General features: G+C 71.7%; 91 protein-coding genes, 1 tRNA gene and 2 pseudogenes (2 of these 94 running past the window's edge). 39 read left to right on the top strand and 55 right to left on the bottom strand.

What is annotated here, in order from left to right; translation table 11 throughout:
• The 5 genes from treY to ACXJMZ_RS01965 form a co-directional block, all read left to right on the top strand.
• On the top strand, positions 1–1,825 hold the 3' portion of the coding sequence (gene treY / locus ACXJMZ_RS01945) for a malto-oligosyltrehalose synthase (protein WP_457028209.1). The gene continues 593 nt to the left of window position 1, outside the view; the window shows 1,825 of its 2,418 coding nt (coding positions 594–2,418); the start codon falls outside the window, past its left edge; the stop codon is at positions 1,823–1,825.
• 19 nt (positions 1,826–1,844) lie between these two features.
• Complete coding sequence (treZ, locus tag ACXJMZ_RS01950) at positions 1,845–3,566, top strand: malto-oligosyltrehalose trehalohydrolase (protein WP_457028210.1); 1,722 nt, start codon at positions 1,845–1,847, stop codon at positions 3,564–3,566.
• Positions 3,567–3,677: 111 nt separating this feature from the next.
• Positions 3,678–4,403, top strand: a complete 726-nt coding sequence (locus tag ACXJMZ_RS01955; RefSeq protein WP_457028211.1) for a WXG100-like domain-containing protein — start codon at positions 3,678–3,680, stop codon at positions 4,401–4,403.
• The gene (locus tag ACXJMZ_RS01960; RefSeq protein WP_457028212.1) at positions 4,400–8,092 is read left to right on the top strand and encodes a DUF6531 domain-containing protein; all 3,693 of its coding nucleotides are present in this window, start codon (positions 4,400–4,402) and stop codon (positions 8,090–8,092) included. Before ACXJMZ_RS01955 ends, ACXJMZ_RS01960 begins: the two co-directional genes overlap by 4 nt.
• Positions 8,083–8,400: an Imm53 family immunity protein gene (locus tag ACXJMZ_RS01965; RefSeq protein WP_457028213.1), complete on the top strand. Its 318-nt coding sequence runs from the start codon at positions 8,083–8,085 to the stop codon at positions 8,398–8,400. Before ACXJMZ_RS01960 ends, ACXJMZ_RS01965 begins: the two co-directional genes overlap by 10 nt.
• Before the next feature lie 30 nt (positions 8,401–8,430).
• Here ACXJMZ_RS01965 and ACXJMZ_RS01970 read toward each other — a convergent pair whose 3' ends face one another.
• Both ACXJMZ_RS01970 and ACXJMZ_RS01975 read right to left on the bottom strand, forming a co-directional pair.
• Positions 8,431–9,327, bottom strand: coding sequence for a transketolase family protein (locus tag ACXJMZ_RS01970; protein WP_457028214.1), 897 nt, complete (start codon positions 9,325–9,327; stop codon positions 8,431–8,433).
• A 20-nt stretch (positions 9,328–9,347) separates the two neighbouring features.
• Positions 9,348–10,052 (bottom strand): thiamine pyrophosphate-dependent enzyme, encoded by a 705-nt coding sequence (locus ACXJMZ_RS01975; protein ID WP_457028215.1) that lies wholly within the window; start codon positions 10,050–10,052, stop codon positions 9,348–9,350.
• 58 nt (positions 10,053–10,110) lie between these two features.
• Between ACXJMZ_RS01975 and soxR the strand changes: the two genes are divergently transcribed.
• From soxR to ACXJMZ_RS01995, 4 genes are all read left to right on the top strand, one after another.
• On the top strand, positions 10,111–10,599 hold the full coding sequence (soxR, locus tag ACXJMZ_RS01980) for a redox-sensitive transcriptional activator SoxR (protein ID WP_457028216.1): 489 nt from the start codon (positions 10,111–10,113) through the stop codon (positions 10,597–10,599).
• A 68-nt stretch (positions 10,600–10,667) separates the two neighbouring features.
• Positions 10,668–11,522 carry an SAM-dependent methyltransferase gene (locus tag ACXJMZ_RS01985; RefSeq protein ID WP_457028217.1) on the top strand — a complete coding sequence of 285 codons (855 nt, stop codon included), beginning with the start codon at positions 10,668–10,670 and terminating at the stop codon, positions 11,520–11,522.
• 72 nt (positions 11,523–11,594) lie between these two features.
• Entirely contained in the window at positions 11,595–13,862 is a 2,268-nt protein-coding gene (locus tag ACXJMZ_RS01990; protein WP_457028218.1) for a hypothetical protein, read from the top strand.
• A gap of 14 nt (positions 13,863–13,876) precedes the next feature.
• Complete coding sequence (locus tag ACXJMZ_RS01995; RefSeq protein ID WP_457028219.1) at positions 13,877–14,263, top strand: DUF5955 family protein; 387 nt, start codon at positions 13,877–13,879, stop codon at positions 14,261–14,263.
• Here ACXJMZ_RS01995 and coaE read toward each other — a convergent pair.
• Positions 14,260–14,853, bottom strand: a complete 594-nt coding sequence (gene coaE / locus ACXJMZ_RS02000) for a dephospho-CoA kinase (RefSeq protein WP_457028220.1) — start codon at positions 14,851–14,853, stop codon at positions 14,260–14,262. The genes ACXJMZ_RS01995 and coaE overlap by 4 nt on opposite strands.
• A gap of 4 nt (positions 14,854–14,857) precedes the next feature.
• The gene (locus tag ACXJMZ_RS02005; RefSeq protein WP_457028221.1) at positions 14,858–15,502 is read right to left on the bottom strand and encodes an MBL fold metallo-hydrolase; all 645 of its coding nucleotides are present in this window, start codon (positions 15,500–15,502) and stop codon (positions 14,858–14,860) included.
• Between the two features lie 62 nt (positions 15,503–15,564).
• Between ACXJMZ_RS02005 and ACXJMZ_RS02010 the strand changes: the two genes are divergently transcribed.
• Both ACXJMZ_RS02010 and ACXJMZ_RS02015 read left to right on the top strand, forming a co-directional pair.
• Complete coding sequence (locus tag ACXJMZ_RS02010; protein ID WP_457028222.1) at positions 15,565–15,981, top strand: MarR family winged helix-turn-helix transcriptional regulator; 417 nt, start codon at positions 15,565–15,567, stop codon at positions 15,979–15,981.
• An 87-nt stretch (positions 15,982–16,068) separates the two neighbouring features.
• A complete protein-coding gene (locus ACXJMZ_RS02015) occupies positions 16,069–16,221 on the top strand; it encodes a hypothetical protein (protein ID WP_157531470.1) in 153 nt (50 codons plus the stop codon).
• Here ACXJMZ_RS02015 and ACXJMZ_RS02020 read toward each other — a convergent pair.
• Positions 16,211–18,442: an MMPL family transporter gene (locus tag ACXJMZ_RS02020; protein ID WP_457028223.1), complete on the bottom strand. Its 2,232-nt coding sequence runs from the start codon at positions 18,440–18,442 to the stop codon at positions 16,211–16,213. The genes ACXJMZ_RS02015 and ACXJMZ_RS02020 overlap by 11 nt on opposite strands.
• A 160-nt stretch (positions 18,443–18,602) precedes the next feature.
• Entirely contained in the window at positions 18,603–20,096 is a 1,494-nt protein-coding gene (gene rpsA / locus ACXJMZ_RS02025; protein WP_457028224.1) for a 30S ribosomal protein S1, read from the bottom strand.
• 422 nt (positions 20,097–20,518) lie between these two features.
• On the opposite strand from rpsA, the gene ACXJMZ_RS02030 reads away from it, so the two are divergent.
• The gene (locus ACXJMZ_RS02030; RefSeq protein ID WP_457028225.1) at positions 20,519–21,385 is read left to right on the top strand and encodes a class I SAM-dependent methyltransferase; all 867 of its coding nucleotides are present in this window, start codon (positions 20,519–20,521) and stop codon (positions 21,383–21,385) included.
• 3 nt (positions 21,386–21,388) lie between these two features.
• Positions 21,389–23,884: an ATP-dependent helicase HrpB gene (gene hrpB, locus ACXJMZ_RS02035; RefSeq protein WP_457028226.1), complete on the top strand. Its 2,496-nt coding sequence runs from the start codon at positions 21,389–21,391 to the stop codon at positions 23,882–23,884.
• Between the two features lie 155 nt (positions 23,885–24,039).
• On the opposite strand, the gene polA is transcribed toward hrpB, so the two are convergent.
• A complete protein-coding gene (polA, locus tag ACXJMZ_RS02040) occupies positions 24,040–26,718 on the bottom strand; it encodes a DNA polymerase I (protein ID WP_457028309.1) in 2,679 nt (892 codons plus the stop codon).
• 201 nt (positions 26,719–26,919) lie between these two features.
• Here polA and ACXJMZ_RS02045 point away from each other — a divergent pair, with 201 nt between their 5' ends.
• The 7 genes and pseudogenes from ACXJMZ_RS02045 to ACXJMZ_RS02075 all read left to right on the top strand — a co-directional run bounded on the left by ACXJMZ_RS02045 (position 26,920) and on the right by ACXJMZ_RS02075 (position 33,952).
• Positions 26,920–27,372, top strand: a complete 453-nt coding sequence (locus ACXJMZ_RS02045; RefSeq protein WP_057230564.1) for a PaaI family thioesterase — start codon at positions 26,920–26,922, stop codon at positions 27,370–27,372.
• A 73-nt stretch (positions 27,373–27,445) separates the two neighbouring features.
• Positions 27,446–28,132 (top strand): Tat pathway signal sequence domain protein, encoded by a 687-nt coding sequence (locus tag ACXJMZ_RS02050; protein ID WP_457028227.1) that lies wholly within the window; start codon positions 27,446–27,448, stop codon positions 28,130–28,132.
• 289 nt (positions 28,133–28,421) lie between these two features.
• Positions 28,422–29,648: a branched-chain amino acid ABC transporter substrate-binding protein gene (locus ACXJMZ_RS02055; RefSeq protein ID WP_457028228.1), complete on the top strand. Its 1,227-nt coding sequence runs from the start codon at positions 28,422–28,424 to the stop codon at positions 29,646–29,648.
• Positions 29,649–29,758: 110 nt separating this feature from the next.
• Positions 29,759–30,637, top strand: a pseudogene (locus tag ACXJMZ_RS02060) (branched-chain amino acid ABC transporter permease); the annotation flags it as partial.
• Positions 30,638–30,642: 5 nt separating this feature from the next.
• Positions 30,643–32,394: a branched-chain amino acid ABC transporter permease gene (locus ACXJMZ_RS02065; protein WP_457028229.1), complete on the top strand. Its 1,752-nt coding sequence runs from the start codon at positions 30,643–30,645 to the stop codon at positions 32,392–32,394.
• Positions 32,395–32,402: 8 nt separating this feature from the next.
• On the top strand, positions 32,403–33,239 hold the full coding sequence (locus tag ACXJMZ_RS02070) for an ABC transporter ATP-binding protein (protein ID WP_457028310.1): 837 nt from the start codon (positions 32,403–32,405) through the stop codon (positions 33,237–33,239).
• Positions 33,236–33,952: an ABC transporter ATP-binding protein gene (locus ACXJMZ_RS02075; protein WP_457028230.1), complete on the top strand. Its 717-nt coding sequence runs from the start codon at positions 33,236–33,238 to the stop codon at positions 33,950–33,952. The genes ACXJMZ_RS02070 and ACXJMZ_RS02075 overlap by 4 nt, the downstream gene beginning before the upstream one ends.
• A 56-nt stretch (positions 33,953–34,008) precedes the next feature.
• Here the strand turns inward: ACXJMZ_RS02075 and ACXJMZ_RS02080 are convergent, their stop codons facing one another.
• The gene (locus tag ACXJMZ_RS02080) at positions 34,009–34,671 is read right to left on the bottom strand and encodes an ANTAR domain-containing response regulator (RefSeq protein WP_457028231.1); all 663 of its coding nucleotides are present in this window, start codon (positions 34,669–34,671) and stop codon (positions 34,009–34,011) included.
• Positions 34,672–34,769: 98 nt separating this feature from the next.
• Here ACXJMZ_RS02080 and ACXJMZ_RS02085 point away from each other — a divergent pair.
• A tRNA-Leu gene (locus tag ACXJMZ_RS02085) sits at positions 34,770–34,842 on the top strand.
• A 93-nt stretch (positions 34,843–34,935) separates the two neighbouring features.
• Here the strand turns inward: ACXJMZ_RS02085 and pyk are convergent.
• A pseudogene (gene pyk / locus ACXJMZ_RS02090) lies at positions 34,936–36,318 on the bottom strand (pyruvate kinase); the annotation flags it as partial.
• Positions 36,319–36,567: 249 nt separating this feature from the next.
• Here pyk and ACXJMZ_RS02095 point away from each other — a divergent pair.
• The 3 genes from ACXJMZ_RS02095 to ACXJMZ_RS02105 are packed head-to-tail and all read left to right on the top strand — an operon-like array spanning position 36,568 to position 39,695.
• Positions 36,568–37,650 carry a hypothetical protein gene (locus ACXJMZ_RS02095; RefSeq protein ID WP_457028232.1) on the top strand — a complete coding sequence of 361 codons (1,083 nt, stop codon included), beginning with the start codon at positions 36,568–36,570 and terminating at the stop codon, positions 37,648–37,650.
• Between the two features lie 13 nt (positions 37,651–37,663).
• Complete coding sequence (locus ACXJMZ_RS02100) at positions 37,664–39,271, top strand: extracellular solute-binding protein (RefSeq protein ID WP_457028233.1); 1,608 nt, start codon at positions 37,664–37,666, stop codon at positions 39,269–39,271.
• Complete coding sequence (locus ACXJMZ_RS02105; protein ID WP_457028234.1) at positions 39,258–39,695, top strand: hypothetical protein; 438 nt, start codon at positions 39,258–39,260, stop codon at positions 39,693–39,695. Before ACXJMZ_RS02100 ends, ACXJMZ_RS02105 begins: the two co-directional genes overlap by 14 nt.
• A 29-nt stretch (positions 39,696–39,724) precedes the next feature.
• On the opposite strand, the gene ACXJMZ_RS02110 is transcribed toward ACXJMZ_RS02105, so the two are convergent.
• Positions 39,725–42,493, bottom strand: coding sequence for an AAA family ATPase (locus ACXJMZ_RS02110; RefSeq protein WP_457028235.1), 2,769 nt, complete (start codon positions 42,491–42,493; stop codon positions 39,725–39,727).
• 226 nt (positions 42,494–42,719) lie between these two features.
• Here ACXJMZ_RS02110 and ACXJMZ_RS02115 point away from each other — a divergent pair, with 226 nt between their 5' ends.
• Together ACXJMZ_RS02115 and ACXJMZ_RS02120 are read left to right on the top strand one after the other, a co-directional pair.
• Complete coding sequence (locus tag ACXJMZ_RS02115) at positions 42,720–43,379, top strand: response regulator transcription factor (RefSeq protein ID WP_457028236.1); 660 nt, start codon at positions 42,720–42,722, stop codon at positions 43,377–43,379.
• Between the two features lie 152 nt (positions 43,380–43,531).
• Complete coding sequence (locus ACXJMZ_RS02120) at positions 43,532–45,346, top strand: bifunctional metallophosphatase/5'-nucleotidase (RefSeq protein WP_457028237.1); 1,815 nt, start codon at positions 43,532–43,534, stop codon at positions 45,344–45,346.
• Here ACXJMZ_RS02120 and ACXJMZ_RS02125 read toward each other — a convergent pair.
• On the bottom strand, positions 45,279–46,772 hold the full coding sequence (locus tag ACXJMZ_RS02125) for an MFS transporter (protein ID WP_457028238.1): 1,494 nt from the start codon (positions 46,770–46,772) through the stop codon (positions 45,279–45,281). The two genes, ACXJMZ_RS02120 and ACXJMZ_RS02125, sit on opposite strands and share 68 nt — an antisense overlap.
• A 78-nt stretch (positions 46,773–46,850) precedes the next feature.
• A complete protein-coding gene (locus tag ACXJMZ_RS02130; RefSeq protein ID WP_457028239.1) occupies positions 46,851–47,261 on the bottom strand; it encodes a DUF3291 domain-containing protein in 411 nt (136 codons plus the stop codon).
• Between the two features lie 124 nt (positions 47,262–47,385).
• Between ACXJMZ_RS02130 and ACXJMZ_RS02135 the strand changes: the two genes are divergently transcribed.
• Entirely contained in the window at positions 47,386–48,033 is a 648-nt protein-coding gene (locus ACXJMZ_RS02135) for a MerR family transcriptional regulator (protein WP_457028240.1), read from the top strand.
• 11 nt (positions 48,034–48,044) lie between these two features.
• Here the strand turns inward: ACXJMZ_RS02135 and ACXJMZ_RS02140 are convergent, their stop codons facing one another.
• The 28 genes from ACXJMZ_RS02140 to ACXJMZ_RS02275 form a co-directional block, all read right to left on the bottom strand.
• Positions 48,045–49,373, bottom strand: a complete 1,329-nt coding sequence (locus tag ACXJMZ_RS02140) for an NAD(P)/FAD-dependent oxidoreductase (protein ID WP_457028241.1) — start codon at positions 49,371–49,373, stop codon at positions 48,045–48,047.
• 55 nt (positions 49,374–49,428) lie between these two features.
• Positions 49,429–50,142 carry a 4'-phosphopantetheinyl transferase family protein gene (locus ACXJMZ_RS02145; RefSeq protein WP_457028242.1) on the bottom strand — a complete coding sequence of 238 codons (714 nt, stop codon included), beginning with the start codon at positions 50,140–50,142 and terminating at the stop codon, positions 49,429–49,431.
• Entirely contained in the window at positions 50,139–50,387 is a 249-nt protein-coding gene (locus ACXJMZ_RS02150) for a hypothetical protein (RefSeq protein WP_457028243.1), read from the bottom strand. Before ACXJMZ_RS02150 ends, ACXJMZ_RS02145 begins: the two co-directional genes overlap by 4 nt.
• On the bottom strand, positions 50,374–52,161 hold the full coding sequence (locus ACXJMZ_RS02155) for an acyl-CoA dehydrogenase family protein (RefSeq protein WP_457028244.1): 1,788 nt from the start codon (positions 52,159–52,161) through the stop codon (positions 50,374–50,376). Before ACXJMZ_RS02155 ends, ACXJMZ_RS02150 begins: the two co-directional genes overlap by 14 nt.
• A 28-nt stretch (positions 52,162–52,189) precedes the next feature.
• Entirely contained in the window at positions 52,190–53,836 is a 1,647-nt protein-coding gene (locus tag ACXJMZ_RS02160) for an acyl-CoA dehydrogenase family protein (protein ID WP_457028245.1), read from the bottom strand.
• Positions 53,833–55,443 (bottom strand): PfaD family polyunsaturated fatty acid/polyketide biosynthesis protein, encoded by a 1,611-nt coding sequence (locus tag ACXJMZ_RS02165; RefSeq protein ID WP_457028246.1) that lies wholly within the window; start codon positions 55,441–55,443, stop codon positions 53,833–53,835. The genes ACXJMZ_RS02160 and ACXJMZ_RS02165 overlap by 4 nt, the downstream gene beginning before the upstream one ends.
• A gap of 34 nt (positions 55,444–55,477) precedes the next feature.
• Positions 55,478–62,662: a beta-ketoacyl synthase N-terminal-like domain-containing protein gene (locus ACXJMZ_RS02170; protein WP_457028247.1), complete on the bottom strand. Its 7,185-nt coding sequence runs from the start codon at positions 62,660–62,662 to the stop codon at positions 55,478–55,480.
• Between the two features lie 88 nt (positions 62,663–62,750).
• Positions 62,751–69,512: an SDR family NAD(P)-dependent oxidoreductase gene (locus tag ACXJMZ_RS02175; protein WP_457028248.1), complete on the bottom strand. Its 6,762-nt coding sequence runs from the start codon at positions 69,510–69,512 to the stop codon at positions 62,751–62,753.
• Between the two features lie 86 nt (positions 69,513–69,598).
• Positions 69,599–70,444, bottom strand: a complete 846-nt coding sequence (locus tag ACXJMZ_RS02180) for a thioesterase domain-containing protein (protein ID WP_457028249.1) — start codon at positions 70,442–70,444, stop codon at positions 69,599–69,601.
• Positions 70,431–70,685 (bottom strand): acyl carrier protein, encoded by a 255-nt coding sequence (locus tag ACXJMZ_RS02185; protein ID WP_457028250.1) that lies wholly within the window; start codon positions 70,683–70,685, stop codon positions 70,431–70,433. Before ACXJMZ_RS02185 ends, ACXJMZ_RS02180 begins: the two co-directional genes overlap by 14 nt.
• A 525-nt stretch (positions 70,686–71,210) precedes the next feature.
• On the bottom strand, positions 71,211–72,671 hold the full coding sequence (locus ACXJMZ_RS02190; protein WP_457028251.1) for a glutamate synthase subunit beta: 1,461 nt from the start codon (positions 72,669–72,671) through the stop codon (positions 71,211–71,213).
• Positions 72,664–77,247 (bottom strand): glutamate synthase large subunit, encoded by a 4,584-nt coding sequence (gltB, locus tag ACXJMZ_RS02195; protein WP_457028311.1) that lies wholly within the window; start codon positions 77,245–77,247, stop codon positions 72,664–72,666. Before gltB ends, ACXJMZ_RS02190 begins: the two co-directional genes overlap by 8 nt.
• Before the next feature lie 417 nt (positions 77,248–77,664).
• A complete protein-coding gene (locus ACXJMZ_RS02200) occupies positions 77,665–78,366 on the bottom strand; it encodes a VIT1/CCC1 transporter family protein (RefSeq protein ID WP_457028312.1) in 702 nt (233 codons plus the stop codon).
• A gap of 202 nt (positions 78,367–78,568) precedes the next feature.
• On the bottom strand, positions 78,569–79,504 hold the full coding sequence (gene lgt / locus ACXJMZ_RS02205) for a prolipoprotein diacylglyceryl transferase (RefSeq protein WP_457028252.1): 936 nt from the start codon (positions 79,502–79,504) through the stop codon (positions 78,569–78,571).
• Positions 79,505–79,578: 74 nt separating this feature from the next.
• Positions 79,579–80,391 carry a DsbA family protein gene (locus tag ACXJMZ_RS02210; RefSeq protein WP_457028253.1) on the bottom strand — a complete coding sequence of 271 codons (813 nt, stop codon included), beginning with the start codon at positions 80,389–80,391 and terminating at the stop codon, positions 79,579–79,581.
• Positions 80,392–80,446: 55 nt separating this feature from the next.
• Positions 80,447–80,965, bottom strand: coding sequence for a MauE/DoxX family redox-associated membrane protein (locus ACXJMZ_RS02215; protein WP_457028254.1), 519 nt, complete (start codon positions 80,963–80,965; stop codon positions 80,447–80,449).
• 145 nt (positions 80,966–81,110) lie between these two features.
• Positions 81,111–81,362 (bottom strand): hypothetical protein, encoded by a 252-nt coding sequence (locus ACXJMZ_RS02220; protein ID WP_457028255.1) that lies wholly within the window; start codon positions 81,360–81,362, stop codon positions 81,111–81,113.
• 285 nt (positions 81,363–81,647) lie between these two features.
• On the bottom strand, positions 81,648–82,454 hold the full coding sequence (trpA, locus tag ACXJMZ_RS02225) for a tryptophan synthase subunit alpha (RefSeq protein WP_457028256.1): 807 nt from the start codon (positions 82,452–82,454) through the stop codon (positions 81,648–81,650).
• 2 nt (positions 82,455–82,456) lie between these two features.
• The gene (gene trpB, locus ACXJMZ_RS02230) at positions 82,457–83,692 is read right to left on the bottom strand and encodes a tryptophan synthase subunit beta (protein ID WP_184920935.1); all 1,236 of its coding nucleotides are present in this window, start codon (positions 83,690–83,692) and stop codon (positions 82,457–82,459) included.
• A 55-nt stretch (positions 83,693–83,747) separates the two neighbouring features.
• Positions 83,748–83,891, bottom strand: a complete 144-nt coding sequence (trpM, locus tag ACXJMZ_RS02235) for a tryptophan biosynthesis modulator TrpM (RefSeq protein WP_369824173.1) — start codon at positions 83,889–83,891, stop codon at positions 83,748–83,750.
• Positions 83,892–83,899: 8 nt separating this feature from the next.
• On the bottom strand, positions 83,900–84,712 hold the full coding sequence (gene trpC, locus ACXJMZ_RS02240) for an indole-3-glycerol phosphate synthase TrpC (RefSeq protein WP_457028257.1): 813 nt from the start codon (positions 84,710–84,712) through the stop codon (positions 83,900–83,902).
• Between the two features lie 198 nt (positions 84,713–84,910).
• On the bottom strand, positions 84,911–85,372 hold the full coding sequence (locus ACXJMZ_RS02245; protein WP_457028258.1) for a DUF2752 domain-containing protein: 462 nt from the start codon (positions 85,370–85,372) through the stop codon (positions 84,911–84,913).
• A gap of 119 nt (positions 85,373–85,491) precedes the next feature.
• A complete protein-coding gene (locus ACXJMZ_RS02250) occupies positions 85,492–85,749 on the bottom strand; it encodes an HGxxPAAW family protein (protein WP_457028259.1) in 258 nt (85 codons plus the stop codon).
• A gap of 112 nt (positions 85,750–85,861) precedes the next feature.
• Positions 85,862–86,482, bottom strand: a complete 621-nt coding sequence (locus ACXJMZ_RS02255) for a TIGR02234 family membrane protein (RefSeq protein WP_457028260.1) — start codon at positions 86,480–86,482, stop codon at positions 85,862–85,864.
• Positions 86,483–86,515: 33 nt separating this feature from the next.
• Positions 86,516–87,067: a Uma2 family endonuclease gene (locus tag ACXJMZ_RS02260; RefSeq protein ID WP_457028261.1), complete on the bottom strand. Its 552-nt coding sequence runs from the start codon at positions 87,065–87,067 to the stop codon at positions 86,516–86,518.
• Positions 87,068–87,118: 51 nt separating this feature from the next.
• Positions 87,119–88,633 carry an anthranilate synthase component I gene (locus ACXJMZ_RS02265; protein ID WP_457028262.1) on the bottom strand — a complete coding sequence of 505 codons (1,515 nt, stop codon included), beginning with the start codon at positions 88,631–88,633 and terminating at the stop codon, positions 87,119–87,121.
• 43 nt (positions 88,634–88,676) lie between these two features.
• Positions 88,677–89,051 carry a phosphoribosyl-AMP cyclohydrolase gene (gene hisI, locus ACXJMZ_RS02270; protein ID WP_457028263.1) on the bottom strand — a complete coding sequence of 125 codons (375 nt, stop codon included), beginning with the start codon at positions 89,049–89,051 and terminating at the stop codon, positions 88,677–88,679.
• A gap of 47 nt (positions 89,052–89,098) precedes the next feature.
• On the bottom strand, positions 89,099–89,572 hold the full coding sequence (locus ACXJMZ_RS02275; RefSeq protein ID WP_457028264.1) for a hypothetical protein: 474 nt from the start codon (positions 89,570–89,572) through the stop codon (positions 89,099–89,101).
• 136 nt (positions 89,573–89,708) lie between these two features.
• On the opposite strand from ACXJMZ_RS02275, the gene ACXJMZ_RS02280 reads away from it, so the two are divergent.
• The 3 genes from ACXJMZ_RS02280 (at position 89,709) to ACXJMZ_RS02290 (ending at position 91,768) form a co-directional block, all read left to right on the top strand.
• Complete coding sequence (locus ACXJMZ_RS02280) at positions 89,709–90,245, top strand: hypothetical protein (protein WP_457028265.1); 537 nt, start codon at positions 89,709–89,711, stop codon at positions 90,243–90,245.
• Positions 90,246–90,278: 33 nt separating this feature from the next.
• Positions 90,279–90,917 carry a TIGR03085 family metal-binding protein gene (locus ACXJMZ_RS02285; RefSeq protein ID WP_457028266.1) on the top strand — a complete coding sequence of 213 codons (639 nt, stop codon included), beginning with the start codon at positions 90,279–90,281 and terminating at the stop codon, positions 90,915–90,917.
• A gap of 86 nt (positions 90,918–91,003) precedes the next feature.
• The gene (locus ACXJMZ_RS02290) at positions 91,004–91,768 is read left to right on the top strand and encodes a VOC family protein (protein ID WP_457028267.1); all 765 of its coding nucleotides are present in this window, start codon (positions 91,004–91,006) and stop codon (positions 91,766–91,768) included.
• A gap of 93 nt (positions 91,769–91,861) precedes the next feature.
• Here the strand turns inward: ACXJMZ_RS02290 and hisF are convergent, their stop codons facing one another.
• Genes hisF through hisD form a run of 8 tightly spaced genes read right to left on the bottom strand, consistent with a single transcriptional unit; the run spans position 91,862 to position 97,631 of the window.
• On the bottom strand, positions 91,862–92,632 hold the full coding sequence (gene hisF, locus ACXJMZ_RS02295; RefSeq protein ID WP_457028268.1) for an imidazole glycerol phosphate synthase subunit HisF: 771 nt from the start codon (positions 92,630–92,632) through the stop codon (positions 91,862–91,864).
• Positions 92,629–93,060, bottom strand: coding sequence for a RidA family protein (locus tag ACXJMZ_RS02300; protein ID WP_457028269.1), 432 nt, complete (start codon positions 93,058–93,060; stop codon positions 92,629–92,631). Before ACXJMZ_RS02300 ends, hisF begins: the two co-directional genes overlap by 4 nt.
• Positions 93,057–93,779, bottom strand: coding sequence for a bifunctional 1-(5-phosphoribosyl)-5-((5-phosphoribosylamino)methylideneamino)imidazole-4-carboxamide isomerase/phosphoribosylanthranilate isomerase PriA (gene priA, locus ACXJMZ_RS02305; RefSeq protein WP_457028270.1), 723 nt, complete (start codon positions 93,777–93,779; stop codon positions 93,057–93,059). The genes ACXJMZ_RS02300 and priA overlap by 4 nt, the downstream gene beginning before the upstream one ends.
• A 47-nt stretch (positions 93,780–93,826) precedes the next feature.
• Positions 93,827–94,462: an imidazole glycerol phosphate synthase subunit HisH gene (gene hisH / locus ACXJMZ_RS02310; RefSeq protein WP_457028271.1), complete on the bottom strand. Its 636-nt coding sequence runs from the start codon at positions 94,460–94,462 to the stop codon at positions 93,827–93,829.
• 15 nt (positions 94,463–94,477) lie between these two features.
• Positions 94,478–94,630: a hypothetical protein gene (locus ACXJMZ_RS02315; RefSeq protein ID WP_457028272.1), complete on the bottom strand. Its 153-nt coding sequence runs from the start codon at positions 94,628–94,630 to the stop codon at positions 94,478–94,480.
• On the bottom strand, positions 94,627–95,220 hold the full coding sequence (gene hisB, locus ACXJMZ_RS02320; protein WP_184920902.1) for an imidazoleglycerol-phosphate dehydratase HisB: 594 nt from the start codon (positions 95,218–95,220) through the stop codon (positions 94,627–94,629). The genes ACXJMZ_RS02315 and hisB overlap by 4 nt, the downstream gene beginning before the upstream one ends.
• Positions 95,221–95,226: 6 nt before the next feature.
• A complete protein-coding gene (locus ACXJMZ_RS02325) occupies positions 95,227–96,327 on the bottom strand; it encodes a histidinol-phosphate transaminase (RefSeq protein ID WP_457028273.1) in 1,101 nt (366 codons plus the stop codon).
• Positions 96,324–97,631, bottom strand: coding sequence for a histidinol dehydrogenase (gene hisD / locus ACXJMZ_RS02330; RefSeq protein WP_457028274.1), 1,308 nt, complete (start codon positions 97,629–97,631; stop codon positions 96,324–96,326). The genes ACXJMZ_RS02325 and hisD overlap by 4 nt, the downstream gene beginning before the upstream one ends.
• A gap of 95 nt (positions 97,632–97,726) precedes the next feature.
• On the opposite strand from hisD, the gene ACXJMZ_RS02335 reads away from it, so the two are divergent.
• The 3 genes from ACXJMZ_RS02335 (at position 97,727) to ybaK (ending at position 100,610) form a co-directional block, all read left to right on the top strand.
• Entirely contained in the window at positions 97,727–99,304 is a 1,578-nt protein-coding gene (locus tag ACXJMZ_RS02335) for an oxidoreductase (protein WP_457028275.1), read from the top strand.
• Positions 99,305–99,374: 70 nt separating this feature from the next.
• Positions 99,375–100,103: an LON peptidase substrate-binding domain-containing protein gene (locus ACXJMZ_RS02340; RefSeq protein WP_457028276.1), complete on the top strand. Its 729-nt coding sequence runs from the start codon at positions 99,375–99,377 to the stop codon at positions 100,101–100,103.
• Between the two features lie 15 nt (positions 100,104–100,118).
• Positions 100,119–100,610 (top strand): Cys-tRNA(Pro) deacylase, encoded by a 492-nt coding sequence (gene ybaK / locus ACXJMZ_RS02345; protein WP_457028277.1) that lies wholly within the window; start codon positions 100,119–100,121, stop codon positions 100,608–100,610.
• Between the two features lie 167 nt (positions 100,611–100,777).
• Here ybaK and ACXJMZ_RS02350 read toward each other — a convergent pair whose 3' ends face one another.
• From ACXJMZ_RS02350 to ACXJMZ_RS02375, 6 genes are all read right to left on the bottom strand, one after another.
• The gene (locus ACXJMZ_RS02350) at positions 100,778–101,440 is read right to left on the bottom strand and encodes a hypothetical protein (protein ID WP_457028278.1); all 663 of its coding nucleotides are present in this window, start codon (positions 101,438–101,440) and stop codon (positions 100,778–100,780) included.
• Between the two features lie 48 nt (positions 101,441–101,488).
• Positions 101,489–102,298, bottom strand: coding sequence for an ABC transporter permease (locus tag ACXJMZ_RS02355; RefSeq protein WP_457028313.1), 810 nt, complete (start codon positions 102,296–102,298; stop codon positions 101,489–101,491).
• A gap of 29 nt (positions 102,299–102,327) precedes the next feature.
• Positions 102,328–103,221 (bottom strand): ABC transporter ATP-binding protein, encoded by an 894-nt coding sequence (locus tag ACXJMZ_RS02360; RefSeq protein WP_457028314.1) that lies wholly within the window; start codon positions 103,219–103,221, stop codon positions 102,328–102,330.
• A 201-nt stretch (positions 103,222–103,422) separates the two neighbouring features.
• On the bottom strand, positions 103,423–104,457 hold the full coding sequence (locus ACXJMZ_RS02365) for an NYN domain-containing protein (protein ID WP_457028279.1): 1,035 nt from the start codon (positions 104,455–104,457) through the stop codon (positions 103,423–103,425).
• Positions 104,458–104,648: 191 nt separating this feature from the next.
• Entirely contained in the window at positions 104,649–105,686 is a 1,038-nt protein-coding gene (locus tag ACXJMZ_RS02370; protein ID WP_457028280.1) for an aspartate-semialdehyde dehydrogenase, read from the bottom strand.
• 87 nt (positions 105,687–105,773) lie between these two features.
• A complete protein-coding gene (locus ACXJMZ_RS02375; RefSeq protein WP_457028281.1) occupies positions 105,774–106,634 on the bottom strand; it encodes a dihydrodipicolinate synthase family protein in 861 nt (286 codons plus the stop codon).
• A gap of 72 nt (positions 106,635–106,706) precedes the next feature.
• Here ACXJMZ_RS02375 and ACXJMZ_RS02380 point away from each other — a divergent pair, with 72 nt between their 5' ends.
• The 4 genes from ACXJMZ_RS02380 to ACXJMZ_RS02395 all read left to right on the top strand — a co-directional run bounded on the left by ACXJMZ_RS02380 (position 106,707) and on the right by ACXJMZ_RS02395 (position 113,179).
• Positions 106,707–107,585, top strand: a complete 879-nt coding sequence (locus tag ACXJMZ_RS02380; RefSeq protein WP_457028282.1) for a LysR family transcriptional regulator — start codon at positions 106,707–106,709, stop codon at positions 107,583–107,585.
• 61 nt (positions 107,586–107,646) lie between these two features.
• On the top strand, positions 107,647–111,204 hold the full coding sequence (dnaE, locus tag ACXJMZ_RS02385) for a DNA polymerase III subunit alpha (RefSeq protein ID WP_457028283.1): 3,558 nt from the start codon (positions 107,647–107,649) through the stop codon (positions 111,202–111,204).
• A 2-nt stretch (positions 111,205–111,206) separates the two neighbouring features.
• Positions 111,207–112,130, top strand: a complete 924-nt coding sequence (locus tag ACXJMZ_RS02390) for a phosphotriesterase family protein (RefSeq protein WP_457028284.1) — start codon at positions 111,207–111,209, stop codon at positions 112,128–112,130.
• A gap of 77 nt (positions 112,131–112,207) precedes the next feature.
• Positions 112,208–113,179, top strand: coding sequence for an outer membrane protein assembly factor BamB family protein (locus ACXJMZ_RS02395; RefSeq protein ID WP_457028285.1), 972 nt, complete (start codon positions 112,208–112,210; stop codon positions 113,177–113,179).
• 70 nt (positions 113,180–113,249) lie between these two features.
• Here the strand turns inward: ACXJMZ_RS02395 and ACXJMZ_RS02400 are convergent, their stop codons facing one another.
• Positions 113,250–113,702, bottom strand: a complete 453-nt coding sequence (locus ACXJMZ_RS02400) for an Lrp/AsnC family transcriptional regulator (RefSeq protein ID WP_457028286.1) — start codon at positions 113,700–113,702, stop codon at positions 113,250–113,252.
• Between the two features lie 171 nt (positions 113,703–113,873).
• On the opposite strand from ACXJMZ_RS02400, the gene ACXJMZ_RS02405 reads away from it, so the two are divergent.
• Both ACXJMZ_RS02405 and ACXJMZ_RS02410 read left to right on the top strand, forming a co-directional pair.
• Positions 113,874–114,875 carry an asparaginase gene (locus tag ACXJMZ_RS02405; protein ID WP_457028287.1) on the top strand — a complete coding sequence of 334 codons (1,002 nt, stop codon included), beginning with the start codon at positions 113,874–113,876 and terminating at the stop codon, positions 114,873–114,875.
• 86 nt (positions 114,876–114,961) lie between these two features.
• Positions 114,962–115,343 carry the 5' portion of a DUF2252 domain-containing protein gene (locus ACXJMZ_RS02410; RefSeq protein ID WP_457028288.1) on the top strand. Its footprint extends 956 nt past the window's final position, so 382 of the gene's 1,338 nt are visible here — the first part of the coding sequence; the start codon lies at positions 114,962–114,964; its stop codon lies off the right edge, out of view.

Below are 115,343 nucleotides of genomic sequence, written 5' to 3' on the forward strand. Positions count from 1 at the left end.
CCGTCAGTGGTACCGGCCGGCCTGGTGGCGGCTGGCCGACGGCGAGCTGAACTACCGTCGGTTCTTCACCGTGAACCAACTGATCGCGGTCCGGGTCGAGGTGCCCGAGGTCTTCGAGGCGACCCACCGCACCCTGCTGCGCCTGCACGCCGACGGCGTGCTGGACGGCTTCCGGATCGACCACCCCGACGGCCTGGCCGACCCGCGCGGCTACCTGCGCAGGCTGGCCGAGGCCACCGGCGGGGCGTACACCGTGGTGGAGAAGATCCTCACCGGCCCGGAGCGGCTGCCCGCCGACTGGGCCTGCGCGGGCACCACCGGGTACGACGCGCTGCGCCGGATCGACGGCGTGCTCACCGACCACGCCGGGGCCGAGCGGCTGGTGCACGCCTACCGGCTGGACTGCGGCACCCTCGCCGCCCCCGCCGAGGAGGCCCGCCGGGGCCGGGCCGAGCTGACCGCGCCGGGCGGCGAGCTGGCCGCCGAAGTGGCCCGGCTGGTCCGGCTGGTGGAGCGGATCTGCGCCGCCGAGCCCGCCCTCGCCGACCACTCGGCCCCGGCCGTCCGGGCGGTGCTGGCCGAGCTGCTGACGGCGTATCCGGTCTACCGCCCGTACGTGGTGCCCGGCGAGCCCGCCCCGCCCGAGGCGGTCACCGACGTCACCGCCGCGCTGGCCGCCGTGCCACCGGAGCTCGCCGCCACCGCCGAGCTGGTCCGCGGCCTGACCCTCGGTCAGCTCGGCCGCAGCCCGGCCAAGGACGAGTTCTGCGCCCGATTCGGCCAGACCGCCTCGGCGGTGGCGGCCAAGGGCGTCGAGGACACCGCGTTCTACCGGTTCAACGCCCTGCTCAGCCTGAACGAGGTGGGTGGGTTCCCCGCCCACCCCGGCCTGCGCCCGGCCGAGTTCCACGACTGGTGCGGCTACCTCGCCGAGCACTGGCCGCACACCATGACGGCGCTCTCCACCCACGACACCAAGCGCAGCGCCGACGCCCGGGCCCGGCTGACCGTGCTGGCCGAACTCCCGGAGCGCTGGGCCGCCGAGTGCGCCGCCTGGACCACCGCCGCCGGCCCCTGCCCGGACCGCCCGACCGCCTGGCTGCTCTGGCAGACCCTGATCGCCGCCTGGCCGGTCGAGCCCGACCGGCTGGTCGGGATACTGCTCAAGTCGGTCCGCGAGGCCAAGCGCGCGACCTCCTGGACCTCCCCGGACGAGCAGTTCGAACGCCGCCTGGCCGAGTACGCCCGCGCGGCACTCGCCAACCCGGGCCTGTCCCCCCGGATCGACGGCTTCGTGCACTCGATCGCCCCGCACGCCCGGAGCAACTCGCTCGCGGCCGCCCTGCTGCACCTGACCATGCCGGGCGTGCCCGACCTGTTCCAGGGCAGCGAGGAGCCGCTCTACACCTTGGTCGACCCGGACAACCGGGCTCCGGTGGACCTCGGCTCGCTCGCCGTCCGGCTGACCGACTCCCCCACCGACCGCCCCGGCGACCTGGCCCGGGAGAAGCTGCACCTGACCGCGACCGCCCTGCGGCTGCGCCGGGCGGGCGAGCTGGGCCCGTACCGGCCACTGTCGGCGACCGGCCCGGCCGCCGGTCACCTGCTCGCCTTCGCCCGCGGCGAGCGGACGGTCAGCGCGGTCACCCGGCTCCCGTACGGTCTCGAGCACCACGGCGGCTGGCGCGACACCGTGCTCGGCCTTCCCGCCGGGCGCTGGACGGACCAGCTGACCGGGCATCAGGTCGAAGGTGGCGAAGTGTCGGTGGCCGAGCTGCTGACGCACCATCCGGTGGCTCTGCTGGTGCGAGACTCCGAAGTCTGACGAGCATGGAGGCAGCAGCGTGACGGAGTACCAGGTCTGGGCCCCCGAGGCGTCCCGGGTCGAGGTCGAGGTGGACGGCTCGGCGCACCCGATGGCGCCGCTGCCCGACCGGGACGGCTGGTGGACCGCCGACGCCCCGGCCGGCGACTACGGCTTCCGGCTGGACGGCGGCCCGCCGCTGCCCGACCCGCGCTCCCCCCGTCAGCCGTACGGCCCGGACGGGCTGAGCCGTCCCGTCGACCACGCCGCCTTCCGCTGGTCCGACACCCCGTGGCAGGGCCGGCCGCTGCCCGGCGCCGTGGTGTACGAGCTGCACATCGGCACCTTCACCCCCGGCGGCACCTTCGAGGCGGCGATCTCCCGCCTCGACCACCTGGTCGAACTGGGCGTGGACTTCGTGGAGTTGCTGCCCGTCTGCCCGTTCCCCGGCCGGCACGGCTGGGGCTACGACGGCGTCTCGCTCTGGGCCGTGCACGAGCCGTACGGCGGTCCTGACGGTCTCAAGCGCTTCGTCGACGCCGCGCACCGCAAGGGGCTCGGCGTGATCCTGGACGTGGTGCACAACCACCTCGGCCCGTCCGGCAACTACCTGCCCGCGTACGGCCCGTACTTCACCGACCGGCACCAGACCCCCTGGGGCTCGGCGGTCAACCTGGACGCCCCCGGCTCCGACCAGGTCAGGGCCTATCTGATCGGCAGTGCGCTCGGCTGGCTGCGCGACTACCGGATCGACGGGCTCCGGCTGGACGCCGTGCACACCCTGGCGGACGACCGCGCCGTGCACTTCCTGGAGGAACTCGCCACCTCCGTCGACCACTTGGCCGCCGCCACCGGGCGGCCGCTGTTCCTGATCGGCGAGTCGGACCTGAACGACCCGCGCACCACCAACCCGCGCCAGACCGGCGGTCTCGGGCTGACCGCGCAGTGGAGCGACGACTTCCACCACGCCCTGCACGCCGCGCTGACCGGCGAATCCCAGGGCTACTACGCCGACTTCGCCCGGCAGCCGCTGGCCGGGCTGGCCAAGACCCTCACCCAGGGGTTCTTCCACGACGGCAGCTGGTCCTCGTTCCGGAACCGCAGCCACGGCCGCCCGTTCCCCACCGACTTCGGCCACCGGCTGCTCGGCTACGCCCAGACCCACGACCAGATCGGCAACCGCGCCACCGGGGACCGGCTCTCCGCCACCCTCTCCCCCGGCCGGCTCGCCGCCGGGGCCGCCCTGGTGCTCACCTCGCCGTTCACCCCGATGCTCTTCATGGGCGAGGAGTGGGGCGCCGGGACGCCCTGGCAGTACTTCACCAGCCACCCCGACCCCGCGCTGGCCGAGGCCGTCCGGCAGGGCCGCCGCCGGGAGTTCACCGCGCACGGCTGGTCCGCCGACGCCATCCCCGACCCGCAGGCACCGGCCACCGTGCTCACCTCGACCCTGGACTGGACCGAGCCCACCGCCGCCCCGCACGCCGAACTGCTCGCCTGGTACCGCCGGTTGATCCGGCYGCGGCGCAGCCACCCCGCCCTCACCGACCCCGACCTGGCCCGGGTCCTGGTCGACTACGACGAGTCCGCCCGCTGGCTGGTGGTCCACCGCGGCCCCTACCGCCTCGCGGTCAACCTCGGCCCCACCGAGCAGCTCCTGCCGCTCAGTTGCGCCGAGCCGCTGGCCACCTTCGGCCGGGTCGAGCCCTCCGACCAGGGGCTCCTGCTCGGCCCCGACTCGACCGCCCTGCTCCGGATCTGACCGACCGTCCACCGCTTGGTCGAGTTCGGTCAAGGAGGCGCAATATCCCGCCCCTCCACGGCAGTCACCGGCTACATTCGCCGACGCATGCTGCTACGGGGGAGGTGCCGCATGGCTATCGAACTGCCCGACGAGGTAGTCACGTTCCTGTCGTTCATCGGGATCAACTGGCCCACCGTGAACGAGGACAAGGTCCGCGAATTCGCGTCACATGTGCGGGAGTTCGCGGAGAACGTGGAGGCGTCCCACCGGGATTCCACCGCGACGATCCACGGTCTTGGCGAGGCGTACCAGGGCGCCTCGTACGAAGCTCTGCTGGCCAAGTGGGCCGCACTGTCGGACAGTCACCTGAACGACCTGGTGCAGGCCTGTCACGTGGTGGCGAGTGCGCTGGACGTGGCGGCGGACGTGATCGTGGCGATGAAGATCGAGACGATCGCCGAACTCGTCGTGCTGGCAGCCGCGTTCATCGCCGACCAGGCGGCGGCGGTGGCGACCCTCGGGGCCGCCGAGGCAGCGGTGATCCTGATCGAGGAGGCCGCGAAGCGCCTGATCAACTTCCTTGAGCAGCAGCTGGAGCAGTACATCATCGCGCAGGTCGTCGAGGCCGCGATCGAGCCGCTGATCGAGACGGTGGCGGGGGCGGTGAACGGCCTGGTCTTCGAGGCCACCGCGAACGCGCTGGGGGTGGACAGCGGCACGGCGGGCGGCACCGGGTTCCGGATCGACCCGGAAGCGCTGGAAGCCCATGCCCTCACCATGCACGACCACGCCGAGACCGTGGTCGGCCACGCCCAGGTGTTCCAGTCCAAGATCGCGGGGGTGAGCTTCGAATGAGCAACCAGATCGTCAAAGCCCTGGAGCACAGCGCCCAGAAGCTCGGCAAGACCCTCGCCGAGGACGCCGGGAAGGCGCTCAAGAACTTCTACCGCAAGGCCGGCGACAACCTGAAGAAGGTCGCCCACAACACCCGGGAGACCGACCGCAAGCATGCCTCCGAGCTGCAGAAGATCCTCGAGGGCGGCCGGAAGGACCTGCACAGCCCGGGCAAGGGCCGGCCGCGCGACAGTCGCACCAAGCTGAACGGCCGCCCCGGGCAGGGGCAGCCCTCGCACGGCAACCGGAAGTGCCGGACCGCGGGCGACCCGGTGGACGTGGTCTCCGGTCAGATGGTCAGCTCGGCGGTCGACCTCCAGCTCCCCGGTCTGCTGCCGCTGGTGGTCCAGCGGTCCTACGCGTCGGGGTACCCGGGCGGCCGCTGGTTCGGTCCTGGCTGGTCCTCGACACTCGACCAACGCGTACAGATCGACGCGGACGGCGTCCACTACGCCGGGGAGGACGCGGAGATCCTGCACTACCCGCGACCGTCCGAGCCGGGGCAGCAGGTCTTCCCGGCCGAGGGAGCGCGGTGGCCGCTCAGGTGGGACCAGGACACCGACACGATCCTGATCGAGGACCCGGAGACCGGTTGGACCAGGCACTTCGCCCCGGATCCGGAGGCGGGGACCTTCCGGTCGATCAGTGCGCTGACCGACCGCAACGGTGACCGGGTGGACTATCTGGCAGGCGCCGACGGCCCGCCGACCGAGCTGCGCCACTCCGGCGGCTACCGGGTCGCGGTCGACACGATCCACACCGCGTCGGGCCCCCGGATCGAGGCGCTGCGGCTGCTGGACGGCACGAACCGTGGTCTTGGTACCACCGTGACGGCGTACGCCTACGACATCCGCGGCCGGCTGGTGGAGACCACCGACTCCTCCGGTGTGGCGCTGGTCCACGGCCACGACGCCCGGGACCGCCTCACCTCGTGGACCGACCGCAACGGCTTCTGGTACCAGTACGACTACGACGCCGACGGCCGGGTGACCCGGGCGCACGGCTCCGAGGACGTCCTGACCGCGAGCTTCGCCTACGACCCCGAGCACCGGTGCACCACGGTGACGGACAGTCTCGGCCACAGGCGGAAGTACCACTACGACCAGCACCACCACATCACCAGGACGGTGGATCCGCTCGGACACACCGTCCAGACCGAGTACGACCGTTACGGCCGACTGCTCTCGCGGACCGACGAGCTCGGACACACCACCCGGTACACCTTGGACGCCAACGGCGACCCGCTCCGGATCGACCGGCCGGACGGCACCTCGGAGACGGCGACGTACAACGGACTCCGGCTGCCGACCGAGATCACCGGGGCCGACGGCCACACCTGGCGGTACGGCTACGACTCCCAGGGCCGCCTGCTGTCGACCGTCGACCCGCTCGGCGCCACGACCGGTTACGGCTACGACCGGCACGGTCGGCTGGCCACCGTCACCGACGCCCTCGGCGCAGTTCGGCGATACGAGACCGACCGGACGGGCCTGCCGGTCGCGGTGACCGACCCGCTCGGTGCGGTCACCCGGGTGACCAGGGACGCGTTCGGCCGGGTGGTCACCCTGACCGACCCGCTCGGGGGCGTCACCCGGATGGGCTGGACGGTGGAGGGCAAACCGGTCTGGCGCGTCGGCGCCGACGGTTCGCGGGAGGAGTGGGAGTGCGATCCGGGCGGAAACCTGCTGCGGCACCTCGGCCCCGACGGGGGCGCGGTGTCGTTCGGCTACGGCCCGTTCGGCCAGGTGACGGAGCGGACCGACGCCGACGGCGCCCGCTACGAGTTCCGGTACGACCGGGAGATGCGGCTGGTCGGCGTTCGCAATCCGCAGGACCAGGACTGGCACTACACCTACGACCCGGCGGGCCGGCTCACGGCCGAGTCGGACTTCAACGGAAGCACGCTCGACTATCGCAACGACGCGGCAGGGCGGCCGGTCGAGCGGACCAACGGCTGCGGACAGACCGTCAGATTCACCCGGGATCCGGAGGGCCGGGTCACCCGTCGGGAGGCGGACGGCAGCACCCCCGCCGCCTTCCGCTACGACGGACTCGGCCGACTGCTCGAAGCCACGGCCGACAGCGTGGTGGTCTTCGAACGGGACGCCCTCGGCCAGGTCCTGACGGAGAGCATCGACGGCCGGGCCGTGACCAACCGGTACGATCTGACGGGCCGACGGATCCGCCGGAGCACCCCGACCGAGGCGATCTCGGAGTGGACGTACGACGCGAACGGTCAGGCCCGCACGCTGGCGACCCTCGGTGGCGGACTGACCTTCGACCGCGACCTCGCGGGCCGCGAGACCACCCGCCACCTGGGGCAGGGCGCCGCGCTCACCCAGACCTGGGACGCGGCGCACCGGTTGACCGCCCAGTCACTGTGGTCCCGGATCCCGGCGGTCGGCGAGTCACCGGCCCGGTACGAGGCACTGCAGCAGCGCACCTACGTCTACCGGCCGGACGGGCACCCGTCCTCGGTCACCGACCTGCTCCGCGGCAATCGGTCGTACGGTCTCGACGCCGTCGGCCGGGTCACCTCGGTGCAGGCTGCCAACTGGACCGAGGCGTACGCCTACGACGCCCTCGGGAACGTCACGGCAGCGGACGGCGGACCGGCCCCGTCCGCGGCGGACGTGTCGGGTGAACGGCGCTACCGCGGAACACTGATCCGCTCGGCCGGCCGCACCGGCTACCAGCACGACGAACAGGGCCGGACCATCCGGGAGATCCGGCGCACCCTCTCCGGCAAGGTCCTGGAACGGACCTTCGGGTGGGACGCCTACGACCGGCTGGTCCGCGTCGTGACAGCCGACGGCCAGACCTGGGAGTACCGGTACGATCCGCTGGGCCGGAGGATCGCCAAGCAGCGGACCGACGTGGCCGGCCCGGCCGTGCTGTTCTGCTGGGACGAGGACCGCCTGGCCGAGCAGACCTCCGTCTCCGCCGAGGGCCGGACGGTCGTCACCACCTGGGACTGGGAGCCACACGAATACCGTCCCGCGAGCCAGCTCCACCGGTCGTGGCCGTCCGACGCCCCGCAGACGGAGACCGACCGGCGGTTCTACGCGATCGTCACCGACGCGATCGGCGCGCCGAGCGAGCTGGTCACTACCGACGGGCGGATCGCCTGGTGTGCGACGACGGATCTGTGGGGCTCGACCTTGGCCGGCCCGGGCACGGAGGCCCACTGCCCACTGCGCTTCCCCGGCCAGTACCGGCACGACGAGACGGGGCTCGACTACAACTACCACCGGTACTACGACGCCGGGATCGGCCGATACCTCTCCCCCGACCCGCTGGGCCTGGCGCCGGCGCTCAACCACCACGCGTACGTCGACAACCCGCTGAGCCAGCTCGACCCGCTCGGCCTCGCCCGGGCGCCGCGCCTGCGACCGGACCCGGACGCCACCGGGCCGCACACCACCTTCCGCCGGGACGGGACGACCGGTCAGGTCACGCACTACGCGGAGTGGGAGCCCCAGACGAACCCGCGCGACCCGGCACCCTGGAAGATGACCAAGCGGGCCGACATGGTCGGCCCGCCCCACTTCGACCGGAAGACCGGCATCACGGTGCCGACACCGCACGTGAACCTTCCGGACGGAAGTGCTCGCCCCGCCGAACCATGGGAGATCACGCCGTGCCCCTAGACGCTCCGGATCCGCTGGGCTTTCTCACCTCCTGGTACGCCGACCAGTGCGACGGCGACTGGGAACACGAGTACGGCATCCGCATCGAGACCCTCGACAATCCCGGTTGGTCCGTCGAACTCGATCTCGAGGGCACCGGACTCGACGGCGTCGTGCTCGACCGGATCGAGAGCACCCAAGGGGACTCCTGGCTCCAGGCCTGGTCGGACGGTTCGGTCTTCCACCTGCGCTGCGGTCCCGCCGACCTCGGCCGCGGGCTGGCGACCTTCAGGGACTTCGCCGGTCTGCACGGATCGGGAGAGCATTAGGGGATTCTCCCGACCTGGGCCCGGACAGCCTCACCACAGGTACGAGGCGATCCGCTCGCGCAGGCCGGCCGCGTCCAGGCCGTAGGCGGCCAGGTGCTCCGGGACGGAGCCGTACTGGCGGTGCTCCTCCTTCGGGACGCCGAGGCCGAGCACCCGGTGCGGGAGGTCGTTCAGTGCCTCGTTGACCTCGCCGACCGAGGTGCCCGCCAGGTAGGGCTCGACCAGGACCACGCTCGCCGGACCGTCCCCGACCGCGGCCCGGAGACCGTCCCGGTCGAACGGTCGCACCGTGGCCGCGTACTGCACCGTCAGGTCCAGCCCCTCGGTGGCCGCCAGGACGGCGTCGAGCATCGGGCCGACCGCCAGCACAACGCCCCGCCTGCCCTGACGGATCGTCAGGAACTGGCCCGGCGCGACCGGCTGAGCGGTGGCGTTCTGGTGCACCGACAGCCGGACGTACGCCTTCTGGTCGCCGTCCGCCACCGCGTGCCGCAGCAGCCGCTCGGCCTCGTCCGGGTGCCCGGGCACGTGCACCGTCCAGCCGGGCAGGGTGTCCAGCAGCGCCACGTCGCCGGGCGCCATGTGGGTCCGGCCGCCGGCCGGCCAGTCGTACGAACCGGCCGCGCTGACCAGCACCGCGCCGACACCCTGGTGGCCGAGGTCCAACTTGACCTGCTCGAAGGGGCGTTCCACCAGGAAGCTGGCGAAGGTGTGGGCGATCGGCCGCATCCCGGCCAGCGCCAGGCCGCCGGCCACGCCGATCAGCAGCTGCTCCCTGATACCGACGTTGATCACCCGGTCGGGGTGCTCGCTCCGGGCGGCCGCGAAGGCGTCCGCGCCGATGTCGGCCAGCACGACGGCCAACCTCGGTTCCTGGTCCAGCAGTTCGGTGCTGACGGCCGCGAAACGCTCGCGCATGGTGTCCATGATGTCTTCCGCTTCCCCTCTTAGTACTTGGACTCGACCTGGGCGACCACGACATGCGGCCGGCCCTCGTGCGGCGCGGTGAACGCCTGGTACAGCGCCTCGTGATCCCGGCCGTCCACCGTGACGGCCGACCAGCCCGCGCCCTCGAACCGGGCCGCGATCCCGCCCTGCCAGCCCAGGCTGGCCGAGGAGTTGTCGATCACCACGGTGTGCAGCCGGTCAAGCCCGTAGGCCCCGGCGAAGGCGACCGCCTCGTGGTTGCTGCCCTCGTCGAACTCGGCGTCCCCGATCAGCACCCAGACCGCCGGGTCCGGCAGACCCTGGGCGCGCAGCCCGAGCGCGGTGCCGACCGCCAGCGGCAGGCCGTGGCCGAGCGATCCCGAGCCGATCTCGGCGCCGGGCACCAGCAGGCGGTCCGGGTGGTGGCCGAGCGGCGAGTCGTAGTCGCCGAAGCTCGGCAGCACCGCCGGGTCGAGGAAGCCCTTGGCGGCCAGCACCGCGTAGTAGGCCATCGGGCCATGGCCCTTGGAGAGCAGGAAGCGGTCCCGGTCGGCGGCCGTGACGCTCTCCGGGCCGACCCGGAGCACTCGGTGATAGAGCACCCAGAGCGCGTCCAGGGTGGAGGTGGCGGCGGGGCCGTGCTTCTCGTCGCCGGTCATCAGGGCCATCAGGTGGGCCAGGTCGTCGAAGCCGTACTGCTGCGGAGTGGTCGCTGCGGTGGTCATGGATGAGATCGTGCAACTTGAAGTCGACTTCAAGTCAAGCCCGGTATTGTTCCGACCCGTGACTCTCTCCCGGCACGATCTGCTCACCATCGGTCAGCTCTCCGAGCGCAGCGGGATGGCCACCTCCGCGCTGCGCTACTACGAGAAGCTCGGACTGATCGGCTCCGAGCGCACGGCCGGCGGCCAGCGTCGCTACCAGCGCGCCACCCTCCGCCGGGTCGCCTTCGTCCGGGCCGCCCAGCGGGTCGGCCTGTCCCTCGACGAGGCCCGCACCGCGCTCGACCGGCTCCCCGGCGACCGGGCGCCGAGCAGCCAGGAGTGGAGCACGGTGGCCGAGTCGTGGCAGTCCAGGATCGACGAGCAGATCGCCGAGCTGGAACGCCTCAAGCAGAAGCTCACCGGCTGCATCGGCTGCGGCTGCCTGTCCCTCTCCCGCTGCGCGCTCTACAACGCCGGCGACCGCGCCGGGACCGCCGGGCCCGGTGCCCGCTATCTGCTCACCCGCGATCCGTCCGGAGGTCCGGAGCCGCACACCGCCGACCTCTGATCCAACTATGCTGCGTTCGAAACATCTCGGCACCCGGCCGACTCGAACAGCCACGGGGGAGAACAGACATGACCGATCATCAGGATGTCTCGCTGGACTGGATGTCGGGTGACCAGGACGAACTCCGCCCGCCGACCGACCTGCGCCCGGAAATACCGCACCCGGCCCGGATGTACGACTACTACCTGGGTGGCAAGGACAACTTCCCGGCCGACCGGGAGGCCGCCGAGAAGGTGCTCTCGCTCAGCCCGCTGGTGCGGATCAGCGCGCTCGCCAACCGCTCCTTCCTGCAGCGCGCCGTCCGCAGACTCGCCGCCGAGTACGGCATCCGGCAGTTCCTGGACATCGGCACCGGCATTCCGACCGCGGGCAACACCCACGAGATCGCGCAGCAGGTGCACCCCGACGCCAAGGTCGCCTACCTGGACAACGACCCGATCGTGCTGGTGCACAGCCGCGCGCTGCTGGCCGGTGCCGGAGCCGGCAACGCCACCGTGGTCCAGGCCGACCTGCGCGACCCCGCGGCGATCCTGGACAACTCCGAGGTCCGCAAGGTGATCGACCTGGGCGAGCCGGTCGCTCTGCTGCTCTTCGCGGTCCTGCACTTCATCGACGACGCCGACGACCCGCGGGCCATCGTCCGCACCCTGGTCGATGCCCTCCCGTCCGGCAGCTTCCTGGCGATCTCGCACGGCACCACCGACTTCGCCACCCCGGAGGCGGCCGCAAAGGGCCCCGCCGTCTACAGGAGCGCCACCGCCCAGCTGAGCATGCGCACCAAGGCCGAGGTGCTGAGCTTCTTCGACGGCCTCGAACTGCTCGAGCCCGGCCTGGTCACCGCCCCGAGCTGGCACCCGGACCAGCCGCCGGCCGACACCGACGCGACCACCGGCATCTGGGCCGGGGTCGCCCGCAAGCCCTGAGACTCGGCATATCCCTGACAGTCACCCCCCTGCGGCGTAGGGTGCTCAGCACCGGACGCGCTGGGGGGTGCAATGGAACTGGGCTTCGCTGTAACGAAGTTGGCCCGACGCCGGCTGCTGGCGGTCTGCCTGGCCCTGATCGTGCTGGGCAGCCCGTGGGTGCAACGGTGGTTGCTGGACCAGGACAGGCCGGAGAACCAGATCCTGGACTGGCTGCGGCGTCAGCTCCTCTCGGCCGGCTGGTGGGTGGTCGGCGACGATCCCGACCTGGTCTGGGCGTTCAGCCAACTGGCCGGGACCGTCACGTTCCTGGCCGTACTGCTGGTTCTGGTGGCCCTGTACGTGCCGTTGCGCCAGGGGCGGGCCGCCCTGTTGGTGGGTTGCCTGGGCGCCGGGGGGCTGGCGGGCCTGCTGTCGGCGCTGCCGATCTGGGTCATCCTCTGGCAGGGTGACCGGCTGCACGGCTATCTCCGCGCCGACCTGGCCTTCGTGGAGCAGATCACCGCCGCCCTGACCTTCGGCCTGTTCGTCGGCCTGCTCCTCACCCTCGTCCTCCTCTCCCTGGCAGCCCGGCCGGAGGACGCCTCGGCGGCGGCCACCCGGCAGCCCACCCGCAAGCGTGAACGGAGCACCGTCATGGCCGAGTACCAGCGACCGAACTCCACCCCGCTGGGCAGCGTGCCGGGCGACGTGACCCGGTACGTCAGCGCGGCCGCGTACACCCACGACCTGCTCGCCGACTCGGTCGTCGAGCACCTGGTGTACGACGAGTTCGGCGCCGTCGCCAGCTCGCCCGCCTTCGACCTGGTCCCGGTGGCCCGGCACAGCATCGCCGCCCAAGGTCTGCGCCGGCGACGGGACTTGGCCCTCACCGTGGTGTTCGGTGTGATCCTGCTCTTCGCACCCCTGTGGCTACTGTTCGCCCGGGGCGCGCTGTGGGCGCTCAGCCGTTCGTCCGCCGACACCAGCACTGCCTGGACCGCCCGGGGACGCAGCCTGTTCACCACCCCGTACGCGGTGCTTCGGCTGGCCGTGACCGGGATCGCCGTGCTCGGGACCGGGCTGGTCCTGGCCCTGCTGCTCGGCTCGGTCGACCCGGGCGGGCTGCTGAGCTGGCTGCTCGGCAGCTGGCTGCTCGGCATCCCGGCCCTGGTGGTCACCACCGGCGGGCTGGTGGCGGCCTATCTGCTGACGCTGCGTCATGTGCTGGACGTGGATGCCCGGCTGCGTGGCCAGTTCCGGCGCGAGGTGTTCCGCCCCGACCTGCCGGTCTCGCCGTCCGGCACCCGCGAGACCCAGCTCCGGCTGGCCGCCATCGCCAAGGCCCAGCGGGGGAATCTCACCATCTACAGCGGCTACGACCCGTTCGTCGGCTACTCCGGGACGCGCGGCAGCTGGACGACCGCCGTGGCGCTGCTGCCCGCTCCCGCCGGGCCGGGTCAACCGGCGCTCGGCCTGCAGGAGTTCGACGTCTGGCAGCTGGTCAGCGCGGTCCGGCTGCGACTGCAGGAGACCTCCGCCCGGCACGCAGCCGACAAGCCCGGGAAGGACGAGACCGACCTGTCGGTGCTCAAGCTCCAGGACCGGGTCTTCGCCAACGGCGCCGCCCTGGCCGGGAACGACGAACTGCTGCCGCCCGACCAGCTCTCCCCGGCCACCTCGCTGCCGGAGGACCGGGTCCGGGAGATCGCCCTCAACCCCACCGGCGTGGTGCGGCACTACCTGGCCGCGAACCTCCCGCTCTGGGGCGGTGACGTGGTGCCGAGCCTGTTCCTGCACATGTCCACCGACGGCCGGACCATGCACATCCAGGCCGAGCGGCGCATCCTGTCCCCGGTGCACGCCTGGTACCACGAGATCGACCTGCTGCCCGCCACCGCGACCGCGACCCGCCTGCGCATCCTGCGGCTGGCCGGCGTCGGCGGCACCGCCCGCACCTTGTTCGGCGCACCCCGGGCCGCCTACCGGCAGGCGMCGGCGGCCCGACGGCGGCAACGGCGCAGGTTGCACGAGCTGCTGACGATCGAACAGAGCCCGGGCTTCGACTACGGAGCCGCACCGAGCGTGCGGGAGGCGGCCGACAGCGGGCACTACCAGAACTACTTCCAGCAAATCGACGCCAACCGGGCCTTCGACACCCTCGACCGGCACGCCTTCGCGGCGATCGTGGAGTTCCTTGACGAGCACGGCGTGGACACCAGAGACCTGCGGCAGCAGCAGCAGACCATCCTGAACCACGGGGTGATCCAGCAGGGCGGTATCAGCGTGGTCGGCAACCAGGCGATCGGCCAGGGTGCGACGGCCAACCAGCAGACCCCTGACCTCGACAAGACCCTGTGACGGAGGAGCAGTTGATGGCGAACGACCCCGTGACCAACCACGGCGTGCAGCAGTTCGGCGGCCGGAGCCAGGTCGGCAACCAGGCGATCGGGCAGCACGCCCGCGCGGTCAGCGGCCCGGTCGGCTTCCAGAACCTGGCCGTCGACCACCGGGCATTGGCCGTCGAACTGCTGGCCACTGTCGAGCGGTTGCTCGCCGAGCACCGGGCCGAGCTCCCCGACGGCGACACCCCGCAGGTCGAAGTACGCCGCCTGCGCGAGGAGTTGGCCGAGCAGAGCCCCGAGCCCGGCGTGCTCCGCCGGGCCCTGGACCGGCTGACTGCGATCGCCGCCCCGGTCGCCCCGCTGGCCGTCGCGGTCGCCGAACTGACCGGCGCCGTCCAGGGCATACTGGGAGGTTAGCGCCGCTTCTGCAGCGTCTCCCACAACTCCTGGACCCGGGGCGCCAGTTCGTCCAGCGAGCCACTGTTGTCGATCACCAGGTCGGCGATCGCCAGCCGGGTCTCCCGGTCGGCCTGGGCGGCCATCCGGGCCCGGGCCTCGGCCTCGGTCATGCCGCGCAGGCGGACCAGGCGGTCGATCCTGGCCTCGTCGCTCGCGTCCACCACGACCACCTGGTCGTAGAGCGGCGCGAGCCCGTTCTCCGCGAGCAGCGGGACGTCGTGCACCACCACGTCCCGCTCCCCCGCCGCGGCCTCCAGCTCGGCGGACCGGGCGCGGACCAGCGGGTGCACGATCGCGTTCAGCGCCGCCAGCCGCTCCGGGTCGGCGAAGACCAGCGCGCCCAGCGCGGGCCGGTCCAGCGAGCCGTCGGCCCGCAGCACCGAGGGGCCGAACTCGGCCGCCACGGCCCGCAGTCCGTCCGTCCCCGGTGCGACCACCTCACGGGCGATCAGGTCGGAGTCCACGATCAGCGCGCCCAGCGCGGCCAGTTGCCTGGAGACCTCGCTCTTGCCCGCGCCGATCCCGCCCGTCAGTCCGATCCTCAGCATGGCGTCAGGCTACCGCCCCGTCGAGATCGAGCTGCTCGCCGGTCTTCGGCTGCCCGAACTCCACCCCTGCGGTCCCGCCGATCAGCCTTACGTGTACCGCCTGCCCGGCCTCGCTGAGCACCGCCTCGTGCACGGCGAGCGCCCGCCGGGGCGCGGCCTCGCGGACGTAGTCGATCAGGTCGGCGATCCGCGCCCAGGGCGCGGCCAGCGGGAGCAGCAGCGTCTCCACCGGCTGCGGCGGCAGGGTCAGTGCGTCGCCGGGGTGGAACAGCCGGCCGTCCAGCAGGAAGCCGATGTTGCCGACCCGGGGGATGTCCGGGTGGATCAGGGCGTGCCACTCGCCGTGCACGCTGACGTCGAGTCCGTTGATCTCGAACGCATCGCCCTCCCCCACCACCTTGACCCGGCTGCCCAGCCCGGTCAGCTGCCGGGCGACCGATCCGTTGGTCCAGATCCGCAGCCCGGGGTCGGCCTCGACGGCCGCGCGCAGGCGGTCCTCCACGAAGTGGTCGAAGTGCTCATGGGTGATCAGCACCGCGTCGGCACCCCGCAGGGCGCCCTCCTCGGTGAACGCCCCTGGGTCGATGACCACGGTGGCCCGCTCGGTCTCGACGCGTACGCAGGCATGTCCGAACTTGGTGAGTCGCATGCCCGAAACACTACAGCAGAACTGTACAGTTCTGCTGCACAGAACCTCGATAGACTGACCCCATGGAGAATCTCGACCCCTTGGAACTCGCTGCCGAGCTGCGCACCACCATCGGCACCCTGGTCCGCCATCTGCGGGTCGGCGACGAGCTGCCGCAGAACCAGGCCGCCGTGCTCGGCCGGCTGGTCCGCGAGGGCCCGCACACCACCGCCGAGCTGGCGGAGCGTCAGCGCGTCCGGCACCAGTCGATGGCCCGCACCGTCGCCCTGCTCACCGAGGCCGGGCTGGTCGAGCAGCAGCGCCACGCCACCGACGGCCGCAAGGTGCTGCACGCCGCCACCACCGAAGGCACCGCTGCCCTGCACGCCCAGCGCAGCCGCCGCGAGGGGGACTTGGCGACTGCCATCGCGGAGCGGCTCACCCCGGCCGAACAGCACCGGCTACGGGACGGCATCGCGCTGCTCGGCAGGCTCGGCTGATCCGCCGTCCGGGTGACCCGGCCATGCCCTCCGGGCTCCGGGCGCGTTGAGCAGGTCGCTCCGTACCGCCCCGAAGGGATGCCCGTCATGAAGCTCACCAAGACCAGGCTCGCCGTCCTGCTGATCACCGCCGCCGGCGGTCTGCTGCTGGCCGGCGCCGGTCCGGCGGCCGCCTGCGACGCGCTCGGCGGGTTGGCCGCGCTCAACGGCGACTTCGCCAACAGCTGCCTCAGCCGCTGACCGCGACCGGTTCCCGCTCCACCGACTCCAGCTCCGCAGTACCCCGCTGCACCGGCAGCACCGCTGCCTGGATCGGCGGCAGCGCGACGTGCTCGGTCAGCCCGATCCGCCGGTGCAGCCGCCGCAGCGGAGCGGGCGCCCACCAGTTGAACTCGCCGAACAGCGTCATGGTGGCCGGCACCAGCAGACAGCGCACCAACGTCGCGTCCACCGCGACGGCCACCGCCAGCGCGACGCCCATCTCCTTGACCATCAGCATCTGCCCCGCCGCGAACCCGGCGAAGACGATCACCATCAGCAGCCCGGCCGAGGTGATGATCCGTCCGCTCCGCTGCAGCCCGAGCTCCACCGAGCGGGCGGAGCTGTACCCCTCGTCCCGCAGCTCCTTGATCCGGGCCAGCAGGAAGACCTCGTAGTCCATCGAGAGGCCGAAGGCGAAGGCGAAGACCAGCACGGGTATGAAGGTCTCGAGCCCGCCGGTCGGGGTGAAGCCCAGCAGTCCGCTGAAGTACCCGTGCTGGAAGACCAGGGTGAGCGCGCCGAGCGAGGCGCCCAGCGAGAGCACGTTCATCAGCAGCGCCTTGACCGGCATCACCACCGAGCCGGTCATCAGGAACAGCAGCACCAGCGTGCCGACCGCGACCAGCGCGAGCGCCCAGGGCCCCCGGGTGGCGATCTCGTGCTGGAAGTCGACCACCGAGGCGGCGTCCCCCGTCACGTACGTGGTCAGCCCGCCCCGCTGGTCGCGCAGTTCACCGACCACGTCCTTGGCCCCGGCACCCTGCGGGTCCCCGGCGACCAGCACCTCCACCGTGCTCAGCTCCGGCGAGACCGGTGTGACGGCCCGTACGCCGGTCACCCCGGGGAGCTTGGAAACCACCTGATCGGCGTACTGCTGCGCGGCCGCCCGGCCGCCCTCGACCACCACGGTGACCGGTGCGGGGGCCAGCTGCGGGAAGCGCTGCTCGATGGTCTCGGCCACCTGCCGGCCCGCCGAGGAGGCGGGCAGCACCCCGGCGCCGGAGCTGCGCCAGTCCGAGCTGAGGAAGGGGGCGCCCGCCGCCATCAGCAGCGCGACGCAGATCAGCACCACCGGCACGGCGCGCCGCTGCACCCGGCGCGCCGTCCGGGCGAAGAAGCCGTCGTCCGAGACCGGTCCGCTGGGTGTCCTGACCCGGTGTCCGACGAAGCCGAGGAGCGCGGGGATCAGCGTGAGCGCCGCCGCGACGGCGATCACCACCACGCTCACGCCGGCCACCGCGACGGCCCGGAAGACCGGGCTGGTGAAGACGAAGAGTCCGGAGAGCGCGACGGCGACGGTCAGTCCGGAGAAGGCGACCGTCCGTCCCGCCGTGGCGGCGGTCCGCTCGACGGCGGCCGCGATCGCGGCCCCGTGCCCGCGTTCCTCCCGGAACCGGTTGACCATCAGGAGCGCGTAGTCGATCGAGAGTCCGAGGCCGAGCACGGTGGCGATCGGCAGCACGCTGGTGTCGATGTCCATCAGCCGGCTGAAGCCGAACATCGCCAGCAGGGCCCCGCCCACCGAGGCGACCGCGCCGATCACCGGCAGGCTCGCGGCGGCGAAACCACCGAAGACCAGCACCATCACCAGCAGGGTCAGCGGCAGCGTGACGATCTCGCCGAACTTGGTGTCCCGCTCGGTCTGGTCCTTGACCTCCTGCTGGGTCACCAGGTCCCCGCCGACCGTGACGTGCGTGCCAGGGGCGTGGATCGCGGCCAGCTCGGCCGTCACGGCCGTCAGCTGGGCGTCGGTACTGCCGTCGGCCATCCGCACCGAGACCAGACCGGCATTGCCGTCGGTCGAGGTCAGTGCGCCGCCGGTGCTGTACGTGTCGGAGACCGAGGCCACCCCGGGCAGCCCGCCGATCTCGGCGGTGGCGGCCGTCACGGCGGCCTTGACCGCCGGATCGCTCACCGGTGCACCGTCCACCACCGCGGTCACGGCGCCCCGCGCCGGGTCGGCCGCAGCCACCGCGGCCGTACCGGCGGCCGACTCCGAACCGCCCGCCGAGGTGGTCGACACACTGCTCTCGAACACCCGCCCGCCGATCAGCACCCCGAGCAGCAGCACCACGGCCCACAGGCCGAGTACCCAGCGCCGGTGGCGATGGCAGAACCGGCCGAGGGCCGCGAGCTGCCCGCCGACCTGAGGKCCGGCGGGCTGACGGGTGGGAGATGCCGCAGTGAGGGTGGTGCGCATATGTGCGTAGCCTTTCGGGCAGTTCCCCTCAAAGCTAGGCGTAAACGCACCAATGCCCTATACCCGCAGCCGGAGTTCCATCTCACACGAACGAACCCCCCGTCCCGGGAACCGGGACGGGGGGTTCGTCAGTGACTAACCCTCAGTGATGAGGATGAGATCAGCTCTGGCCACCGGCCAGCTTCTCGCGCAGCGCGGCGAGCGCCTCGTCCGAAGCGAGAGCGCCGGAGCCCTCGTCGCTGCTGGAGGAGTACGAGCCACCGGCGGCGGCGACAACGGCCTCGCCACTCTCGGCAGCGGCCTCGGCGTCGGCCTCACGGCTCTTGATGACCTGGGCCTGGTGCGACTCGAAGCGCGACTGCGCCTCGGCGTACTGGGCCTCCCAGGCCTCACGCTGCTTCTCGAAGCCCTCGAGCCAGTCGTTGGCCTCGGGGTCGAAGCCCTCCGGGTAGATGTAGTTGCCCGCGTCGTCGTACGAGGCAGCCATACCGTAGAGGGTCGGGTCGAACTCGGCCGCGGCCGCGTCGGCACCGAGGGCCTCGTTGGCCTGCTTCAGCGAGAGGCTGATGCGGCGACGCTCGAGGTCGATGTCGATGACCTTGACGAAGATCTCGTCGCCGACCTGGACGACCTGCTCCGGGATCTCCACGTGGCGCTCGGCCAGCTCGGAGATGTGGACCAGGCCCTCGATGCCCTCGTCGACGCGCACGAACGCACCGAACGGAACGAGCTTGGTGACCTTACCGGGGACGACCTGACCGATCTGGTGCGTCCGGGCGAACTGCTGCCACGGGTCCTCCTGGGTCGCCTTCAGCGACAGGGAGACGCGCTCGCGGTCCATGTCAACGTCGAGAACCTCGACGGTGACCTCCTGGCCGACCTCGACAACCTCGGACGGGTGGTCGATGTGCTTCCAGGACAGCTCGGAGACGTGAACGAGACCGTCGACGCCGCCCAGGTCCACGAAGGCACCGAAGTTGACGATCGAGGAGACGACGCCGGAGCGCACCTGACCCTTCTGCAGGGTGGTGAGGAAGGTCTGACGGACCTCGCTCTGGGTCTGCTCCAGCCAGGCACGGCGGGACAGGACCACGTTGTTGCGGTTCTTGTCCAGCTCGATGATCTTGGCCTCGAGCTCCTTGCCCACGTAGGGCTGGAGGTCGCGGACGCGGCGCATCTCGACGAGCGAGGCCGGCAGGAAGCCACGGAGGCCGATGTCGAGGATGAGACCACCCTTGACGACCTCGATGACGGTACCGGTGACGATCCCGTCCTCTTCCTTGATCTTCTCGATCGTGCCCCAGGCGCGCTCGTACTGTGCGCGCTTCTTGGACAGGATCAGACGACCCTCCTTGTCCTCCTTCTGGAGAACCAGGGCCTCGATCTCGTCACCGACCTTGACGACCTCGTGCGGGTCGACGTCGTGCTTGATCGAGAGCTCGCGGGAGGGGATGACACCCTCGGTCTTGTAACCGATGTCGAGGAGGACCTCGTCACGGTCGACCTTCACGATGATGCCCTCGACGATGTCGCCATCGTTGAAGTACTTGATGGTCTCGTCGATCGCCGCGAGGAAAGCTGCCGCGTCGCCGATGTCGTTGATCGCGACCTGCGGGGTGGTGCTGACAGAGGTGTCGGTGATGGGGGTCGTCATTAGGAAAAGGGCTCCGGTGCGGACAGAAAATCGTAGGTACTGCCACGCGGAGGGCCCGTATCGCTCCCACCGAAAGCCGGACAGCCAAGAACACGGCTCACCATTCCGGCTAGCCAGAAGGTGTCCGTCTTGCGACCGTGGGGTCTTCGACAGATGCGAGCGCGACCTGCTCCGTCCGAGGCGCGCAGGCCCGCAGCGCAACTTGTAGCATACGGGGCCAGCCCGGCACGGTCAACGCCGAAGAGGGCGAAGAGGGTGGAGATCGGGATGGATCAGGCCATATCCTCCGACTGCGCATCTCGCGATGGCAGCCGCAGGGGCCTCTCCCCGGATGCCACGGCCACGACCCGGTACCTTGCGGCTCCGGTTTCGCGACAGCAGCGCTTCCGCAGTCCATACCCTACGCGACGGGCAGTATCACCTTGGCCACCACCCCCGCCTTCGACCCGGACGATCTTGCGCCCACCGACCTGCCCGAGGAGGACGAGGACGACGCCCTCCGCCGGGACGCCGAGGCCGGTGAGTCCAGCCGGGCCAGCCGGCTCTGGTGGGATCGGAACGCCGACGACTACCAGGACGAGCACGGCGAGTTCCTCGGCGACGACCGCTTCACCTGGTGCCCCGAGGGCGTGGACGAGGCCGAGGTCCGGCTGCTCGGCCCGGCCGCGTCGCTGCCGGGTGCCCAGGTGCTGGAGATCGGCTCCGGGGCCGCCCAGTGCTCGCGCTGGCTGGCCGCCCAGGGCGCCCGCCCGGTCGCGCTGGACATCTCCTACCGCCAGCTCCAGCACTCCCGCCGGATCGACCTCGGCCGGGGCAACGAGCCGATCGCGGTGGTGCAGGCCGACGGGGCGGTGCTGCCGTTCGCGGACGGCTCCTTCGACCTGGCCTGCTCGGCGTACGGGGCGGTGCCGTTCAGCGCCGACACCGCTGCGCTGATGCGCGAGGTGCACCGGGTGCTGCGCCCAGGGGCGCGCTGGGTCTTCTCGGTCACGCACCCGATCCGCTGGGCCTTCCCGGACGAGCCGGGCGAGGAGGGGCTGACCGCGAGCTCCTCGTACTTCGACCGCACCCCGTACGTCGAGCAGGACGCCGAGGGGCGGGCCACCTACGTCGAGCACCACCGCACGCTCGGGGACCGGGTGCGCGAGCTGGTCGGGGCCGGCTTCCGGCTGCTGGACCTGGTCGAGCCGGAGTGGCCCGAGGAGCTGGAGCAGACCTGGGGCGGCTGGAGCCCGCTGCGCGGCGAGCTGTTCCCCGGGACCGCGATCTTCGTGGCGGAACGGGGCTGACCGGTGCGCTCCGTCGGGCTCGAACTGCCGGTCCGCACCGCCGTGCCCGCCTTGCAGCGGGCGCTGGCCACCGAGGGCGTCGCCGTGCTCGCGGCACCACCGGGGACGGGCAAGACCACCCTGGTGCCGCTCGCCCTGGCCGGGCTGGTGGACGCCCTGCCGGGCCCGGCCCGGCGGGTGCTGGTGGCCGAGCCCCGACGGCTCGCGGTGCGGGCCGCCGCGCGGCGGATGGCCTGGCTGCTCGGCACGGCGGTCGGTGACCAGGTCGGGCTGACGGTACGTGGCGAACGGCGCGCCGGGCCCGGCACCGTGGTGGAGGTGGTCACCACCGGCGTACTGCTGCAACGCCTGCAGCGGGACCAGGAGTTGACCGGGGTGGACGTGGTGGTGCTGGACGAGTGCCACGAACGCCATCTGGACGCCGACACCGCGCTGGCCTTCCTGCTGGACGTCCGGGCCACCCTGCGGCCCGAGCTCGGGATTGTCTGCGCCTCGGCCACCTCGGACACCGCCGCCTGGGCCGAACTGCTCGGCGGAGCACCCGTGGTGGAGGCGCACGGCGTCGCCCACCCGGTCGAGGTGGTGTGGGCCCCGCCACCGCGCGGGGTCAAGCCGCCGCAGGGCACCAGGACCGATCCGCTGCTGCTGGAGCACGTGGCGGGCACCGTGCGGCGAGCGCTGGCCGAGCGGGCCGGGGACGTGCTCTGCTTCCTGCCCGGGGTCGGTGAAATCGCCCGGGTGGCCGGACAGTTGGGCACCTCGGTGGAGGTGCTGCAACTGCACGGGCAGGCTCCGCAGGCGGTGCAGGACGCCGCCCTCTCACCCGGCACCGGACGGCGGGTGATCCTGGCCACCTCGGTCGCGGAGTCCTCGCTGACCGTGCCGGGCGTCCGGGTGGTGGTCGACTCCGGGCTGGCCCGCGAGCCGCGTACCGACCATGCCCGCGGACTGGCCGGGCTGGTCACCGTACGGGCCTCGCTGGCGGCCGCGCGGCAGCGGGCCGGGCGAGCCGGGCGGGAGGCGCCCGGGGTGGTCTACCGGTGCTGGGCCGAGGCCGAGGACGCCCTCACCGCCCCCTTCCCGACCCCGGAGATCGCCCAGGCCGAGCTGACCTCCTTTGCCCTCCAGGCCGCCTGCTGGGGCGATCCGGACGCGACCGGACTCGCCCTGCCGGACCGGCCGCCGGGCGGGGCGATGGCGGCCGCCCGGCGGGKGCTGACCGGCCTCGGCGCGGTGGACCAGGACGGCCGGGCCACCGCGCGCGGGCAGCGGATCGTCCGGAGCGGGCTGCACCCCCGGCTGGCGCGCGCCCTGCTGGACGGCGCCGACCTGGTCGGCGCGCGCCGGGCCGCCGAGGTGGTCGCGCTGCTCTCGGAGGAGCCGCCCCGGGCCTTCGGTGACGACCTGTCGGAGGTCTGGCGCCGGGTCAGGTCCTCCTCCGAGGACCCGTATGCGCGACGTTGGAAGGACGAGACCCGGCGGCTGCGGCGGCTGGTGGACGCCCCCGACACCGGCCCGCCGGACGCCCGCGCCGCCGGTCTGGTGGTGGCGCTGGCCTACCCCGAGCGGGTGGCCAGGGCCCGTGGCACGGACGGCCCTTACCTGATGGCCGCCGGGACCGCCGCCGAGCTCGGTACGGGCTCACGGCTGGCCGGGACGGAGTGGATCGCGGTGGCCGTCGCGGACCGCCCCGCCGGTTCGCCGTCGGCGCGGGTCCGGCTGGCGGTGGCGCTGGACGAGGCGACCGCCCGGCAGGCCGGGGCGGCCCTGCTGACGGAGCGCGAGGAGGTCGAATGGTCGGTCCGGCAGGGTGAGTTGACGGCCCGTCGGGTCGCCTCGCTGGGCGCGATCGAACTGGCTGCGGTGCCACTGGCCAAGCCCGACCGCTCGCTGGTCCGGGCGGCTCTGCTGGACGGGCTGGCCCGGGAGGGAGTCGGCGCGCTGCTCCGGTGGACGCCGGACGCGGCCTCGCTGCGGGCCCGACTGGCCTTCCTGCACCGGGAGTTGGGCGGATCCTGGCCGGACGTGAGCGATGCCGCCCTTGCGTCGGGCGACTGGCTGGAGCCCGAGCTGTCCCGGGCCCGGCGCCGGGCCGACCTCGAACGGATCGACGTGGCCGGGGCGTTGCAGCGGCTGCTGCCCTGGGCGACCGGCGAGGCCGGCCGCCTTGAGGAGCTGGCCCCGGAGCGGATCACCGTGCCGACCGGCTCGAAGATCCGGGTGGACTACTCCGGGGACCGGCCGGTGCTCGCGGTGAAGCTCCAGGAGCTCTTCGGCTGGCAGGCCGCACCGGCCCTGGCGGGCGGCCGGGTGCCGCTGACGGTCCATCTGCTCTCCCCCGCCGGCCGCCCGGCCGCCGTCACCGGCGACCTGGCCACCTTCTGGCGCGAGGGCTACAAGGCCGTCCGGGCCGACCTCCGCGGCCGCTACCCCCGCCACCCCTGGCCCGAGGACCCCACCACCGCAGCACCGACGCGTCGCGCCAACCCCCGCAAGTAGGCAGGCGCTCAACCATCTACGGTCCAGGGGCTCGGGGAACTGCGAGGAGATCTGGCGCCGGGGTCACATGCAAAAGTGCCTGACCACTGACGCACGGATCACCTTGCAAGGGTCGGCGTCGCAGTTCCCCGAGCCCCTGGCGGTGCCCACCTCTGTCAGTGCGCGGCCTCTTCCCAGTTGGCGCCCACGCCGACCGAGACGTCGAGCGGAGCCCGCAGCGGGTAGGCCTCGGCCATCTGCTCGCGGACCAGTGCCTCGACCTGCTCCCGCTCACCCGGCGCGAGCTCGAGCACGATTTCGTCGTGGACCTGGAGCAGCATCCGGGTCTTGAGCCCGGCCGCCACCAGCGCCTTGTCGACATTCAGCATCGCGATCTTCACGATGTCCGCCGCGGAGCCCTGGATCGGCGCGTTCAGCGCCATCCGCTCGGCCATCTCCCGCCGCTGCCGGTTGTCGCTGGTGAGGTCGGGCAGGTAGCGCCGCCGGCCGAGCAGCGTCTCGGTGTACCCGATCGCCCGCGCCTCCTCGACCACCCGGTGCAGGTAGTCGCGGACCCCGCCGAAGCGCTCGAAGTAGGTGTCCATCAGGCCCTGCGCCTCGCCCGGCTTGATGCCGAGCTGCTGCGAGAGCCCGTACGCCGACAGGCCGTACGCCAGCCCGTACGACATCGCCTTGATCTTGCGCCGCATCTCCGCGTCGACCGCCTCAGGCTCGACGTCGAAGACCTGGGAGGCGACCGTGGTGTGCAGGTCCTCGCCGGACTCGAAGGCCTCGATCAGGGCGGCGTCCTCGGAGAGGTGGGCCATGATCCGGAGCTCGATCTGCGAGTAGTCGGCGGTGAGCAGCGCCTCGTAGCCCTCGCCGACCACGAAGGCGCGGCGGATCTGCCGGCCCTCCTCCGTCCGGACCGGGATGTTCTGCAGGTTCGGGTCCTGGGAGGACAGTCGGCCGGTGGCGGCGACCATCTGGTTGAAGGTGGTGTGGATCCGGCCCTTCGGCGAGACCGTCTTGAGCAGGCCCTCGACCGTCGTCCGCAGCTTGGCCTGGTCGCGGTGGCGGAGCAGGATGACCGGCAGCTCGTTGGTGGTCTGGCCGGCCAGCCAGGTCAGCGCGTCGGCATCCGTGGTGTAACCGGTCTTGATCTTCTTGGTCTTGGGCAGGGCCAGCTCGCCGAACAGGATCTCCTGGAGCTGCTTGGGCGAGCCGAGGTTGAACTCGTGCCCGGCGGCGGCGTGCGCCTCCCCGACCACCCGCTGGATCTCGGCGGCGAACTGCGACTCGATGGTGGTGAGCCACTCGCCGTCGGCGGCGATGCCGGTGCGCTCCATCCGGGCCAGCAGCTCGGCGATCGGCAGCTCCATCTCGTGCAGCAGCTTGGTCGCGCCGACCTGGGCGAGCCGGGTCTCGAAGAAGGCGGCCAGGTCGAGGACCGCCCGGGCCTGGGCCATCAGCGCCTGCGCGCCGGCCGTCGGGTCGTGCTCGGGGGCGTCGAAGGAGAGCTGGCCGCTCTCGGCCACCTCGGCGGGGGCGAGCGAGCGGGCCAGGTACTCCTCGGCCAGCACGTCCAGGGTGAAGGTACGGCGGCCCGGCTTGTCCAGGTAGGCGGCCAGTGCGGTGTCGGCGACGATGCCGCGGATCGTCCAACTGCGCTCGGCGAAGGCCCGGATGACCTGCTTGGCGATGTGCAGCGCCTTGGGCCGGTCGGCGTCGGCGAGCCAGTCGGCGAAGGCGCGTTCGTCCTGCTCGGCGAGCTGGGTCGGGTCGAACCAGGCGGCCGTCTCACCGGCGGCCAGCGCGATCTCGCCGACCTCGCCGGTGCCGAGCGACCACTGGTGGACGGCGGCGACCGCGATCAGGCCGGTGGGCCGCTCGGCCAGCCAGCCGGCCAGCGCGCCGGGCTCGGTGAGCAGCGTGCCCTCGACCGCGATACCGGGCGCGGCGGCGACCTCCTCGGCCAGCTCGGCACCGGCCGGGTCGACGCCGTAGACCCGCTCGCGGAAGTTGGAGTTGCGGAACTCCAGCGACTCCAGCAGCTGGCCGACCGCCTCGCGGTCGAACGGGATGCGGGCCAACTCGGCCACACCGAGCGGGAGTTCGACGGTGCGGACCAGCTCGGTGAGCACCCGGTTGCGCTTGACCGAGTCGAGGTGCTCGCGGAGCTTCTCGCCGATCTTGCCCTTGACCTCGTCGGCCCGGGAGACCAGCTCGTCGAAGGAGCCGAACTGGTTGACCCACTTGGCGGCGGTCTTCTCGCCGACCCCGGGGATGCCGGGGAGGTTGTCCGACGGGTCACCGCGCAGCGCCGCCAGGTCGGGGTACTGACTGGGCGTCACGCCGTACTTCTCGGCGACCTTCTCCGGGGTGTAGCGGGTGAGCTCGGAGACGCCCTTGGTCGGGTAGAGCACCGTGACGTGCTCGGTGACCAGCTGGAGTGCGTCCCGGTCGCCGGTGACGATCAGCACGTCGAAGCCCTCGGCCGCGGCGGCGGTGGCCAGGGTGGCGATGATGTCGTCCGCCTCGAAGCCCTCGACGGACATCCGGGCGACGTGCATCGCGTCGAGCAGCTCGTGGATCAGCCCGATCTGGCTCTTGAACTCGTCCGGCGTCTTGGCCCGGTTGGCCTTGTAGTCGGGGAACTCCTCGGACCGGAAGGTCTTCCGGGAGAGGTCGAAGGCGACCGCGAGGTGGGTGGGCTGCTCGTCCCGCACGGTGTTGGCGAGCATCGAGGCGAAGCCGTAGATCGCGTTGGTGGTCTGACCGGTGACGGTCGAGAAGTTCTCCGCGGGCAGCGCGAACCAGGCCCGGTAGGCCATCGAATGCCCGTCGAGCAGCATCAGCCGGGGCCGGCCGCCCGAACCGGCGCCACCCGGCGCGCTCTTGTCTGCACTCTGCGTAGCCACGTCAACGTCCGTTCCTGCCGATTGCTCTGCCGATGACCGATCCTATGGCCCGCCGCCGACAACCTCTTGCCGCCGCGAGCCACGGTCGTACGATCACGGGAGCACGAGCACAGACCCTCGACCGGCAGGAGCACCATGACCGACGCGGCCCCGATCCTGAACGTCCCGCAGGACGTCCTCGATCACTTCGCCAAGCTGGGCGTCGACCCCGCCACCTTCTCCGGCGGCCACCTCGGTGACCGGCTCGGCATCAAGGTGGTGGAGGCCAGCGCGGACCGGGTGGTCGGCACCATGCCGGTGGAGGGCAACCAGCAGCCGTACGGACTGCTGCACGGCGGGGCCTCGGCCGCGCTGGCGGAGACACTGGGTTCGATCGGTGCGATGCTGCACGCCGGACCCGGCCGGTACGCGGTCGGCGTGGACCTGAACGCGACCCACCACCGGTCCGCCACCTCGGGGTTGGTGACCGGGGTGGCCACCGCGGTGTTCAAGGGCCGGACCGCCGCCACCTTCGAGATCGCCATCACCGACGACACCGGCAAGCGGATCACCAGCTGCCGGCTGACCTGCATGCTGCGCGACCTCTAGCCCCCGGCCCCGCCCCCTTGTTTGACCCCCGCCCGCGCCGGGCAGGTAGCTGGCCGGACAAGGGGGCGGCGGCATGTCGGGCGAGCAGCGCGGCGGCAGGCGGGACAGCGGCGGGCGGGACGGCACCGGAGCCGGGGATCTCGGGCCGATCGAGGCGGGGGAGGGCACCTTCTCGGCCGGGCCGACGCCGCCCGCACACCGGCCGCCGAACCGGCTGACGAATCGTCAGCGCTTCGTGCTGGCAGCACTGTCGACCGCCGGGATCACCCTGGTCGCGCTCCGCGCGCTGGACCAACCAGCACCCCCGGCCGACCCTCCCCCGCCGGCGGCGCCGTTCCCCGCCCAGGTGACCCGACTGACCTACCGTTCGGTCTCGGCCGAGGCGCCGGGCAGCTTCAGCATCCTGATGAGCGTCGAGGTGGCCGGTTCGTTCCCGGTGGAGCTGATCGGGCTCACCCAGCCCTACCCGGGGTTACGAGTGTCGGCGCACCGCGGCCTCCCGTACGAGGTGACGGCTGGTCAGAGCGCGCCCCTGACCCTGGACTACCGGGTGCAGGACTGCACCGGCCTCCCGCTGGACGCCGGCCTCCCCTATCTGGATGTAACGCTGCGTAACACCCGTGCAATCCAGACCATCAGCCAGATCCCGGGTGACGGATATGCGCTAGCACTTTCCCGACAGCTCCACATTGCCTGTCCAGAATCCGATATCCGGACACCTCCGGCCGATGCCACGCCTGCGGACACTGGCGTCCGATAGTCGGACGGATCGCCGACCACCTGCATTTCTCGGGCCCGTTCAGGTCCACCACCCCCTGAGGCTCCTGTCACACCCCGTCAGATCCGACCCGAACGACCACATTGTGAGATTACTTCGGCATGTCCTCATAACAAGAGAATCACAGCATGCCCGCACCCCTGCCCGACTGGCCGAATGCGTTCTAGAGTCACGGCCAGTCACCGCGCCACACAATCGGGCCTGGCCCCAGCGCGCGACCGAGCACCAAGGCACTTCCGGCCCGGTGCTTTTCCTCAGAAAGGGAACCCTCGTGCGTAATCGTTCACTGATTGTCGTGAGCATCGCAGTCGCCGGCGCGCTCTCCCTCTCCGCCTGCGGCTCGCGCGGCGAGAAGAAGGCCGAAGACGGCGCGGCCGGTTCCATCACCGTGACCATCGGCGTCGACGCCCCGCTCACCGGTGACCTCTCCGCCCTCGGCCTCGGCATCAAGAACTCGGTGGACCTGGCCGTCAAGCAGGCCAACGCCAAGAACGAGGTCCCGGGCGTCAAGTTCGAGGTCAAGGCCCTGGACGACACCGCGAAGCCGGCCCCCGGCCAGCAGAACGCCACCAACCTGGTCGCCGACAAGACCGTCATCGGCGTGGTCGGCCCGCTCAACTCCAGCGTCGCCCAGTCGATGCAGCAGATCTTCAACGACGCCAACCTGGTGCAGATCTCCCCGGCCAACACCGGTGTCGCGCTGAGCCAGGGCGAGGCGTGGGCCACCGGCACGAAGGCCCGTCCGTTCAAGTCCTACTTCCGCACCTCGACCACCGACGCCGTGCAGGGCCCGTTCGCGGCCCAGTACCTGGTGAACGAGGCGAAGAAGAAGAAGGTCTTCCTGATCGACGACCAGAAGACCTACGGCGCCGGCCTCGCCGGTACCTTCAAGGGCGAGTTCACCAAGCTCGGCGGTTCCATCGTCGGCGAGGAGCACGTCAACCCCGACGACCGCGACTTCAACGCGATCGTCACCAAGGTCAAGTCCTCCGGCGCCGAGGCGATCTACTACGGCGGCGAGTACCCGGCCGCCGGTCCCCTCTCGCTCCAGCTCAAGGAGGGTGGCGTCAACATCCCGCTGATGGGCGGCGACGGCATCCAGAGCGGTGACTTCATCAAGCTCAACCCGAAGAGCCAGGGCGACCTCGCCACCGCGGTCGGCCTCCCGGTCGAGCAGCTGCCCTCCGCCGCGAAGTTCATCGCGGACTACAAGGCCGCCGCTTACAAGGACGCCTACGAGACCTACGGCGGCTACTCCTACGACAGCGCCTGGGCCATCATCCAGGGCGTCAAGACCGTCCTCGCCGCCAACAGCGGCAAGCTCCCCGCGGACGCCCGTGCCAAGGTCGTCGCCGCCGTCCAGGCGATCTCCTTCGAGGGTGTGACCGGCAAGGTCTCCTTCGACGAGTACGGCGACACCACCAACAAGCAGCTCACCGTCTACGCCGTCAAGGACGGCAAGTGGGCCGTGGAGAAGACCGGCACCTTCAGCGGCTGAATCTGACCGGCCGGGCAACCGGCTGACCAGCCGTCAACTCTGAACCACCCGCGGGGGGGGGGCCCCGCCCCCCCCCCCCCCCCCCCCCCCCCCCCCACCCCCCCCCCCCCTACGGGCTCGTCGCGATCGGCTACACGATGGTCTACGGCATCGTCCAGCTCATCAACTTCGCCCACGGCGAGATCTTCATGGTCGGCGGCTTCGGAGCCCTCACCGCCTTCCTAGCCCTGCCCGGCGGCACCAGCCTGTGGATCGCCATCCCCCTCATGCTGCTGGCCGGCATCCTGGTCTCCACCCTGGTCGCCGTCGGCGCCGAGCGGTTCGCCTACCGGCCTCTGCGCGGCGCCCCCCGGCTCGCCCCGCTGATCACCGCCATCGGCCTCTCGATCGTGCTGCAGCAGCTGGTCTTCTCCTTCTACCCGGACGCCAAGAAGGCCCGGGTCTTCCCGAAGATCCCCGGTGACCCCTTCGAGCTGGCGAGCGTCACCATCCAGCGCAGCGACATCTTCCTGATCATCGCGGCCCCGCTCTGCATGATGGTCCTCGGCTGGTTCGTCGCCAAGACCCGCTCCGGCCGGGCCATGCAGGCCACCAGCCAGGACCCGGACACCGCCAAGCTGATGGGCATCGACACCGACCGCATCATCGTGATGGCCTTCGCCATCGGTGCCGCGTTCGCCGCAGTCGCCGCAGTCGCCTACGGCCTGCGCACCGGCCAGGTCGACTCCCGGATGGGCATCCTGCTCGGCCTCAAGGCGTTCACCGCCGCCGTCCTCGGCGGCATCGGCAACATCTACGGCGCCATGCTCGGCGGCCTCGCGCTCGGCCTCACCGAAGGACTCGCCACCGCCTACATCCAGCACGTCCCCGGTATGGACCTCTTCGGCGGCGCCGCCTGGAAGGACGTCTGGGCCTTCGTACTCCTCATCGTCGTACTGCTCGTCCGGCCACAAGGCTTGCTCGGCGAGCGCGTCGCGGACAGGGCGTGACCACCATGAGCACTGAGACCACCCCGGTCATCCCCCTCCCGCTCGGCGCCGCCCGCGCCGTCACCGCCGTCGGTGCGCTGGCCACCACCGTCTCCGCCTTCCTCGCCTGGACCTGGACCGCCGACTTCCCCGGCGACCTCACCGTCACCGGCTACCCGGGCGGCCTCCAGTGGCTGACCCTCACCGCCGGTCTGCTCACCCTGGTCCTCGCCCTCGCCTCCTACGGCGTCCCGGGCCTGCGCTGGACCAGCCCGAGCGGCAGCGACAACGGCCTGCTGTACGCCGCGTTCGGCGGCGCCGCCGTCACCTGGTTCACCATCATCGCCATCGCCGTCGACCTCAACGGCCTGGCCAACCTCGAACCGGGCGGCTGGATAGCCGGCCTCGCCTCCCTGGTCGCCCTGGTCGGCGCGCTCGGCCTGCCGGTCGACCGCCACCCCAAGGGCACCAGCTGGGGCCTGCGCCTCGCCAAGACCGACCAGCCGCTTCCGACGGCCCGTCAGCTGCCCTCCACCGTCGAGGTGCTGCTCATCGTGGTGGCCTTCGCGATCGGCCTGTTCGCGATCACCTTCGGCATCGACACCGAGTACGGCGAGCTGTTCGCCGGGTACCTGATCCTGGCCGGGTTCGTCGTCGCCGCCCTGTCCAAGTCCGGGCTGCTGCCCCGGCTGCGGGCCCTGACGATCAAGCACCGCTCGGTCGCCACCGGCGCCGCCTTCGCCGCCGCCGCCGGATTCCCGTTCACCCAGACCAGCGACCAGTACACCTCGGTCGCGGCGAACATCCTGATCTTCGCCACCGTCGCCCTGGGCCTGAACATCGTGGTCGGCCTGGCCGGTCTGCTCGACCTCGGCTACGTCGCCTTCCTCGGCGTCGGCGCGTACGCCGCCGCCCTGGTCTCCGGCTCGCCCGCCTCCCCGATCCACGTCCAGTTCCCGTTCTGGGCAGCCATGCTGACCGGCGCGGCGGCCTCCATGGTCTTCGGCGTACTGATCGGCGCCCCCACCCTGCGGCTGCGCGGCGACTACCTCGCCATCGTCACCCTGGGCTTCGGCGAGATCTTCCGCATCACCATGAACAACCTCAACGGGACCACCGGGCCGAAGATCACCAACGGCTCCAACGGCATCCCCCGGATCCCGGACCTGGAGATCCTCGGCTTCAACCTCGGCCAGAAGCACCTCATCGCCGGTGTCGAACTCGGCCGCTTCTCCAACTACTACCTGCTGATGCTGGTCGTCACCGCGTTCGTCGTCCTGGTCTTCGCCCGGGTCGGCAACTCCCGGATCGGCCGCGCCTGGGTCGCCATCCGCGAGGACGAGACCGCAGCCGAGGCCATGGGCATCAACGGCTTCCGCCTCAAGCTGCTCGCCTTCGCCCTCGGCGCCTGCCTGGCGGGTCTGGCCGGTACCGTCCAGGCCCACGTCAGCTACACCGTCACCCCCGACCAGTACACCTTCGCCGAGGCGCTCCCGCCGAACTCGGCCTTCCTGCTGGCCGCCGTCATCCTCGGCGGCATGGGCACCATCAGTGGGCCGCTGGTCGGCGCGACGCTGCTCTTCCTGGTCCCGAAGAAGCTCGAATTCCTCTCCAACTACCAGCTGTTGGCCTTCGGCATCACGCTCATCATCCTGATGCGGGTCCGTCCCGAGGGCATGATCGCCAACCGGCGCGCCAAGCTGGAATTCCACGAGGCGGACATCCCCGCCCAGGCCTCGCCGCCCAGCGAGAGCGCACTCACCAAGACGGGGGCGTGAACACCCAGATGACCACCACCACCGCCCCGGCCACCACCATCGGTGCCCCCCTGCTCGACGTCCGAGGCGTCACCATGCGGTTCGGCGGCCTCACCGCCGTCAACGACGTCTCACTGACCGTCAACCAGGGCGAGATCGTCGGCCTGATCGGCCCGAACGGGGCCGGCAAGACCACCTTCTTCAACTGCCTGACCGGGCTCTACGTCCCGACCGAGGGCAACGTCAGCTACCAGGGCAAGGTCCTGCCGCCCAAGCCGCACCTGGTCACCCAGGCCGGCGTCGCCCGGACCTTCCAGAACATCCGGCTGTTCGGCAACATGACCGTCCTGGAAAACGTCCTGGTCGGCCGGCACACCCGCACCAAGGAGGGCCTGTTCTCGGCCATCCTGCGCGGCCCCGGCTTCCACCGGGCCGAGGCGGCCAGCCGTCAACGAGCCCTGGAACTGCTGGAGTTCACCGGCCTGGCCGCCAAGGCCGACCACCTGGCCCGGAACCTCCCGTACGGCGAGCAGCGCAAGCTGGAGATCGCCCGGGCACTGGCCAGCGACCCCGGTCTGCTGCTGCTGGACGAGCCGACCGCCGGGATGAACCCCCAGGAGACCAACGCCGCCGAGCAGTTGGTGTTCGCGATCCGCGACCTGGGCATCGCGATCCTGGTGATCGAGCACGACATGAAGTTCATCTTCAACCTCTGCGACCGGACCGCCGTCCTGGTCCAGGGCCAGAAGATCGTCGAGGGCGACAAGGAGACCGTCCAGAACGACGAGCGGGTCATCACGGCGTACCTCGGTGCGCCGCTGGAGACCGCGACCAGCACCGACGAGCAGGCGGAGGACGCCACATGACCGCGCTGCTTGAGGTCAAGGACCTCCGCGTCGCCTACGGCAAGATCGAGGCCGTCAAGGGCATCAGCTTCACCGTCAACCAGGGTGAGGTGACCACCCTGATCGGCACCAACGGGGCGGGCAAGACCACCACCCTGCGCACCCTCTCCGGTCTGCTCAAGCCGACCGGCGGCACGGTGACCTTCGACGGGCAGCCGCTCGGCACGGTGCCCGCGCACAAGATCGTCTCGCTCGGCCTGGCGCACTCCCCCGAGGGCCGGCACATCTTCCCCCGGATGACGATCGAGGAGAACCTGCTGCTCGGCGCCTTCCTCCGGAAGGACACCGCCGGCATCGCCGAGGACGTGGAGCGGGCCTACACCCTCTTCCCGATCCTCGGTGAGCGCCGGAAGCAGGCGGCCGGCACCCTCTCCGGCGGCGAGCAGCAGATGCTCGCCATGGGGCGGGCCCTGATGTCCCGTCCGAAGCTGCTGATGCTGGACGAGCCCTCGATGGGCCTGTCCCCGCTGATGATGCAGAAGATCATGGCGACCATCGTCGAACTGAAGGCCTCCGGCACCACCATCCTGCTGGTCGAGCAGAACGCCCAGGCCGCGCTCTCGCTCTCCGACCAGGGCTACGTGATGGAGATCGGCAAGATCGTCCTCACCGGGACGGGCCGCGACCTGCTCGGCGACGACTCGGTCCGCAAGGCCTACCTCGGCGAGGACTGACCCGCCGTCAACGCGAAGGGCCCGGCCGTCTCGGCCGGGCCCTTCGTGCTGCCCGCTCAGGCCTCGGTGGGCTCGGTGGGCTCGGCCTTCTTCTTGTCCTGGGCGACGCCCTCCTCGATCACGGCCTCCGCGACGGCGGCCATGGTCATCCGGCGGTCCATCGAGGTCTTCTGGATCCAGCGGAAGGCGGCGGGCTCGTTCAGCCCGAACTTGGTCTGCAGCACGCTCTTCGCGCGGTCGACCAGCTTGCGGGTCTCCAGGCGCTGGGTGAGGTCGGCGATCTCCTCCTCCAGCGTGCGCATCTCGGTGTACCGCGAGACGGCCATCTCGATCGCGGGCACCAGGTCGCTCTTGCTGAACGGCTTCACGATGTACGCCATCGCCCCGGCGTCCCGGGCCCGGTCCACCAGCTCACGCTGCGAGAACGCGGTCAGCATCAGGACGGGAGCGAGGTTCGCCTCGTGGATCCGCTCGGCCGCCGACAACCCGTCCAGGATCGGCATCTTCACGTCCAGGATGGCCAGGTCGGGCCTGAGCTCCTCGACCAACCGCACCGCCGTCTCGCCGTCCCCGGCCTCGCCGACGACGGTGTACCCCTCTTCTTCCAACATCTCCTTGAGGTCGAGACGGATCAGGGTCTCGTCCTCGGCGATGACAATGCGGGTGATCTGGGGCAAGTCGGTGTCAAGCGGCTGGGCCTGCTCGTCGGCGGTGCTCACGGGGCTCCTCGTTCCGGCGGGGTGCTGCATGCACGAGCCTACCTAGACACGGTATGTTTGGTCGCACAGGGTCGGGGGCCACCTTCGATTCTGCGGGCGCCCCGGTAGCCCAGCGGTAGAGGCAGTGGTCTCAAACACCATCCAGCGTGGGTTCGAATCCCACCCGGGGCACTTTCCTTCCTTTCCAAGGTCGCTGACCTGTTCGCGGATCTTCACTCTTCTGAGCGGCGCGATCGCTGTCGGACCTTCTCTGCGCACGACCGGCCCAAGTACTGACGGTGCGGCACCCCGTCCCAAGGGGTGCCGCACCGTCAGCCGGCAGCGGCCGAGGGAGAGCAGCTGGGCGTCGACCTGGGCGACCATCTCGTCGGTGGTGGGGGCGAACGGGCCGAGGAAGGTCTCGGCGCCCCAGGTGACCGAGAGCTGGCTGCGGACGGCGGGCTCGTAGGTGAAGGCGAGCACCGGGATGGGTGAGCGGTAGCGGGTCAGGCGGCGGGCGGTGTCGCCGGACTGGGTGAAGGCGATCAGGTACTTGGCGTTCAGGAAGTCGCCGATCTCGGCGGCCGCGCGGGCCACCGCGCCGCCCTGGGTGCGGGGCTTGTTCCGCTCGGTGAGCGGGGGCAGGCCGGCCGCAAGAGTGTCCTCCTCGACCGCGGTGATGATCCGGGACATCGTCTTGACGGTCTCGACCGGGTACTTGCCGACCGAGGTCTCGCCGGAGAGCATCACCGCGTCGGTGCCGTCCAGCACCGCGTTGGCGACATCGGAGGCCTCCGCCCTGGTGGGGCGGGAGGCGTTGATCATCGAGTCCAGCATCTGGGTCGCGACGATCACCGGCTTGGCGTTCCGCTTGGCCAGCTTGATGGCCCGCTTCTGCACCAACGGCACCTGCTCCAGCGGCATTTCGACGCCCAGGTCGCCACGGGCGACCATGATGCCGTCGAAGGCGTCGACGATCGACTCCAGGTTGTCGACCGCCTGCGGCTTCTCGATCTTGGCGATGACCGGGACGGACCGGCCCTCCTCGGCCATGATCCGGTGGACGTCCTCGATGTCCTTGCCGCTGCGGACGAAGGAGAGCGCGATGATGTCGGCACCGGTCCGCAGGGCCCAACGCAGGTCGGCGACGTCCTTGTCGCTGAGCGCGGGCACCGAGACGGCGACGCCGGGAAGGTTGAGGCCCTTGTGGTCGGAGATCAGCCCGCCCTCGATGACGATGCAGTGCACCCGGGGGCCTTCGACGTGGGTGACCTCGAGGCAGACCCGGCCGTCGTCGATCAGGATGCGTTCACCGCGGGACACGTCGTTGGCCAGGCCGCGGTAGGTGGTGCCGCAGATGTCACGGTCACCGATCACCCCGTCCTCCACCGAGATGGTGAACTCGTCGCCGCGTTCAAGGAGTACGGGCCCCTCGGCGAAGGTGTCGAGTCGGATCTTCGGACCTTGGAGGTCCACCAGGACACCGACACTGCGGCCGGTCTCGTCGGAGGCCTTGCGGACCCGGCGGTAACGCTCCTCGTGTTCGAGTTGGGAGCCGTGGCTGAGATTGAAGCGGGCGACGTCCATGCCGGCCTCGACCAGTGCCTTGATCTGGTCGTACGAGTCGGCGGCGGGCCCGAGAGTACAGACGATTTTTGCTCGGCGCATGGCACCGAGCCTAGGCATTACCGACACGTAACATCGACGTTCCGGCCGACTTCACCATGGCGGTTGTTGAACGATTGGGTGAACGACGTGACACGTCGTGAGTTCGGTTGGGCCAGGCCCTTGTTGGGGTTCTGATGCGGTTCCGTGAAGGCCTGTTCACCCCTGGTTCATCCTTGCTTCGCACTCCGCTCCCGGCCGGGCGGGACGCTCAGGGTCCTGAACTGCCGCTCAAAGGGGGAAGGGTTGGCGATGAGAAGAGTCATCGGCGTGCTGGTGGCCGTGGGACTGCTGTGCGGGGTGGGCTATGTGGTCTTCCTGAACAGCAGCGGTGGGGCCGACCCGAAGCGGGTCCAGGTGCTGATCGGTTCGGAGAAGGCCGAGTTCTTCAACGACCCGGCGGTGGCTGCCGAGTTCAAGGCGAACGGGCTGGACGTCCGGCCGCAGACCATCGGCTCCTGGTCGATGGCCAGCGCGGACCTGAAGGACGTCGACCTGGCCTTTCCGTCCAGCCGGGGCCCTGCCGAGGAGATCGCGAAGAGCAAGGGCATCACCGCCGAGCCGGTCCGGCCGTTCTACTCGCCGCTGGTGGTGATCGCGCACAAGGCGGTGGCCGACGTCCTCCAGAGCAACGGTCTGGCCGAGCACACGGACGCGAACCCGTGGAAGCTGCGGATGGGGCCGTACCTGGAGGCGGTCAAGAACAACCGGAGGTGGTCGGACCTCAAGGACACCGCCGGACACGCCGATCTGTCCGGTGAGATCTACCTGACCACCACCGATCCGCGCACCTCCTCCTCGGGGGCGCTGCACCTGGCCGCCGTCTCGTACCTGGCGAACGGTGAGCGAGTGGTGGCCGACGACGCGGCGGTGGCCGAGGTCGCGCCGCTGCTGAAGAAGCTGACGGACAAGCAGGGTGACCAGAAGACCAGCTCCGACGGCCCGTTCAGCGACTTCAAGTCCGGTGTCGGCAACCCGCTGGTGCTGGTCTACGAGTCCCAGGTGGCCTCGCTGACGGCGCACGGAGTTTCGACGGCTGACCTGGTGGTGCTCTACCCGGACACCACCGTATGGAGTGACCACACCGCCGTCGGGTTGACCCCGGAGGGCCGGAAGGTGGCCGAACTGCTCCGGGACAGCCCGAAACTGCGGGCGTTGGAAGCCCAGCACGGCTTCCGCCCGACGGCCGACCTGGCGGCGTTCGCCCAGGCCCTGGCGGGACACGGGGAGGGACCGACCTTCGCGGCGGATCTGACCGTCGCGAAGATCAAGCAGGCCCAGGTGGCAGCCGTCCCGATGCTGGCCAAGCTGGTCGAAGCGGCGAAGGGCAAGTGAGATGAGAACAGCGATGCTCCGAAGGATCGTTCCGGCCCTGCTGACCCTGGCCCTGGCCGCGACGGCCTGCACCAGCGAGCCGACCACGCCGGACCCGGCCCCGAACCCGCCCAAGGACGGCGTGCTGCGGGTGCTGGCGGGCAGTGAACTCCAGGACATGGCACCGGTGCTGGCCGAGGCGAAGAAGGCCACCGGGGTCAGCGTGGAGTTCACCTGGACCGGCTCGCTGGACGGTGCCGACACCGTCGCGGCCGGGCAGGCGGACGCCAAGTACGACGCGGTCTGGTTCCCGTCCAACCGCTACCTGCGGCTGGACCCGGCCGCCAAGGGCAAGCTGCTCTCGGAGACGCCGGTGATGACCACGCCGGTCGCGGTCGGGGTCCGCTCGGGCATGCTCAGCGAGCTGGGCTGGGGCGCCGGTTCGCAGGTGACCTGGGGTCAGCTCGGGGACGCGGCGGCGGCCGGGAAGCTGTCCTACGGGATGGCCGACCCGTCCCGCTCCAACTCCGGATTCTCCGCCCTGGTGGCACTGGCCTCGGCCTTCTCCGGGGCCGGCTCGGCGCTCACGGACGCGGACGTCACCAAGGCGGCGCCCTCGCTCCAGCGGTTCTTCTCGGGGCAGCGGCTCACCTCGGGCTCCTCCGGCTGGCTGGCCGAGGCGTACCAGAAGCCCGGCCAGAACAAGGTCGGCGCGCTGGTGAACTACGAGTCGGTGCTGCTCTCGATGAACCGGACGCTGCCCGAGGCCGACCGGCTGACCGTGATCCGGCCGGTGGACGGGGTGATCTCGGCGGACTACCCGCTCTCGCTGCTGGCCTCGGCCGGGCAGCCCGCGCAGGACTCCTTCCAGCGGCTGGCCAAGTACCTGACCACGGCCGAGACCCAGCAGAAGATCTCGGCGGCGACGCTGCGCCGCCCGGTGACACCGAACGTCACCCCGGCCGCCGGGGTGCCGACCGACCTGCGCCGGGAGCTGCCCTTCCCGGGCAGCCGGGCGGTGGCCGACGGGCTGCTGTCGACGTACCAGAACGATCTGCGCCGGCCGTCCAGGACGGTCTACGTGCTGGACACCTCGGGGTCGATGAAGGGGCCCCGGCTGGAGGCCCTGAAGGCGGCGATGGCACGGCTGACCGGTCTGCAGGATCCGCGCGGGGTACGGCGGTTCCGGGAGCGGGAGGAGGTGACCCTGATCGAGTTCGCCTCGAAGGTGAAGTCGGAGCGGACGTACGCGGTGCCCGACAGGGCGCCGGCGGCGGAGCTGGCCCGGATCGAGTCCGACGTCCGGGCCATGCAGGCGAACGAGGGGACGGCGGTGTACAGCTCCCTGCGGGAGGCGTACGAGCTGCTCACCCGGCAGCAGGCGGCGGCCGGTGACGACCGCTTCACCTCGATCGTGCTGATGACCGACGGAGAGAGCAACGAGGGGATGAAGGAGGCGGAGTTCCGCAGCTGGTTCGGTGGGCTGACGGAGCGCCAGCGGGCGGTGCCGGTCTTCCCGATCCAGTTCGGGGACGCGGCCAAGGCGCAGCTGCAGGGCATCGCGGAGCTGACCGGCGGCAAGTTGTTCGACGGTTCGAGCTCCCTGGACGGGGCGTTCGAGGAGATCCGTGGCTATCAGTAGGGTGTTGGCGTACCTGGAGTCGAAGCGCAACCTGGTCGGCTGCGCGGGCGGAGCAGGTGGGCTGGGGCTCTACTTCGCCGGGCTGACCGGCAGTTGGGGGCCGGCCGTGGTGGTGGCGATGTACCTGGCGGGGGCGATCGTGGTGCCACCGCCGCCGCCTGAGCCGAAGCCGGCCACGGAACTGGCCGCGCTGGCGGAGCGGGTGGCCTCGATCGGGCTGCCGGCCTCGGTGGGCGCGGAGTCGCTGCTGGCAGCGCTCGGGGCGGCCGAGCAGGGCCTGGTGCGGCGGATCGTGGGCTGGGAGCTGCCGGTGGCGCTGGACGGTTACGTCCGGGCCCGCTGCTGGGAGGCTCTGGCGCCGGGCGGGGTGGACCCGACGGCGGCGCTGAAGGCGGAGGTGGACCGGCTGTCGGGGCTGCTCTGAGGCCGCGGGCAAGCCGTCTGAGAGCCGGTTCAGGCGCAGTCGGACAGCCGGGCGGCGATCTCGGCCCGGCGGCGGATGCCCAACTTGCGGAAGCTGTTGGTCAGATGGGTCTCCACGGTGCGCAGGGCGAGATGCAGCAGCTCGGCGATCTCGGGGTTGGAGTGGCCTTCGGCGGCCAGTCGGCAGACCCGCCGCTCACTGTCGGTGAGGGCCTGGGCGCCGGTGTGCCGCTGCTTGACCGGGCGGGCGCCGGACGCCAGCAGGAGTTCGGTGCCGACCGCCACCAGCCGTAGTGCGCCGATGTGTTCGGCCAGGGTGACCGCTTCGCGCAGGGTGTCCCGGGCGGCGGCCCGGCGGCCGCTGCCGAGCAGCAGCCGGCCGAGGCTGATCAGGGCGGGGACCAGCTCGGTCTCGAGGCCGTCGGCGCGCAGCAGTTCGACCGCCTCACCCGCGGTGGTCAGCCCCGGTCGGCCGCCGGTGGCGGCGCCGAGGGCGCGCAGGGCGCGGCCGATGGTCCGGGGAGTGTCCCAGATCCGGGCCAACCGCAGTTCCTCGGTGGCGAGTTCGGCGGCGGCGCCGGGCCGGCCGAGCAGCAGGTGGCAGTCGGCGGCGGCGGACCGCCAGGGGGTGACGATCGGGCTGATCGCCCGGCGTTCGTCCTGTCGTCGGCCGCACTCCTGGAGGTCGGCGAGGGCCGCGGCGGGGCTGCCGGTGCCCAGCCGGAGCAGGCCGCGGGCGTAGAGCAGTTCGTTCCACTCCCACGAGCACTCGCCGCCTTCGGGGGTCTCCGCCACGGCGGCGTCGGTGAGTTGGCGGGCTTCGGTGAAGCGGCCGGTCTCCAGCAGGGCGAGGACGGCCTGCGAGGTCAGGTGCGAGTTGTTCAGGGCGAGCACGCCCAGGGGGTCCTCGGCGCAGGTCAACTCGGCGAGCAGCAGGGCGTACTGACCGCGCATCATCCGGCTCTCGGCGCGGACGCTGAGCAGGCACTGGTAGGCGGGGTGCAGGGGGGTGCCCCGGTGTGCGGCGAGTCCGTCGGCCACCAGCCGGTCGGCGAGCGGGAGCAGGTCGGCCCACTGGGCCAGCGTGGCGGCGGTGGCGTTGACGTAGCTGCGGGAGAAGGTGTCCAGCGCGCGGGTGGTCAACTGCCCGATCCGCTCCGCGGTTTCGGCGGCGGACAGCAGTCCGCTGGTGGCGCCGTACTCGGTCAGCACGCCGAGGGCGGCCGGGGCCAGGCCGTCGGGGGCGCGGGCCTCGATCCGGCGCAGCCCCTCGACCACCTGGAGCCAGCTGGCACCGTCGTGCGAGGCGATCAGGGCGGCGGCGGCGTGCACGGCGCGGGCCAGTTCGGGGCGGTCGGCGAACCGTTCGGCCAGGTCCTCCATCACCTCGAGCGCGGCGGCGGTCTCGCCCCGGCCCGCCAGGGCCGAGCCGAGCGCGTTGGCGGCTTCGAAGATCGTCTCGTCGGACTGGTGCAGGCGGACCGCTTCGGCCAGGTGCCGGGTGCCGGTGATGGCTTCGGGCGGGCCCAACGTGACTTCCTGGCAGCCGAGTTCGACCAGGACGGTGCCGCGGCGGTAGCCGGTGAGCGGCTCGCGCAGGGCCCGGCGGAGCAGCCGGACGGCGTGGGTGGTGCGCCCGGTGCGCTGGGCGGTGCGGGCCGCGCCGATCAGGACGTCGGCGGCCCATTCGGTGCCGCAGACCTCGGTGTGCAGCAGGTGGTCGGCGATCAGCTCCTCGGACTCGCCCCGGTCGTAGAGCAGGGCGGCGAGCCGGTGGTGCACCTCGGCCCGGCGTTCCTGGCTCCAGTCGGCCAGCACGGCGGTGCGCAGCCACGGGTGGGCGAACTCGTCGAGGTGTCCGGCGCTGCCGTCCTGGAGCATGCCGTGGGCGCGCAGTCCGTGCAGCCAGTCGGCGACCCGGCCGGTGCTGTCGCCGGCCAGGGTGGGCAGGTCGGCGCTACCGGTGGGGTGGCCGGAGAGCTGGGCGAGCATCCGGGCGGCGACGGCGACGGGTTCGCCCGCGGCTCGTAGCCAGTGGCCGACCGCGTCCTGGAAGGCTCCGCCCGGGGTGTCGCCGAGCGGGTGTCCGGGCCCGCCGAGTTCGGTGAGCAGCACGTGCAGCAGGGCGTGCAGCAGCAGGGGGGTGCCGCCGGTGGCGCGCAGGCAGTCGTCTACCAGGTCGTCGGGGGCCGGGCCGCCGAGCCGGGTGCTCAGCAGTTCGGCGACTCCCCGGCGGGTGAGCGGGCCGATCCGGTGCGGGTGGACGGTGCCGGCCGGGAGGTCCTGGCCGAATCTCGGGGCGCGGCCGGTCCGGCCGGGTTGCCGACGTTCCGTCACCACGGCCAGTACGGGCAGGCGTTCGATCCTTCGGCCGAGCTGGCTGAGCCAGCCGAGGGACGGGGCGTCGGCGTGCTGGATGTCGTCGACGAGCAGCAGCAGCGGGCGGCGGGCGGCGTGTTCGCGGAGCAGTTCCCAGGGTGCGGCGCCGTCCGGTCCCGGGCCGAACGCGACTCCGGTTCCGGCCAGTTGGCGGGCGGCGGCGTAGGGATGGGCGGCTTCGTCGGCGGCGCAGTTGGCGCGCAGGACGGTCATCGGCCGGGCGGCCTCGGAGCGGGCCAGGGCGTTCAGCAGGGCGCTGCGGCCGACGCCGGCCGGGCCGGTGAGCAGCAGCAGGCTGCCCTGGCCGTGCCGGGCGCGGTCCGCCAGCCGGGCCGCCTCGTCCAGCACGGTGCGTCGTTCGACCAGGTCGGGCCCGAACCCGTACTGGTCGGTGCACGCCGCGGCGGCACTGCTGTTCATCTCTGTTCGCCCTCCCCTTCGCGCCCGTTCGGTACCACGGGCCGACCCGGTGGAACGGTGACCCGGACCGTCGGCCGATGGCTGTGAGCTTGCTCTCAACGGCCGATCTCGTGGTCAACCACGATGGTAGGCCCGGGCCGCTCGCGGTGAGCATGGGGCCGGGGTGGGGCGTGAGCATGACCGTTCTCCCCCGTTGTCCGGGTACAGAGAACTGCAGGGGGAAGCCGTGACCATCGAGTACGTCGCCGAGACGCTCCGAGCGCCGTCCGTGGTCCGGGTCCTGATCCAGGCCACCGATCCGATCTCGCACGCCGGGGCGGTCAGCCAGCTCCGGCTGTGCGCCGGGCTGGAGCTCGCCGAGAACGGCGAGAGCGGCCCGGGGTCGGTGGCGGTCCTGGTGGCCGAGACGGTGGACCGGGCCGTGACCGGGACGCTGCGGCGGCTGGTGCACCTGGAGGAGCACCGGGTGGTGCTGGTGGTGGATCAGATCCGGGAGGCCGATCTGCTGGAGGCCGTCGAGTGCGGGGTCTCGGCGATCCTGCGGCGGCGGGAGGCGACGGCGGAGCGGCTGGAGCAGGCCGTACTGGCGGCCGCGCGTGGCGAGGGCGATCTGCCGGGCGACCTGCTCGGGCGGCTGATCACCCAGATGGGACGGCTGCAGCGGAGCGTCCAGGGGCTGCCCGGCTTCACGCCGCCGGGAATCTCGGAGCGCGAGTCGGACATCCTGCGACTGGTCGCCGAGGGCTGGGACACCGGCGAGATCGCGAGCAAGCTCTCGTACTCGGAGCGCACCGTCAAGAACGTGCTGCACGGCCTGACGAGCCGTCTGAACCTGCGCAACCGGGCCCACGCGGTGGCCCACGCGCTGCGCGAGGGGTACATCTAGACCCTGCCTGTGGGCGGGCGTCACGTGCGGGTCTTCTAGTTCTCACCTGCTGGAAACGTGCCGGGGGCTGTTCGGCGGGGGTTTTTGCAGGCAGACTTCTACGCGCGTCACACCTCTGCTGACGGACCGTCCGCCCCACGTTGGAGTCGTCCATGCCTCTGAACCGTCGTGACTTCGTCGCCCGCTCCGCGGTGACCGCCGCCGGCGCGGCCCTGACCGGCGGGCTGCCGCTGCTGACCGCCGCCCCGGCCGCCGCCGCGCCTGCCGAGCAGCCCGGAAAGGCCTCGAAGAAGCAGACGTTCACCGTGCTGGGCACCACCGACCTGCACGGCCGGGTGCTCAACTGGGACTACTTCACCGACGCCGAGTACGACGACAAGGCGCACAACGACGTCGGCCTGGCCAAGATCTCCACGCTGGTGACCCAGATCCGCGAGGAGAAGGGCTGCCACCGCACCCTGCTGATCGACGCCGGCGACATCATCCAGGGCACCCAGCTCACCTACTACTACGCCCGGGTCGAGCCGATCACCGGCAAGCGTCCGCCCAAGCACCCAATGGCCGCGGCGATGAACGCCATCGGCTACGACGCCGCCGCCCTCGGCAACCACGAGTTCAACTACGGCATCCCGACCGTCCGCGCCTTCGAGGAGCAGCTGGACTTCCCGCTGCTGGGCGCCAACGCGCTGTTCGCCAAGGACGAGAAGCCCGCCTTCCCGCCGTACGTGATCAAGGAGCTGCACCTCGGCCACGGCCGTCCGCTGCGGGTCGGCATCCTGGGCCTGACCAACCCGGGCATCGCGATCTGGGACAAGGCCAACGTGGCGGGCAAGATGATCTTCCCCGGCATCGTCGAGATGGCCAAGAAGTACGTGCCGCGGATGAAGGCGGCGGGCGCGGACGTCATCGTGGTCTCGGCGCACTCCGGCATCGACGAGCCGACCACCTACGGCGACCAGCTGCCCTGGCCCGAGGACGCCTCGGGCGAGATGGCGGAGACGGTGCCCGGCATCGACGCGGTGCTGGTGGGCCACACCCACAAGGAGGTGCCCCAGCGTCTGATCGTCAACAAGGAGACCGGAAAGACGGTCGTGCTCTCCGAGCCGCTCTGCTGGGCGCAGCGGCTGTCCTGCTTCGACTTCGAGGTGGAGTTCTCGCGCGGCCAGTGGCACGTGACCTCGCTGACCTCGCGGGTGCTGAACTCGAACACGGTGCCGGAGGACCCGGCGATCGTCGAGCTGCTCAGCGCCCAGCACAAGAAGGTCGTTGAGTACGTCAACCAGGTGATCGGCACCTGCAAGGCCGAGCTGTCGATCGGTGAGGCCCGCTTCAAGGACGTGCCGATCATCGACCTGATCGGCCGGGTGCAGGCGGACACCGTGAAGGCGGCGCTGGCCTCCACCTCGTACGCGAACCTGCCGGTGCTGGCCCAGGCCGCGCCGTTCAACCGGACCGCGCGGATTCCCGCGGGCGAGGTCAAGCTGCGGGACGCGGCGGGTCTGTACATCTACGAGAACACCCTGGAGGCACGCGTTCTGACGGGCGCCCAGATCAAGGCGTACCTGGAGTACTCGGCGAAGTACTTCGCCCAGCTCGCCCCCGGTGACGCGATCAACCTGGACACGCTGACCAACCAGGCGAACACGCCGGACTACAACTTCGACTCGGTGTACGGGGTTTCGTACGACATCGACATCTCGCAGCCGGTCGGCTCGCGGATCGTCAACCTGTCGTACGAGGGCAAGGCGGTCGACCCGGCGGCGAAGTTCGTGCTGGCGGTGAACAACTACCGGGCCAACGGCGGCGGCAACTTCCCCGGCGTGGCGTCGGCGCCCCTGGCGTGGGCGGACTCGGACGAGATCCGCAACACGATGATCTCCTGGGTGAAGGCCAAGGGCGTCATCGACCCGGCCGAGTTCGGCGGCGGCACCTGGCGCCTGGTCCGGGCCGGGGTCCCGCTGTTCTAGACCCGGCGCTCTGAACCCTGCGAAGCCGGATGGGCGGCACTGGAGTCCCAGTGCCGCCCAGCACCACCACCGCTACGCCGACCCAGACCGCCGGGTGCAGGCCGTCCGCGAAGCCGGCCGGCGAGGCCGTCGTGCCGTGGGCGGTGAAGACGCTGCTGAGCACCGCGATGCCGAGCGCACCGCCGATCTCCCGGACGGTGGTGTTGGCACCGGATGCCTTGCCCCGGTGCTCGGCACCGACCGCGCCGAGCACCACGGCGGCGGTCGGGGCGATCGCGAAGCCCATCCCGGCGCCCGCCACCAGCATCCCGCCGACCAGCTGGGAGTACGGGGTGTCGGCGGAGGCGACCAGGTTGATCCAGGACAGGCCGATCGCCTGCAGGAAGAGCCCGAGCGCCATCAGCCGCCCGCCGCCCACCCGGTCGGTGAGCGCGCCGGCGATCGGGGCGATCACCATCGGCATCAGGGTCCAGGACAGCGTGAGCACTCCGGCGTGCAGCGGGGTGCGGGGCGGGGCGATCTGCAGGTACTGGGCCAGGAAGAAGATCGAGCCGAAGACCCCGAAGTACATCGAGGCGGAGACGATGTTGGTGAGCGTGAAGGCCCTGACCCGGTAGAACCGCAGCGGCAGCAGCGGGTGCTCGACCCGGCGCTCCCAGGCCACGAAGGCGGCCAGCAGCACGGCGGCCGCGACGAAGGCGGTGACGATCCGGCCGTCGGTCCAGCCGTCCTCGCTGCCGTTGACGATGCCCCAGACCAGCGCCAGCAGACCGGCGGTGGCCAGCACCATGCCGAGCAGGTCGAGCCTGGCCCGCTCGCCACGGCTCTCCTGCACCACCGCGAGCACCAGCGGAACGGCCACGATGCCGACCGGGATGTTGATCCAGAAGATCCACTCCCAGTCCAGCCCCTCGACCACCGCACCGCCGACCACCGGGCCGAGCGCGATCGCCAGACCGCTGACGGCCGACCAGAGGCCGAGCGCCAGGCTGCGCATCTTGGCCGGCACCGCGTTGGAGAGCAGGGTCAGCGAGAGCGGCATGACGGCCGCCGCGCCGAAGCCCTGGATCGCCCTGGCGGTGATCAACTGGCCGCTGGTGTCGGCGAGTCCACAACCGATCGAGGAGAGCGTGAACAGCACGATGCCGAGCGTGAAGACCTTGCGGTGGCCGAACCGGTCACCGAGCGCGGCACCGGTCAGCAGCAGGCAGGCGAAGCTCAGGACGTACGCGTTGACGAACCACTGCAGGTCCTGGGTGTCGGCCTTGAGGTCGACCGCGAGGGTGTGCAGCGCGGTGGAGACCACCAGGTTGTCCAGCGCGACCATGAACATCGGCAGGCTGCACGCGACGATCACCAGCCAGAGCGGGAACTTGCGTCCGACGGCTGTGCCCGCCGGGGCCGGACGGCTTTCGGGGACGGACATGGCAGGGTTCTCCCTTTCGAGCTTCGGAGCTTTCGGGCTTGCGGGCTTGCGGGCTTTCGGGACGGAGCGGGGCGGGCGCTACTCGGCGGCGGCGTCGAGCCGCTGCTGCTCGGCGATCCGGTTCTTGGCGTCGACCCAGTCGATCGGCAGCTGCTCGGCCGCGACCTCCCAGAAGACGAAGGTGGACGTCTTGGTCACCGCGCGCAGCGAGGTCATGATCGAGTGGTGCGGTTCGGCCTTGGCGTAGGTGTAGAGGGCCTTGCGGTCCTCCCAGGCGGAGAGCGTCCAGAAGACGCCCTTGAGCGGCTGGGCGATCAGCGAGGCGCCCACGGCGCCGGGCGCGCTGCGCACCTGCCGCCAGGCGGACAGCGACTTGAGGAAGAAGCGCGGGGAGTTCCAGAGCGAGCTGACCTCCAGGCGTGAGGCCATCACCAGGATCTGCGCGTCGGGCTGGGGGGCGTTCGGGGTGGTCCAGGGGAGCGTGGGCATGGTCAGGGCCTTTCGGTGGTACTGGTACGGGCGTCGGCGCAGGGGTGATGCAACACTGTTGGAGTGTGGCACTATCTATATTAGACAGTAGAGCTACCCAATTTCCAGTGGAGAGCGGAAACGGATGCGGATCTCGGAGTTGAGCCGGCGCAGTGGCGTCCCCGTGGCGACGATCAAGTACTACCTGCGGGAGGAGTTGCTGCCCGCGGGCGTGGCCACCTCGGCCACCCAGGCCGAGTACGACGACCACCACCTGCGCCGGCTACGGCTGGCCCGGGCCCTGATCGCGGTGCGCGGACTGTCGGTGTCCACCACCCGCGAGGTGCTCCGGGCCCTGGACGAACACTCCACCGACCTCCACCTGCTGTTCGGCCTGGCCCTCGGAGCGGTCTCCCCGGGCGAACCGGACACCCCTTCGGACCAGCCGCAAGAGCCCACCCCCGCCGACGAGTTGATCTCCGCGCTGGGTTGGGAGATCAGCGAGAAGGCTCATACCCGCGCCACGATCACCGACACCCTCCACACCATGCGGGAGCTGGGTCTGCCGGCCGACTGGCAGACCCTGATCCCGTACGCCCGGCTGGCCGAACAGACGGCCGACCTCGACCTGGCCCAACTGGACGGCGCGGAGGACCCGTTGGAGCGGGTCGAGCGCGCCGTCCTGCTCACCATCCTGCTCGAGCCGGTGCTGATGGCGCTGCGCAGGATGGCCCAGGAGAACGAGTCCGCCAAGCGGCACCCCCGGCCTGACGCCGGCCCTGGCACCGACTGAGGCCCGCCGGCTCAGCCCTGGTCGCCGTCCAGCTCCCGGAGGAGCTGGGCGGCCGCCTCGGCGCCCGAGGAGAAGGCGGCCTCGTGCGAGCCGATCTGGTCGTGGTAGAGCTGCTTGGAGTGGAAGTAGGAGCCCGCCAGCTTGACCCGGGTGCCTTCGTTCACCTGGTAGATGGTCTCCTGCAGCCGCCGCAGGTCGAGGTCGATCACCGGGTGCGAGTAGCTCAGCTCCCGGATCACCAGCTCCTCGCGCAGCGCCCGGGGGTAGTCCAGCGTGACGAAGTAGTCCTGCTCGGCCTCGAAGCCGTGCAGCCGGTTCATGTAGTACGCCACGTACGGGCGGGTCGCACCGGCCACCGTCACCTTGCCGTAGTTCCAGTTGTCCCAGCGCTCCCGGTCGCCCGGCATCGCGGTGGCGTCGGTGTGCAGGATCGCGGTCGAGGAGTTGTAGCGGATCTTCGCCAGGGTGTTCCGCTGCACGTCGTCCGGGTTGGCGAGCAGCTCCCTGGCCTGGTCGCCGTGGGTGGCCACGATCGCGTAGTCGAAGCGCTCGGCCCCGTTCACGGTGGCCACGGTGACCCCGTCCGGCTCCTGGCGCACGCCGGTGACCGGCTCGGCCAGCCGGAGCTTGGGGTCGATCGCGGCGATCGCCTTGCGGACGTAGTTGATCGAACCGCCGCTGACGGTCCGCCAGTCCACCCGCTTGCCGCCGAGGCCGCCCTCGTCGTGCGCCATGAAGAACGCGATCACGGTGGTGGCGGGCATCTCCCAGATCAGCTCGGCCGGCACCGACCAGACGGCGGTGCAGAGCAGGATCACGTAGCCGTACCGGAACTCCTGGCTGTAGCCGCCCCGGTCCAGGTACTCGCCGAGCGGCAGGTCGGTGCGCTTGCGGAAGAAGTCCTTGCGGCCCTCCTCGTGGAACCGGCGGGCCTCGCGCCAGATGGTCCGGAACTCCTCCGAGTAGCGGCTGTTCACCTCCTCCTCCGGCAGGCCCATCTCGGCGGTGCCGTACTGCAGGCCGCTGTCCAGGTCGAAGAAGTTGAAGCCGCCGAGGTGCTGCTTGGTCTCCACGCCCAGCTCGGCGAAGAACTTGGTCAGGTTCGGGTAGCTGGGCTGGTTGAAGACCACGAACGCGGTGTCGATGCCGAGAGTTCGGCCGTTCTCCTCCACCTCGATGGTGTTGGCGTGGCCGCCGGGCCGGTCGTCCTGCTCGAACAGGGTGATCTCGGCGTGCTCCCGCAGCCGGTAGGCGGCGGAGAGGCCGGCCACACCCGCGCCGATCACGGCGACCCGGGGCTTGCGGCCGAGCGGACGGGCGGGGGGAGTGCTGCTGGACATGGAGGCTTCCTCACTGTGAGCGGGGATTCGGGACGAACGGGTGTCGGAGCTCGGGTCAGCTGACCCAGGTGCGGTGCAGGCGACCGGCCACGCCGTTCTCGACCACGGCGGCGAGCACGAACCCCGGGGCGGGGTTGACCAGTTCGAAGCGCCAGCGGGACGCCTCGCCGACCGGCAGGGTCGGATCGGTCAGCCGGATCGGCGCCCGCCAGGGCGCGGAGAACGCGAAGCCGTCCAGCTCCCGGCGCAGGCCGGTGCCGATCGCCTTCAGGTAGGCCTCCTTGAGCACCCAGTAGGCGGCCACTCCGGTCGCCAACCCGGCAGTCAGGTGGGAGAGTTCACCCCGCTCGGCGGGGGCGAACCAGCGCGGCAGGTGGGTCACCGCGTCCGGCCGGGCGGGGGTGCGCTCGACGTCCACGCCGCAGGAGCCGCCCTCGGTGACCAGGCAGGCCACCAGGCCGTCGGTGTGCGAGAGGTTGAACCGCAGCGCGTGCCCGTCCGGTTCGGGCTCGGGGCGGCCGGCCGGGCTGGTCCGGAACCGCCACTCCCCCACCGGCCGGCCGTCCCGGTCACTCAGCGCGTGCCGGGACAGCAGCCGGGCCCCGAGGAACCGGCGGCGGGCCGCCTCGGTGCGCTGCCGGGCCATCCGCAGCCGCTCCTCCCGGGTCAGCAGCGCGTCGCCGCCGTAGCGCTCGGCGAACCGGTCCACCGACGCCTCGGCCAGCAGGTACAGATGGCCGTCGATGCCCACGGGTAACTGGCCGCTCATGGGCGCACCCGGTAGGGAGTGGCCGGGCGCTGCTCCTGCGGCTGCGCCAGTGCGCCCAGGCCGAGCAGGTGCTTGAGCCACTCGTCCATCGACTGCCGGAAGCCGCTCCGGCAGGCCGGGCAGACCTTCAGGGTGTGGTCCAACTGCTCCTTGCCGAAGCGCCGTTGGCAGCCGTGGCAGATCGCGGTGCGGGCCTCGGTACGGGCGTGGGTGCGGTGGGCCTGGTCGGCCTCAGCTCTGGGCATGGCGGGCTCCGGTCCGGGTCGCGAGCGGGAACTGCCAGTAGGAGAACAGCCGGTTCTCCTGGTGCAGGTGCCGCAGCACCCGCATCACCTCGTCCACCACCGCCGAGTCGGTGACCGGCTCGTGCGGGCTGAACAGCCGGTGCAGTCGCTCCAGTTGGAGCAGCAGCAGGGCGCCGCTGGGCAGCGGGTCGTCCAGCGCCTCGTGCGAGTGCACGAAGGTGTGCAGGCAGGCCGCGGTGGCGTGCAGCGCGCTGTACTGCTTGGCCAGGTCGAAGAGTTCGGCCGACTGGCCGTACTCGCGGCCGAGTCCGTCCCGCAGCTCGCCGGCCCGCCGGTGGATCGCCTCGGCCCGGCCGAGCAGCCCGGCCGCCACCTCGGCGGACCTGGTCAGCCAGACCTGCTCCTCGCCCTTGGCCTCGGCGGCCAGCTCGCGCAGCCGGTCCAGCGAACCGGGCGCGGCCAGCAGCGCGTCGTCCTTGCCGCGGCTGAACAGCTCCTGGTCCCACGGGCGGTAGAGCGGCAGCTCCCGGTCGATGCCGTACAGCTGCGGGACCCGCTGCTCGGCGGCCTCCCGGGCCGCGGCGTCCTGCGCGGCGGTCCCGAGCAGGCCGTCCAGCTGGAGGGCGATGTTCTTCAGGTTCACCACGGTGTTGCCGTCGGCGAAGATCGCCACCAGCAGGTCGCGCAGCATCTTCTGGTAGATGCCGTAGTGCGGGTGGGCCCGCAGGTAGAGCCGGGCCCCCAGCACGATGTTCAGCTGGGCCATCGAGCGCTCCAGCAGGGTCGGCACGAAGTACTTGGCCACCGAGGACCAGACGCTGGTCTGCTCGGGCACCACCTGGAGGCTGCGGACCGCGCCCAGGCTGACCGCGTCGGCGATCATCAGGTCGGCGAAGACCTCGGTCAACTGCCGTCGGGAGTACGGGATGTCACTGACCTTCTTGCCGAAGATCTCGCGCTGTTCGGTGAAGTCCAGGGTCACCCGCAGTGCGGTGTCCACCGCCGCGAGCGCCATCGAGCCGATCGTGGTGCGGGCCACCTGGGCACTCTTCAGCGCGATCTCCAGGCCCTGCCCCTGGTGGCCGAGCCTGGCCTCGTCCGGGACGAAGACGCCGTCCAGCCGGATGCCGCTCATGTCCAGCGCCCGCAGGCCGTGCAGGCGCTCGTTCGGGAGCTCCTCGACGGCGCCGGCCGGGGTGTTGCGCTTCTCCACCAGGAAGATGGAGTAGCCGGCCGGGCCGCCCTTGGGGTCGGTACGGGCGAAGACGCTCACGCCGTCGGCGACCGTGGCGTTGCCGATCAGCCACTTCTCGCCGGTCAGCAGGTAGCCGCCGTCCACCTTCTCGGCGCGCATCTCGTTGCCGAGCACGTCGCTGCCGTGGTGACGCTCCGACAGACCCCAGGCCAGCTTGCTGCCCTGCTTCATCAGGTCCACCACGTACTGCTTCTGCTGGTCCGTCCCGGCGATCCAGGCGGGCATGAAGCTGAGGCTGGTGAGCATCAGGGCGGTGGCCGAGGTCGGGTCGCGGCGGGCGATCAGGCGCAGCAGGTTGAAGCCGACCTCGACGTCACCCGCCTTGCCGCCCTGGGCCTTCGGGATCACGTACTCGTGCACGCCCCAGCGCTGGAGCAGGTTGACGAAGGCGTAGGGGAACTCCTCCCGTTCGTCGTGGTCGAGGATCTGGTCGAACGGCATCAGGCTGGTCGGGTCGTGCGGGTCTCCGAGGTGCGCTTCGAGCCGCGCGGCGAGCTCGGTCAGGTCTGCCTTCGGCACGGGGTTCTCTCTCCTGTGAGGCTGGGCATCAGGCCAGGTGGACCGGGACGGCGGAGAACAGGCGGTTGGCCGCGTGCAGTTCGCGAGCGATCGCCAGCGCGGGCAGCAGCGGCCCGGCCGCCCGGCGCGGCGCGGTGCCGTCGGCCCGGGCCAGCAGGTAGCCGAGCACCGCGTCCAACCAGTCGGTGCGGCCCAGCAGTTCGTCGTCCAGGTTGGCCGCGTGCAGGTGCAGGCAGGCGGCCGCGGCGTGCAGCCAGGCGAACCGCTCGGCCAGGTCGACCAGGCCGTTGTCCTTCGGGTCGGCCCCGGCCAGCTCGGCCGGCAGCCCGGCCAGCGCCGCCCGGAGCCGGTCGGCCTGGGCGGAGCCCTCGGCTTCCGGCAACGGGCCGCCGGTGACCAGGTCACGACCCCGGGCGTTCAGGTCCAACCGGGCCGGTTGGTACGGCGGCAGCTCGGCGGCCAGGTCGAAGACCGCCCGCACCGCCGCCGGGTCCGGTACGGCCGACCGGCCGACCAGCGCCGGGAGTTGACCGGCGAACGAGCGCAGGTTGGCCACCGTGCTGGTGTCCACCACCCGGACCAGTGCGGCGTCCCGCTGGAGCTTCTGGAACAGGCCGCCGCCCGGGCCCTCGGTCCGCAGCACCGAGCGGGTGGCCAGCACCGTGCCGCAGCGCAGCATCAGGTCCTCCACCGCCTCCGCCACCACGTGCTTGGCGGCGCAGCCCCAGACGCTGAACGTCTCGGGCGCCACGTGGATACCCCGGGCCGCCGCCAGCGCGACCGCGTCGGCGGCCAGCAGCGCCGCCGAGGCGATCGCCAACTCCCGCTGTGGGTACGGGGATTCGAGCAGCGTGGTGCGGCCGATCCGGCGACCCTCGGCGAAGTCGAGGGTCAGCCGGAGCGCGGTGTCGGCGCAGCCGAGGCTGCCCGCGGTGCTCATCAGGCGGACCACCTGCTGGGCCTTGACCGCCGTCTCCAGCGCCTCCCCGTCCCGGCCGACCAGGGCGTCGGCCGGCACGGGGAGGCGGTCGAAGGTCAGGTGCGCGAAGTCGATCCCGCGCATCCCGCCGGTCGGGACCTGGGGGCCCCGCTCGACCCGGTCGTCCAGGTCGAGCAGGATCGCGGAGAACGCGGCGGGCCCGCGCTCCCCCGTCCGGGCCACCAGGTAGGCGGCCTCGCTGCGGTGGCCGAGACCGACCATCCACTTGGTGCCGCTCAGCTCCCGGCCCTCGCCGGCCGGGGTGAGCCGGGCGGTGTTGGCCAGCAGGTCGCTGCCGTGCTCGGCCTCCGACATCGCGAAGGCCACCGAACCGCCCCGCCGCAGGATCGCGGCCACCCGCTCCTGCTGCACGGGCGAACCGTGCAGCTGGACGCAGGTCGCGGCGGTGATGCTGAACATCGTGCCTGGCATCACGTTCAGGTCCCGGCGGGCGGCGGTGCGCACCAGGGTCAGGCTGTGGTCGAAGGAGCGGAAGCTGCCGCCCAGTTCGGCCGGCAGGTAGTTGAGGTGGAAGTCCCGCTTGCGCAGGACGGCGCACAACTCCTCGGGGAACTCGTCGCGTTCGTCCCGGCCGACGGCCGCCGCGTACCCGAACGGGTTGGCGGGGTCCGTCGGGTCGCCCAGCTCGCGGTCCAGCTCCTCCGCCGCCACCGAAGCCGCCGCCGCGCCGGTCACAGTGGCACCGGCCGGTAGTCGGCTGCCGAGGCAGGGATCCGGACGCCCGAGGTACGCAGCTGCGCCACCCGGGTGTGGAAGGCGGCGCCGCGCATCAGGTGCTGGGCGACGTCGGCCACCCGGCGGTTGCCGGGGGTCTTCAGGTAACTGGCCGTCACCCAGTCGTTGAAGCTGCCCATCGCCGGACCGCACCAGATCTGGTAGTCCAGCGTGCGGTCGGGGTCGCCGACCGTGGACCAGCGCGAGGACATCCCGAGGTACCAGCGGAATACCAGCGCCATCCGCCGCTTGGGGTTGCCCTCGGCCCGGGCCAGCTGCTCGGGGTCGCGGCGCGAGAAGTAGCCGACGCAGTCCTGCCAGACCTCGTCCAGCGGCCGGCGGAAGATCTGCGTCTCCAGCCGGACCCGCTCCTCGGTCGGCAGCGCCTCCAGGCCGTCGTACGCCTGGTAGAGCTCGTACAGCCGCTTGGCCCGCATCGGGAACAGCGTGCCCTTCTTGAGCACCTGGAGCTCGACGCCCATCTCGAACATGTCGGCGGCCGGGGCCATCTCGCAGTCGGCGATACCCGCCTCGGCGAGCAGGGTCTTGGCCGCCTTCGAGGCACCGGACTCGACACAGGACTGGTTGACCGAGCCGGTCACCACGTAGGCCGCGCCCATCGCGAAGGCCGCCGCCACCGCGACCGGGGTGCCGAGCCCGCCCGCCGCGCCGACCCGGATCTGGGCCGGGTAGCGGTGCTCGCGCTGCACGGTGTCGCGCAGCCGCAGGATGCTGGGCAGCAGCGCGGGCAGCGGCCGGCGGTCGGTGTGGCCACCGGAGTCGGCCTCCACCGTGATGTCGTCCGCCATCGGCACGTACTTGGCCAGCTCGGCCTGCTCCGGGGTGATCAGACGCTGCGTCAGCAGCGCGCTGACCATCGCGGCGGGGGCCGGGCGCATGAAGCGCTCGGCGGTCTCGGTCCGGGAGATCTTGGCGATCAGCCGGTGCTCGGCGAGCACCCGCCCGTCCGGGCCCTGCCGCAGCCCGGCCAGCCGCCAGCGGACCACGTGCGGGGTGAGCGCCATGAAGGCGGACGCCTCCACGCAGCGCACCCCGTAGCGCAGGAACAGCTCGACCGCCTCGCGCTCCAGCCGCTCCTCGCTCGGGCTGTGGATCAGGTTGACGGCGTACGGCAGGCCGGGGATCTCGGTGGCGAACCGGGTGAGCGCCGCCTCGATCGTCTCGGGCAGCAGCCCGGCCGCGCCGAAGGAGGCCAGGAAGCCCTCCCTGGCGAGTGCGATCACCAGGTCGGCGGAGGCGATGCCGCCCGCCATCGCGCCGGCCAGGTACGGGTGTTGGACCCCGTGCGCGGCCCGGAACTCGGGCGAGCCGAGCCGGTGTGTGGGCAGCGCGGCGACGGCGGCCAGCAGCGGCAGTCCGGCCGCCCCGCCGCGCCGGGTACCGCTCGCGGCGGCCCGGCCCTCGGCGACGGCGCCGATGCCCTCGGGAGTGCGGACGATGAAGCAGGGGCGGTCGAGTTCGGCGAGCGCCTGGTAGATGCCCGGCGCGTCGGTGGCGGGGTAGCTCTCCCCGTACCAGCGCAGCGGGGTGGATTCCAAGGTGTCCATGGGTGGGGTGTCTCTCCTAGCGCGTGGGGGGCGGTCAGGCTTCGGTGCGGACCTCGATGGCCACGTCGGTCAGTTCGTAGATGCGCAGCCCCGGCTTCCACAGGTCCGCGTCGGCGATCACCACCACCCGTCCCGGCTCGCGGCGGATCTCCTTCACATGGACGTCGAAGCTCAACTCCCGGTCGTGCCGCAGGATCTGGCCCCGGTAGCGCCAGCCGGTCTCGATCTCGGTGGCCAACCCGAACCTGGGGTTCTCGATCCCCTCGGCCAGGCCCTCCTCCAGCACGAACAGCCGCAGCGCCTGGAGCACCGCCTCCACTCCGAGCGAGCCCGGCATCACCGGGTCACGGTGGAAGTGGCAGTCGAAGTACCACTCGTCGGGCCGCACCTCGCGGTACCCGTGCAGGTAGCCCGCGCCGTGCCGGCCGCCGTCGGCGACCAGGTCGACCCGGTCCACCAGTGCGTAGTGCTCGCCCGGCAGGTGCAGCCGGCCGCCGCTGGGATCGGTGAACGCCGGTGCGTCGACGGGCAGTTCGATCCGTCGGACCCGCTCGGCGGCGGGCTGCTCCTGCTCGATCCAGGGGGCGACGAACTTGCCCGCGTCCAGCCCGGCCTGGTTGGCCAGCGCGGCGTCGCTGAAGTACCCGAACAGCGACTCACCGGTGTAGAACACCTCGCCGTCGGCGGAGAGTTCGTAGCTGAAGTTCTGCAGCACCGCGCCGGACATCGCGCTGGTCATCAGCAGTTTGGAGTGGTGCCGGATGGTCTTGCCCCGCAGGTCCAGGTCCTTGACCAGGGTGGCCCGGCCGTCCAGGTTGCGGATCGCGTACTGCTCCTCGGGCCGCTTGAGGGTGGCACCCAGGTAGTAGCCGAGCAGGATGGCGGCCTGCAGCGAGCTCTCCATGTAGACCGCGTTGGGCATGTGCGGGTGGGAGTTCTGGGTGTAGTACCAGGCGTCGGCCGGCGAGTCGTACTCGGTGACCATCTCGGAGCCCGGGTTCAGGTCGCCCCGGGTGCCCTTGAGGGACATGATCCGGTCGACGAACTGGAAGTCCCCGTTGGGGATGTACGGCGCCCGGCTGTTCGCGTAGACGTCGAACTCGGGGCCCATCGCGGTGCCCAGGTCGCCCTTGGCGGCGTGCGCCAGGTGCAGTTCGTTGATCATCGCGGGCTCGCCGGAGCGGTTCCGCCGGCCCAGGAAGACCGGCACGCCGCCCTCGCCCGGACGGTACGGGGTGCCCTCCTTCTCCCGGATCTGGATGCCGAAGTTGTGCATCCGGATCACCGGCTTGTCGCCGAGGTAGACCAGCACGTCGGCGATCACCGAGGGACGCGGGAGCAGGGTCAGCTCCATCACCTCGATCTCGTACCGGATCTCGCTGTGCTTCGGGGTGATCTGCCCGCGCACCTGGACCTCGGTCTGCAGGCCGATGATGGTCTGGAAGCGCGCGTCCGGCAGCACCAGGTGCATGCCTTGGTGCAGCAGGTACGACTGCAGGGCCTGCACCGCGCCCTCGGCCACCATCGAGCCGGCCAGCACCGGGTCGTCCGGGAAGTGGCACTCGAAGTACCAGGCGTTCGGCTCCAGTTGCTTGCTGGCGGTGAGCAGGCCGAGGCCGCGCGGGCCGCCGGTGCGGTCGATGGTCAGCTCGTCGATCATCCGGAGCTTGGCCACCGGCAGCCGCAGCGCCGGGTTCAGCCCGGCGTCCTGGGCGTGGTGCGGGCCGAACACCTCACCGGGGCGGCCCTGGGCGAGCAACTCCAGGTGCTCGGCGGTCAGGTGGTTGCGGTCGGTGTCGGCGAGCGGCTTGAACGAGCCCTTGGTGAGCGCCGCCCTGGCCGCCTTCTGCTTCTCGGTGGTCACCACGCCGAGCGGGGTGTCCAGCTCGGCCTGGCTGAAGAATCCGGCCGAGGCGTCCTTGAGTTCGAGGATCAACTCCCCGTCGGCGTAGCAGAGATAGGAGAAGAAGAAGAGCGTGGTCTCGCCCTGGGTGACGAAGCGGTTGATCGAGATGTCGTAGCGCAGGGTCTGTCCGGCCTTCGGCAGGTCGCCGTGGAAGACCAGGGTGGAGTCCAGCAGGCGGTAGACCCGCTGGCCCTTGTTCCGGAAGTCGATGCCCAGGTAGCTGATCAGCAGCAGGTCGCACTGCCCGGCCTCGATCGCCACGGCCGGCGGCACGCCGCCGTCGACGGTGTACCAGGCGTCCTCGGGCACGTCGTACTCGGTACGGATGAAGGACGGCTGGTAGACGCCGGTCTCCGCCTTCAGGTCGGTGACCCGGGTGACGAAGTGGTACGGCGGCGCGGGCAGCCGGACCCGCTTGCCGTAGCCGTCGATCTCGGCGAACTCGGCGCCGAAGACCTTGGCCAGGCTGCCGGTGGCGAACTCCAGCAGATCGGCCTGGTCCCAGATCACGCCGTCCGGCCGCGGCGTCCTGACGTCCTGAGCGGCGGGCGGCAGCGCAGCGGCGGCCGGTGTGGCGGCCGGCAGCGCGGTCTGCACCGAGAAGCTGATCGGCTCGGGTGCCGGGAGCACGGGCAGCCCGGGGTCGGCCGGGGCCTCGGTGAGCAGCGCCTCGGCCCGGGCGAGGGTGGACTCCTGCAGGACGCGCTGGGTCTCCATCACCACCGAGTGGGTGGCCAGCAGTTGCTCGCGCAGCTCGCGCACCAGCTCGGTGGCGGCGGACCCACCGACCGGGGCCGGACGCTCCGGGGCGACCGCGGCCGGGCGGGGGTCGGCGACCGGCTCGGGCTCGGCCCAGGGCAGGAAGGAGATCGGCTCACCGTCGAAGGCGATGACCTCGGGATCGGCGACTGACGGGTCGACAGGCATCGGGGCGTGGCCCTCCAGCGGGACGGGACCGACTGGTCCGGACGGAGAAGACGGGGACACCGGCACAGCGGCGGGGGGAACCGGGGCGGCAGCGACAGGGACGGACCCGACGGCACCCGCCATCGCGGGCACCCTGGCCCGGCTGAGCACCGGCGTGGCGGCCGCCGCGACGGCGGCCGGGATGGCCGGGCCACCGCCGACCGGGATGCGCAGCCGCTTCCGGGCCGGGGCGGGCAGCGCACCCAGCAGGGCGGGCAGGTCCAGCGGCACGCCGTGCGCCAGCAGCCGGGCGGCCAGTTGGGCCACCGACTTCGCGGCCGGCACCCCGCGCCGGTCGACCGAGACCGCCACGTGGGCGTCCTGGCCGAGCGACTCGCGCACCCAGCGGGTGCAGGTGGAGCTCGGGCCGACCTCGATGAAGTACCGGAAGCCCTGCTCGTACGCGGTGCGGGTGAGCCGGGGGAAGTCGATGGTGCTGCGCAGGGTGTGCGCGATCCGCTCGGCCACGGTCTCCCGGGACAGCCCGGCGACCGTGCCGTAGTCGTACGCGCTGAACAGCTGCAGGTCGCCGGGCGAGCCGACCGGGTGGTTGTTGAGCTCGGCCAGCCCGGCCAGTTCGCCGTCCACCACCGGGCAGTGCATCACCGAGTTGACCGGGGAGCGGGCCGAGGGGCAGCCCAACTCGGCGATCAGGGCCCGGCACTGGTCCGGTGCCCCGGCGATCACCACCTCGGTCGGGGTGTTCACATGGGTCAGGAAGAGCCGGTCGTACCGGGTCAGTGCCTCGCGCACCAGGTCCGCGTCGGTGAGCAGCACGAAGCTGGCCCATACCGCCGAGTCGGGGGTGTCGTCCGGCAGTTGCCAGAGGTCCCGGACGGTCCGGCGGGCGCCGGTGAGCCGGTCCTTGAACAGCGGGGTGGCACTGATCCGGTCGTCCCGGCGGGCCTCGCGCTGCCAGCCGCCGGTGGCGAACAGCATGCTGCTCTCCCCCAGGCTGTAGCCGAACGCGCCGTGCGCCCGGACCCCGAGCAGCTCGCGCACCAGGTCGGTGTAGAGGATCGCGAAGCTGGTACCGGTGGCCAGCATGAACGGCAGGTCGCCGCCGAGCTTCTCCTCCAGTGCCATCAACTCCCGCTTGCCGAAGGCCTGCCGGCCGCGCGGGTGGAGCATGGCCGAGCGGAACGCCCGGTCCGGCTGCTCGGCCTCGGCCTCGAAGCGGGTGAGCAGTCCGGGGAAGGCCCGGAACAGGTCCCGGCCCAGGCCGGGGTAGGAGTTGAACGCGCCCGGGTAGACCAGCGCGACCTTGCCCTTCGGACCGATCGGCCGCCCGGTGGCGAAGCTGCCGGCCGGGGTGGCCCACTCCTCGCCGCGGGCCAGCACACCCGGCAGGTCGCGGGCGGCGGCCTCCAGCTGGCCGCGCAGCGCGGCCCCGTCGGTGGCCACCAGGACCACCCGGGCGGTCTGCCGCTCCGTCAGCCGCCCGGCGGCGTCCACCGCGAGCGCGTACGGGTCGGCCCCGTCCGCCAGCAGCCCCAGCTGCCGGTCGATCTCGGCGGTCAGCCCCGCGTGGTCCTCGGCGCCGAGCGCGAGCAGCACCGGGCCGTCGGCCCGCCGCCAGTCCCGCTCGACGACCGCGCCCCGGGTCTGCCCGGCGGACAGCACCAGGTGACCGTGCGCGCCGCCGGTACCGAGGAAGCTGACCGCGGCGTACCGCCGGGCCGAGCGCTCGGTCCGCAGCCAGGGCCGGGAGGTCTCCGGCAGGTAGAAGCCGCCCGCCGCGAAGCGTTCGGCGTGCTCCTCGGCCGGGCGCTGCCAGCCGGGGACGCCGGGCAGGTAGCCGTGGTGCAGGGCGAGCACCGCGCGCAGCAGGCCCGCCATGGTGGCGGCGCCCTGGGTGTCGCCGAGCTGGGCCTTGGCGCTGCCGAGCGCGAGCTCGGACCGGCCGGCCGGGTAGACGGCGGCCAGCGCGGTCAGTTCGGCCGCGTCCAGGACGGGCGTACCGCCCGTGTGCGCCTCCAGGTAGCCGACCTGGTCGGCGCCGATCCCGGCCAGCTCCAGCGCCTGCCTGGCGACGTCCGCGAGCAGCTCCGCGTCCGCCTCCGGCAGTACGCCGTCGACCGGCACGGCGTGCCGGACCACCGAGGCGTCCAGCCGGGCGTAGACCGGCCGTTCGCCACCGGGGCGGGTGACCACGACGGCACCCGCGCCCTCGCCGATCCGCCAGCCCTGGCTGCCCGCGCCGAAGCTGAGCCCGGCGCCCGCCACCGGCGTACCGGTGCGCAGCAGCAGCCCGTCCGGCGAACCGGCCAGGTCCACCGCACCGACCAGCACGGCCTCGATCTCCGGGTCGAGCAGCAGCAGGCGGGCGATGTCGAGTGCCTCGGCGGTGCCCGCGCCGTCGGAGGAGATGGTGAAGGACGGGCCGGTCAGGTTCCACAGCGAGGAGATCCGGCTGGCCATGATGTTGCCGATGTAGCTGAGCACCTCGTTGGCCACGATCGGCTGGTGCACGCCGTCCCGGGCAGCTGCGGCCAGCTCCTCGACCTGGGTGTCCGTCAGATCCAGCCCCGCCGCCCGGTACGCCTCGCGCAGTCGGCCGGCCAGGCCGTACCTGGCCAGGTGCAGGTGGGCGCTGGGCTCGATCTCCATCGCGACCAGCACCGCGACCCGCCGGGGGTCGGGTCCGGACTGCCCGGCCGGGGCGGTGCGGTCGAAGCCGGCGTCGGTCAGCGCCTCGTCGGCGACCTTGGCCATCAGCGCGTGCTGGAGGTTGTAGTTGCGCAGGTCGGCGGGCGGGATCCGGTAGTCGGCCGGATCGATCGCGACCTGGTCGACGAAGCCGCCCTCGGGCAGCGTCGCGGCCCCCAGGCCGGCCTGCTCGAGCGCGCCGCCGGTGGTGGACTCGAGCCCGCGCCACCGGAGTTCGGGCAGCGGGCGGAAGGCGTCGCCGCCGTTGTGCAGGGCCTGCTCGAACGCGTCCACCGACTCCAGCGAGCCGAAGTGCGCGCCCAGGCCGACGATGTCCAGCGCCGGGGCGGCCACCGGGAGTTCGGCCTGCGCCTGATCGGCTGCGGCGGACAGCACCACGTGCGCGTTGGTGCCGCCGAAGCCGAAGGCGGAGACCGCCGCGCGACGCGGCCCCTCGTGCGCGGGCCAGGCGGTCCGCTCGCGGACCAGCGAACCGCCGACCGCGTCGTTGACCGGCTCGGACACGCCGATGGTGGGCGGGAGTTCGCCGCGCTGCATGGCCAGCACGACCTTCAGCAGGCTGCTCAGCCCGGCCACCGTCAGCAGGTGGCCGATGTTGCCCTTGACCGAGCCGAGCAGCGGCACCTTGCCGTGCTCACCGAACCAGCGGGCCACCGAGTCGGCCTCGGTGGTGTCGCCGATCGGGGTGCCGGTGGCGTGGCACTCCAGGTAGTCGATCTCGCTCGGGGCGACTCCGGCCTCGGCGTAGGCGAGCTGGTAACTGCGGTGCTGTCCGGCGGCGTTGGGGACCAGCAGGTGGCGGCCCGCGCCGTCGTTGGAGAGCCCGATGCCGTCGATCACGGCGTGGATCCGGTCACCGTCGCGCTGGGCGTCGGCGAGCCGCTTGACCGCCACCATGCCGGCCCCCTGGCCGGTCAGGATGCCCGCCGAGGCGGCGTCGAAGGGCTGGCTGAAGCCGTTCTCGGGGTAGGCGTGCAGGTCGGAGAAGGAGAGGTGTATCAGTGTCGGGTCGGGTGCACAGACCCCGCCCGCCAGCACCAGGTCGGCCTGGCCGGCGGCGAGTTGGTCACAGGCCAGCTTGAGGGCGTAGAGCGCGGAGGAGCAGGCGGCGTCCAGTGCGAAGCGCGGACCGCCGAGGCCGAGCGCGGCACCGGCCACCCGGGCCGGGGCGCCGCTGACCCGGGCGTCCGCCGGTTCGGCGGCCGGGGCGGCGGGGGCCGCCAGGCCGTCCAGGCCCGCGAGGCGCAGGCCCTCCAGCACGGCCTGGTCCACCAGCGGCAGGCTGATCTCGGCCGAACTCGGGGTCGGGAAGGAGTAGTTGCCGAGGATCAGGCCGGTCCTGGCCAGCACCTCGGTGCGGTCGGCGTAGCCGCTGTCGCGCAGGGCCTCCCGGGCCACGTGCAGGGACCAGTGGAAGACCCGGTCCAGCCGGGCCAGCCGGTCGGCGTCCAGCAGGTAACCGCTGGGGTCGAACTCGAAGCCGGTGACGAAACCGCCCTTGCTGCAGTAGATCCGGTGTGCCGGGTCCTCGTCGCGCGGGTCGGCGGCCGGGCCGAAGACCTCGGTCCCGCCCTCCCGACGGCTGTCGACGCCGCCGCTCAGGTTCTGCCAGAACTCCTCGGGCGTCCCGGCCCCGGGGAAGAGGCAGGACAGGCCGACGATGGCGTACTTGCTCACGTTGTGGTCCTTCCGGAGCTTGTCGGCCGGGCCCGGCCGGCCACCGCAGGGGTGACCGACCGGGGACCGGGCCGAGGGGCGAGTACGCCTAGTTGGTGACGAACTTGGCGGCCAGCTGCGGCGTGGAGACCAGGCTCACCCCGCCGAGACGGGCCAGCACCCGGCCGCCGGGGGCGCAGGCGGTGACGGTCAGGCTCGCCGTGCTGCCGTTGCTGGAGACCGGCTCGACCACGATCAGGAAGGGCTCGCCGTCGGGCAGCGCCTGGTGGAACTCGGCGCGGGCCACCGAGAGCGGCAGGCTCGCCGTGGAGCGGTACAGCTTCATCCAGACCAGACCGGCCTGGAGCAGCAGGTCCGCCGTGCCGGGGCCGTACAGCTGCCCGCCGAACGCCCCGTTGCCGGGCCGGTGTTCGGGCAGTGCGGCCTCGAGCACCAGCCGCGACTCCTGCTCCGCGAGCACCCGCCGCAGACCGCGCAGCGAGTCGCCGTGGAACAGCGTCCCGTCGGTGTAGCAGCCGCTCGCGTCCCGGCCCTGGCCGAGCGCCGGAAGTCCGGCCACGCTCGGGCGGCTGGTCTCGGTCGCCGGGTCGGCGCCGAGCACCACCCCGGCCGCGTAGTGCGGGCGGACGGTGCCGTCGGCGGCGACCGAACGGATCGTCACCTCGGTGGTGGCGCCGTCCCCGGCCGGAGCGGTGGTGAGCTGGAAGCTGCCCTGCTCACTGCCGTCGAACAGCACGCCCTTGTGCACCGCGAAGTCGCGGACCTGACGGACCGTCCCCCCGCTGAGTCGCTCGACCGCACCGATCGCCCAGCCCAGCGCGAGCGCGGCGGGGAGCACCGGCACCCCGCCGATCACGTGGTCGGCGACGATCGGCTCGGCGGCCAGCACGTCCAGCCTGCGCTCCAGCACGGTCGCGGCCGGAGCCACGCTCTCCCGCACCGAGAGCGGAGTTGTCGGGCCGAGCACCGTCACCACGTCGTTGCCGTGCTCCGGCGCGAACTGCCCGGTGAACAGGGCGGTTCCGACGGACTCCGGGATCAGCGTGATGCCGCGCTCCTGGAACACCGCCTTGATCTGCGGCGAGACCATCCCGCTGTCCCAGGCGCCCCAGTTCAGGGCGGTCACCCGGGTCTGCGGGTGCTTGCGCTTCCAGCCGGCCGCCCAGGCGTTCAGCACCTCGTTGGCCATCGCGTAGTCGGACTGGCCCCGGTTGCCGAAGAACCCGGCCACCGAGGTGAAGAGCAGCACGTGCCGCAGCACGTCGGCGGGCAGCGCGTCCAGCACCGAGCGCAGCCCGGTCAGCTTCGGCGCGAAGACCCGCTCGATCTCGGATGCCTTCTTGGCGCTGATCAGCTGGTCGGCCAGCACCCCGGCGCCGTGCACCACACCGGTCACCTGCCCCGCGTACGGAGCGAGCACCGCGGCCGTCGCGGCGGCGTCGGTGATGTCCACCGCCAGGTACTCGACCCGGCTGCCCGCAGCCGCGACCTCGGCCAGCGTGCGACGGACCTCCCGCTCGCCGACCACGGACTGGAAGAGCTGCTCGACCCGCTTCGGGGTCGGCTTCTCGCCCGCCGCCTTCAGCTGCGCGACTGCGGCGGCCTTCAACTCGGCCGTGCCGGTGACCCCGTGGGCCCAGGCGGGCTCGTCGCCGAGCGCGGTGCGGCCCAGCAGCAGGAAGCCGGGACGGTGGGCGGTGGCCAGCTCGACCACGCAGCGGGCGGTGATGCCCCGGGCGCCGCCGGTGACCACGATCAGGTCCTCGGCGGTCAGCGCGGCGACCTCGCCGGAGACCGTGGCGGGGCTCTGCTCGGTCAGGCCGAGCGCAACCCGGCGGGTGCCGTCGTGACCGACCTGGACCGGTTCGGTGGCGGCGTCCCAGATCTCGTCCAGGACCAGCGCGACGGCGGTGGCGGCGGGCAGGCCCGGCGCCAGGTCGACGGCGCGGCAGAACAGTTCGGGTGCCTCGACCGCGAGGGTCTTCACCAGACCGCCGAAGCCGCCGGAGGGCGCGAGCGCCTCCTCGACACCGTGCAGGCCGAAGCCGCCGTCCAGTCGGGTCACGGTCACGAAGCCGGCCCGGCCGGTTCCTGCGGCCCGGGTCAGCGGCTCGACCAGGTGCTTGGCGGTGAGCAGCGCGTGCGACAGTCGGCGGACGCCGTCCGCCCAGTCGCTGTCCGGCCGGGTGGAGAAGGTGACCGCCAGGCTGACCGGGGTCAACTGCTCGATCTTCTCGGCCAGTTCGGTGACACCCCAGCCGGCCAGTGCGAAGTCACGGACCCCCGGCAGCTGCCGGGTCACCCCGGGCAGCCGGAGCAGCTGGACCTGCCAGCCGGTGGCGGTCAGGCGCTCGGCCAGCTCGGGGGTGAGCTCACCGCCGTCGTCCACCAGCAGGGCGGCGGAACCCGCCGGGTACGCCCCCACCAGCCGGTCCGGCAGCGGGAGTTCGACCAGCGTCGCCTGGGCCCGGCCGAGCCGGCCGAGGACCACCGGAGCGGAGGTGGGGGCGGGGGCCACCACCGGCTCCGGCTCCGGCGCGGGTGCGGCAGGAGCCGTGGTGCCGGACATGAACTCGACGATCTGACCCAGCGTCCGCAGCTCACCGAGCTGCTCCGGGCCGACATGCACCTCACTCGGGAACTGCTCCGACAGCACACCCAGAATCTCGACCCGCTTGATCGAGTCGATCCCCAGATCCGCCTCGACATCCATGTCGAGGTCGAGCATCTCCGCCGGGTAGCCGGTCTTGGCTGCGACCACGGCGAGCAGGGCCGCCGCGACGTCACCCGCCGAAGGCCCGGCCTGCGCCGGAGCCGCAGCAGTCGGAGCCTGGGCCGTGGCCGTGGCGCCGGACATGAACTCGACTATCTGACCCAGCGTCCGCAGCTCACCGAGCTGCTCCGGGCCCACGTGCACCTCACTCGGGAACTGCTCCGACAGCACACCCAGAATCTCGACCCGCTTGATCGAGTCGATCCCCAGATCCGCCTCGACATCCATACCCAGTTCGAGCATCTCCGCCGGGTAGCCGGTCTTCGCCGACACCACCGCCAGCAACGCGGCAGCCACCTCGTCGGAGGACGGACCGGCAGCAGCGACCGGAGCCGAGGGCACCGAAGCCGCACTCGCCGACATGAAGTCCACGATCTGACCCAGCGTCCGCAGCTCACCGAGCTGCTCCGGGCCGACATGCACCTCACTCGGGAACTGCTCCGACAGCACACCCAGAATCTCGACCCGCTTGATCGAGTCGATCCCCAGATCCGCCTCGACATCCATACCGAGCTCCAGCATCTCCGCCGGATAACCCGTCTTCGCCGACACCACCGCCAGCAACGCGGCAGCCACCTCATCCGCCGACGGACCGGCAGCAACCACGGGAACCGGAGCCACCACCGGCACCGGCACCGGCACCGGCGGCAGCGCGGCGACCACCGGGGCCGGCGCGACAGCCACGGGCAGCGGAGCAACCGCCACCGGCGCGGGAGCCAGCGCGACCGGAGCAGGAGCAGGAGCCACGGCCGCGACCGGAGCCGGCACCGGAGCCGCGACCGGGGCGGCAGCAGCGGCGGGCGCCCCGCCCAGCTCCAGCGCGGCCAGGTCACGGAGGATCTCGTTGGCGCGCAGGTGCGTCCGGCCGATCGCGAGGCCGTGCTCCTTGACCGCCGTCACCCCGCCCAGGATCTCGGGCAGACGGCCCTGGTCGGCGGCGTTCTCCAGCAGGCCGGCCAGCCGCTCGGCGCTGTGCAGCTGCCCGTTCAGGTAGTCGTCGTGCAGGGCGAGGTGATCGGTGATCAGCTCGGACAGCCGGTCGGGCTGACGATCGTGGTCCACGGGTTCGGTCTCCTGGACGACGGCGGCCACGGGGGCCGGTACGGGGACGGGCACGGAAGCGGGTACTTCGACCGGCACCTCGACCGGTACGGGCACCGGCACGTGGACCTCGACGGTCGGCAGCGTGACCCGGTAGCCGTTGTCGATCGCCTCCCGGTAGGCGGCCCTGCGGTGCTCGGGGACGTAGTTGATGCCGTTCAGCGGGACGGTCATGCCCTTCACCGGCGCGACCGGCTCCGGCACCAGGACGTACGGGTCGGCCACCGACAACGGCAGGCCCAGCACGACGAGTTGGGCGACCGCGCGCTTCAGGGCGATGTCGGCGTCGGCCCCGGGGCCGGGGTCGAGCTGGACGACGACGTGCGGCCGGTCGCCCAGGATCCGACGGACCAGCTGGGTCAGTACGCCCTTGGGCCCGAACTCCACGAAGGTCCGGAACCCGGCCGCGTACATCTCCTCCACCCGGTCGGCGAAGTGCACCGGGTTCACCAACTGCTCGGCCAGCACCCGCCGGTTGGCGGCCTGGTCGGCGCCGTACACCGCGCCCGGCGTGTTGGCGTACACCGGCCCGTGCGGCTCGCGGATCTCGACCTGCTCGACGCTCGCCCGGAACGCCTCGACCGCGTGCGCCACGTACGGCGTGTGGAAGGCAGCCGAGACCGGCAGCCGACTGGCTCGCACCCCGGCTTCCTTCGCGGCCGCGACCAGCCGTTCGACCTCCTCGGTACCGCCGCCGACCACGATCTGGTCGGCCGCGTTCCGGTTGCAGACGGCCAACCCGGCGAAGCGGGAGAGCAGTTCGGCCACCTGCTGATCGGTCGCACTCAGCGCGGCCATCGCCCCCGGGTCGAACCCGGCCTCGGCGGGCGGCGCCATCGCCGCACCCCGGGCCCTGGCCAGCTCGAAGAAGGCGTCGTCGTCCAGCGCGCCGGAGGCCCAGAGCGCGGTCAACTCGCCGAAACTGTGGCCGAGATGGCCGTCGGCCGCGAAGCCCAGCTCACTCAGGTAGCGGAACTGACCGGCCGCCAGCGCGCCGATCGCAGGCTGCGCGTACTCGGTACGGCGCAGCGCGTCCTCCTGCCCGGCCTTGGCCGCCGGGTTGAAGGCGGGCGCCGGGAAGGCCACCCTGGACAGCGGCTCGGTGCCCGCGAAGCGCCGGTTGGCGGCGTCGAAGGCGGCCCGCAGCGGCGGCACGGCGAGCACGGCCCGGTGGCCCGGGTTCACGTACTGGCTGCCCTGACCGGCGAACAGCGCGCCGACCTTGCCGCTCTCGCCCGCACGGGCCCGGAAGTACACGCCCTTGGGGTGGGCCCAGTCCGAGGCGGTCGGCTTGGCCGCCAGCTCGGCGGCCGCCAGCGCGGTGAGCTCGGCCAGCTCGGCGTCGGTCCTGGCCACCAGCGCCACCCGGGGGTGGCCGGCCGGGGCCGGCTCCGACTGGGCCGGACCGGCCAGTGCACCGGCCAGCGCCTGGACGGTCGGCGCGTGCCACTGGTGCACCCTGGCGACCGGGAAGACCACCTTGAGGTCGTCGCCGTCGCCGTACTCCTCCAGCACGAAGTGGAAGTTGGTGCCGCCGAAGCCGAACGAGGAGATGGCGGCCCGGCGGTGGGCCCGCTCCGGGTCGCGGATCCAGGGGCGGCTCTCGGTGTTGACGTAGAACGGGCTGTTGGCGAAGTCGATCGCCGGGTTCGGCTCGTCCACGTTGATGGTCGGCGGCAGCAGCTTGTGGTGCAGCGCCATCGAGAGCTTGATCAGCCCGGCCGCGCCGGCCGCCGCCTTGGTGTGCCCGATCTGCGACTTCACGCTGCCGACCGCCGCGTACTGCTTCGCCTCGGTCGCCCCCGACACCACCGCGGCCAGCGCGGACAGTTCGGTCGCGTCGCCGACCGCCGTGCCGGTGCCGTGCGCCTCGAACAGCTCGACGCTCTCCGGTGAGCAGTCGGCGTCCTCGTAGGCCCGCTCCAGGGCGACGATCTGGCCCTCCTTGCGGGGGGCGTAGATCGACTTGAACCGGCCGTCGCTGGACGAGCCGATGCCCCGGATCACGGCGTAGATCTCGTTGCCGTCCCGCTCGGCGTCGGCCAGCCGGCGCAGCGCCAGCATGCCGATGCCCTCGCCGATCAGCGTGCCGTCGGCCTCCTTGTCGAACGGCCGGATCCGGCCGGCCTTGGAGAACGCCGGGGTCTTGGCGAAGCACAGGTACATGAAGATGGTGTTCTCGGCGTCGCAGCCGCCCGCCAGCATGGTGTCGGCGCGACCCTCCAGCAGTTCGCTGACGGCGGTCTTCACAGCGGCCAGCGAGCTGGCGCAGGCGGCGTCGATGGTCATGTTGGTGCCACCGAGGTCGAGCCGGTTGGCGATCCGCCCGGCCACCACGTTGCCCAGCATGCCGGGGAAGGAGTTCTCCTCCCACGGCGCGAAGGCCAGCTTGAACTTCTCGGCGATCTCCTCGGCGTCCCGCTCGGAGAGGCCGACACTGCGGGCCACCTCCTTGAGCACCGGGGTCTGCAGCCGGGCCGAGAGCGGCTGGGTGAGCTGGTTGGCGCCAGTGATGCCGAGCACCACACCGGTGCGCGAGGCGTCGTACCAGGGCTGTTCGGCCCCGGCGTGCTTGAGCAGGTCGCGGGCGACCACCAGGCTGAGCAGCTGGAGGACGTCGGTGACCTCCAGGGTGGTCGGCGGCAGGCCAAACTCCATCGGGTTGAAGTCCACGGTGGGGATGAACCCGCCGTGCCGGGAGTAGGTCTTGTCCGGTGCGGTCGGGTCCGGGTCGTAGTGCTCGTCGAGGTCCCAGTGGGTCGACGGCACGTCCTCGATGCAGTCCGCCGCCTCCACCACATTGCCCCAGAACTCCCGCAGGTCACGGGACTTGGGGTAGAGGGCGGAGAGACCGACGATGGCGATCGGGTCGCGGGCGAGCCGGCGGTCCAGCTCGCGTTCACTCGGTCTGACGGCGCTGTCGAGAGGCTGGACGGTCGGATTGTTCGAGGAGTGCGCTGGCTGCGAAGAGTTCACGGCGGGCTCTCTTGGTCTCGGTGGCCGGGTCTCACCCGGGCAGCGCCCAACGGGGGTGTGGACACTGCCCGGGCAGGGCGTCGGACCTAAACGGGGTGGACCAGGCGGGCGATGGCCTGGGCCGCGTCCGGTCGGGTGAGCATGGTGTAGTGGTCGCCGGGGGCCACCGCCAGGCTGAGCCCGTGCGGGGCGAGCGGCTGCCAGCCGAGCGTGGGGTCCTCGGGGATCAGGCTGCGTTCGGCCTTCACCAGGACCAGCGGGACGCTCGACGGCCTCGGCCGGTACGGCGCGGTGAGCCGGTTGTTGCGCAACAGCCCGTCGACATAGGTGTCGTAGAGCTTACGGAGCCCGGGCAGTGGGGTGTCCGGGAGCAGTGCACCGCTCGCGGTGGCGGCGTCCAGCACGAGCGGGAGCCCGTCGTCGACGCCGCAGCCGAGCAGGGCGGCCGGGTCGAGCGGTACCGGACGGCCGCGTTTGGCGCCCAGGTACATCGCGAACCAGCCCAGCAGCAAAGGGGGTTCGAGGGCTTCGTCGGGCTGCTGGTACTCCTCGGTCGGCGCGATGCTGTCCAGCAGCACCAGCCGCTCCGGTCGCCGGTCGGCGGGCAGTCGCTCGACCATCGCCTGCGCGACGACCCCGCCGAACGACCAGCCGACCAACGAGAATTGATGACCGGTCAGTCCGGCGGCCCAGTCGGCAAGGGCTTCCACGGTGGTCTCGGCCCGGCCTCCGGTGAGGGCCGCCTCCCCGTACTCGGGGACGGCGGAGAGGTCGAGCACGGTCAGTCCGACACCCTCGGGCAGGGCCTCGGCGAGCGTACGGTGCACCTGCGGGGCGAGCGCCCCGGGGTGGACCAGATGGACGGTGTGGCCGCCTACGGCAGCCCGGCGTAATGGGAGGGCCGCGACCGGCCCGGGTCTACGCGGAGGCACGCTGGCCGCTCTCCTCGGCGATGTGGGCGGCCAGGTCCTTGATGGTGGGGTGGTACCAGAGCGTGGTGGTGCCGAGTTCGAAGCCGAGCCAGTTCTCCATCTCGCCGGCCAGGATCAGCGCCTCGGTGGAGTCCAGGTCCAGCTCGTCGAAGTACTGCTCGGGCGAGACCTCCCCGGGCGCCACCCCGAGCCGGTGGGCGATCTTCTCGATCAGCCACTGCTGGGCCTCAACTGCCGTCACTTGAGCCACGGTTGGTCCTTCCTCTGGCGCCGGCCGAGCCTGACCGGCACCGCATCGACGTTTTCGGGTACGCCGGACCGGCCCTTGACGGGATGGTCCGTGGGCAGTACGAAGGGAGAGCGGGAAGCGGGCATTGCGCACCGATGAGAAGTGGAACCGGGGGCCGTCGACTTCGAACCCGGACCCGATCTCCACTGCTTCCACTGTGGCCCTAGGTGACCTGCTATTCAACCGTCAACTAACTTGACCGGCCCGAACCGGAGCCTGTACCTGGCAAGGCATGGCAAGTCGTGCCAAAACCCACGAACGGTACGGCAGTTGTTGTCACCTCGGCGCACACACTCAGCAAACACCCAGAGTCCGCAGAGCCGCGTCTCCGGCCCCGGAAACGCGGAACGGCACCTGCCCCCAACTTGGTCGGGGAGGGGGCAGGTGCCGTGATACCGCATGAGCCCGGCGGCTCTGACGGGCAAGCGGTTGGTGCGGCCGGACAACGAGCGTCCGGCGGTTTCAGGTGAGGGTTGGTCAGACCACCAGGGGGCGGTCGGTCGGGCGGATCGGGGCGGGCAGCGCGGTCTTGCCACCCAGGTACTTGTCCACCGCGGCGGCGGCCGAACGGCCCTCCGCGATGGCCCAGACGATCAGCGACTGGCCACGGCCGGCGTCGCCGCAGACGTACACACCGTCCACGTTGGTGCCGAACTTCGCGTCCCGGCCGATGTTACCGCGGGCGTCGAGGTCGACGCCGAGCTGCTCCACCAGGCCGTTCTTGACGTCGGTGCCGGTGAAGCCCATCGCCAGGGTGACCAGCTGGGCCGGGATGGCCCGCTCGGTGCCCTCGATCGGCTGGAACCGGCCGTCCTTGAACTCGACCTCGACGAGGTGGAGTTCAGCGACGTTGCCGTCCTCGTCGCCGGTGAAGTGGGTGGTGTTGACCGCGTAGACGCGCTCGCCACCCTCCTCGTGCGCGGAGGTGACCTTGTAGGTCATCGGCATGGTCGGCCAGGGCTGGTTGCCGGGACGCTCGTCGCTCGGACGCGGCATGATCTCCAGCTGGGTGACCGAGGCGGCCCCCTGCCGGAGCGCGGTGCCCAGGCAGTCGGCGCCGGTGTCACCGCCGCCGATCACCACGACGTGCTTGCCCTTGGCGCTGATCGGCGGCTCGACGAAGTCGCCCTCCTGCACCTTGTTGGCCAGCGGCAGGTACTCCATGGCCTGGTGGATGCCCTTGAACTCCCGCCCGGGGACCGGGAGATCACGCGCGGTGGTGGCACCGGCGGCGACCACGACGGCGTCGAAACGCTCGCGCAGCTGCTGCCCGGTGATGTCCTCGCCGACGCTGACCCCGGTACGGAAGCGGGTGCCCTCCGCACGCATCTGCTCGATGCGGCGGTTGATGTGGCGCTTCTCCATCTTGAACTCGGGGATGCCGTAACGCAGCAGGCCGCCGATCCGGTCCGCGCGCTCGTACACCACCACGGTGTGCCCGGCCCGGGTGAGCTGCTGGGCCACCGCGAGACCGGCCGGGCCTGAGCCCACGACCGCGACGGTCTTGCCGGACAGGCGCTCGGGGATCTGCGCGGTGACCCCGCCGTTGTCCCACGCCTTGTCGATGATGGTGACCTCGACGTTCTTGATGGTCACCGCGTCCTGGTTGATGCCCAGCACGCACGCCGACTCACAGGGAGCCGGGCACAGCCGCCCGGTGAACTCCGGGAAGTTGTTGGTCGCGTGCAGCCGCTCGATCGCGCCGGTCCAGTCGTCCCGGAAGGCGAGGTCGTTCCACTCGGGGATCAGGTTCCCGAGCGGGCAGCCGTTGTGGCAGAACGGGATGCCACAGTCCATGCAGCGGCCGGCCTGCTTGCTGATGATCGGGAGCAGGCTGCGCTCGACGTAGACCTCGTTCCAGTCACGAAGCCGGACATCGACCGGGCGGCGCGCCGCCAGCTGCTTGGGCGTGGTCAGGAAGCCCTTGGGATCAGCCACGTGCCGCCTCCATCATCTTGCGAGTGGTCTCGGACTCGGAGAGCCCGTCGCGCTCAGCGGCGTCCTTGGCGGCGAGCACAGCCTTGTAGTCGGTCGGCATGATCTTGGAGAAGCGGGAGACCCCGCCGGCCCAGTCAGCCAGGAGCTCGGCGGCCACGGTGGAGCCGGTCTCCTCGTAGTGCTGCTGCACGGTCTCGCGCAGCCAGTCGCGGTCGGCGTTGGTCGGGGCCTCGATGCCCACCATGCCGTCGTTCACGTTCGCCGGACGCAGGTCCAGCACGTACGCGACACCGCCGGACATACCTGCTGCCAGGTTACGTCCGGTCTCACCCAAAACGACGACCCTTCCGCCGGTCATGTACTCCAGGCCGTGGTCGCCCACGCCCTCGACCACCAGGGTGGCACCGGAGTTACGGACGGCGAAACGCTCACCGGCCTTGCCCCGCAGGTGGATCCGGCCCGAGGTGGCGCCGTACCCGATGGTGTTGCCCGCGATCACGTGGTTCTGCGCGTCGGCGCCGATGGCGGCCGCCTCGCGCGCCGGGCGGACGATCAGCACACCGCCCGACAGGCCCTTGCCGACGTAGTCGTTGGCGTCGCCCTCCAGCCGGAGCGTGATGCCCTTCGGCACGAAAGCACCGAACGACTGACCGGCGCTGCCACTGAACGTGACGTCGATCGTGCCCTCGGGCAGACCCTCGCCCCGGTAACGCTTCGTCACCTCATGGCCGAGCATGGTGCCGACCGTCCGGTTGACGTTGCGGATCGGGAGCTGGATCCGGACCGCGTCGCCGCGCTCCAGGGCGTCCTCGGCCAGCTCGATCAGCTGGTTGTCGAGCGCCTTGTCCAGCGCGTGGTCCTGGGTGGTGGTGTTGTGCAGCGCGGCACCCTCGGGCAGCTCCGGCACGTGGAACAGCGGGGCCAGGTCGAGACCGGCCGCCTTCCAGTGCGTGATCGCCTCGGCGGCGTCGATGCGCTCGGCGTGGCCGACCGCCTCCTCGATGGTGCGGAAGCCCAGCTCGGCCAGGATCTCCCGGACCTCCTCCGCGATGAACTCGAAGAAGTTCACGATGAACTCGGGCTTGCCGGAGAAGCGCTCGCGCAGCACCGGGTTCTGGGTGGCGACGCCGACCGGGCAGGTGTCCAGGTGGCAGACCCGCATCATGATGCAGCCGGAGACCACCAGCGGCGCGGTGGCGAAACCGAACTCCTCGGCGCCCAGCAGGGCGGCGATCACCACGTCGCGGCCGGTCTTGAGCTGACCGTCCGTCTGGACCACGATCCGGTCCCGCAGGCCGTTCAGCAGCAGGGTCTGCTGGGTCTCGGCGAGGCCGAGCTCCCAGGGACCGCCCGCGTGCTTGAGCGAGGTGAGCGGCGAGGCACCGGTACCGCCGTCGTGGCCGGAGACCAGCACCACGTCCGCGTGCGCCTTGGAGACACCAGCGGCGACGGTGCCGACACCGACCTCGGAGACCAGCTTCACGTGGATGCGGGCCGCCGGGTTGGCGTTCTTGAGGTCGTGGATCAGCTGAGCCAGGTCCTCGATGGAGTAGATGTCGTGGTGCGGCGGCGGCGAGATCAGGCCGACACCCGGGGTGGAGTGCCGGGTCTTCGCGACCCACGGGTAGACCTTGTGGCCGGGCAGCTGACCGCCCTCACCGGGCTTGGCGCCCTGGGCCATCTTGATCTGGATGTCGTCCGCGTTCACCAGGTACTCGGAGGTGACGCCGAACCGGCCGGAGGCGACCTGCTTGATCGCCGAGCGGCGCTCCGGGTCGTACAGGCGCTCCGGGTCCTCGCCGCCCTCACCGGTGTTGGACTTGCCGCCGAGCCGGTTCATCGCGATGGCCAGCGTCTCGTGCGCCTCCATCGAGATGGAGCCGTACGACATGGCGCCGGTGGAGAACCGCTTGACGATCTCGGAGACCGGCTCGACCTCGTCGATCGAGATCGGCTCGCGGTCCAGGCCGTTGAACTTGAACAGGCCGCGCAGCGTCATCAGCCGCTCGGACTGCTCGTTCACCCGCTCCGTGTACTGCTTGAAGATGTCGTAGCGGCGCGACCGGGTGGAGTGCTGCAGGCGGAACACCGTGTCCGGGTCGAACAGGTGCGGCTCGCCCTCGCGGCGCCACTGGTACTCGCCGCCGATGTCCAGCGCGCGGTGCGCGGCGGAGATGCCGGAGGCCGGGTACGCCTTGGCGTGGCGGGCGGCCACCTCCTTGGCGATCTCCGCGAGCCCGATACCGCCGAGCTTGGTGGTGGTGCCGGCGAAGTAGCTGTCCACCAGCTCCTGGGAGAGGCCGATCGACTCGAAGACCTGCGCGCCGCGGTACGAGGCCACGGTGGAGATGCCCATCTTGGACATCACCTTCAGGACGCCCTTGCCGAGCGCCTTGATCAGGTTCTTGATGGCCTTCTCGGCCTCGATCCCGGTCAGGAAGGTGCCCTGCTCGACCAGGTCCTCGACCGACTCCATCGCCAGGTACGGGTTGACCGCACCGGCGCCGTAGCCGATCAGCAGCGCGACGTGGTGCACCTCGCGGACGTCACCGGCCTCGACGATCAGCGACATCTGGGTGCGCTGCTTGGTCCGGATCAGGTGGTGGTGCACGGCGGAGGTGAGCAGCAGCGACGGGATCGGCGCGTGCTCGGCGTCCGAGTGACGGTCCGACAGCACGATGATCCGAGCGCCGTCGGCGATCGCCGCGTCGGCCTCGGCCGCGATCGCGGCCAGCCGGGCGGCCAGCGCCTCGCCGCCGCCGGAGACCTTGTACAGGCCCGACAGCGTGACCGCCTTCAGACCCTGCTGGTCGCCGTCCGCGTTGATGTGGATCAGCTTGGCGAGCTCGTCGTTGTCGATCACCGGGAAGCTCAGGCCGACCGACCGGCAGTGCGCCGCCTCGGCGGCGAGCAGGTTGCCCTCCGGGCCGAGGTTGCTGAGCAGCGAGGTGACCAGCTCCTCGCGGATGGCGTCCAGCGGCGGGTTGGTGACCTGCGCGAACAGCTGGATGAAGTAGTCGAAGAGCAGCCGGGGCTTCTCGGAGAGCGCGGCGATCGGGCTGTCGGTGCCCATCGAACCGAGCGCCTCACCACCGGACTTCGCCATCGGGGCCAGGATGACCCGCAGCTCCTCCTCGGTGTAGCCGAAGGTCTGCTGACGACGCGTCACCGAGGCGTGGGTGTGGTGGATGTGCTCGCGCTCGGGCAGCTTGCCGAGCTCGATCTGACCGCCCGCGACCCACTCCTCGTACGGGTGCTCGCCGGCCAGCTGGGCCTTGAGCTCCTCGTCCTCGACGATCCGTCCCTCGACGGTGTCGATCAGGAACATCTTGCCGGGCTGCAGGCGGCCCTTCTTGACCACCTTCTCCTGGTCGATGTCGAGCACGCCGACCTCGGAGGAGAGCACCACCAGGCCGTCCTCGGTGACCCAGTACCGGGCCGGGCGCAGGCCGTTGCGGTCGAGCACCGCGCCGATCTGGGTGCCGTCGGTGAAGGTCACGCAGGCCGGGCCGTCCCAGGGCTCCATCAGGTTGGAGTGGTACTGGTAGAACGCACGGCGGGCCGGGTCCATGGTGGCGTGGTTCTCCCACGCCTCCGGGATCATCATCAGCACCGAGTGCGGCAGCGAACGGCCACCCAGGTGCAGCAGCTCCAGCACCTCGTCGAACGAGGCCGAGTCGGAGTGGTCCGGGGTGCAGATCGGGAAGATCCGGCTCAGGTCGCCCGGGATCAGGTCGGTGGCGAGCTGGGACTCACGCGCCGTCATCCAGTTCCGGTTGCCCTTGACCGTGTTGATCTCGCCGTTGTGCGCGACGAAGCGGTACGGGTGGGCGAGCGGCCAGCTCGGGAAGGTGTTGGTGGAGAACCGCGAGTGCACCAGGCCGACCGCGGAGGCGTACAGCCGGTCCGACAGGTCGGGGAAGAAGGGCTCCAGCTGGCCGGTGGTCAGCATGCCCTTGTAGACGATGGTGCGGGCGGAGAACGAGGGGAAGTACACCCCGGCCTCCCGCTCGGCACGCTTGCGCAGGACGAAGGCGACCCGGTCCAGCGCGATGCCGGTCAGCTCGCCGCCGGCCACGAAGATCTGCCGGAAGCGGGGCATCACCGAGCGCGCGGTGGCGCCCAGCAGGTCGGGGGTGACCGGCACGTCGCGCCAGCCCAGGACGGTGAGGTTCTCCTCGGCGGCGATCGCCTCGATCTGCGCGACGGCCGCGGCGTCGGCCGCGTCCTCGTCCGGCAGGAAGGCGATACCGACGGCATAGGAGCCGGCCGCCGGGAGCTCGAAGGAGACCTTGGAGCGCAGGAAGGCGTCCGGGACCTGGGTCAGGATGCCCGCACCGTCACCGGAGTCCGGCTCGGCGCCGGTGGCGCCCCGGTGCTCCAGGTTGCGCAGCACCGTGAGGGCCTGGTCAACGATGGTGTGGTCGGCGATGCCGGTCAGCGTGGCGACGAAACCGACGCCACAGGCGTCGTGCTCGTTACGCGGGTCGTACAGGCCCTGAGCAGTGGGTCGCGCATCCGGAACGAGCGCGTAGGGCCGGGCTGCGGCCTGCTGGGGCTCGTTGGCGGAGTGCATGGATGCAGACAGCATCGGCTCTCCCGTCGTCGTCTCTGGCAAGGTGCTTGTGCAATAGGGACGACGTTGGCCCTCTGCGATTTCGTGCAGGTTACATGATGCCGGACATCCCGAAAAGTGGAATGTCACGTCCAGATGGCGGACAAGGTGCCCAGGTCACGGGCTATTACCGGCAAGTAACAGAGCTGGCGGGAGGCGAACGCTCGTCCGCACGCTCCCACCAGTGTGCCCCCTGTCGCCGGGAGCGAAACAGGGGCGTAATGCCCCGTCCACATCGTGAGAAGGGGTGCCCTGCGAATCCTTCTCCGATCGGCGAGCCGCGCATGAGATTCTGCGGCCGGGCCCTCGCCTCGCCGGGATCAGTGCAGGTCTAGTCGGTGATCCATGTGGGGAAGGTCATATTCATACAGGGTCAGGTCAGCCGACCTGACCGCCGATCAGCGCACCCAGCAGGTAGGTCACCGCAGCCGCCGCCGAACCCAGCAGCAACTGCCGCAGCCCGCTGTACCACCAGCTGCGCGCGGTCACCCTGGCCACCACCGCACCGCAGAGGAACAGCCCGGCCAACGCGAGCACCAGCGCAGGCAGCAGCGAGGTGGCGCCGAGCAGGTACGGCAGCAGCGGGAGCAGCGCGCCGAGCGCGAAGCACCCGAACGAGGAGACCGCGGCCACCGTCGGGGACGGCAGGTCGTGCGGGTCGATCCCGAGCTCCTCGCGGGCGTGCACCTCGAGGGCCTGCTCGGGGTCGGCGGTGAGCTGCCTGGCCACCTCGCGGGCCAGCTCCGGCTCGACCCCCCGGGAGATGTACAGCTCCGACAGCTCGGCCAGTTCGCCCTGCGGGTTGCGGCGCAGCTCCAGCCGCTCCACCTCGATCTCGGCCTCGACCAGCTCACGCTGGGAGGCCACCGAGGTGTACTCGCCGGCCGCCATCGAGCAGGCGCCGGCGGCCAGCCCGGCCAGGCCGGTGATGATCACCGTGCTGGTGGAGACCGCGCCGCCGACCACGCCGGTCATCAGCGCGAAGTTGGAGACCAGCCCGTCCATCGCGCCGAACACCGCCGGGCGGAGCCAGCCACCGTTGACGTCCCGGTGGTGCCCCTCGGCCGGGATGCGAGGCATCGGGTTCTCCTCGGCGATCGGCTCGGCGATGGTCACGGTCACGGTCTGGCCCCCAGGTACGACGTACTGCGAAATCTCCTGACGAGTCGAAAGGTAGTCCGATGAAACGATCGTTTCCAGCAAAGTAAGGCTGTCCGAACAGCACTTCGGCCGCCCCGCACCGAGACGGTGCGAGGCGGCCGAGGAGTCGGAAGTCAGCAGTTCAGGACGGTTTCCCGGGCTCCGGGTCGGTCGTTGCGGCGGTGTCCTCAGGCTGGTCCTCGCCGGTGGCGACGGACTCCGGCTCGGACAGCGTCAGTTCACCGACGTGGGCGGCCGGGTCGATCGAGTCCGGGTCCTCCCGGCCGGGGCGCTTCTTCCCGACGATCACCAGGTAGGCGATGGCGCCGATGAAGGTGAGGATCGCGGTCCACTCGTTCAGCCGCAGGCCGAGGATGTGGTGCGCCTCGTCGATCCGCAGGTCCTCGACCCAGAACCGGCCCACGCTGTAGGCGGCGACGTAGACCGCGAAGGCGCGGCCGTGGCCGAGGGTGAACCGCTTGTCGGCCCAAATCACCAGCAGCGCGACACCGACGCACCAGAGCGACTCGTACAGGAAGGTCGGGTGGAATACCCCGTCCACCACCGAACCGTCGGACTCGACCTTGTGGATCTCCAGACCCCAGGGCAGGTCGGTGGTCCGACCGTAGAGCTCCTGGTTGAACCAGTTGCCCCAGCGGCCGCAGGCCTGGGCCAGCGCGATGCCGGGGGCGACCGCGTCGGCCCACGCGGGCAGCGGAACGCCCCGGCGGCGGGCGCCGATCCAGGCGCCGACCGCGCCGAACGCGATCGCGCCCCAGATACCGAGGCCGCCCTCCCAGATCTTGAAGGCGTTCCAGGGGTCCTTGCCGTCCCCGAAGTACAGCTGGTGATCGGTGATCACGTGGTAGAGGCGGCCGCCGACCAGGCCGAACGGCACCGCCCAGACGGCGATGTCGCCGACGGTGTGCTTGGCACCGCCCCGGGCGACCCAGCGCTTGCTGCCGAGCCAGACGGCCACGACGACACCGATGATGATGCAGAAGGCGTAGGCGCGAAGCGGGACGGGCCCCAGATAGAGGACCCCCCGCGACGGGCTCGGAATGTATGCGAGATCCATGGCGAGGTCGACGCTACCGGACCCCGCCCGACACTCCGGCACCGCGCGGGGTCACAGCTTTCGAACGTTCGTCCTCAGGGCGCCGGAGTGGCGCTGGTGACGGTGCCCAGCGGCTTGCCCGCGTTGGCGGCGTCCACCCACTTCGCCAGGTTCTCCGGGGTGATCTGCTCCTCGCCGTTCTTCGGGTAGATCGGCGTCCCGTTGAGCAGCACGGTCGGGGTCGACTTGTAGCTGGACTTGTCGAAGTCCTGCTGCACCGCGGCCACCCAACCGGCGTACTTGTTGTCGTTGACGCAGCTCTCGAAGGTCGGGCTGTCCAGCCCGGGGACCTGCTTGGCCAGGCCGATCAGGGTGCTCTTGTCGCTGAAGGAGTCGCTGGTCTCCTCCGGCTGGTTCTTGTACATCACGTCGTGGTACTCGCGGAACTTGCCCGCGTCCTGGGCGCAGGCCAGCGCGTTGGCGCCGTACTTGGAGCCCTTGCCGCCGAGCGAGCGGTCGATGAACGAGACGATGTGGTAGTTCCCGTAGAGCTTGCCCTGGTTCTCCAACTGGTTGACCGTGCTGGAGAATTCACGCTCGAAGGTGCCACAGGCCGGGCAGCGCGGGTCCTCGTAGACGGTCAGTACCGAGGGGGCGTTGGCCGGGCCGTCCGGGATCACCAGGTTCTTGTCACCGATGGTGCCGGCCGGGTGGGCCACCGGAGTGTCCGGCTTGGAGCGCTGGTTCTGCACCACCACACCGGTGATCACACCCGCCGCGATCACCGCGAGCACCACCCCGCCGATGATCAGCTTCTTCTTCCGCTTCGAACGGGCCTCCTCGGCGGCCCGCTCCTCCAGCATCCGCTCGCGGGCGGTGCGCTTGCCTTCTCGGTTCTTCTCACTCATAGCTCTGGTACGTCCAAGGTGGGGGCCGGTGGGTTCGGTGGCGGCTGTCGGTCCGTCAAGCGCTCAGCCAGGCATCGGCCGAGAGCTTGGTCCTGGGCCGGTACACCAGCCACGCGGACAGCAGCAGGAAGCCGCTGTCGCGCAGGATCTCCTGCAGGTACTCGGTCTGCGAGGAGTCGACCGTGCCACCACCGCCGAAGCAGCCGCAGTCGATCGAGATGCCACGGGCCCAGGCGGAGCTGATACCGCCGATGAAGGTGAGCAGCAGCAGGGCCGAGATCACCGCGACGATCCGCGTCCCGAGACCGATCAACAGCAGCAGGGCGAGGGCCAGTTCGAGGAACGGCAGCCCGTAACCGATCGGCTTGACCAGGGACTCGGGCAGGATCTCGTACGCCCGCACGGCCTGCGCCGCCTCCGCCGGATCGGCCACCTTGGCCAGCCCGGCCCAGGCCCAGACCACGGCCAGGCCGATCCGGGCCGCCAGCCCGAACCACTCCCCCGCCGCGCCGTCGACCGCGCGGCGCAGTCCCGAGCCGCGGTCCGGTACGGCGGCGGTCTGCTGACTGGCCATCGGGTCCTCCCCCTCGGTACGTCCCTGGCGTGGTGCTACTCACGCTTCCTGATGAACCGTAGGGGATGAATGGCGGTTACTCCACATTCGCGCATTAAGCCGAATGAGTGATGAAATAGGAACAGATGTCCGATCTGATCCGGCGTCAGTGCTGCCCGCACCCGGCCGGACCCGCCAGCCGGCTGAGCGGCGGCCGCCCGTCGTGCTGCGACCGCCCGGCCCGCACCACCGAGTCCACCCGGGCCGCCTGACTGCACACGTACGCATCCCGCTCAGCCCGCTCCGCCCCCCGCTGGGCCAGCACCGGACCGACCGCCGCCTCCGCACCCAGCGTCGCACCGAGCACCAGGGCGGCAGCCACCGCCCGCAGCAGGACGGCACGCTGGAGACAGGGCACTTGGCGCACTCCTTCGGTCGGCGAAACGAGTCGTACAGCACACGAACTCGTCCCTCCACTCAACGCCACCCAACCGCCGCCGATGCGTCAACCCCCAACACTTCACCCGGACGGCGGGCCCAGGCTGACCCTCCGGGCATCTACCGACAGGGGCTCGGGGAACTGCGACGCCGACCTCGTGAAAGGTCACACGTACGTAAGTGGTCAGGCACTTTGGATGTGACCCAAGCGCCAGACCTCCTCGCAGTTCCCCGAGCCCCTGGGGAGTGAAACTGAGCCGGGTGCCTACCTGCGGCGGACGCCCTCCGCCAGTTCAGCGGCGAGGCCACGGACTGCCGCCAGCCCGGCGTCGTCGTCGGCCGCGTCCAGGATCCGCTGGACAAAGGCGGAGCCCACGATCACCCCGTCCGCGAAAGCCGCCACCTGGGCCGCCTGGTCGGCGTTGGAGACCCCGAGCCCGACGCAGACCGGCAGGTCGGTGGTGGCCCGCGTGCGGGCGACCAGGTCCTCGGCCAGGTTGCCGACGGCCGCCCGGGTGCCGGTCACGCCCATCACGGCGGCCGCGTAGACGAAGCCGGAGCCCGCCGCGGTGACCTCCGCGAGGCGCGGGTCCTTGCTGCTGGGGGCGACCACGAAGACGGTGTCGAGCCCGTGCTCGCCCGCCGCCTTGCGCCACTCGTCGGACTCCTCGACCGGCAGGTCGGGCAGGATCACGCCCGCTCCCCCGGCGGCGGCCAGCTCGGCCGCGAACCGGGCCACGCCGTAGCGGTCCACCGGGTTCCAGTACGTCATCACCAGCACCGGCGTACCGGGGTGGGCGGTGGTCGCCTCGGCGACCGTCCGCAGTACGTCCTTGATCCGGACGCCGCCCCGCAGCGCGATGTCGTCGGCGGTCTGGATGGTCGGACCGTCCAGCACCGGGTCGGAGTGCGGCAGGCCGACCTCGACCACATCGCAGCCGCCCTCGATCAGGGCCTTGACCGCGGCGATGCCGCCGTCGATGGTCGGGAAGCCGGCCGGCAGGTAGCCGATCAGGGCCGCCCGGTTCTCACTCTTCGCGGCGGCCAGCACCGCGCTCAGCTTCGAAGCCATGGTCACTTACCCCCGTTGTTCTGGTCGTACAGGCCGAAGTACTGGGCGGCGGTGTGCATGTCCTTGTCGCCACGGCCGGAGAGCGACACCAGGATGGTGGCCTCCGGGCCCAGCTCGCGGCCGAGCACCAGCGCCCCCGCGAGCGCGTGCGCGCTCTCGATCGCCGGGATGATGCCCTCGGTACGGGACAGCAGCCGCAGCGCCTGCATCGCCTGATCGTCCGTCACCGGGCGGTACTCGGCCCGGCCGGTGTCCTTCAGCCAGGCGTGCTCGGGGCCGACGCCGGGGTAGTCCAGGCCCGCCGAGATCGAGTGCGACTCGATGGTCTGGCCGTCCTCGTCCTGCAGCACGTACGTGCGCGAGCCGTGCAGCACGCCGGGGTCGCCCTTGGTCAGGGTGGCCGCGTGCCTGGGGGTGTCCACGCCTTCGCCGGCCGCCTCGCAGCCGATCAGCCGGACGCCCGCGTCCGGGATGAACTCGTGGAAGATGCCCATCGCGTTGGAGCCGCCGCCGACACAGGCGACGACGGCGTCCGGCAGCTTGCCGGTCCGCTCCAGCACCTGCTCGCGGGCCTCGATGCCGATCACCTTGTGGAAGTCGCGGACCATCGCCGGGAAGGGGTGCGGCCCGGCGACCGTGCCGAACAGGTAGTGGGTGGAGTCGACGTTGGCGACCCAGTCCCGGAACGCCTCGTTGATGGCGTCCTTGAGCGTGCGGCTGCCGGAGGTCACCGGGATCACCTCGGCCCCCAGCATCCGCATCCGGGCCACGTTGAGCGCCTGGCGCTCGGTGTCGACCTCGCCCATGTAGATGGTGCAGTCGAAGCCGAACAGCGCGCAGGCGGTGGCGGTGGCCACGCCGTGCTGTCCTGCGCCGGTCTCGGCGATGATCCGGGTCTTGCCCATCCGGCGGGTCAGCAGCGCCTGGCCCAGCACGTTGTTGATCTTGTGCGAGCCGGTGTGGTTCAGGTCCTCGCGCTTGAGCAGGATCCGCGCCCCGCCCGCCTCGGCGGAGAACCGGTGCACGTCGGTGAGCGGGCTCGGCCGCCCGGTGTAGTCCTTGAGCAGCGCGTCGAGCTCGGCCGCGAAGGCCGGGTCGGCCTTGGCCTTCTCGTACTCCTCGGCGACCTGCTCGACCGCGGCGACCAGCGCCTCCGGGATGAAGCGGCCGCCGTACGCGCCGAAGTAGCCCCGGGCGTCGGGGACCTGAGCGCCTGGCAGGTAGTCCTTTTCGGACATGGCTGTAGTCCTCGTGATTCGGTGAATGACTGTCAGGAACGTGGCATGGCTGTGCTCAGCCGTTCGTCCTGCGCCATCGGCGGCCCGGCACCTGCCCGGGCTCGCAGCCGATCACGTACCGCACCCGCCGCCCCAGCACCCGGCGCGCGGGCGCGCGGCAGCCGCGCGGGCGGCAGCCAGGGGCGAGACGGGCGCTCATGATCCGGGTCAGCCCCGCCCGTTGTTGCGCAGCGCCGGGTGGGCACCGGCGGCCACCAGGTCGGCCACGGCCGCCTTCGGGTCCTTGCCGGTCACCAGGGACTCGCCCACCAGCACGGCGTCCGCGCCCAGGTTGGCGTACGCGATCAGGTCGTGCGGGCCGCGCACCCCGGACTCGGCAATGCGGACGATGTGCGCCGGGATGGCGTCCACCACGTTGCCGAAGGTGTTCCGGTCGACCTCGAGGGTCTTGAGGTTGCGGGCGTTGACGCCGATGATCTTCGCTCCGGCGTCCACCGCGCGGGCGATCTCCTCCTCGTCGTGCACCTCGACCAAGGGCGTGAGCCCGATCGACTCGGCCCGCTCGATGAGCGAGACGAGCGCGGGCTGGTCCAGGGCCGCCACGATCAGCAGCGCGAGGTCGGCGCCGTGGGCGCGGGCCTCCCAGAGCTGGTAGGCGGTGACGATGAAGTCCTTGCGCAGGATCGGGGTCTCGACCGCGGCCCGGACTGCGTCCAGGTCGGCCAGCGAACCGCCGAAGCGGCGCTGCTCGGTCAGCACACTGATCGCGGCGGCACCGCCGGCCGCGTAGTCGAGCGCCAGGGCCGCCGGGTCGGCGATCGCCGCCAGCGCTCCCTTGGACGGGCTGGAGCGCTTGACCTCGCAGATCACCCGGATGCCGTCGCCACGCAGCGCGGCAACGCCGTCCTTGGCGTCGGGAGCCTTGGCGGCCAGCTCCTTGAGCTGGTCCAGGGAGACCCGGGCCTGTCGCTCGGCGAGGTCCTCGCGGACCCCGTCGATGATCTCGTCGAGCACACTCACGCGGGCGCCCCCATCGTTCTGCCGGGCGATCGCCCGGCTAGTCGGGTGTAACACCGCGGGTACGAACCGGACCGGACCTGTGCAGGTCCGGTGCTGATCTGCCCCCGTCGGCCTCTCGATGGTATCGGGCGCGGGGGGCGCGAACCGCATCCGCCCGGCGCGCGTCTCGCGGAGCGGACCGGCGCACACGCCGGAGGGCTACACCGAGGGCGGTGCCAGAGCGGCTCCGATCGGGAGGTTTCGCAGCACCATGAACAGCCCGAGGACCAGCACCAGCAGGACAGTACGGGCCGCGCCGAAACCGATCCGGGGCGCCTTCCCGCCGGTCAGGGCGGCCCACAGCCAGCCCACCCAGAGCAGTACGGCGACCACCGCCAGCAGCACCACCAGCAGGTTGTCGTGCACGGCCGCGGTCAGTTCGCCGTGGGTCAGCGCGTGCACGGCCCGCAGGCCGCCGCAGCCGGGACACCACCAGCCGGTGGCCGCGAGCACCGGGCAGGTCGGGTAGTGGCCGGGCGTGTTCGGGTCCACCCCCGCCACGTACAGCGTCGGCAGGCCGACCGCCGTCAGGGCGGCCAGCGGGCGGACCAGCCGGCGCAGCGGGGACGGCGGCACGGGCGGGGCGCTGGGCTGCGGGGCGGGCTGCGGGGCGGCGTTCACACCGCCGATTCTGCCCCGGCCACCGGGGCTCACCCCTCAGGCGGGCGTGCGTGTCACGCAGCAGGGAGCGACCGGCGCTCCGTGCGCCTGCCGCTCCCTGTGACGGATCTGACGGGGGTTCAGGCCCCGGCGGTGACGGCCTCGCGGCGAGCGATCGTCTCCTCGGGGGTGGCGAAGTTCTGGCTGGGCTGCTTGCCCATGCCCGCCATCGCCATCGCCTTGCCGACCACGCCGCCGAGCACGACGACGGCCAGGCCCACCCAGAACAGCCAGATGGCGGGAAGGATCATGGCGACGCCGCTGACCGTGAAGCCGATGAAGGCGATGGTCGAGCCGGTCCAGGCGGCGGGGGTGTTGCCGTGCGCTGCTGCCGACATCTGATGGTGCTCCTTGGTTCTCCGGGGCCCGGCCGGGCTGACGGGCGCTCGGCGGGTTTACGTCCCCATTGTGCCGGGCCCTGACGTCCGACCCCAAGCGGGGGCCTCCGTTTCAGGTGGGATCCTCGCCACGGTCCAGCGCCTGCCACAGTTCGGCCGGGGTCCCGGCGCCCTGCGCCTTCGGCGTGGCCTTGCGCGCCGGCGCGTCGTACCGGCTGCCCATCGCGGGCCAGTCCCGGCCGTACCGCACCGTCAACAGCCCGGCGACGGCCAGCAGCAGCCCGCCCAGCGCGGCCACCCACGGCCAGGCGGTGTGGCTCACCTGCTCCGCCTGGGCGCTCACCAGCGCCAGCTTCTTGGCCGCCTCGCCGTTCAGCGCACCGGCACCGGTCGCGCCGACCACCGCCGCCACCGCGGCCCCGAGCCCGGCCAGCGTCACCAGGGCGCCCACCACCGCCTTGCCCACGCCACGCACCGCGAAGACCGCCACCGCCGACGCCAGCCCGACCAGCGCGAGCCCGCCCGGCAGCCCCGAAACCGCACTCCCGGTCACCTCGACCGCCAGCCCCCCGGCCTTCCCCGCCGCCCACACCCGGCTCACGGCGGTCAGCACCAGCACCGCCCCGAGCACGGTCAGCGCCAGCATCACGCCGAGACTCCGGCGGCTGTTCTTCTTCGGCGCGGTCTCGACGGCAGCGGGCTCAGCGGTACGGGGCGAGGGAAGCGAGGTCACCCGTCCACTATCCCTGAACCGCCCCGGCGCCGGTCAGCGGGGGTCCGCCGGGAACCCGTCCGTACGGACCGTCAGCTCGCGCCCGTCCAGCCGCAGCCGCAGGTCGCCGCCGAACGGCACGGCTTCCTGGGACTGGTAGACACCGGTCCGGCTCGGGTCGCCGTACACCGTGCAGAGCGCCGTCGAGGGGTCGATCACCACGTACACCGGAATACCGCATTCGGCGTAGAGCCGCAGCTTCTTGACGAAGTCGTTGTCCTGACTGGAGGCCGACACGACCTCGAGGACGGCTTCGAGGTCGTGCCACTCGTAGCGGCCCCGGCTGTTGTGCTCGGCGCCCGGTGCAACGATCGCCAGGTCTGGGGCGTAGCCGTAGAGGCTGGACGGGAAGTCGACCATGACGTCCGAGAGGATGTCACCCTGTCCCGCGAGCTGATGCTCGATCTGCGGGGCGGCCTTGAGGATGACCTTCCGCTGCTTCTCCCCCTGGGGCGTCATGATGATCTTCCCGTCCGTGATCTCCACCTTGTAGCCCTCCGGAAGCTTGACCCCTTCCAGGACGTCCCAGGCGCTCTCGGTGCTCATCGCGGTCATCCCCGCCGCCTCTCTACGCGACTCGGTGGGCTCCTGCGTCACTCACGATAGCGAGCTGCGCAGGGTGTTGGCGGTGGCGACGGCGCGGAGGACGGCGGCGGCCTTGTTGCGGCATTCGGTGTCCTCGGAGTGCGGGTCGGAGTCGGCCACCACGCCGGCGCCGGCCTGGACGTAGGCGGTGCCGTTGCGGAGCAGGGCGGTGCGGATGGCGATCGCGGTGTCGGAGTCGCCGGCGAAGTCGAGGTAGCCGACGCAGCCGCCGTAGAGGCCGCGGCGGGTGGGTTCGAGCTCCTCGATGATCCGCATCGCGCGGGGCTTGGGGGCACCGGAGAGGGTGCCCGCCGGGAAGCAGGCGGTCAGCACGTCGAAGGCGGAACGGCCCGCCGCCACCCGGCCGGTGACGGTGGAGACGATGTGCATCACGTGGCTGTACTTCTCGACCGACATGAAGTCGACCACCTCGACGCTGCCGGGCTCGCAGACCCGGCCGAGGTCGTTGCGGCCGAGGTCGACCAGCATCAGGTGCTCGGCCCGCTCCTTCGGATCGGCGAGCAGCTCGGCGGCCAGCTCGGCGTCCTCGTGCGGGGTGGCGCCGCGGTGCCGGGTGCCGGCGATCGGGTGCACCATCGCCTGACCGCCCGTCACCTTGACCAGCGCCTCCGGGCTGGAGCCGACCACGTCGAAGCCGCCCTCGGCGGTGCCGTCCGGGCCGGGGAAGCGGAACAGGTACATGTACGGGCTGGGGTTGGTGGTGCGCAGGACGCGGTAGACGTCCAGCGCGCTGGCCTCGCACGGTGCTTCGAACCGCTGCGAGGGCACCACCTGGAACGCCTCGCCGGCCCGGATCCGCTCCTTCACCTCCTCGACCGCCGCCCGGTACGGGGCGCCACCGAAGGGTGAGTGGGCGTCAACCGCCGTGGGGGTGAAGGTCGCCAGACCCGGGTCGACCGGCCGGGCCAGGTCGGCCTGCATCCGGTCCAGCCGGGCGACGGCGTCGGTGTACGCCTCGTCCACGCCGCTGGCCAGGTCGTTGTGGTTGACCGCGTTGGCGATCAGCACCACCGTGCCGTCGGCGTGGTCGAGCACGGCCAGGTCGGTGGCCAGCAGCATGGTCAGCTCGGGGAGCTTCAGGTCGTCCGGGGTGAGGTTCGGCAGCTTCTCCAGCCGGCGGACCACGTCGTACCCGAGGTAGCCGACCAGGCCACCGGTGAGCGGCGGCAGGCCGTCGTCGGTGTGCCGGGGCGTGTGCAGGGCCTCCAGCGCGGCCCGCAGCACCTCCAGCGGGTCGCCGGTGGTGGGGATGCCGACCGGCGGGCTGCCGTGCCAGCGGGCGTTGCCGTCCGGGTCGGCGGTCAGGGCGGCCGCGCTGTGCACGCCGACGAAGGAGTACCGGGACCAGTTGCCCTGCTCGGCCGACTCCAGCAGGAAGGTGCCGGGACGCTCGTCGGCCAGGCTGCGGTACAGCCCGATGGGGGTGAGGCCGTCCGCGAGGAGCCGGCGGGTGACCGGGATGACCCGGGTGTCTACGGCGAGCTTGCGGAAGTCCTCAAGGTCCATCTGGCTTGGCACCGTTCGTCAGTTGGGGCGGGCTGGGGACAGATTAGCGAGCGAGCGGGAGCACGTCCGCGTCGAAGCAGGTCCGGTCGCCGGTGTGGCAGGCCGCGCCGACCTGGTCGACCTTGACCAGCAGGGTGTCGCCGTCGCAGTCCAGCGCCACCTGCTTGACATGCTGGAAGTGGCCGGAGGTGTCGCCCTTGACCCAGTACTCCCGGCGGCTGCGGCTCCAGTACGTGCAGCGGCCGGTGGTCAGGGTGCGGTGCAGCGCCTCGTCGTCCATCCAACCGAGCATCAGCACCTCGCCGGTGTCGTACTGCTGGGCGATCGCCGGCAGCAGGCCGTCCTCGGTGCGCTTGAGCCGGGCGGCGATGTCAGGGGCGAGGGCGGTGCTGCCGGGGGCGGCGGGAGTGGTCGACATGGCGTCCATTGTGGCAGCTCAACCCTGCTCCCCCGGTACCCGCCCAGTCACGCCGCCGGGCTCTCGCACCCCTGCGGCCAGACCACCTCTACGTACAGTCCGGCCCGCTCCGCCGCCTTCACCACCTCGGCGGTGTGCCCCTCGGGGCGGCCGTCCCAGACCGCGATCAGCTCGTCCACCATCGCGACCAGGGCCCGGCAGGTGTCGTCGCCGAGACCGCCCACCTCGACCGGGGCCAGCCGGTGCACCGCGTTCGCCTCGTTCATCAGCCGCTGCCTGGCCTGCCGGCCGGCTCCCGCGAACGCCCCGGCCTTCCCGGCCGTGGCCGAGACGATCACCTCGACCTTGCCGCCGTGCTCCAGCACCGACTGGGCGAACCAGGTCTCAGGGCCGGCCGCCAGACAGGTCACCCCGACCAGGTCGTAGCTGCCGAACGTGGTGACCAGTCGCCACAGCTCGCCCCGGACCAGCATCTCGCTCAGATCCGAGAGCCCCTCGTGCCCGACGATCCCAACTCGCATAACCAAAGACCCCAGTACCTGTTCAGGGCCGTGCCACCGCCAGCGTATACCTGGCCCGGTTCCGGCTTCGCGGAGTAGCTGACGGGACCGGCCCGGGCGGCCAGAATGGGCCCGGTCGGAACGAGGGGGTCGGGGAATGAAACGGCGACGGGTGCTGGCCACGGCGGTGGTCCTGCTTCTGCTGGCGGCGGGTGCGGTGGTGCTGCTCTGGCCGGAGCCGAAGCAGCGGGCGGTGCCGTCACCGCCGCCGCCCAGTACGGCCGCGCCTTCGCCGTCCCCCTCGCCTTCACCTTCGCCGAAGGTGCTGCCGTATCTGTACTTTCTGCCCGGGACATGCCTGGACTACCAGCCGCTGAGCCGGACGACGGCACCGGCGGAGGCCCGGCCCTGCGAGCAACCGCACGACGGCGAGGTGGTCGCCGACATCGTGCTGCCCGACGGGCTGACCGGTGAGCCGGCGATCCAGCAGGCGATGACCGCGGCCTGCGAACCGCACCTGGTGGAGTGGGAGGGCAGGCAGGGCGGCGGCGGACCTTACTTCGGGCGCTACCTCGGGCCGCGCCTGGTGCACTACCAGGCCGGGCTGCGGGACGCGACCTGCATCATGTCCGTCACCGACCAGCCAGGCGGGCGGCGGCTGACGGGGCATCTGAAGGGGCTGGGGCCAAGCTAGTTCGGCTCAGCACACGCACGTAGGCTGGGCCGCATGTCGAACTTCGCTCGAGTGCAGCGCCAGCGGTTGACCGGACTCCTGCGTGCGGCCGGGCCGGACGCGCCGACCCTCTGCACGGGGTGGACCACCCGCGACCTGGCCGCCCATCTGGTGGTGCGCGAGCGGCGGATGGACGCGGCGGCCGGGATCAGGCTGACCCCGCTGGCCGGCTGGACGGCCCGGGTCCAGGAGGGCTACCGGGCGCGCCCGTACGAGGAGTTGCTGCGGCTGTTCCGGACCGGGCCGTCGGCGTTCTCCCCCTTCTCACTGCCCGGCGCGGACGAGGCGGCCAACGTCGTCGAGTACTTCGTGCACGCGGAGGACGTCCGGCGGGCCGGTGAGGAGTGGCAGCCGGAGCCGCTCGAACCCGGGCTGACCGAGGCGCTCTGGCGGCGGCTGCCGATGCTGGCCCGGCTGGAGGCCGGCCGGAAGTCCCCGGTACGGCTGGTGCTGCGGCGGCCGGACGGCCGGGCGGTGACCGTCTCGCGGCAGACCGGGCCGACCGTCGAGGTGACCGGCGAGCCGGGCGAGTTGGTGCTGTTCGCGTTCGGCCGGGGGGCGCGGGCGCGGGTCACGGTGAGCGGGCCGACGGACGCGGCCGAGGCGCTACGGGTGGCACTGCCGTTCGAGTGACAGTCCGTCAGTCGGCGCGCCTCTGTCAGTGGCGGGTGGCAGGGTGGTCCGGACGACGCCATGCCACCCGAAGGAGCGGTTTCCGCATGCTCACCACCGACTTTCAGACCGGCTCGCCGAACTGGCTCGACCTGGGCAGCCCCGACACCGCTGCGGCCGCCGCCTTCTACGGCGAGGTGCTCGGCTGGACCTTCCGGTCGGCCGGCCCGGAGGCGGGCGGCTACGGCTTCTTCCAGCTGGACGGGCGGACGGTGGCCGCACTCGGCCCGCTGACCGAGGAGGGCGCGCAGTCGTCCTGGACGCTCTACTTCGCCACCCCGGACGTGGACGCCACCGCGAAGACCGCCGAACAGGCCGGCGGCACCGTGCGGGTCGAGCCGGGCGACGTCTTCGACGCCGGGCGGATGGCAGCGCTGACCGACCCGCACGGCGGACGGTTCGCCCTCTGGCAGGCCGCACGGACGGCCGGCCTCGACACGGCGGGCTCGCCGGGCTCGCTGCGCTGGGCCGAACTGCACACGCCCGACGCAGCGGCGGCGGTGGCCTTCTACCGGGCGCTGTTCGGGTGGCGCACCGAGCAGGTCGAGGTCCCCGGGATGACGTACACCGTGGTCTCGGTGGCCGAGGGCGACCAGCAGGACACCTCGTTCGGCGGGATCGCCCCGAGCGAGCACCCCCAAGCAGACTGGCTGCCGTACTTCGAGGTCGCGGACCCGGACGCAACGATCGCCCACGCGGTGGAGAGCGGGGGGACGGTGCTGCTCCCCGGCATGGACGCCCCCGGCATCGGCCGGATGGCCTGGCTGACGGACCCGTTCGGCGCACGCTTCGCGGTCATCCGCAGCGAGTAAGTTGCACTGTCCAGGGGCTCGGGGTCGGCGTCGCCCACGCGGCGGAGCCGCACATCAGCAGAGCCCCGAGCCCCTGGCAGGTGCAACCTTGCCTTAGCGGACCGGGTGCCCCGTGCTGCGGAGGGCTTCCTTGACCTGGCCGATCCGGAGGTCGCCGAAGTGGAAGACGCTCGCCGCCAGGACGGCGTCCGCGCCGGCGTCGACCGCGGGGGCGAAGTCGGCGAGCTTGCCCGCGCCGCCGGAGGCGATCACCGGGACGGCGACGGCCTTGCGGACGGCGCGGATCAGCTCGAGGTCGTAGCCGTCCTTGGTGCCGTCCGCGTCCATCGAGTTGAGCAGGATCTCGCCTGCGCCCAACTCGGCGGCCCGGCCCGCCCATTCGACCGCGTCCAGCCCGGTGCCCTGGCGGCCGCCGTGGGTGGTGACCTCGAAGCCGGAGGCGGTCTCGGTGCCGGGCGGGCAGCGGCGGGCGTCGACCGAGAGGACCAGCACCTGACGGCCGAAGCGCTTGGCGATCTCGCGGATCAGCTCGGGCCTGGCGATCGCGGCGGTGTTGACGCCGACCTTGTCGGCGCCGGCCCGGAGCAGCTTGTCGACGTCCTCGACGGCGCGGATGCCGCCGCCGACGGTGAGCGGGATGAAGACCTGCTCGGCGGTCCGGCGGACCACGTCGTAGGTGGTCTCCCGGTCGCCGGAGGAGGCGGTGATGTCGAGGAAGGTCAACTCGTCGGCGCCCTCGGCGTCGTAGAGCTTGGCCATCTCGACCGGGTCGCCCGCGTCCCGCAGGTTCTGGAAGTTGACGCCCTTGACCACCCGCCCGTTGTCCACGTCCAGACAGGGGATGACTCGTACGGCGAGGGTCATTGCGACAAACCTTCCAAGCTGCTGGCGAGCCCGGCGCGGTAGGCGTCGAGCTCGATCTCGACCATCATCCGGGAGTCGATCAGGCCCTCCACCACGACCATGGTGGCGGCGGGCCGGGAGGCGCCGAACAGGGTCAGGTGGGCCCGGCCGACCTCGTCGGCGTCCCGGACATGGGTGATGTACATCCTGGTGCGGAACACGTCGTCCGCCGTCAGACCGTACGCGGCGAGGGCCTGCAGGCCGACGCCGAAGGCAGCCAGGGTCTGGTGGTACGGGTCGCCCTCGTGCTCGATCCGCCCGTCCACCCACGCGGTGGTGCCGGCCACGTGGACGTGGTCCCCGGCCGCCACGGCGCGCGAGTAGCCGAACTCGTCCTCCCAGGGGGAGAATCCGGCGATCCTGCCGCGTACGATCTGACGGTCCGTCATGAAACGGCCTCCAGGGCCTCTTCGAGGGTGAACTTGCTCTCGTAGAGTGCCTTGCCCACGATCGCGCCCTCGACACCCTCGCCGGTCAGCGTGGCGATCGCGCGCAGGTCGTCCAGCGAGGAGACGCCGCCCGAGGCGACCACCGGCTTGTCGGTGGCGGCGCAGACGTTGCGCAGCAGCTCCAGGTTGGGGCCGGTCAGGGTGCCGTCCCGGTTGACGTCGGTGACCACGTAGCGGGCGCAGCCCTCGGCGTCGAGGCGGGCCAGCACCTCGTAGAGGTCGCCGCCCTCGCTGGTCCAGCCGCGGCCGCGCAGGGTGGTGCCGACCACGTCCAGGCCGACCGCGATCTTGTCACCGTGCTCGGCGATCACCTTGGCCACCCACTCCGGCTGCTCCAGCGCGGCGGTGCCCAGGTTGACCCGGCGGCAGCCGGTGGCGAGTGCGGCGGCCAGCGAGGCGTCGTCCCGGATCCCGCCGGAGAGCTCGACCTTGATGTTCATCTGCTCGCTCAGCTCGCGGATGATCTCGCGGTTGTCACCAGTGCCGAACGCGGCGTCCAGGTCCACCAGATGCAGCCACTCGGCGCCCGCACTCTGCCAGGCGAGTGCCGCCGCGAGCGGCGTGCCGAAGGAGGTCTCGGTGCCGGAGGCGCCCTTGACCAGGCGGACGGCCTGGCCGTTGCGGATGTCGACGGCGGGCAGCAGTTCGAGGCGGCTCATGGTGCAACTTTCCTGAATCGGAACGGGCCTGGCACGAAAGGGAGTTGTCAGAGGGTGTTGACCCAGTTGGTCAGCAGCGCGGCACCCGCGTCGCCGGACTTCTCGGGGTGGAACTGGGTGGCCCAGAGCGGGCCGTTCTCCACCGCGGCGACGAACGGCTGCCCGTGGGTGGCCCAACTGACCAGGGGGGACCGGATGTTCTGGTTGGTGACCTCGAGCTCCCAGCGGCGCACGCCGTAGGAGTGCACGAAGTAGAACCGGGTCTCCGGGTCCAGGCCGGCGAACAGCCGGCTGCCCTCGGGCACATCGACGGTGTTCCAGCCCATGTGCGGGACGATCGGGGCGTCCAGCGGCTCGACCGTACCGGGCCACTCGTCGCAGCCGGCGGTCTCGACGCCGTGCTCGACGCCCTTCTCGAACAGGATCTGCATCCCGACGCAGATACCCAGCACCGGCCGGCCACCGGCCAGCCGGCGGCCGATGATCTGCTCGCCGCGCACCGCCTTCAGGCCGCGCATGCAGGCCTCGAAGGCGCCGACGCCCGGCACCAGCAGGCCGTCGGCGTCCATCGCGGTCTGGAAGTCGGACGAGACGGTGACGTTCGCACCGGTGCGCTCGACCGCGCGCTGGGCCGAGCGGAGGTTGCCCGAGCCGTAGTCGAGGACGACAACGTTCTTGGCCATCAGAGGAGTTCCTTCTTAGAGGCGCATCAGGCCGGAGGAGAGGCAGAGCACGGCGCCGATCGCGAGCACCGCGATCACACTCTTGGACTGCTTCTGCTTCCAGAACGAGAACACGCCGCCGGACAGGAAGAGCCCGGCGATGATCAGCAGCGTGGCGGTGTTGCTCACAGTGCACCCTTGGTCGAGGGGAGGATGCCGGCCGCGCGCGGGTCGCGCTCGGCGGCATAACGGAGTGCCCGGGCCAGCGCCTTGAACTGGCACTCCACGATGTGGTGGGCGTTTCGACCGTACGGTACGTGCACGTGCAGGGCGACGGCGGCCTGGGCCACGAAGGACTCCAGGATGTGCCGGGTCATCGTGGTGTCGTAGCTGCCGATCATCGGCGCCATGTTCTCCGGCTCGGTGTGCACCAGGTACGGGCGGCCGGAGAGGTCGACGGTGACCTGGGCGAGCGACTCGTCCAGCGGCACCGTGCAGTTGCCGAAGCGGTAGATGCCGACCTTGTCGCCGAGCGCCTGCCGGAAGGCGGCACCGAGCGCGAGGGCGGTGTCCTCGATGGTGTGGTGGGTGTCGATGTGCAGGTCGCCCTCGGTCTTGACGGTGAGGTCGAAGAGACCGTGGCGGCCCAGCTGGTCGAGCATGTGGTCGTAGAACCCGACGCCCGTGGAGATGTCGGTCTTGCCGGTGCCGTCGAGGTCGATCTCGACCAGGACCGAGGTCTCCTTGGTGGTGCGCTCAACGCGGCCGATGCGGGACATGAGGGTTCAAAGCTCCTTGCTGACGGTACGGACGGCGTCGAGGAAGGCGTCGTTCTCGGCGGGCGTGCCCGCGGTGACGCGCAACCAGCCGGGGACGCCGACGTCGCGGACCAGGACGCCCTGGTCGAGGATGGCCTGCCACACCGCGTGGGTGTCGGCGAAGCGGCCGAACTGGACGAAGTTGGAGTCGGAGTCGGTGACTTCGAGGCCGAACCCGCGCAGCGCGTCGACCAGCCGGTCCCGCTCGCCCTTGAGCCGCTCGACATAGCCGAGCAGCGTGTCGGTGTACTCCAGGCAGGCCAGCGCGGTCGCCTGGGTGACGGCCGACAGGTGGTACGGCAGCCGGACCAGCTGCACCGCGTCCACCACGGCCGGGTCGGCCGCCAGGTAGCCGAGCCGCAGCCCGGCGGCGCCGAAGGCCTTGGACATGGTGCGGGTGACCACCAGGTTGGGGCGGCCCTCGAGCATCGGCAGCAGCGAGGCGCGGTGCGAGAACTCGACGTACGCCTCGTCCACGATCACCAGGCTCGGCCGGGCGGCCTGCGCGGCCTCGTAGAGCGCGAGCACGACGTCGGCCTCGACGGCGGTGCCGGTCGGGTTGTTCGGCGAGCAGATGAACACCACGTTCGGCCTCTGCTCGGCGATCGCCGACCTGGCCGCTTCGAGGTCGATGGTGAAGTCCTCGTTGCGCGGGCCCGAGATCCAAGTCGTGCCGGTACCACGGGAGATGAGCGCGTGCATCGAGTACGAGGGCTCGAAGCCGAGCGCGCTGCGGCCCGGGCCGCCGAAGGTCTGCAGCAGCTGCTGGAGGATCTCGTTGGAGCCGTTGGCGGCCCAGACCTGGTCCTTCGCCACCGCGTGCCCGGTGGTCCTGCTCAGGTAGTCGGCCAGCCCGGTGCGCAGCTCGACCGCGTCCCGGTCGGGGTAGCGGTTGAGGTTGCGGGCCGCCTCGGCCACCCGCTCGGCGATCCGGGCCACCAGCGGCTCGGGCAGCGAGTACGGGTTCTCGTTCGTGTTCAGCTGGACGGGCACGTCCAACTGCGGTGCGCCGTAAGGGGACTGGCCGCGCAGCTCGTCCCGGATCGGCAGATCGTCGATGTTCGTCACGCGCCCGGCACCGTCCAGTCGAATCGAGCCTTCACAGCGTCACCGTGACCGGGCAGGTCCTCGGCGTTCGCCAGGTTGACCACGTGCGCGGCGACATCGGCCAGCGCCTCGCGGGTGTACTCCACCACGTGGATGCCACGCAGGAAGGACTGCACCGACAGGCCGGACGAGTGGCAGGCACAACCCCCGGTCGGCAGCACGTGGTTGGAGCCGGCCGCGTAGTCCCCGAGCGAGACCGGGGCGTACGCGCCGATGAAGATCGCGCCGGCGTTGCGGACCTTGGCGGCGACCGTGCGGGCGTCCCTGGTCTGGATCTCCAGGTGCTCGGCGGCGTAGGCGTTCACCACGGCCAGGCCCTGCTCGATGTCGTCCACCAGCACGATGCCGGACTGCTTGCCGGTCAGCGCCTCGGTGACCCGCTCGCGGTGCTTGGTCCGGGCGACCTGCTCGACCAGCTCGGCCTCGACCGCCTCGGCCAGCGCGACCGAGTCGGTGACCAGCACGGAGGCGGCCATCGGGTCGTGCTCGGCCTGGCTGATCAGGTCGGCGGCCACCTCACGGGCGGAGGCGGTGTCGTCGGCGAGCACCGCGATCTCGGTCGGACCGGCCTCGGCGTCGATCCCGATCCGGCCCTTGAGCAGGCGCTTGGCGGCGGCCACGTAGATGTTGCCGGGGCCGGTCACCAGGTTGACCGGGGCGCACTCCTCGGTGCCGTACGCGAACATCGCGACCGCCTGGGCGCCGCCGACCGCGTAGACCTCGGTGACCCCGAGCAGCGCGCAGGCCGCCAGGATGGTCGGGTGGACGCTGCCACCGAAGTCCTTCTGCGGCGGCGAGGTGACCGCGATGCCGGGCACGCCGGCCTCCTGCGCGGGCACCACGTTCATCACCACGGAGGACGGGTAGACCGCGAGGCCGCCCGGCACGTACAGGCCGACCCGGTCGACCGGCACCCAGCGCTCGGCGACCGTGCCGCCGGGCACCACCTGGGTGGTGTGGTCGGTACGGCGCTGCTCGCGGTGGACCAGCCGGGCGCGGCGGATCGACTCCTCCAGTGCGGCGCGCACCTTCGGGTCGAGGGTCTCCAGCGCGGCGGTGATCGCCTGCTCGGGGACCCGGGTGGTGGTCAGCTGCACGCCGTCGAACCGCTCGGTGATCTCGATCAGTGCCGCGACCCCGCGATGGCGTACGTCCTCGCAGATCGGCCGCACCTTCTCCAGGGCGGCTTCCACGTCGAACTCGGCACGGGGCAGCACGTCGCGCAGGTCGGCTTCCGAGCCGCGCAGGTCAATTCGAGAGATCACATCGCCCAGTGTAGGGAGTGGCCGGAACCCGAGGCCCCGCATTTCAGTCCGTGATACGAAAGGCGAGACAGTTCAAGATCTTGGGGGAGGCAGCGGTGCAGCAGCCGCCGGACGACTGGACGCCGGTCGAGCAGGGGCTCTGGGAGGCGTTCCGACAGGGCGACCTCTACGACCTGCGCAGCTGGGACGACGCGGTGGACCTGGTGAGCGGCCCGGTCGACTGGCCCGCCGAGCGGTTCGTCCGCGCCGAGGTGCTGGCCACCCTGCTGCTCAACGGCCCCGACCCGGCGCCGGGCAAGGTGGCGTCGCTCAAGCTCAGCGGCGCCTACGTGACCGGCCCGCTCCGGCTGGCCGGGGCCCGGATCGAGCACTACGTCGAGCTGCACGACTGCCGGTTCGAGAAGAAGATCCTGATCTCCGAGGCGCAGGCCGGCACACTGCGGCTGATCCGCTGCTGGATACCGCGGCTGGAGGCGTCCCGGCTGGCCACCGAGGGTGACCTGCACCTGGCCCGCTGCGTCCTGCCGTTCGGGATGCGGCTCACCGACGCCAAGATCGGCACCGATCTGCTGCTCAATCAGGCCGTCGTCGGCGGCGACCGGTACGGCCGGGCACTGGCCGCCGACGGGCTGACGGTGCAGCAGGACTTCGAGGCCGAGCGGATCGACGTGCACGGCGAGCTGAGCATGCGCACCAGCCGGATCGGCGGCCGGTTCTCGCTCCGCGGCGCCCAGCTGAAGGCCGCCGCGCCTGACCGGTACTGCCTCAACCTGGCGCACATCTCGGTCGGCAACACCATGTACCTGGGCGGCTCGCTGGACGGCGGCTGGGCCGACTCGCACACCATCTACGGCGACGGCTACGGCGCCCCGATCCCGCATGACTCCCCCAGCACCCCGCTGCGGGCGTACGGCGGGGTCCGGCTGGTGGACGGGCGGTTCGAGAACGCGCTGCTGATCACCCACGCCGAGTTCCACCTGCCGGAGGGTCAGGAGCTCTCGCTGCGCCGGATCCAGACCCCGGAGCTGCGCTTCACCTGCCACACCCCGCCCACCGGCAGGGTCTCGCTCTCCCGGGCCAGGATCGGCAACCTGGTCGACAACCCGGCCAGCTGGCCGAAGGACGGCCACGTCCGGATGACCGGCTTCACCTACGAGTCGCTCCGGCCCGACCGGCCGTTCAGCGTCCAGCAGCGGATCGCCTGGCTGGAGAGCGCCCTCGGCGAGTACCAGCCGGAGCCGTACGAGCAGCTGGCCGCCGCACTGCGCCGGGACGGCCGGGACGAGGACGCCCGCGAGGTGCTGTACGCCAAGCACCGGCGGCGGCGCTCCACCCTGCCGCCGCCAGGCCGGCTCTGGGGTCTGATCCAGGACGCCGCCGTCGGGTACGGCTACCGCCCCGGGCGGGCCGCACTCTGGCTGGTGCTGGCCTGGGCGATCGGTGCGCTGTACTTCTCCGAGCACGAGCCGGCCCCACTGAAGGCCGACGAGACACCCACCTGGAACGCACCGCTGTACGCCCTCAGCAAGGTCCTCCCGGTGGTGAACCTCGGCCCGGACGGCTGGAACCCGGACCGGACCGGCCAGTTCGTGGTGGCGGGCCTGGTGCTCTCCGGCTGGGTGCTCGCCACCACCGTGGTGGCCGGTGCGACCCGGATGCTGCAGCGGGGCTGAGCCCGCACCTGCCGGCCGGCTGACGGGTAATCGGGACAGGGGTGGCCGTTGCTGAACTACGCTGTGCGCCGTGACTGAACGGCTGCCGATCTTTCCCCTCAACACGGTCCTGTACCCGGGCCTGGTGCTGCCCCTGCACGTCTTCGAGGAGAGGTACCGGCGGCTGGTGGGCGACCTGATGGCCCAGCCGGAGGACCAGCCCCGGCGGTTCGGTGTGCTGGCGATCAAGGACGGGCGGGAGGTCGCGCCGGTCCGGGAGAACGCGGAGCCGGCCGGGCCGCTGGACGGGCTCGGAACGATCACCGGCGATCCGCTGGAGGCGCTGCACCACATCGGGTGCGTGGCGGACGTGGCCTCGGCGCAGGAGCAGCCGGACGGGCAGTACGAGCTGCTGGTGACCGGGACCACCCGGTTCTGGCTCCGCTCGGTAGATGTGACGGGGCCTTACCTGGTCGGCGAGACCGAGCCGATCGAGGAGCAGACCGGCGAGGGCGCGGGCGCACTGGCCGCCGGGGTCGAACGGGCCTTCCGGGCGTACCAGAAGCGGCTCGCCGGGGCCCGCGAGGTCAGCCTGACCGGGCAGCACGAGCTGCCGAACGATCCGCAGGTGCTGTCCTACCTGGTCGCGGCCGCCGCGATCCTGCCCACGCCGGTGAAGCAGGCGCTGCTGGCCTGCCCCGACACCGCGCAGCGGCTGACCACCGAGCTGGAGCTGCTCCGGCGGGAGACCGCGGTGCTGGCCTGGCTGCCCTCGCTGCCCGGAGTGGAGCTGACCCGGCAGTCGTTCAGCCCGAACTGACGGAGGATCGGCGCGATGGCGAAGAAGCAGCAGCGCGGTGGCGGTACGCCCGCGACGGTGGCGCTGGAGGCGGCCGGAGCGGGGTTCACCGTGCACGCGTACCAGCACGACCCGGCCGCCGCCTCGTACGGCGGGGAGGCGGCCGAGCTGCTCGGCGTCCCGGGTGAGCGGGTGTTCAAGACCCTGGTCGCCGAGGTGGACGGGAAGCTCACCGTCGGCGTGGTGCCGGTCTCCGGGCAGCTCGACCTGAAGGCGCTGGCCCAGGCGGTCGGCGGCAAGCGGGCGGCGATGGCCGACCCGGCGGCGGCCGAACGCAGCAGCGGGTACGTGCTCGGCGGCATCTCGCCGCTCGGGCAGCGCCGTCCGCTACGGACTGTCGTCGACGTGACGGCGATGGACCATCCGACGGTCTACGTCTCGGGTGGACGCCGGGGGCTGGAGATCGAACTCTCCCCCGCCGACCTGGTTGCCCTGACCACGGCCACGGTCGCGCCGATCGGCCGCTGACTTTTGCAGGGCCCGAGGTTGCACTACCCAGGGGCTCGGGGAACTGCGAGGAGATCTGGCGTTCGGGTCACTGCGAAAGTGCCTGACCATTTACGCACGGATCACCTTTTCCGAGGTCGGCGTCGCAGTTCCCCGAGCCCCTGACCGTAAACGGCTGAGCGCAGTGCCTAGGCCTGCGGCTGCTGCCACTGGGGGCCGACCCAGTACGGCGGGGGGTCCTGTTCGCGTTTGCCGAAGGCTGCCGAGAGGGCGAGCAGGACGACCATCGCCGCCATCGGCCAGACCAGCAGGGCGCCGTGGGAGCCCAGTTCGAGGGCTGCGCTGAACTCGACGCCCTGGCCGGCCTTCTTGGCGCTGGCGAGCACGTCCGTGCTGGGGCCGAGCCGGGTGCCGAGCTGCCAGGCCAGGATCGAACCGGCCAGGCCGCCCAGGGCCAGCCCGCACGCGACGGCGATGCCGCCGCCCCGACGGCGGGTCAGCAGGAAGGCGGCCAGGGCGGAGAGCACACCGGCGGCCAGCGCCAGCAGGGCGAAGGTACCGTCGGCGCCGGCCCGCTGCTCGCCCTCGGGGTCGACGTACCGGATCGCGTCGCTGCCGGCCACCAGCATCACGCGCGGTGCCAGCCACAGCCAGAGCAGGCCGACCAGCACCCCGACCAGCACCCCGGCCAGGGTGGTCAGCGCTCCGATCCGCAGCTCGGGCCCGAGCGGGCGCCGTTCGCGGGCGGGCATCGGCGGCGGCAGGTACGGGTCCGGCTGCGCGGGGTACCCCGGGACGGAGTCCCGGGGCGGCTCGGCGGCGGAATCCGCAGGAGTGTTCGGTACGGTCACCGACCCATCGTTTCACGACTGGTGGCTCCGGGGTCGAACACCCGGGTCTCAGCGGGTGGCGGCCCGACGATATGCCCAGGTGGCGATGGCCAGCGAGACCAGGCCGACCGCACCGCAGACGGCCAGGTTGCCGAACACCGAGGCCCAGTCGGGTGCGGTGGCGAAGCTCTCCGCGAAGGCCTCCACCCCGTAGGTGGAGGGCAGCAGATCACGCAGCAGCCGGACGAAACCGGGCAGCTGGGCCACCGGCAGTACGCCGAGCAGCAGCGCGGCCGACATGCCGAGCTGGCCGAGCAGGGTGGCGATCTCCTGACGGGGCGCCAGCAGCCCGCAGGCCGCGCCGACCCCGGCCAGCGCCGCGCCCGCGAGCGGGACGACCGCGAGCAGCACCCAGAGATGGCCGAACGGGAGCGAGAACATCCAGGCCCCGACCCCGGCGGTGACCAGCGCACCGGGCACGGTGAAGGAGGCGTACGCGGCGGCGGCGCCGAGCACCACGGCGGCCGGACGGACCGGCAGCGTCGCGTAGTGGTCCAGGCCGCCGGTGGCACGGAGCCGGCCGAAGTACTGGGCCAGCAGGTTGAGCGCCACGAAGGCGACCACCAGCACGCTGGAGCCCGCCACCACCGAACGGGCGGCCGGGACGTCCCCGGGGTCCACCACACCGCGCATCATCAGCAGGATGCCGAGCGACTGGAAGGTCGCCACGAACAGCAGCGGAATCCGGGCCACCCGGGCCCGGGCCAGCTGGGCCCGGTAGACGGCGGCCAGCGAGGGCAGCAGCCTGGCGGCCGGGGCGAGCGGTGCGACGGCAGCCACCGGCGGAGCGGGGGCCAGGGGCGGGTCGAGCAGGGCCACCGCGTCGGCCTTCCGGATCTGAGTGGGGCTCACTTCGCCAGCCCCTCGTGCCGGCCGCCGAGCTTGAGGTACGCGTCCTCCAGGCTCGGGGTGGCCAGGGTGAAGTCGTCCAGGGCCGCGAAGGCGGGGCCCGTGGTGACGATGGCGACGAGTTCGCGGGCCTGTTCGGGCGTGGTGCGGATGGTCCAGCGGCGCCCGGAGCGGACCGCGCGCTCGGCCAGCCGGGCGACGGCGGGGACGCCGAGCGGAGCCTCGGTGCGCCAGACCAGGTCGAGCCGGACGTCGCCGTCGACCAGGGCTTTGAGGCCGCCGGGGGTGTCGCAGGCGATGATCCGGCCCTCGTCCACCACCGCGACCCGGTCGAGTACGGTCTCCGCCTCGATCACGTTGTGGGTGACCAGCAGCACGGTGGTGCCGTGCTCGGCCCGGCGCCGGTCGACTGCGGACCAGACCGCCCGGCGGGCCACCGGGTCCATGCCGCTGGTCGGTTCGTCCAGCACCAGCAGCGGCCGCTCCCCCACCAGCACGGCGGCGAAGCAGGCCAGCCGGCGCTGTCCGCCGGAGAGCTTGGCGAGCGGGCGGCCGGCGATCGCGGTCAGGCCGAGCTCGGTCAGCACGTCGGTGCTCGCGCTCCGGGCCTGGGCCCGGGACAGGCCGCGCAGGCAGCCGGTGGTCTCGGCCGCCATCGCGACGGTGAGTTCGTCCAGCGCGGTCGACTCCTGGCCCAGGTAGCCGAGCAGCCGGGCGGCCCGCTCCGGGTGCCGGACGATGTCGTGCCCGAGGATGTCGATCGAACCCCGGTCCGGCCGGAGCAGCCCGGTGAGCTGGCGGACCAGGGTGGACTTGCCCGCGCCGTTGGGTCCGAGCAGGCCGAAGACCTCGCCGCGTCGGATGTCGAGCGCGATGCCGTCGTTGGCCCGGATCTCGCCGTCCTTGCTGCGGTAGGTCTTGGCAAGGTCTCGTACGGTGCAGCACTGCCCGGCAGGGTGGTGGCCGGGACCGCCGAGGTCGCCTTGCGGCGTGGCCTGTGGTGCCCGCCGGTCGGTGTCGCTCACGGTCGAAGACTCTACGCGCTGGCCCGGAGGAACCGGACAAGGGGGTTGATTCGGCTCCGGCGAGCCCCGTCACTCCTGGGCGACCGCCAGGTCGGGGCGCGGGACGCGGTCGGCGAAGGCCTGCCAGAAGCCGGCTCTGATGGCGTACCTGTCCTGCTCGTCGATCTGGTCGTCCTTGGCCGCGAGCAGGCCGAACCGGGCGGCGTAGCGCAGCAGTTCGGAGTCCAGTCGGTGCGGGATGCGCGGGTGGTCGGCCCAGAGCGGGAGCAGTTCGGTGTCCCGCTGCAGCCGGGACAGCCAGCGGCGGGCGAACACGGCGCCGACCTGCTGGGCTTCGCCGGGGACGGCGGCGCTGTCCTCCTCCCGGTCGGCCCAGCGCTGTTCGGGGCTGGTGATCTCGGCCAGGGTGGGCGGCGCGGGGGTGAGCCGGGCGGAGGACCAGCGCAGCACCAGCGCGGGCGGGACGGTGGGGGCCGGGCGGGTGGCCAGGTCCCTGGGGGTCGGCACGACCCGGAGTTCGGGGGCGCGCACCGCCGGTACGGTGGCCGGGCCGGTCTCCCGGACCTGGGCCCAGCGTTCGACGAAGGCGCGGCTCAGCACCCGCCGTTCGTCCGCCTCGGCCACCAGGTCCTCGGACTGGTTGAAGTCACCGTCCACCGGCTGGACCGCCCAGAGGTGGACCACCACGCCGTGCTCCTTGGCGCACACCATGCCGGGCAGCAGGTCGCCGTCGCCGCTGAGCAGCACCAGGTCGGCGCAGGCCCGGTTGTGGGCCAGCTCGGTGAGCTCGGCGTGCATCGCGGCGTCCACGCCCTTCTGCACCCAGCGGCCCTCGGCCCGGGTGAGCGCACCGAGCCGGACGGTGACCCGGGGCAGCGTGCGCAGCCGACGGTGTTCGGGCAGCGAGCGCCGGTCGGGGGCGGCGTCGAACCAGTAGATCCGCAGCAGCGGCAGCCCGGTCTCCGCCTCGGCCCGTTCGGCCAGTGCGGTGGCCAGTGCCGCGTGATCCACCGTCAGCCGGGCCCGGACGGGGTCTCCGGCCAGCAGGTTGGCGGCGGCTCCCAGCAGGTATCCCGCGTCCACCAGGACGACGCACCGGTCCACTCCACACCACTTCCCTCCGGAGGGCCGCACCGCGCGGAGAAATGATGTGGGGGCCCGCACGGCCGCCGACGTCCCGGCGGTCAGGGCGAGTACCGCCGGTGGGCACTCTCTACCCTCCGATGGACGGGCGAACCGTTCCGCCACCGCCCCTGCCGGTCAGCGTCGAGGGCCGACCGGCAGGTGACGGGGTGTCAGCCCCTGAGCTCGGCCAGCTCGGCCGCGACCAGCTCGGCGATCTGCACCGCGTTCAGCGCGGCGCCCTTGCGCAGGTTGTCGTTGGAGAGGAACAGCGCGAGGCCGTTCTCCACCGTCTCGTCCACCCGGATCCGGCCGACGTACGAGGGGTCCTTGCCGGCCGCCTGGAGCGGGGTCGGGATCTCGGACAGCTCGACGCCCGGGGCCTTGGCGAGCAGCTCGTACGCGCGCTCGACGCTGATCGGGTTGGCGAACCGGGCGTTCACCTGGAGCGAGTGGCCGGAGAAGACCGGGACGCGCACGCAGGTGCCGGAGACCTTGAGGTCGGGGATCTCCAGGATCTTGCGGGACTCGTTGCGGAGCTTCTGCTCCTCGTCGGTCTCGAACGAGCCGTCGTCCACCAGGTTGCCCGCGAGCGGGATCACGTTGAAGGCGATCGGCCGCTGGTAGACACCCGGGTCGGTGGCCTGGACCGCCTCGCCGTCGAAGGCCAGCTGGTCGGCCTGCTCGGTGATCTCGCAGGCCTGCCGGTGCAGTTCGGCGACGCCGGCCAGGCCGGAGCCGGAGACGGCCTGGTAGGTGGTGGCGACCAGGGCGGTCAGACCGGCCTCGTCGTGCAGCGGGCGCAGCACCGGCATGGCGGCCATCGTGGTGCAGTTCGGGTTGGCGATGATGCCCTTGGGGCGGTTCGCGATCGCGTCCGGGTTGACCTCGGAGACCACCAGCGGGACCTCGGGGTCACGGCGCCAGGCCGAGGAGTTGTCGATCACGACCGCACCGGCGGCGGCGACCTTGGGGGCCAGCGCCTTGGAGGTGGAGCCACCGGCGGAGAAGATCACGATGTCCAGGCCGGAGTAGTCGGCGGTCTCCGCGTCCTCGACGGTGACCTCGCCGTCCTGCCAGGGCAGCGTCTTTCCCGCCGACCGGGCCGAGGCGAACAGCCGCAGCTCCGCCACCGGGAACTCACGCTCCGCCAGAATGCTGCGCACCACTCCACCGACCTGGCCGGTGGCACCCACGATGCCGATCCTCATCCGACTTCTCCTCCTGTGTTGTGCTCGATCAAGGCCCGCACACTCCGCCCATCATGCCTGTTCAGCGGGTCGGAGCGACAAGGCGTTTCACTGGGTGGGCGGCAGCAGGGCCAGCGCGTGCGCCACCGGCTCCGGGCTTGCGGGCAGCAGCGGGAGGCGGACGTCCGGGGTGGGGATGCGCCCCTGGGCGTGCAGGACGCCCTTGATCACGGTCGGGTTGGGCTCGGCGAAGGCCGCGATCGAGAGCTGCGCGAGCCGGTGTCCCAGCTCCCGCGACCCCCTGCCCTCGGCGAAGTCGACGAACCGTCCGGTGGCCAGGTGGGCGGAGGCCAGGATGCCGCCGGTCGCGCCGAGGGCGAGCAGCGGGGCGAGGAAGGGGTCGTCCCCGGCCAGTACCGCGAAGTCCGGCGGCAGGTCGGCCATCAGCGCGACGGTCTCCTGGTCGATCCCGCCGGCCGCGTACTTGACCCCGGCGACGTTCGGCAGGGCGCCGATCCGGCGCAGCGCGGCGGCGCTCAGCGCCTGACCGGTGCGGTACGGGATGTGATAGACGATCAGCGGCACCGGGCTCCCGGCGGCCAGCTGCTCGAAGTGCGCCAGTGCTCCGGCCTCGCCCGGCCGGGTGAAGGCGGGCACGGTGACCAGGGCGGCGTCCGCCACCCCGGCCAGCTCGGCCAGGGCGGCGACGGTGCGCCGGGTGTCGTTGCCGCCGGTGCCGACGGTGAGGGTGGCGCCGTACTCGGCGGCGGCCTTGGCGCAGACCTCGACCACGGTCCGCCGCTCGGCCTCGTCCAGGGTGGCCACCTCGGCGGTGGTGCCGAGCGCGACCAACCCGGCCGCGCCGTCGGCCAGCGCCTGCCGGGCCAGCCCGGCCAGGGTCTCGACGGCGAGCGTGCCGTCCGCCTCGAAGGGGGTGACCAGCGGTACGTGGATTCCGTGCAGTTCCATGCCGTCGAGCCTGCCGCCCCGGGTCCGTTCAGGTCCAGTTCACATCTCCGAGGCTTTGCGTAAGCTCTGCTTATGCTCGACGTCCGCCGCCTGCGGCTGCTCCGTGAACTCGCCCACCGCGGCACCATCGCCGCCGTCGCCGAGTCGCTCGCCTTCAGCCCCTCCGCCGTCTCGCAGCAGCTCTCGGTGCTGGAGCGGGAGGCCGGCGTCCCACTGCTGGAGCGGACCGGCCGCCGGGTCAGGCTCACCCCGGCCGGGCGGAACCTGGTCCGGCACGCGGAGGCGGTACTGGAGCGACTGGAACAGGCCGGGGCCGAACTGGCCGACGCCAGAAGCGGGTTGGCCGGTCCGCTGCGGATCGGCACCTACCCCTCGGCGGCCCGGGCGATCATCCCGGCGGCGCTGGCCGCGCTCGGCCGCGAGCACCCGGGCCTGGAGCCGATGGTGACCGAGATCGACCCGGCGGTGGTCTCGGCGCTGCTCCGGTCCGGCGAGCTGGACGTGGCACTGGTGCACGAGTACGACTTCGTCCCGGCCGATCCGGCCCCGGGCCTGGCGGCCGAGCCGCTGTTCACCGAGGCGATGTACCTGGCCGCCACGTCGGCCGGGACGATCGCCGACCACCGGGAGTCGCCGTGGATCGTCGCGCCGCACGGCACGCTCTGCCACTCGATGGCCGTCCGGGCCTGCCAGGCGGCGGGGTACACACCCCGGATCCGGCACCAGATCGACGATTTCGGCACGGTTCTGGCACTCGTCGCAGCGGGCCAGGGGGTGGCTCTGGTGCCTCAGCTGGGAGTGGCCGGGGCGCCCCCTGGCGTGGCACTGACCCGGCTCCCGATGGCCCGCCGGACCCGGACCGCGTACCGCGCCGGAGCGGCCCGCCACCCGGCCGTGGCGGCCTTCGTCACAGCTCTGCAAACCGCACTCCCGAGTGACCTGAGGTGCTGAACGGACCCCCGAGCAGCGGCTAGGGTAGAGCCTTCCTTCGAGCCTGAGGAGCCGTCCCACCGTGGCCGACAGCTTTGTTCACCTGCATGTCCACACCGAGTTCTCGATGCTGGACGGAGCAGCGAAGAACGGAAAGCTGTTCGCGGAGGCCGAGCGGCAGGGCATGCCCGCGATCGCGATGAGCGACCACGGCAACATGTTCGGCGCGTACGAGTTCTTCCAGACCTCGAAGAAGATCGGCAGCGTCAAGCCGATCATCGGCATCGAGGCGTACGTCGCCCCGGGCTCGCGGTTCGAGAAGAAGCCGGTGTTCTGGGCCCCCGGCGGCCAGCGTCAGGTGAGCGCCGACGGCGAGGGCGGCAAGGACGTCTCGGGTGGTGGCCGGTACACCCACATGACCATGTGGGCGCAGAACGCCACCGGGCTGCGCAACCTCTTCAAGCTCTCCTCGCTCGCGTCGATGGAGGGCTACTACATGAAGCCCCGGATGGACCGCGAGCTGATCGCCGCGAACTCCACCGGGATCATCGCCACCACCGGCTGCCCGTCCGGCGAGGTGCAGACCCGGCTGCGGCTGGGCCAGTACGAGGAGGCGGTCAAGGCCGCCGACGCGTACCAGCAGATCTTCGGGAAGGAGAACTACTTCCTGGAGCTGATGGACCACGACCTGTCCATCGAGCGGGACGTCCGGGACGGTCTGCTCCGGCTCGCCAAGCAGCTGGACATCCCGCTGCTGGCCACCAACGACTCGCACTACGTGACGGCCGATCAGGCCGACGCCCACGACAGCCTGCTCTGCGTCGGCGTGGGCAAGAACAAGGACGACCCGAACCGCTTCAAGTTCAACGGCAGCGGCTACTACATCAAGACGCCGGAGGAGATGCGCGCGCTCTTCACCGAGCTGCCGGAGGCGTGCCGCAACACGCTGGAGATCGCCGACCGGATCGAGCCGTACGACGAGGTCTTCAACTACGTCGACCGGATGCCGCAGTTCGACGTGCCCGAGGGCGAGACCCAGGCGTCCTTCCTGCGGCAGAAGATCAAGGCCGGCCTCCAGCACCGCTACGGCGACAGCCCGAGCCAGGAGGTGCTGGACCGGATCGAGCTGGAGATGGGCGTCATCTCCCCGATGGGCTTCGACGCGTACTTCCTCGTGGTCGCCGACATCTGCCAGTACGCCCGCGACAACGGCATCCCGGTCGGCCCGGGCCGTGGTTCGGCGGCCGGCTCGATGGTCTCGTACCTGACCCGGATCACCGAGCTGGACCCGCTCGAGCACGATCTGCTGTTCGAGCGGTTCCTGAACCCCGAGCGCATCAACCCCCCGGACGTCGACATCGACTTCGACGACCGCCAGCGCGACCAGATGGTGCGCTACGTCACCGACAAGTACGGCGAGGCGTACACCGCCCAGGTGAACACCTTCGGCACCATCAAGGCCAAGGCGGCCGTGAAGGACGCCAACCGCATCCTCGGCTACCCGTTCGCGATGGGCGACCGGATCACCAAGGCGATGCCGCCGGACGTGATGGGCAAGGGCGTGCCGCTGGCCGACCTGTTCAACGACAAGCACCCGCGCTACAACGAGGGCACCGAGATCCGCTCGCTCTACGCGAACGAGCCGGACGTCAAGAAGATCATCGACACCGGCCTCGGCATCGAGGGCCTGATCCGCGGCACCGGTGTGCACGCGGCGGCCGTGATCCTCTCCTCGACCCCACTGCTGGAACTGATCCCGCTGCACAAGCGGGACAAGGACGGCGTGATCATCACCGGCTTCGACTACCCGTCGTGCGAAGCCATGGGTCTGATCAAGATGGACTTCCTGGGTCTGCGCAACCTGGGCATCATCGACCACTGCATCAAGATCGTGAAGTCCAACCGCGGGATCACCGTCGACATCGAGAAGATCCCGCTGGACGACCCGACCACCTACCAACTCCTCGCCCGGGGCGACACCCTGGGCGTGTTCCAGCTCGACGGCGGGCCCATGCGGGCGCTGCTCAAGCTGATGAAGCCGACCGAGTTCGCCGACATCTCCGCCGTCTCGGCGCTGTACCGGCCGGGCCCGATGGGCATGAACTCGCACACCAACTACGCACTGCGCAAGAACGCCCAGCAGGAGATCATCCCGATCCACCCCGAGCTGGAGGCCCCGCTCGCCGAGGTGCTCGGCCCCACCTACGGTCTGATCGTCTATCAGGAGCAGGTGCAGCGAGCCGCCCAGGTGCTGGCCGGCTACAGCCTCGGACAGGCCGACCTGCTCCGCCGCGCGATGGGCAAGAAGAAGAAGGAGGTCCTGGAGAAGGAGTTCGTCCCCTTCCACGCGGGCTGCAAGGAGCGCGGCTACTCCGACGCGGCGATCCAGGCCGTCTGGGACGTGCTGGTGCCGTTCGCCGGGTACGCGTTCAACAAATCGCACTCGGCCGCGTACGGCCTGGTCTCGTACCAGACCGCCTACTTGAAGGCGAACTACCCCGCCGAGTACATGGCCGCCCTGCTCACCTCGGTGGCGGACGACAAGGACAAGATGGCCGTCTACCTGGCCGAGTGCCGGTCGATGGGCATCAAGATCCTCTCCCCGGACGTCAACGAGTCGGTGGAGGACTTCACCGCCGTCGGCACCGACGTCCGCTTCGGCCTCAAGGCGGTCCGCAACGTCGGCACCAACGTGATCGACTCGCTGGTCAAGTCCCGGAAGGAGAAGGGGAAGTACTCCTCCTTCGCCGACTTCCTGGACAAGGTCGAGCTGGTGGTCTGCAACAAGCGCACCGTCGACTCGCTGATCAAGGCCGGCGCCTTCGACTCGCTGGGCCACACCCGGCTCTCGCTCACCACCGTGCACGAGAACGCGATCGACGCCGTCACCGGCGTGAAGAAGCAGCAGGCGATCGGCCAGGACGACCTGTTCGGCGCGATGGACAACGGCGAGGACGTGCCGACCATCGGCCTGGACTTCGAGCTCTCCGACCGGGAGTGGCCGCGCAAGCAACTCCTCAGCCTGGAGCGGGAGATGCTCGGCCTGTACGTCTCCAGCCACCCGCTGGACGGCGCCGAGCACATCCTCTCCCGCAACCGCGACGTCTCGATCGCCGAACTGCTCGGCTCCGGCCGCACCGAGGGCGAGGTCCGGCTGGCCGGCCTGATCACCGCCGTGGACCGCCGGATCAACAAGGCGGGCAACGCCTGGGCGATCATCACCCTGGCGGACCGGGACGGCTCGGTCGAGGTGCTGTTCTTCCCCGCCGCCTACAACCTGATGTCCGACCAGATGGTCGAGGACAACGTGATCGCGGTGCGCGGCCGGCTGAACGAGCGGGACGGCTCGCTCAGCATCTTCGGCCAGGAGATCACCAGCCTGGACATCTCCTCCGCCGAACACGGCGGCAAGCCGCCGATCCTGATCACCGTCCCCACCGGCCGGGTCAACCCGGAGATGATCGCCGAGTTCAAGACCACCCTCCGCTCCCACCCCGGCGACGTCCCGGTCCGGCTCCTCACCACCGGCCGCGACAAGAACGTCCTGTACGAGCTCGGCTTCCTGGTCAACCCCGACAACGGCGCCTTCGCCTCCGAGGTCAAGACCCTGCTGGGCCCGTCCGCCTGGAGCAACGCGTAGACATGACCGCTCTGGTGCGCACCGTGCTGGGCGATGTCGACCCGGCCTCGCTCGGCGCGGTCGACGCGCATGACCACCTGTTCCTGCGCACGCCCCGGCTGCCCGGCCAGGAACTGGACAGCGCCAGTGCCGCCGAGGCGGAGCTGCGCGCCTTCGCCACAGCGGGCGGCGGGGCGCTCGCGCAGTGGACCCCGGTCGGCCTCGGCCGCCGGACGGACCTGCTGCCGATGCTCTCCCGGGTCACCGGTGTGCACCTGATAGCCGCCACCGGACTGCACCAGGCCGCCCACTATCCACCGGAGTTGCTCGACCGGCTGCTCCCCCGGCTGGCCCGGCTGTTCATCACCGAGCTGGCCGAGGGCATCCAGGGCTCCAACGGCCTGGTCCGAGCCGGAATGATCAAGGTGGCCGGTGGCTTCCACCGGGTCGACCCGCACGCCCGGCAGGTCTTCGCGGCTGCCGCCGAGGCCCATCACGTCACCGGTGCGCCGATCGGCGTCCACCTGGAGGCGGGCACCGGCGCTCTGGAGACGCTGGACGTGCTCTGCACCGAACTCGGCGTGCCGGCAGACCGGGTGATCCTCGGTCACCTCAACCGGATGCCGGACACCCGCACCCACCTGCGGGCCGCCGAAGCCGGTGCCTACCTCGCCTTCGACGGCCCCTCCCGCGCCCACCACACCACCGACTGGCGCCTCCTCGACTGCCTGGCCGCCCTCGCCGGGGCCGGCCACGCCGACCGCCTCCTGATCGGTGGCGACACCACCACCGCCGCCGCCCGCGCCACCGACGGCGAAGGGCCGGGCCTGCCGTACCTGCCCGGGGTACTGCGACCCCGGATCGAACGCGAACTCGGCACCGAAACCGCCCAGTTGTGCTTCGAGGCCAACCCCGCCCGCGCCTTCGCCATCACCCGCCGGGATTGACCCCACCTCATCGCCGCCTGCAGACCTGAGCAGCAATCCCGTTGCCGCAGCCGAGCGCCCTCTGGTGCACTGGGCCCGTGATCGGGACGACCGTATGGAAACGGCAGTTGCACCAACCGGGTCGGCACACCGCGCTCGCGGTGGCCGACCGGCAGCTCGTCGTACTCGAGCGCCACACCCGGCTGGTCTGTCTCGACCGGGCCGACGGGTCGGTCAACTGGGATGTACCGGCCGGGACTTGGCCCCGCGGCCTGGTGGTGGCCAGCGACCGCTGCCTGGTACTGCCGCAGACCCCCGACCGGTTGTCCTGCCACGACCTGCGGAGCGGTGCACCGGTGTGGCGGGTCCAACTGCCTGGGTTCACCGGCCATCTGGTCGTCCATGGGAACACCGTTGTGGTGGGCGGCTGGCGCGGGTACACCCCGCTCGCCGCCTTCGACCTGCGGGACGGGCGCCCGCTCTGGCGGACCTCGGAACCTGTGGCAACCACGCTGCCGGTGTCCTGGGGCGGCGGGCTGCTGCTGGGCAGCGGCTCGGCCGCCTGGCTGATCGATCCCCTCGACGGCACCGAACTCACCCGCTGGCAGCTGCCCGAGCCCCTGCCCGACGGTGACCAGCCGGTGCTCACGCTGTTCAACCGGGACCGGTGCCTCGCTCGCGTCGGCTCCCGGTCTGTGGCGACCCTGCAACTGTCCTCGGGCCGGGTCGACCAGCTGGTCCGGCACGATCGCAATCTGCTGCCCTGTGCAGCCGAAATCAGCGGCGGGCTGGCCTGGTTGCGCGAAGGACGAGCCGGATTCCTGGTCGTCGACCCGACCGACGGGTCGGCGCGGTGGCGGCTGGACCTTGGCCTTCCGCTCGCCCCGGGCGTGGCCAGGACCGACAGTGGGTTCGTCGTGGCCAGTGAGTCCGGCGCCCTCCTCCACCTGGGCTCCGGGGGCGAGTTGGCCGGACGTACGCAGCCGAGCCGCCGGATCAGCGCCCTGCGGGACCTCGGACCTGGCCGGGCCGCGCTGCTGACCAAGGGCACTCTCCAGGTGGTGTCCTGACCCGGAGTCAGCCCGGGTGGGGGTCCAGTCGGCGGTAGGTGACGCCCGGCAAGTGGACGCCCGTCAGCCGTCAGCCGACCGGTAGGCCGCTCGGTTCCTTTACCCGCTTCATGATGATCTGCGAGTTGACCTCGGTGACCCCGGCGAGGGTGGTCAGCCGCTCGATCCAGAGCCGCTCGTACGCCTTCAGGTCCTCGACCGCGATCCGCAGCAGGCAGCCGGGGCTGCCGAACAGCCGGTACGCCTCGATCACGTCCGGGATCTCCTGGAGTGCGGCCTCGAAGGCCTCCACCGCCTCGCGTTCGCGACGGACCTCGACCGAGACCAGCACCTCGAAGCTGCGGCCGACGGCGGCCGGGTCGATCACCGCGCGGTAGCCCCGGATCACCCCGTCCTGCTCCAGCTGGCGGACCCGGCGCATGCACGGCGAGGGCGTCAGCCCGACCCGCTGGGCCAACTCCTGGTTGCTCAGCCGGCCGTCGCGCTGGAGCTCGCGCAAGATATCCCTGTCGATCTGATCCATCACGCGATCATATTGCCCACTTCCTGTCAGGTCTCGCAAGAATTCGCGATCGCATTGCGCACTGATTCGCCTATTCTTGCTGGTGAGCGTTCCGCCACCCGCGGAGACCAACAGGCAGCCCGGCCCCGGCAAACAGCTGGTGCCGGGCTGTTCCCCTTTCAGGAGGCACCCATGGCACGGATCGTCGTGATCAGCACCGGCGGGACCATAGCCAGCCGGTGGCAGGGCTCCGGATTCGCCGCCGACGCCGACGGCAGCGAGGTGATGGCGACCGCCGCCGTCCCCGAGGGTGTCTCGGTCGAGGTGGTCGACCTGTTCAGCGTGAACAGCCCCCGGCTGACCAGCCGGCACCAGCTGGAGCTGCTGCACACCGTGCACCGGGTGTTCCGCGACCCGGGGGTGGACGGCATCGTGGTGACCCACGGCACCGACACCCTGGAGGAGTCGGCCTTCCTGCTCGACCTGCACCACCGCGACCAGCGCCCGGTGGTGCTGACCGGCGCGCAGCTCCCGCTGGACGCCGCCGACGGTGACGGGCCGGGCAACCTGCACGACGCCCTGCTGACCGCCGCCACCGCGCGCGGCCTGGGTGTGCTGGTGGTCTTCGACGGCGAGGTGCACGCCGCCCGGGGCACCGTGAAGACCCAGACCGTCGCCCCGAACGCCTTCGCCGACCCCTCCGGCGACCGGCTCGGCGACGTCGGCTTCGGCCGCGCCCTGATCATCCGTCAGCCCGAGCGCCCGACCCCGCTCGCGCTCCCCGCCGCCGAGGCCGTGCCGCCCCGGGTGGACATGGTGATGCACCACTCGGACGCCGACCCGGCGCTGTTCGAGGCCGCCGTGGCGGCCGGGGCGCAGGGCGTGGTGCTGGTGGCCACCGGCGCGGGCAACGCCACGCCGGAGTTCGTCGAGGCGGTCGCCGCCGCCACCGCCCGGGGCGTGCTGGTCGCGCTGACCACCCGGGTGCAGTCCGGCCCGGTCACCGAGATCTACACCCACGGCGGTGCGGTCGACCTGGTCGCCGCGGGCGCCCTGCCGACCGGCACGCTGCGGGCGGGGCAGTCCAGGATCGCCGTACTGGCCGCGCTGCTCGGCGCCACCGACCCGGCCGAGCGCACCGAGCTGCTCCGGCACGCCCTGGCCGCCCGGAGCGCCGCACTCACCCCCGCCTGAGCAGCCGCTCGGGAACCTGTCCGAATACTGTGTCGTCATCCGTTCCAGGACCGATGACCGACGACCCAGCACAGAGGACGATCCCCATGCAGCAGCAGAACGCGGCCGAGCGCGAGCCCGACCGGGCCGAGACCATCCTGCGGGTCTTCGACGAGGCCTTCGGCCGACTGCTGGCCGAGGACCCGGCCGCGTTCAAGGTGAAGTTCCGCAAGATGGCCGCCTCGGCCTTCGCCTTCTACCGGGGCACCGCCGGGCTGTACTACGCGGACCTGACCACCGCTCCGTTCGAGGCGTTCGGCGCGCCGTACCTGGACGAGCAGACCAGCCTGGTCTGGATCCACGGCGACCTGCACGCGGAGAACTTCGGCACCTACCTGAACGCCGAGGGCCGGCTGGTCTTCAACGTCAACGACTTCGACGAGGCGTACGTCGGCGCCTTCACCTGGGACGTCCAGCGGCTGGCCGCCA

It is taken from the genome of Kitasatospora sp. P5_F3 (genome assembly GCF_054049135.1).

Bases quoted from the DNA above. Each gene is read 5' to 3' on its own strand.
- ACXJMZ_RS02280 (WP_457028265.1), top strand. From the start codon at position 89,709: ATGAAACGGCGACGGGTGCTGGCCACGGCGGTGGTCCTGCTTCTGCTG.
- ACXJMZ_RS02075 (WP_457028230.1), top strand. From the start codon at position 33,236: ATGACCGCGCTGCTTGAGGTCAAGGACCTCCGCGTCGCCTACGGCAAG.
- ACXJMZ_RS02130 (WP_457028239.1), bottom strand. From the start codon at position 47,261: ATGCCCACGCTCCCCTGGACCACCCCGAACGCCCCCCAGCCCGACGCG.
- ACXJMZ_RS02015 (WP_157531470.1), top strand. From the start codon at position 16,069: ATGAAGCTCACCAAGACCAGGCTCGCCGTCCTGCTGATCACCGCCGCC.
- ACXJMZ_RS02125 (WP_457028238.1), bottom strand. From the start codon at position 46,772: ATGTCCGTCCCCGAAAGCCGTCCGGCCCCGGCGGGCACAGCCGTCGGA.
- priA (WP_457028270.1), bottom strand. From the start codon at position 93,779: ATGAGCCGCCTCGAACTGCTGCCCGCCGTCGACATCCGCAACGGCCAG.
- lgt (WP_457028252.1), bottom strand. From the start codon at position 79,504: ATGGATCTCGCATACATTCCGAGCCCGTCGCGGGGGGTCCTCTATCTG.
- trpM (WP_369824173.1), bottom strand. From the start codon at position 83,891: ATGAGCGCCCGTCTCGCCCCTGGCTGCCGCCCGCGCGGCTGCCGCGCG.
- ACXJMZ_RS01975 (WP_457028215.1), bottom strand. From the start codon at position 10,052: ATGACCACCGCAGCGACCACTCCGCAGCAGTACGGCTTCGACGACCTG.
- ACXJMZ_RS02010 (WP_457028222.1), top strand. From the start codon at position 15,565: ATGGAGAATCTCGACCCCTTGGAACTCGCTGCCGAGCTGCGCACCACC.
- ACXJMZ_RS02150 (WP_457028243.1), bottom strand. From the start codon at position 50,387: ATGCCCAGAGCTGAGGCCGACCAGGCCCACCGCACCCACGCCCGTACC.
- ACXJMZ_RS02285 (WP_457028266.1), top strand. From the start codon at position 90,279: ATGTCGAACTTCGCTCGAGTGCAGCGCCAGCGGTTGACCGGACTCCTG.
- coaE (WP_457028220.1), bottom strand. From the start codon at position 14,853: ATGCTGAGGATCGGACTGACGGGCGGGATCGGCGCGGGCAAGAGCGAG.
- ACXJMZ_RS02140 (WP_457028241.1), bottom strand. From the start codon at position 49,373: ATGTCCAGCAGCACTCCCCCCGCCCGTCCGCTCGGCCGCAAGCCCCGG.
- ACXJMZ_RS02095 (WP_457028232.1), top strand. From the start codon at position 36,568: ATGAGAAGAGTCATCGGCGTGCTGGTGGCCGTGGGACTGCTGTGCGGG.
- ACXJMZ_RS02405 (WP_457028287.1), top strand. From the start codon at position 113,874: ATGGCACGGATCGTCGTGATCAGCACCGGCGGGACCATAGCCAGCCGG.
- trpB (WP_184920935.1), bottom strand. From the start codon at position 83,692: ATGTCCGAAAAGGACTACCTGCCAGGCGCTCAGGTCCCCGACGCCCGG.
- ACXJMZ_RS02275 (WP_457028264.1), bottom strand. From the start codon at position 89,572: ATGCGAGTTGGGATCGTCGGGCACGAGGGGCTCTCGGATCTGAGCGAG.
- ACXJMZ_RS02005 (WP_457028221.1), bottom strand. From the start codon at position 15,502: ATGCGACTCACCAAGTTCGGACATGCCTGCGTACGCGTCGAGACCGAG.
- ACXJMZ_RS02200 (WP_457028312.1), bottom strand. From the start codon at position 78,366: ATGCCTCGCATCCCGGCCGAGGGGCACCACCGGGACGTCAACGGTGGC.
- ACXJMZ_RS02375 (WP_457028281.1), bottom strand. From the start codon at position 106,634: ATGGAACTGCACGGAATCCACGTACCGCTGGTCACCCCCTTCGAGGCG.
- ACXJMZ_RS02145 (WP_457028242.1), bottom strand. From the start codon at position 50,142: ATGAGCGGCCAGTTACCCGTGGGCATCGACGGCCATCTGTACCTGCTG.
- ACXJMZ_RS02380 (WP_457028282.1), top strand. From the start codon at position 106,707: ATGCTCGACGTCCGCCGCCTGCGGCTGCTCCGTGAACTCGCCCACCGC.
- ACXJMZ_RS02250 (WP_457028259.1), bottom strand. From the start codon at position 85,749: ATGTCGGCAGCAGCGCACGGCAACACCCCCGCCGCCTGGACCGGCTCG.
- ACXJMZ_RS02400 (WP_457028286.1), bottom strand. From the start codon at position 113,702: ATGGATCAGATCGACAGGGATATCTTGCGCGAGCTCCAGCGCGACGGC.
- ybaK (WP_457028277.1), top strand. From the start codon at position 100,119: ATGGCGAAGAAGCAGCAGCGCGGTGGCGGTACGCCCGCGACGGTGGCG.
- ACXJMZ_RS02210 (WP_457028253.1), bottom strand. From the start codon at position 80,391: ATGAGTGAGAAGAACCGAGAAGGCAAGCGCACCGCCCGCGAGCGGATG.
- ACXJMZ_RS01960 (WP_457028212.1), top strand. From the start codon at position 4,400: ATGAGCAACCAGATCGTCAAAGCCCTGGAGCACAGCGCCCAGAAGCTC.
- gltB (WP_457028311.1), bottom strand. From the start codon at position 77,247: ATGCACTCCGCCAACGAGCCCCAGCAGGCCGCAGCCCGGCCCTACGCG.
- hisH (WP_457028271.1), bottom strand. From the start codon at position 94,462: ATGGCCAAGAACGTTGTCGTCCTCGACTACGGCTCGGGCAACCTCCGC.
- hisB (WP_184920902.1), bottom strand. From the start codon at position 95,220: ATGTCCCGCATCGGCCGCGTTGAGCGCACCACCAAGGAGACCTCGGTC.
- ACXJMZ_RS02065 (WP_457028229.1), top strand. From the start codon at position 30,643: ATGAGCACTGAGACCACCCCGGTCATCCCCCTCCCGCTCGGCGCCGCC.
- ACXJMZ_RS02165 (WP_457028246.1), bottom strand. From the start codon at position 55,443: ATGGACACCTTGGAATCCACCCCGCTGCGCTGGTACGGGGAGAGCTAC.
- ACXJMZ_RS02290 (WP_457028267.1), top strand. From the start codon at position 91,004: ATGCTCACCACCGACTTTCAGACCGGCTCGCCGAACTGGCTCGACCTG.
- ACXJMZ_RS02300 (WP_457028269.1), bottom strand. From the start codon at position 93,060: ATGACGGACCGTCAGATCGTACGCGGCAGGATCGCCGGATTCTCCCCC.
- ACXJMZ_RS02370 (WP_457028280.1), bottom strand. From the start codon at position 105,686: ATGAGGATCGGCATCGTGGGTGCCACCGGCCAGGTCGGTGGAGTGGTG.
- ACXJMZ_RS02135 (WP_457028240.1), top strand. From the start codon at position 47,386: ATGCGGATCTCGGAGTTGAGCCGGCGCAGTGGCGTCCCCGTGGCGACG.
- hisF (WP_457028268.1), bottom strand. From the start codon at position 92,632: ATGACCCTCGCCGTACGAGTCATCCCCTGTCTGGACGTGGACAACGGG.
- trpA (WP_457028256.1), bottom strand. From the start codon at position 82,454: ATGGCTTCGAAGCTGAGCGCGGTGCTGGCCGCCGCGAAGAGTGAGAAC.
- ACXJMZ_RS02070 (WP_457028310.1), top strand. From the start codon at position 32,403: ATGACCACCACCACCGCCCCGGCCACCACCATCGGTGCCCCCCTGCTC.
- ACXJMZ_RS01995 (WP_457028219.1), top strand. From the start codon at position 13,877: ATGGCGAACGACCCCGTGACCAACCACGGCGTGCAGCAGTTCGGCGGC.
- ACXJMZ_RS01955 (WP_457028211.1), top strand. From the start codon at position 3,678: ATGGCTATCGAACTGCCCGACGAGGTAGTCACGTTCCTGTCGTTCATC.
- polA (WP_457028309.1), bottom strand. From the start codon at position 26,718: ATGCTGCTCGACGGGCATTCGATGGCCTACCGGGCCTGGTTCGCGCTG.
- ACXJMZ_RS02390 (WP_457028284.1), top strand. From the start codon at position 111,207: ATGACCGCTCTGGTGCGCACCGTGCTGGGCGATGTCGACCCGGCCTCG.
- ACXJMZ_RS02120 (WP_457028237.1), top strand. From the start codon at position 43,532: ATGCCTCTGAACCGTCGTGACTTCGTCGCCCGCTCCGCGGTGACCGCC.
- ACXJMZ_RS02215 (WP_457028254.1), bottom strand. From the start codon at position 80,965: ATGGCCAGTCAGCAGACCGCCGCCGTACCGGACCGCGGCTCGGGACTG.
- rpsA (WP_457028224.1), bottom strand. From the start codon at position 20,096: ATGACGACCCCCATCACCGACACCTCTGTCAGCACCACCCCGCAGGTC.
- ACXJMZ_RS01985 (WP_457028217.1), top strand. From the start codon at position 10,668: ATGACCGATCATCAGGATGTCTCGCTGGACTGGATGTCGGGTGACCAG.
- ACXJMZ_RS02050 (WP_457028227.1), top strand. From the start codon at position 27,446: ATGTCGGGCGAGCAGCGCGGCGGCAGGCGGGACAGCGGCGGGCGGGAC.
- ACXJMZ_RS02100 (WP_457028233.1), top strand. From the start codon at position 37,664: ATGCTCCGAAGGATCGTTCCGGCCCTGCTGACCCTGGCCCTGGCCGCG.
- ACXJMZ_RS02260 (WP_457028261.1), bottom strand. From the start codon at position 87,067: ATGAGCACCGAGAGCGCCTGGGACGTCCTGGAAGGGGTCAAGCTTCCG.
- ACXJMZ_RS02110 (WP_457028235.1), bottom strand. From the start codon at position 42,493: ATGAACAGCAGTGCCGCCGCGGCGTGCACCGACCAGTACGGGTTCGGG.
- ACXJMZ_RS01970 (WP_457028214.1), bottom strand. From the start codon at position 9,327: ATGGACACCATGCGCGAGCGTTTCGCGGCCGTCAGCACCGAACTGCTG.
- hisI (WP_457028263.1), bottom strand. From the start codon at position 89,051: ATGTCGACCACTCCCGCCGCCCCCGGCAGCACCGCCCTCGCCCCTGAC.
- ACXJMZ_RS02045 (WP_057230564.1), top strand. From the start codon at position 26,920: ATGACCGACGCGGCCCCGATCCTGAACGTCCCGCAGGACGTCCTCGAT.
- ACXJMZ_RS02265 (WP_457028262.1), bottom strand. From the start codon at position 88,633: ATGGACCTTGAGGACTTCCGCAAGCTCGCCGTAGACACCCGGGTCATC.